The organism is Campylobacter concisus (assembly GCF_002913765.1).
GTDB lineage: Bacteria > Campylobacterota > Campylobacteria > Campylobacterales > Campylobacteraceae > Campylobacter_A > Campylobacter_A concisus_BB.
The window spans coordinates 115,344-197,033 of record NZ_PPCH01000022.1; the positions used below are offsets into that span (position 1 = coordinate 115,344).

An 81,690-nucleotide genomic window follows, 5' to 3' on the forward strand; every position below is an offset into this window, starting at 1 on the left:
AAGCGAGCCAAAAAGAGTTTTATCCAAGCATCACGCTAGGAGCCAGCCTCAAAAGCAGCACCGACAAAAAAGAGGAAGTCTTTAACCTTAAATTTCTAAATGGCAACATTGCTCTGAATTTACCATTTTTAAACTATGCTAAGCTAAAGTCAAATTTAAAGGTTAGCGAGGCAAATTTCGAGCTTGCAAAGCTAAACTACATAAGCACTCTAAATAGTGCGCTAAACGAGATAGACACATTTTACAAAGGCTATTTGTCCGACGAAGCACTACTTGCAAACTACCAAGAGCAGATAAAAAACTACGAAGAAATTTCAAAAATTTACGAGCTAAAATACTCCTACGGCAAGGTCGAGCTAAAAGAGTTTTTGGAGGCTAAAAACAGCGAGCTAGAAGCCAAAATAGGGCTACTAAAAGCAAAATACACGCTTTTACAAGATGAGCTAAATATCTACAAAGCCATGGCGGGCAAATTTAATAGGTAAATTTATGAGCTCAGCTTGGGACTACGAGGCAAATGCATGCAGCAAGGATGGCAAATTTAGTGCCAAATTTGAAGGTTGTGAGGTCGCTATGGGCGCTCCAACCCTTGGCGAGCTAAGGCTTTTTGTAAATAGTGAGCACTATATAAATTTAAAAAATGAATTTTCAAACCACGTAAAAACGTCATCAATGGATAAAAATTTAGTTAAAGATTACATCGCCCACCAAATTTTACTTAGCGAGAGAGCAACAGCTTGCTTTTTGTTTTCAGGCGACTCTAAATTTCTAGCTTTTTCTGAATGGACGGCAGATAAAATGCAGATCATAAAGGTAGTACGCCTAGCCGATATGAGAATAAAAACCGCCGGAAAGCCAAAAAGAGTAGTGGAATTTCTCTCGTTTGATGATGACTTGCTTGAAATTTTAGACTCACCTATATTTATGCCTAAAAACTACACACTAGATATCCGCACACTTTTTGACGATAAAATTTAATTAACGCACTTTAGCTTGAAAAATAGTTTTCATGCGTGTTTTCATAACAAATTTAACTACTAGATCTTAAATTTAGCACACAAGATCACTCAACTTTAAAATTTTACGTAAATTTTGGTTTTGTAGTTGCGCTAATATCAAATTTAACTCTTTGCTCCAAAATTTAACGCACAAGACCAATATTTGGCGCACAAAAAAAGATATCACGCATTTATTCTATTCTATACTACTCTTAATTTAACACGTATAAGATTGTCTTATCAGCTTTTAAAAAACACTCGCTTTGGATTAAATTTACATCCAAAAACACCAGCTTGAGCGAGCGCTTTATTTATATTTATCGCCGCTTTTGCAAGGTCGGTGCTCTGCGTTTAAAAGCAAGAACCACAAACTCCAAAGATAGCTCTTGCTCACATTTTCAAAATAGGGGTAGATCAAATTTTAAGTTATATATATAAGGTAGATGCAAATTTTACAATTTTTGAAAAGTGTAAAATTTAACTAATTTTCTTACAAATATTTTTACGCCAAATTTAATGGATAAATTTAGATCACACAAAAGATAAAATGCAAAACATAGCCAAATCTAGCCATTTAAAACTTGTAAAAGTGCAGAATAAAGATTTTAAAATATCAATTTGAAAATTACAGTTTTCAATACAAAATATATAAAATACCTTGCATTTTACCTTTTGTCATATTTTGGCAATGCAATTATGGTTGATTTTAAATTTGCTTTTATGCTTGATGGTTTGAACTTGAAATGGTTAAATTTTCAAAACTGGAGTGATAAATTTTAAAATTTGAGTAGAAAATGTTTTTTGATTCAAAAGCAAAACTTGCATTTGAAAAATAAAATAAGTAGATATCCTTTGCGCCTGTCAAATTGCAATGAATAAATTTGCGGATTTTTAATAAAACTTATCTTTGATGTTTCTTTGGGTGGTCAAAAAACAGAGCTTTTGCACTGCCCTCTTTTAGCTCTTTAAATTTACACTCAAACTCTATACAAAAAATGCCTGAAGTTGGGATATTATCGATCGATGAGTCACTTAGGTATTCGCAAATTTCAGTTATGCTAGGATTGTGTGTGATGATGAAAATTTCATCTAAATTTTTATCCAAATTTCTTACAAATTCCAACAGATCCTCAAAGCTTATGTCGTAAAGCTCGTCTTTTATCTCTATGGATTTTTCTTTAAATTTTAAAGTTTTAGCGATGATTTTTGCTGTTTGCTCGCTTCTTTTAGCGCTACTTGAAAAGATAGCTCCTGGCATCACATCATACATTTTTAGCCTGCTAGCCATAAATTTAGCGTCTTCTTTTCCTTTTGGGCTAAGCTCCCTTGAAGCGTCTTTTGCGCCGTCTTTGTTCTCATCGACTGCTTTTGCGTGCCTTATGAAGTAAATTTTGCTCATGATCTCTCCTTTGAGAAATTCTTTATCCAACTAAGCTCTTCATTGCTAAATCCAGCCTTTAAGCGGTCCTTTTCGTTGATCTCTCTAATGCTTTTAAATGAATTTGGATATAAATTTAAGATGATGTCAAAGTAGCTTTTCTCATCGACGCCCTCTTTTTTGCAGGCAAATTTAAACCACTTATCGCCCTTATAAACGTGAGAGACTTCCTCTTTTAAGATGACTTTTAGGCACTCTATGAGCTCTTCTTGCCCGCCCTCAGCTTCTAGCCTTTTGATGATGTGAGCGTTTGCATCAAGCCCGTTTGCCTCCATATATCTTGGCAGTAGCGCCATGCGGCTAGTGAGCCTATCTGAAGTCTTTTGAAGTGCGATAAAAAGGCCGTCATGCACGCTTAGCTCGCCGTATCTGCCGCCTTGTTTTGTGAGTAAATTTTCTATCATGCAAAAGTGCCTGATCTCATCCTCAGCCACCTCCAGCCAGTCCTCGTAAAACTCCCTTGGCAGCCCTCTAAATCTATAACAAGCATCAAGCGCGATGTCGATAGCGCTAAATTCGATGTGAGCGACTGAGTGGATGAAATTTAGGTTTTTATCTTTTGGCTTTACCTTTTTGTTTAGCTCTTTCATGCTAACGACGTCGCAAAATTTAGCGTAGCTCGGGATAGTTAGCTCATTTGGCGCAGAAATTTCATCAAAACAAATATCCAAATTTGATCTAAATTTCTCGTAAAACAGCTCAAATTTTAAAAATTTAAGCTCCACGTCGCCCTCGTTTAAAATGTCCCAGATCTCATCAAAAAATCTCATCTGCTCTCTTTAAGTAAAATTTAGCATACAAACAGCCAATGCCCCAGCCTATAAAGTGCGCGTACCATGCGACATTTATGCCCATAAGTAGTGGCAAAAAGCTCATGGCAACAACTATGGCAAAGTAGCCAAACCACGCCTTTTTATCGGAGTAAAGCACCGAGGTCGCCAGCATGCCAAAGAGCATACACAAAGCACCGCTTGCACCGACTAAATTTATAAATTTCTCATTTTCAAATGCAAAATATATATAAATAAAGCTTAAAATTTGCGTCAAAACGCCGCCAACGATATAAAAAATGATAAATTTCTTCGTACCAAGATATAGCTCGCTCATCGTGCCAACTTGATATAAAAAGATCATATTCATGAGCAAGTGACCTGCGCCTGCGTGTATAAAGATAGATGTGAGGGGCTGAAATATATAGAGTTTTTCTAAAAAATAGATATTTAAACCAAGCGCGAGCCATAGCTCACGCGAATGCAGAAAGGTGAGGCTAAAAAATGCAGCTAAATTTAAAAGGATAAGCGCAAATGTAGCTGGGCTACTTAGCTTTGCCATACCCAGCAAATCTGTTTGCCGCTAGGCAGCTAGCGTTTGAGCACCTTACAACGTAGCTATTTATCTCTTTATCGCCTTTTAGATGTGTGTTTTTTTGTTTTAAATTCATATAGCTGTGGATGATCCTGCCGCCAGAGTTGTGGATAAATTTCACCGTCTCGTCCGGGAGTATGGCAGTTACGATGCCAACGTGAGTGACGTTTTTCTTGTCTTTATTTTTTTGTATGCCTTTGCCAAGGGTGTTTGAAAAAAAGATAAGATCGCCTTTTTTGGGATTTTTATGAGTGATCAAATTTTGGCTTTCATAGAAGTTGTAGATGGCTTTTGACTTTCTGCCACCCTTGCTGTAGTAGTTATTGATAGTTTTTTCATCAAAATACATATTTTTATATTTTGCATTTACGATAGAGACAAAGCCTGAGCAGTCACCCCCTGCTCTAGTGTTTAAGTATTTTTTAAAAAATGAACCAAATTCTTTATCAGCTCTGCCGTCATCTTCGTCTAAAAGCTCACTTGAAGTTTGTCTGCTAAAGTCACCATTTGTAGAGGCGGTTTGATTGTAGTCATTTTGTGGGATTTTAGGCTCATTTGAGGTGAAAGAACAACCTGTAAAAAGTACAACACATAGTGCAAAAAATATTCTTTTATTTATTAAACTTAACATATTTTTATCCAAAATAATTAATTTTCGTAATTTTAACTCTTAAATGTAAATAAAGCGAAAATAGCGCCCTGTTTTCTTTACTCTAAGTTTAAAAACAATATAATCGGCAAAAAATATATTTTCTTAAGGCAAAAATAATGATGCACTATCTAAAAATAGAAGGCAATGCCAAATTAAGCGGCGAAGTAAAGATCAGCGGAGCCAAAAATGCCGCCCTACCTATCATCGCCCTAACCCTACTTGCTAAAAATAAGATAAATTTAACAAATATCCCAAATGTCGCTGACATAAAGACGCTTTGCCAGTTGCTAGTTAATCTTGGAGCAAAGTGTGAATTTAAAGATGAAAACTCACTAAGTATCGACACGAGCAGTGTAAATTCGACCACGGCAAACTACGATATCGTTAGAAAGATGCGCGCTTCTATCTTGACGCTTGGTCCGCTTTTAGCGCGCTTTGGACATTGTGAGGTGAGCCTTCCTGGAGGCTGTGCGATCGGACAAAGACCAATAGATCTGCACCTAAGCGCACTTGAGAAAATGGGCGCAAATATCGAGATAAAGCAAGGCTACGTTGTTGCAACCGCACCAAATGGACTAAAAGGTGCAAAGATAGTTTTTGACAAGATCACTGTAACTGGTAGCGAAAACATCATCATGGCAGCAGCTCTTGCGCACGGCACGACAGAGCTTTTTAACGTCGCGCTTGAGCCTGAAGTGGTGCAAATTTGTGAAATTTTGGCTCAAAGCGGCGTCAAGATCGAAGGCATAGGCACAAGCGAGCTAAAGATCACTGGTAGCGGTCAAAAACTACTTGAAATTTGCGATATCGAGGTCATCCCTGATAGGATCGAGGCTGGCACATACCTTTGTGCTGGAGCTATCACAAATAGCAAAATTTCAGTCACAAAGGCAAATGCTGCGCACATGACAGCCATTTTAAATAAATTTGAAGAGATGGGCTTTGGCATCGAAATAGACGGCGATAAGATCACGATATTACCAGCTAAAGCCATTAAGCCAGTCGAGATAAGAACGACTGAGTATCCAGGCTTTCCAACCGATATGCAGGCTCAGTTTATGGCGCTTTGTCTTGCAGCAAATGGCGTTAGCACGATAGATGAGAGGCTTTTTGAAAACCGCTTTATGCACGTTAGCGAGCTAGCTAGAATGGGCGCTGATATCCGCTTAAATGGTCACATCGCAAGCGTTTATGCTCCTGCAACTTTAAATGCAGCTGATGTCATGGCAACTGACCTTAGAGCAAGCTCAGCGCTGATACTAGCCGCTCTTATCGCAAATGGCGAGAGCTTGGTGCATAGAATTTACCACCTTGATAGAGGTTATGAGAGGCTGGAGGAAAAATTTAAAAGCCTTGGGGCAAAAATAGTTAGGCTTGAGGAGTAAAAATGCTAGTAAATGACGCACTTGAGGCTTTAAGGGCTAAATTTAAACCAAAAAACGAGAGTGAAATTTTACCCATCAGCGAGGCTCTTGGCAAAACTTTAACAAATGACGTGATAGCGGTCAAAGACCTGCCCTGCTTTGATAACTCAGCGCTTGATGGCTTTGCTGTTAAATTTGATGAAAAAGATGAACCTTATAAGATCATCGCAAGTGCCTTTGCAGGCGATAAAGAGCAGCTAGCTATCGGCAAAAACGAGTGCGTGAAGATAATGACAGGTGCTAAGATGCCAAAGGGCTCTGACACGGTCATGAGGTTTGAAGATTGCGTCGTTGAGGGCGAGTTTGTAAAAGCGCCAGCTAAGCTTAAAAAAGGCGAAGCTTACCGCTTTAAAGGCGAAGAGACAAAAGTTGGTGAAATTTTACTAAAAAGTGGCGAAATTTTAAACACAAGAAGCGTGATGATGCTAGCAGCTCAGGGTATAAGCTTTATAGATGTGAAAAAGCAGCCTAGTGTTGGAATTTACTCAAGTGGCAACGAAATCATCGAGCCTTGGCAAAGAGCTAGCGAGGATGAAATTTACAATGCAAACGCACTTGGCATCACCGCACTTTTAAGCTCAATCGGTCAAAAAAGCTCATATCTTGGCATCATAAAAGATGAGTTAAATGCCGTAAAACAGGCATTTTTTAACGCTGCAAACTACGACATCGTTATCTGCTCTGGTGGAGCGAGCGCTGGTGAGGCTGACTTTATGAAGATAGCCCTAAGCGAGCTTGGATACAACGAAATTTTCTCGCACCTTGACATAAGACCTGGCAGACCTTGCAAGGCTTACGAAAAAGATGGCAGGCTTGTTTTTATCTTGCCTGGCAACCCTATGGCTGCTTATCTTTGCACGATGATGCTTGTTTTGCCACTTCTAAAAAGCGAGTGCTTTGTGACGCAAAAAGCTATAAATAGTGAAAATTTAAAGGTAAAATCAGGTAGAGCAAATGCGGTTTTTGGCAATGTAACTGATGGCAAATTTATAGCAACTGACAGCGGAAAATATGGCTCAGGCATGATAAATCATATATTAAAGAGCGATTTTGTGTTGATAACTAGCCCTGATCAAGGTGAAATTTTACAAAATAGCGAAATTTCACTCATAAAACTTCCATAATTCTTGACAAATGAAAAACAATCTGATAAAATGCGGACTTCATTTTGATTGCGGGAATAGCTCAGGGGTAGAGCACAACCTTGCCAAGGTTGGGGTCGCGAGTTCGAATCTCGTTTCCCGCTCCATCTTTTTTATACTCATTTTTTTATTTTCCATAAAACTTTTTGCAAATGAAGTCAGCATCTATCCGATGTATTGTGTCGTAAATGATCAAATTTCACTCAGTACTTTTGGCTTTGAGGGCGAAGATAATGAAATTTTAAACTTAGAGGGCAAAAGAGCTGCCAAGATAGATAGTAAAAGACTCTACGAAATTTTAACTTCAAATTTTAAAACATATAATGACAAAAGCGGCGGTAGCGTGGCTTTTGTGAAAAACTGCTCTATCATGGATGAAATTCAGATGCAGTTTTTAAGAGAGATCAGCGACGAGTACCCAGGCATTAGCGTGAGCGATCTTAGTATCAGTCCGCAAAATAAACTTCCTGCAAATTTTAAAGACTTGGTTTTTAAAAATATATTTTTAAACGATCAAAATAGCCAAAAAGGCGTCTTTAGAGCCTCATTTGAGGATGTTGATCTAAGCTTAAAGAGCCTTTACTTTAAATTTAGTTTTAACGCTAAAATGCCAGTTTTTATCGCTATAAATTCTATGAATACAAACCACATTTTAAGCTTGCTTGACTACCAACCAACGATGATCGAGTTTAGCAAATGGCCGCGCGACGCACTCTTTGGACTTAGTGCCTCAACACTTGTTACAAAAGTGCAGATAAGAAGCGGAGAAATTTTAACCAAACGCCAGTTTAACGCCATTAGTTTAGTCAAAAAAGGTCAAATGCTAAACGCCGTCTTAAGCGAGGGTGGCGTCAAGATAATCGCTGAAGTAAAGGCGCTTGAGGATGGAAATTTAGGCGATATGATAAAGATAAGAACAAAAGAAAATAAAATTTTACAGGCCACAGTTTCAGGTAAAGACGAGGCAGTTATAAGATGAAAAAAGTAGTTTTTGCAGCCACCGGAGCAAGCGGAGCTGGGCTTTTTCTAAAGCTAATCAATGTTGCCAAAGATAGCTGTGAGGCGCACGTCATAGTTAGTAAAAATGCCATGAAAGTCTTGGAGGCTGAAGAGAATTTAAAGTTAAATTTAGATGATCTTGGCGTGAAAATTTATGATGATCAAGACATTAGCGCAGGCCCAGCTTCTGGCTCGTTTGGCACGGATGCTATGATCATAGCGCCCTGCTCTACCAACACGCTAGCAAAAGTTGCAAACGGCATAAGCGACACGCTCATCACAAGAGCTGCAAGTGTCGCACTAAAAGAGAGACAAGGGCTAGTTTTGGGCGTTAGAGAGATGCCATTTTCTACTATCGCACTTTCTCAGATGCAGCTACTCTCATCTCTTGGAGCTACCATCGCACCCCCAGTTTTAGGCTACTACGCAGAGATAAAGAGCCTTCTTGATATGGAAAATTTCATCATCGGCAAGTGGCTTGATGCCTTAAAAATCGAAAATAATCTTTACAAAAGGTGGCAAATTTGAAAAAATCTTGCATCTATCCAGGGACCTTTGATCCGATCACAAACGGGCATTTAGACGTTATCATAAGGGCTACAAAAATTTTTGACAAAGTAATCGTCGCAGTTGCAAAAAGTGATAGCAAACAGCCGATGTTCGCACATGAAAAGCGCATCGAGATGGCAAAAGAGGCAGTTTGTGAGCTAAAAAATGTAAGCGTGCTTGGTTTTGATAATTTACTCGTTGATTTTGCTAAATCTCACGGCATAAACACCGTCATCAGGGGCCTTCGCGCGGTTAGTGACTTCGAGTATGAGCTACAAATCGGCTATGCAAACGCTGCACTCTGGGACGAATTTGAGACGGTTTATCTTATGCCAAGCTTAAATAACGCCTTCATCTCAAGCTCGATCGTCCGCTCAGTCTTGCGCCACGACGGCGACGTGAGCAACCTAGTGCCAGCAAAAATTCTAAAAAATTTAAAGGCGTAAAATGTATGTTTTGTTTGAAGGCATTGACGGCGTTGGCAAGAGCACGCAGATAGAAATTTTAGCTTCTAAATTTAGTGATGCCATCGTCACAAAAGAGCCAGGCGGCACAAAGCTTGGTGAAAATTTACGAGAAATTTTACTAAGCTCGAGCATAAAAATAGGCAAAAGAGCTGAAATTTTACTCTTTTTAGCTGATAGAGCCGAGCATTTTGAAAAGCTAGTTGCTCCAAATTTGGGTAAGCTCATTTTAAGCGACAGAGGCTTTATCTCTGGCATCGCCTACGCTTTGGCAAATGATGAAAACTTAGATGAAAACGTGCTTTTAGAACTTAATAAATTTGCACTAAATGATAAATTTGCAGACAAGATAGTCTTTTTTGAAGCAAGTCATGAGCTAATAAGCTCTCGTCTAAAAAATAGAGGCACCAGCGATAAGATCGAGGCTCGTGGGCTAGAGTATCTTTTAAAAGTGCAAAGCCTGATGAAGCAAATTCTCATCAAAAATGGCTTTGAAACGCTTTTTATAGACGCGTCTAAAAGCATAGAGCTAATTTCAAAAGAGATAGAAAATTTTATAAATTTTAAGTAAAATCACAAAAAAATAAAAAGGATAATGCGATGATAACGGCACTTCGTGGCATGAAAGATATGCTTCCAGCTCGCGCAAAACTTTACGCACAGATAATAAAAACCTGCGAGGAAGTCGCAAAAAACTACGGATATGAGCAAATTTTGACCCCGCACCTCGAGGAGACGGCGCTTTTTAAAAGAAGTGTCGGCGAGAGCAGCGACATCGTGGGCAAAGAGATGTATCAGTTTGAAGACAAAGGCGGCAACGACGTTTGCTTGCGTCCTGAGGGCACAGCTGGCGTGGTTAGAGCCTTTATCGAGGCAAAGCTTGACAGGGCAAATGTGACAAAACGCTGCTTTTATCACGGCTCGATGTTTCGCTACGAGCGCCCACAAAAGGGCCGCTTAAGGGAGTTTCACCAGTTTGGTTGTGAGTGCTTTGGCGAGGGCAGCGTCTATGAGGATGCGAGCATTATCTTGATGGTAAGCGAAATTTTTAATAGACTAAATATAAAAACAACCCTAAAAATCAACTCGCTTGGCGACGAGAGCTCGATGAAGTCTTACAAAGAAAAACTTGTTAAATTTCTAGATGAAAATGACGATAAAATTTGCGATGACTGCAAAAGACGCAAGCTTTTAAACCCTATCCGCGTGCTTGACTGTAAGATAGAAAGCTGCCAAGAAATTTATAAAAACGCCCCAGTTATCACTGATAGCTTAAGCGATGAAGCGCAGGCTGATTTTGCAAAACTGCAAGAAATTTTAACGGCAAATGGCGTTAAATTTGAGATAGACACCAAGCTCGTTCGTGGGCTGGACTACTACTGCAAGACGGCGTTTGAGTTTATCAGCAACGAGATCGGCTCACAAAGTGCAGTAGCAGGCGGAGGCAGATACGACAGGCTGGTCGAGTATCTTGGCGGTAGAGCAAGTTATGGCGTTGGTTTTGCGATGGGCGTTGAGAGGATAATGGAAATTTTAGGTGAAGCTAGGGATGAGCGAGACGGAGTTTATCTTTGCGCGCTTGATGCGGCGAATGTTGATTTTATCTATAATCTTGGCTCAAAACTTCGCAAAAAATATCAGGTTGAAATTTCTTATGAAGCCAAAAAACTTCAAAAACATCTGCAAAATGCTGACAATAAAAATGCAAAAATTTTCCTTTGCGTGGGCGAAAACGAGATGAAAGAGAATAAAATTTGGTATAAAAATTTAGAGACCAAAGATGAAAAAACGATAAATTTAGATGAGCTTGAAAAGGAGCTGGGATGAATGATTTTGGACTTAGCATTTGGGGCAATTCAAATTTTGTGATAGAAGATGGCAAAGTCTGCATAAACGAAGCTAGCAAGCCAGCGATCATCGACATCGTAAAAGAGATAAGAGATGATGGCTACAGAGGGCCGCTACTGCTTCGCTTTCCGCACCTTATCCAAAAGCAGATCGAGCAGATCCACGCAAGCTTTGCAAAGGCAAAGAAAGAGTTTGCCTACAAAGGCAGCTTTAACGCCGTTTTCCCGCTTAAAGTAAATCAATATCCAGGCTTTGTAAAAAACCTAGTACGCCTTGGCAAGCCCTATAACTACGGCCTTGAGGCTGGTAGCAAGGCTGAGTTACTTTTAACGATGGCTTATAACAACGACAAAGCGCCTATAACGGTAAATGGCTTCAAAGATAAAGAGATGATAAATATAGGCTTTATCGCCGCTGAAATGGGGCATAACATCACGCTAACGATCGAGGGCTTAAACGAGCTTGAAGCGATAATCGCCATCGCAAAAGAGCGTTTTAAACCAAAACCAAAGATCGGACTTAGAGTAAGACTGCACTCGACAGGATCGGGGCTCTGGGCAAAAAGTGGAGGCATACACTCTAAATTTGGCCTAACATCAACCGAGCTAATAGAAGCTGTAAAGATGCTAAAAAAGGCAAATTTACTTGAAAACTTCACAATGATACACTTTCACATCGGCTCTCAAATAAGCGAGATCCATCCGCTCAAAAAAGCACTCATCGAGGCTGGCAACATCTACGCTGAGCTTAGAAAAATGGGAGCCTCAAATTTAAAAGCTATAAATTTAGGTGGCGGCCTTGCGATCGAGTACTCGCAGTTTAAAGAGGAGAGCAGCAGAAACTACACGCTAAACGAATATGCAAACGACGTTGTTTATATGCTTAAAACCATAAGCGAGCAAAAAAAGGAGATCGAGCCAGATATTTTTATAGAGTCAGGTCGCTACATCGCCGCTTCTCACGCACTTTTGGTCGCTCCTGTGCTTGAGTTATTTTCTCAAGAATACACCGAAGAGAAGCTAAATTTAAAGAAAAACAATCCAAATTTAATAACCGAGCTAGTTGATCTTTACAAGTCAATCAAGCCTTCAAACGCCCTAGAGTACCTGCACGATGCCATCCACCACACCGAGAGCATCCTCACGCTCTTTGATCTAGGCTATGTCGATCTACAAGATAGATCAAACGCCGAGGTGCTTTTAAGGCTCATTAGTAAAAAGGCTGTCGTGATGCTTGGCAACAAGAGCAACTCAAGCGATCTAACCAAAATTCAAAAAGAGGTTCAAGAGAGATACCTGCTAAATTTCTCGATCTTTCAAAGCTTGCCAGACTTTTGGGGACTAAAACAAAATTTCCCTATCATGCCACTTGACAGGCTCGATGAGCGCCCTACTCTGCCAGCTTCGATCTGGGATATCACTTGCGATAGCGACGGCGAGATCAGCTATGATGACGAGAAAAACCCACTGCTTTTGCACGACGTGGATGTGGAGAAGGAGGATTATTTCTTGGGATTTTTCCTAGTTGGCGCATATCAAGAGGTGATCGGTATGAAGCACAACCTCTTTACTCATCCAACAGAAGCTACCGTGGAGATAACAAGCGATGGCTACAAGATCACAAATTTACTAGAGAGCCAGTCGATCCTTGATATCATGGAGGACATGGACTACGATATCTACGAGATCCAAGACACTCTAAATGAACGCTTAGAGAAATCAACTCTGATAAACGAAACACAAAAGAAGCAAATTTTGGGCGAACTTTATCTATTTTTAAATGACAATAGCTACTTAAAGACAATCAACTAAAAAGGACGAAAATGCAACTAGCAAACAGAATGCAAACATTGAGTGAATCAATCACAATCGCGATCAGTACAAAAGCTAAAGAGATGAAGGCTGCTGGCATCGACGTGATCTCGCTTTCAGCTGGTGAGCCTGACTTTATGACTCCAAAAAAGATAAGAGAAACTGTAAAAAACGCACTTGATAACGATAGCAAAAGCGGCAAATACACGCCAGTGCCGGGCCTGCCTGAGGTCATTGACGCCATTAGAGCAAAGCTAAAAAGAGATAACGGACTTGACTACAAAGCAAATCAAATCGTCACAAACATCGGCGCAAAACACTCACTTTTTAATGTATTTCAAGCGCTTATCAACCCAGGCGACGAGGTCATCATCCCATCTCCATACTGGGTGAGCTACCCTGAGATCGTTAAATTTTGTGGCGGCGTGCCTGTCTTTATCGAGGCGGACGAGAGCACAAATTTCAAAGTCACAGCCGAGCAGCTAAAAAAAGCGATCACACCAAAAACAAAAGTCTTTTCGCTAAATCACCCGACAAATCCAACTGGAGCTGTATATACAAAAGATGAGATCGCGGCATTTGGCGAGGTTTTAAAGGGCACTGACATCATCATCACAAGCGATGAAATTTATGAAAAAGTGATCTACGGCAAGAAATTTCACGCCGTAGCCTCAGTGAGTGAGGATCTTTTTAAAAGAACGGTCACGATAAATGGACTAAGCAAATGTGGAGCGATGCCTGGCTGGAGATTTGGCTATATCGCAAGCTCGATGGACTGGCTAATTGCTGGCATCAAAAAGCTTCAGAGCCAAAGCACAAGCAACATTAGCTCGATCGTGCAAATAGGCGCTATCCCGTCACTTCTTGGCGAAACTGACGAAGATATCGAAAACATGAGAAAAGAGTACGAAAGAAGACGCGATGTGGCAGTTGAGATGATAAACGCTATCCCTGGGCTAAGCGTAGTTAAGCCTGATGGCGCGTTTTATCTATTTGTAAAATGCAAAGATGTAGATAGCGACTCACTTAGATTTTGCAAAAAGATGCTTGAAGAGGCGAACGTAGCGACTGTGCCAGGCGTGGGCTTTGGTATGGAGGGATATTTTAGAATTTCTTTTGCGACAGACATCGAGAGCATAAAAAAAGCGATCGATAGGATCGCAAATTTTGTAAAAAGCTACAAAATTTAATGATCAAATTTAGTGTAAATGGCAAAAATTTCGAGCTTGAAAACGATATAAATGTTTATGATTTTTTAGCTCAAAATGGCTATGAGCTTAAATTTATAGCCCTTGAGCGAGACGGAGAAATTTTGCCAAAAAAGCTTTGGCGTGAGCACTTTATGAGCGAGGGCAAAGCTTATGAGATCGTCACTTTAGTTGGCGGTGGATGAGGAGAAAATGATAGAGATAGTACTTAATGGCGCAAAATTTAAGGTGCCAGTAAAAAACCTTAGCGAGCTAAAAGAGCTCGCTCTTGGCGATAAAGAGAGTGAAATTTATAAATTTTTAGAGAAATTTAACGCGACAAAGCCAGATATTTTTATCGTTGATGGCTTTGCTATAAAAGAAGATAGCGAGCTAAAAGATGGCTCAAACGTCGTATTTATAAGGCGTGGCGTGATGCCTGAGCGTGAAGTTTTACGCTCGATGATCGCTTCAAGAAACAGCCCTGAGCTAAATTTAGCCCTAAGTAAAGCCGTGATCGGCGTAGCTGGACTTGGCGGTCTTGGCTCAAATATCGCGCTAAGCCTAGCTAGAGTTGGCGTAAAAAAGCTAGTGCTTGCCGACTTTGACGTCGTTGAGCCAAGCAATCTAAACCGCCAGCAGTATTTCGTCCGCCACATCGGCTTAAAAAAGACGCAGGCGCTTAAAGAGCTGATAAATGACGTCAATCCCTTTGTCGAGGTCGAAACTCACGATATATTTTTAGATGAAAAAAATGTGGCTAGCGTCTTTGGCGAGTGTGAAATTTTATGCGAAGCCTTTGACAACGTCGCTGGCAAGGCGATGATACTAAACGAAGCGGGCGCCAGCCTAAAAGATAAAAAGATCATCGGCGCCTCTGGCATGGCGGGATACTTTAGCTCAAATCTCATAAAAACCATAAAATTTGCCAAAAATGTCTATCTTTGCGGCGACCTCACAAACGAGGCAAAGATCGGTCAAGGGCTCATGGCACCGCGCGTTGCGATCTGCGCAAATCACCAAGCAAATTTGGCCATTAGACTACTTATGGGCTTGGAGGCGTAAGTGCAAAGTGATAGCTTGATCCTTGGCGGCAAGGAGTTTCAAAGCCGCTTTATCCTTGGCTCTGGCAAGTACTCGCACGAGCTCATCGACTCAGCCGTAAACGAGGCTGGCGCGCAAATTTTAACCCTTGCTCTTAGGCGCATAAACGAGAGCAAAGAACGAAATATACTTGACTTTATCCCAAAAGGCGTGACACTTTTGCCAAACACCAGTGGCGCCAGAAATGCCAAAGAGGCCGTTCGTATCGCCCAGCTCGCACGTGAGCTTGGGTGTGGCGAGCTTGTTAAGATAGAGATTATAACTGACTCTAAATTTCTCTTTCCAGACAACGCTGAAACCATAAAAGCGTGCGAAGCCTTGGCAAATGACGGCTTTGTGCCAATGCCATATATGTTTCCAGACCTAAATGCCGCAAGAGCGATGCTAAGCGCAGGAGCTAGCTGCATAATGCCTCTAGCCGCACCCATTGGCTCAAACCAAGGACTAGTTTTTAAAGATATCATTGAAATTTTGATAAACGAGCTTGATACGCAGATCATCGTAGATGCTGGCATCGGCAGGCCTTCACAAGCGTGCGAAGCTATGGAGATGGGAGCGGCTGCGATCATGGCAAACACAGCCATCGCCTCATCTAAAAACATCCCGCTCATGGCAAGAGCCTTCAAAGAGGCGATCATCGCTGGTCGCAACGCCTATCTAGCAGGGCTTGGCGCAAAGAGCAAAAGCGCAAACGCCTCATCTCCGCTCACTGGATTTTTAGACTGATGAAATTTACAAGAACTGATCACATGCAGCTACTACCTCACATGCAGGATGTTGGCAGCGACATTATGGATGAGATTTTAAAAGAGCGTGCTAGCTACAAGCCAGAAATTTACACCGAAGCAGACGTAAAAGCAGCTCTTAATGCAAAGCACTGCTCACTTGAAAATTTAAAAGCCCTACTCTCGCCTGCTGCAGCGCCATTTTTAGAGCAAATAGCCCAGCTCGCTCAGGCAAAGACAAGGGCAAATTTTGGCTCAAACATCACGCTTTTTACCCCACTTTACATAGCAAACTACTGCGATAACCTCTGCGTTTATTGCGGCTTTAACGCCAACAATAAAATAAAAAGGGCAAAGCTAAGCGACGAGGAGATCACAAGGGAGCTAAGAGAAATTTCAAAGAGTGGCTTAGAAGAAATTTTGATCCTAACTGGCGAGAGCGAGACCAACTCAAGTGTTGCTTACATCGCAAACGCCTGCGCTTTGGCAAAGAAATTTTTTAAAGTCGTTGGGGTTGAAATTTACCCACTAAACTCTGAGGACTACGCCCTGCTTCACAAAAGTGGCACAGACTACGTGACCGTCTTTCAAGAGACCTACAATCCCACAAAATACGAGAAAATCCACCTTGGCGGCAACAAAAGAATATTCCCATACCGCTTAAATGCGCAAGAGAGAGCGCTTCTTGGAGGCATGAGAGGAGTTGGCTTTGCCGCACTTCTTGGCATAGATGACTTTAGACTTGATGCCTTTGCGACCGCACTTCACGCAAGCTTAGTACAAAAAAAGTATCCGCACGCTGAGATCGCATTTTCATGCCCAAGGCTTCGCCCTATCATCAACAACGACCGCATCAATCCACGCGACGTGGGCGAGCGCGAGCTTTTACAAGTGATCTGCACTTATAGAATTTTCATGCCAACAGCTAGCATAACGATCTCAACCAGAGAAAAGGCGAAATTTCGCGATAACGCCGTAAAGATCGCCGCAAATAAGATAAGCGCTGGAGTAAAAGTGAGCATCGGCGCTCACGGCGAAGAGAAAAAGGGCGACGAGCAGTTTGAGATAAGTGATAGCAGAAGCGTGGATGAGATAAAAGCAATGATAAAAGCAAACGGCCTAGAGCCCTTGATGAGCGAGTATGTCTATGTTTAAAATTCTCTGCGTGGCTGATTTTGAAAGCTATGAAGGCGATGACTTTTTAAAGAGGATACAGCTACTTTGCAAGGCTGGCGTGGATGAAATTTTACTTCGTGCAAAAGGGCTAGACGAGGCTCGGTTTTATGATCTTGCTAGGGTTGTAGCTCAAATTTGTGAAAACTACCGCAAGAAATTTATCATTAATCAATTTTTTGACGTAGCTTGCAAGCTAAAGAGCGACTTTTGGCTCACTTCGGCGCAGCTTGATTTTTTTAAAAATCACGGCGTTTTTTTAGAAGAATTTAGAAAAACAGCTAAAATTTACGCCCCAGCTCACGACCTAGAGCAGGCTAAAATTTCAGCCTCTATCGCTGACGTCCTCGTTGCTTCTCATATATTTGCCACCTCTTGCAAGGCGGGTTTAGAGCCAAAAGGGCTAAATTTTATAAGTGAGCTAAAAAGCTTAGATAAAGAAATTTACGCACTTGGCGGACTAGACAGCGGTAACTACAAAGAGGCCATAAAAGCTGGTGCAAGTGGCGTTTGCTTTATGGGCCTAGCGATGAGCGGCGATATAGAGCTTATAAAAAAGATAGCAGAGAGCAAAAACGAGCAAATTTAGCTCTTTTTGCATAAAATTTTACATATTAGTTTATATATAAAACTACATAAAATTAAATTTATAGACTATTCTTGCTCCTCTTGCGAGAACTAATATGAGTTTTACAACAGATCAACTTGCACGCCGTCTTGGATCTCGATAAAAACAGTGTGTGTTGATGGTATCAGTCTTCCATTGATAGTTTCTTGGCGATTAAAGGTCGCTTTGTAGACTTGATTTACCGCGTCTCCATCGCTTGTGACATCTACTTTGTTATAAGTGTCGCCAACAACGCTATGTTTATTATTTAGCGTGGTGATATCTGCTTTTGTAGCTTTTACAAAATCATGCGTAAGCTGCACCAGGTCTTTACTATCGCCTATAACCTTTAGCACGGTATTTACGCTCTCGCTGGCTGCGCTATTGCTCGCATCTCTTGTATTTCTACTATCTACGATGTCAAATATACCATTTGGGCTAAATTTTATAGAAACAGCCTGATCTGCACTGCCAAGTTGTACTTTTTCAAAGTTATTTATCTTTTTAACATTGTCTAAATTTGAAAAATCCACATCATCAACCACTATAAGCGTATCTACTCCGCCCTTGCCGTCTATCGCCCTGCCCTTACTATAAACAAAAGCATCATCTAGGTTGCCGCCCTTTACGTCACCTTCTTGCTTTAGATATACAGGGTCGCCAAAATTTGCCTCGCTATATTTGCTAGTGTTTATCTCGTAAGAATTTGTAGTGCCTATCTTTTTTATAAAATCATTTTGAATGAGCGCTTCAACGTAGTTGTTGCTAAAGAGGCGAGTACCGCTATGCTCTGAACCCACTAAAGCATCTAGTGGATAAGGACCATTTGGCGCACTAGCTTTTGGCATTATGTATAAAGATAAATTCATCTCGCCAGTTCCGTCCATATACTCTAAATCAAATTTATAAAAACCTGCCTTATTAAAAGTATAATCAGTGCTATACCATTGACCATTTTTGCCATATGATACTTCTGTGGATGGTTGTATAAATGTTGTTGCACTTCCAAATTTTAGCGTATTGCCATTTATGGTAAGCTCTGCGTAGTTGTGTAGGTCGGCTGCTCTTACTGAGTATGTTCCAGGAGCATTTACATATATCCAACCATCCATTTTCATGACAAGATCAGAGCCAACAGGGTTTGACTCTCCAAGCGTGTAGTTGCCAGGCTTTCCTTTTAATGTGCCGTTTGCAAAGCTTATATTTTCTCCTGTACCAGCAGTCGTATCTACACCGTTTCTAAATTTCTTTGGTGCGTATGGGTTAGATGCGTCATATAAGGCATCACTGCCATATCTACCCACTCTTGCTAGATCTTCTGCATGCATGTTGCCTTGGTCACGTAATGTCTTGTAGTGCGTCCCAGAGGCAAACTGCACAACGTCATATGTAGTAGAGGCGCTTGGAGAGTAAATTTTGATATAGTCCTTATAGATAGACTTTCCACCTCGCTGTGTATAAACACCGGAGTTGCCACCAACTCTAGCCGTCCATGACGGATCTACATAGTTATAAAACCACATATCAGCATCAAGGCCGCTGTTGCCGATAAAAGTTACCGTGCTAACAGAGACATTTCCTGCGGTGTCGGCATTTTTTATCATGAAATTTGCTCCGGTGCTGTTTGTTGGCAGAGCAAAATTTTCAGAGTAGCTGTGCGTATCATCAAGGGCTGAGCTTTTATGGACGGAATTTAGCAGATCGTAAAGATCTACTTTGTTTATGGTGTTTTTATTTAGCGTGTTGTTACCGCTAGCATCGGTGCCAACACTACCTGAGATATCTACGCTAGTTACATGCGAAGTTGCTGTTGGAGTGCCGATCGCATCAGGGGTGGCGTCTAGGTCTATATGAACCATTAGGTCATCATCCTTTGTGCCATCACTCTTTAAAACGGTCGCTCTTATGTTTGAGTATCTCTCATCTAGCTTTATACCAAGGGCCTCAAAGTCCATATTTACACGTTTATCTGCGCCGACTGTTAGATCTATATATGTTTGCCCGCTTGGTAAAATTTTGGTATTACCATGATCATCCTCAAGTGCTAAACGAAGCTTTGTGCCAGGGTCGCGGTCCACGCCAAATACAATATTTGGCTGTTCGTCGTTAGTAAGCGAGATGTTGTACTCTTTTATGGTTTTGGTCTCATCATCAAAGTTATTTTTCTGGATAACCTTCTCATAGTCCTCTACCCTAAGGTATTTAGCGATATTTATAGCTCCGCCATCTATCTGCGTGGCAAGCTTGACGTCATCTATGTAGCTTAAAATTCCAAAGTCAAAGAGTCTACCGCGAACACCATCTGTCGTGGTGACCTCGTTTGGTGTCGTGATAGTGGCTCTAACAGGTGTAGAGTGATCGACCGAGATAGGGACATTTGGTATGCTAAATTTACCATCCACGATAGGAAGTGGTGCTGAGCCGTCACTTGGCAAGGCGGTTAGTCCATCGTCGCTTATTGTGTATTTGACCGTTGTAGTTATAGCTGGTATGGTCGGAGTTGAGATAGTGACGCTTACATTGCTTCCTGGTTTTGCGTTGCTAGGTACGTAGATATCAAGGTCGCTTTGGGTTGATGGTGAGCCAGAAGGGGTTGTGATGCTATCAATTAGCCCGTCTCCGTCATTATCCCTTGCAAACTGCACCTTTATGCTGTTATCTACGGTGATCTCGTCTGTGACTGGGTCTGCTTTGTTGCCTGCTTTGTCGGTAAATGTAGTCGTGAAATTTGTCGTAACGCCATAAAGTTTTGTCGTGGTCTCTATGATGCCATTATTTACATTGATAGCTACGCCATCATCTCTTGTGGCGCTATATGCGCCGGATGCGTTTTGAGAAATTTTAATGGTTATCTTATCTGTTTTGCCGTTGCTTCCTGCGATATCTATCTCAAATTTATCGCCATCTCTTGCGTCGTTTGGAATTTTCATCTTTATAGAGGTTTTCGCACCATCAGGGCTAAAGCCACTCTCTTTACTAGTTAGCACGCCGTCTTTATCACTATCTTTTGCAAACTGCACGTGCGGAGATCTAACAGGTGCGACCGTATCGCTTGAAATTTCACTCACACTTGAAGCTTTTGTAGCTCCAGTCGTGCCGTCAATGATCGTCGTGCTTAGCTTTTTTCTGCTTGGATCGGTTGAACTTGTAGGGTCAGTAACTGTGATCTTGCCGTTTTGGATAGAGATAGTCTCGCTACCTCCATCAAGCGTGGCAGTAAGTCCGTCAGGTGCGATAGTATAGGTCTTTGTGACGCTTGTTGGTGTGCTAGCTGGGTCATCGACCTTTATGCGGATCTTGTCGCCAACTGCGGCGTTGTTTGGCACATAGATATCAATAAGCGACGCCGTGCCACCACTTTTAGCTAGTTCGGCTGCATTTATAATGCCGTCTTTGTTCTCATCAAGGGTAAAAACGGCGATCGGATCGTTATTATTTGCGATAGTTATCGTATCTGTCGCACCTGGGTTGCCTGATTTGCTTATCATTTGGATATTTAAATTTGTTGGCGTTGATGATGAAATTTTAACAGCGCTTGCCACGTTAAAGCCGACATTTCCGCCGCTCTCACTTGTGAGCGGATAGCTCTCGCCACTATCTTTATCTACAAGCGTGCCACTAGATGTTTTAACAAGCGTCTTTTCATGCAAAGTGCCGTCTGGATCGGTGGTAGTAAGCTTTATCTTATCGCCTATTTTCATGTTTGGTGATAAAACGATCTTCGCATCATCGCTTGGTGTACTGCTGGCTGGATTAAAGCCATTTTCGCTAGCGTCTATCACGCCATCGCCGTTTAGGTCTTTTCCTAAAATCACCTTTGTAAAGCTAAGAGCTGGCGTAACAGTATCAACGCTCGCGGCCGCCTTTGCTGGAGCTGAGCTAGCACCATTTGCTAGTGTGATGCTAGAGCTTACATTAAACGGGGCATTTGGCGTTATAGCAACGCTTGGGATGATAAATTCTTTTTGTTCTGGATTTATTGCATTTGGCGTGATAGGTAAAATTTCGCTTGGATTGTTTTCATTTATCACGCTTGTGCCTGCAGGATCTACTTTGTAAGAAAGCGTGGTTTTTACGCCGTTATTTACAACTTCTAGCGTCACTTTGTCGCCTGGCTTGAAGTCGTTGTTAAAAGCAACAGCCATGCTTGTGTGATTAGGATCGCCGCCTGCTTCTGCGATATTGATATAGCCGTCACCATCAAGGTCTTTTAAAAGTGCAATGCTAGGCGCTGGTATAGCTGGAGCACTCTCTTTTTGCTCAGCCGCTACTGGCGCTGCTCCGCTAATAGAACTAACTGGCATTGCTGGCTCGCTTGAGATGATAGCTGGTAGCTCTAGCGTACCGCCGTCAAACCAAACTACGTTTGAGATGTGCCCTTGCGTGTCAAAATTTGATCCATTTATGCTTGCTGCGTCGCTACCATGGCTTGAGCCATAAGAGTGGTGGCTAGAGCCTTGAGCACTTTCGTCGCTACTTTTGCTACTAGACTCTTCGCTCTCGCCAAAAATCCTTCTCTTGTCCTCTTCTACTTGCGCTTCATTGCCTTGGGCGTCAAATTTTGCATTTGATAGCTCTTTTGTGATGATGATAGTTTGTGGTTCAAGTAGCGTGATAGGCGCAGCGTGGTCGAAATTTATAACGATAGTGTCGTTGCTGCTTTGCGTGATGATCTCATCGCCTAAAAATATCTCGTCGCCCTGCTTTAGCAAGATCAACTTTCCGTTTCGTTTTACAAAAACTTTTCCACTTATCTTTGCGACGACACCAACGCTTTGCATCTTTCTTCCTTTAAATTTATAACTAATACATCCATTTAAATTTTAACGCGATTATAGCCAAAAGTATTACAAAATAAATAAAGTGATTTTATATAAAAAATTGTCATTTTGTCGCTCTTTTTTATATCTAAAATTTAGTGTGATTACCTGATAGTACGCTATTTTTGCAATGATATAAAAGAACAAATTTAAATAAATTTTAGCAGTAAGAAAATTTCTATATCACAAAGTAAATTTTAAAACTATTTTGTCATCAAATTTTATTTATTTTGAAAAATTTATGTTTGAAATTTCCCACGCCAAAAGACGTGGGATAAAATTTACGCTATCTTGCTAGCGTCGATGATGTTTAGATCAAGACCTAAGTCTTCCACAGATAGACCAAGTGCAAGACCTACAAGCTGAGAGAGGTGGATGATAGGTTTTCTAACATCTGAGTGGTTCTCATCTTGATATCTCTCTTGATAGATGTCAAGTTGCATTTGGCAAAGTGGGCACGGAGTTACAACTACATCTGCGCCATTTTGATCAGCGTTATTTACGATCTGGCTTGACATTTTTCTTACTGATTTTCCAGCTGGATAGCTTGCGTGGAAGCCGCAGCAGTCAAGTCTTTTCTCAAATGGTACGATAGTAGCGCCAAGTGCGCTTACGACGGTTTCAAAACTCTTTGGATTGACTGAACTTTCTCTATTGTGCAGATCTTTTTCAGGTCTTAGGCTGTGGCAGCCGTAAAATAGCGCTACTTTTAGGCCGCTAAGTGGCTTAACAACCTTTGCTTTTAGCGTATCGACATTTTGATAAAGCTCCCAAAGAAGGCTTGTGATCTCGGTTGAGCCGTTATATTTCATATTACCCTCAGCCAAAAATGTATTTATACGATCTTTTGCGCCCTTATCAAGCGTGCTTTTTGCTCTTGTTAGAGTTAGCATACAGGTTGAACATGTTGTTAGCATTGGCATATTCATCTGCTCTGCAAGCGCTATATTTCTAGCATTTGCCACAAGTGCAGCGATAGGATCGACGTCTTGTGCTTGTTGGGCCCCACAGCAGCTCCAGCCCTTTATCTCGTGAAGCTTCCAGCCAAGTACTGTAGCGATAGCCTCAAGCGACATCTTAGCCTCTTTAGCTGCTTGAGAGAGTACGCATCCTGGGAAAAAAGCGAATTCATTTTGCATAGTTACTCCTTACTAGCAGCTTTGCGAGCCGCGTTTATCATTTTTACTAGATCATCATGTCCTTCAATATCCTCTTCACCAAAAATATGAAGCGGATTCATCTTGCCAGCAAGCATTAAATTTGCCGCGATATCCATTTTGCCCATATTTTTGATAACGCCTTCTGAACGAAGTGCAAGCTTGATCTCATTTAGTCTGCCTGAGCCATCAACTAGATCAGTTAAGAATGCCTCAGCGTGATCTGGCCCCATGCCCTCATTAAAGCCTTTTTGTATAGCCATGATACGAAGATCAGTTATGTCGCTGCATGCGCTTATACCCTTTGGACAGCGGTCAGCACACTCTTGGCACTTTACACACATCCAAAGTCCGTTGTCGATAGCTGGTTTTAGGTGTGGCATAGGATCTTTGCTACGTGAGTCAAAGGCAGCTCTATAAGCATGAACAAATACAAATGGCTGCATATAATCACTCGCGTCTGCTTCAAGTTTATTACACTCGCTAGCGCATGCACCGCAAAGTATACAGTCCCATTCAAGTGCGACTTTGTCGTACTCTTTTTGACTTTGCTTACAGCCTTTTGCAGCGCTAAATTCTGGCTTAGCAGTGATGCTAGGCCTAATCTTGCGTAAATTTTCGATACTTGGCTCCCAATCCACCATAAGGTCTGAGATAACCTTGAAATTTCCAAGTGGTGAAATTCTAATAGTATCTGGGTTGCCATACTCTGCCAAAAGCTCGTTCATCTTTGTATCGCAAGCTAGATATGAGTGACCATTTACTCTAACAGCGCACGCACCGCATATCGCTGAGCGGCAAGATGCTGTGAAATTTAATGTCGCATCCTTTTTTTGTTTGATATCAAAAAGCACTGTTAAGAGCGTTTTACCTGCGATCTCTTCATTTGTTAGCTCATAAGTTGATTCATATTTTTTAGTTCCGTCAAAACGGTCGATAATAATTTTCATCCTAGCTCCTTACTCTGGCTTCTTGCCGTCAAGTGAAAATATGCCTGTCACAACATCTTTGTAGCCAAGCTCCAACTTGCCGTCTTTTAGTGTGACTATGCTGTGTTTTAAGAAATTTACATCATCTCTTTTTGGATAGTCCTCTCTTGTGTGAGCGCCACGGCTCTCAAGACGATTTTGCGCTGCAAGACATGCTGCACGAGAAAGAAGTATAAGGTTGCCAAGCTCGACATAGTCAGTAAATGCTGTGTTCATGACTGGGTTTTGATTTGGCACTTTAAGGGTGTCATATTTTGCTTGGATAGCTTCTAGGTTTTTAGAGAGTTGGTCTAGTTTAGCACCAGTTCTAAAGATACCCATTAGATCCCAGTTGTTTTTACCAAGCTCTTCACGAAGTGCGTACATATCATTTACGCCACCCTCGCCTGTTGCTATGGCTTTAAATTTATCTTGCCACATTTTTGCAAGCTCAGAAGTCTTTTTGCCGCTTGCAAATTTTGCATTTTGAGCGTAAGCACCAGCACCTTTGCCTGCTAGATCACCAGTTACAACTGCGTCAGTTAGGCTGTTTCCACCAAGGCGGTTTGCGCCGTGGATAGATACGCATGAGGCCTCGCCACCTACGTAAATTCCAGGGATTTTTGTGCTCATATCATCAAATTTAGCTACCTCTATACCACCCATTGAGTAGTGAGCTGTTGGGCGGATAGGAACTGGTTGCTCGATAAGGTCGATGTCTTGGAAAAGCATCGCTGTGTGGCGAATTTTAGGAAGCTTTTTCATGATAGTATCTTTGCCAAGGTGACGAACATCGCAAAGCACATAAGCGCTCATGCCCTCGCCAAAGCCTCTACCCTCGCGGATTTCTGTCTCGATCGCACGAGCGACGACGTCACGAGGAGCTAGCTCCATCTTTTCGTGATAGTTTTTCATAAAGCGCTCGCCCTTGTTGTTTAGCAAGTATCCACCCTCGCCACGAGCAGCTTCTGTGATAAGCGTACCGCCATTTTGAACGCCAGTTGGGTGAAACTGAAGCATCTCAGGGTCTTCAAAACCAAGACCTACTTTAAGCGCAGCAGCTATGCCATCGCCTGTTGCTATAAATGGAACTGATGTGCGGTTATAGAAAATTCTAGTGTATCCGCCAGTTGCGATGACTAGAGATTTGCAAAGAACTGGGTAAATTTGACCATCTTGGATGTTGCGAAGAACGACGCCTTCGACCTTGCCATCCTCAAGACCGATCTCAAGTAGCTCATGATCCATTAGAAATTTAACGCCAGCTGTGATAGCGTCGTCAAGACAGGCGTGCATCAAAACATGGCCGGTTTTATCAGCTGCATAGTTACAGCGTTTTTTGCTAGCGCCACCCATGAAACGAAACGCTACGTCGCCATTATCTTTACGAGAAAAGAGCATGCCATTGTAGTCTAGCTCGTGGATGACTGCGCCTGCTGCCTCACAAAATTTCACAACTGCATCTTGATCAGCAAGATATGCTGCACCTTTTACGGTGTCATACGCGTGAAGCTTGAAGCTGTCGCCATTGCTAAAGTCAGTAACGCCGTTTATACCGCCCTCTGCCATACAGGTTGCGTTACGTGATGGCATCATCTTTGTAGCGACAACGACGGTTGAGTTTGGATATTGCTTGCGAACGGCTGTTGCTGCACGAAGTCCAGCACCGCCAGAGCCGATTATTAGCACATCAACAGATGGCAAGCCATTTTCATTGCCCTTTGGCAACTCGCCAGCAAAAACATTGGTCGCACCAGCTGTTGTAGCTAGCGCACCTACGCTGATACAGGCGCTTTGTAGAAATTCTCTTCTGGTAAATTTTTCACTCATTGATAACTTCCTATTTTAATAAGTTTATTAGCGTCAAAAAACGCACCGCCAGTTTATTTCTTAATATTTTTTAAAACAACTACATTAATTAAAAAATTAATGATGAAACTTTACATAAAATTTACTTAAAAGAAACATAAGAATTTATTTTAGGTTATATAGTGAGATTTGATAGCTAAAATCATTTAGAAAAAGACCATTTTATCGTGTTTGTAGCTACTACTTATAAATTTATTATTTTGATAAAAATGAAAAATGATATTACCACGCAATATATACTAATAAAAATAGACAAAATGTTATAAAATAGCCAATTTTACGTATCTTTGAGGATATTTCTTAAAACTAAATAAATAATTAAAACTAATAAATTTAAATGGGATAAAAATCGTATTATTATCAAAAATCATATAAATTTGTAAATTTTTGATATCTAGAGAGTAAAATAATAGATAGCCCCGTAGTGTCTGACTGAAATAATAAAGTTTAAATTTATATCAAATATCTCAATGTCATCAAGCGAGGGATACCAGATATCACTAAAAAATTTAGAGAGATCATTAAAGCGCAAAATATCAATGCTCTCAAATTTATTAAAATTTATGCAAATTTCATTTGGCGTGGCGACGTTAAGTTTGTTAAAAAGAGCATTTAGATCAAGATTTTCTTCGTCCGCACTAAAGCCATCAAGCCTGCTAAATTTATCTATCTTAAAAAACTCATCTACATCATCTAGGCTAAATTTATAAAGTAAATTCTCTCTTATCTTTAAGCACTCACCAGCCGGCAAGCTCCTAATGATAGGCATATCAAAGCCATATTCTTTGCGGAAATTTTCTAGTTTTATCTGATCCATTTTGGGAGGTTTTGGCTAAATTTAAATTTAGCCAAAAATTTATTTTAAAAGCTCTTTTGCGTATTTTAGACCTAGCTCGTAAGCTTTGGCATTTGCCTCTTTGACCTTAGCTGGCACGCTTGCTAACATCTCTTCACGCACTAAATTTTCATCCATGCACCTACTCATCGCCACAGCCACACCAAGGGCGACGACGCTTTGAGTGATGACATTTCCGACCTCGTCTTTTGCAATAGAGATGATAGGTATCTCATAAATTTTCCAGCGCTTTTTGTCCTCATCACTTACTTTTACCAAATTTGGCTCAACAACGATCGCGCCACCCTCTTTCACGCCACTTTTAAAGGCATCGTAGCTTATCTGCGCAGTTGCCAGCATAAATTCTATCTCGCCCTCGTTTGCATAAGGGTATAAAATTTCCTTTTCATCAAGGATGATATCGACCTTCGTTGGGCCGCCGCGCACCTGAGATGTGTAGGTAGATGCCTTGACGCCGTATCCGCCTGCTTTTATCTTAGCAGCTGAGAGGATCTCGCCTGCTAGTATGACGCCCTGTCCGCCAACGCCGACAAATCTTAGCTGTGACTTCATGCTAGCTCCTTAAAATCTATCGCTTCGCCGCTCATAGCAGCCTTTCTTACCTTGTCGTAAGCCTTGGTGTATTCGATCTTTTCTTCATCTTTATGAAGCACGCCAAGTGGGAAAATGCCCTTTTTCTCCTCGTCACTTAGCATGTCAAATTTGACCTTGCTCGTCGTGCGGCCCTTTATCCACTCTAAATTTTTGACCGCCTCGCCCATTTTGTTCTTGCGACCTAAATTTATATGGCAGTTTGAAAATACATCAAAAAAGCTGTATCCATCGTGGCTAAAGCCCTCTACAAAGAGCTTTGTTAGCTTCTCTGGCTCGATGACGCTACCACGTGCGACAAAGCTAGCGCCTGCGGCAGTTGCGAGCTTACAGGCGTCAAAGCTAGGATCGATGTTGCCGTATTGTGCTGTGACCGTCCACATGCCCTTTGGCGTCGTTGGGCTGGTTTGCGAGTTGGTTAGCGCATAGATGAAGTTGTTGATTAAGATGTGATTTAGTCCGATATTTCGGCGGCATCCGTGTATCGTGTGGTTGCCTCCGATCGCTAGTCCGTCGCCGTCGCCAGTTACAACTATGACGTGCTTGTCTGGGTTTGCCATCTTTACGCCAGTCGCGTAAGCTACGGCTCTGCCGTGAGTCGTGTGGATAGTGTTGCAGTCGAGATATCCGCTAAAGCGGCCAGAGCAGCCTATGCCTGAGACCACGCAAACGTCGTTCATGTCCCAGCCCATGGTGTCGATAGCGCGGATGAGAGCCTTTAGTATGACACCGTCGCCGCAGCCCCAGCACCAAAGAGTAGGCATTTTATCTGTTCGTAAATATTTATCATAATTAAAAGCCATAAATTTCTCCTATCTTCGCCTCGATCTCGCTTGGGCTTATCGGTCTGCCGTTTGCTTTTAGCAGTTTTGCAAAGTCATCTCTTAAGATGATCTTTGAAATTTCGCCGCTATATTGACCTAAATTTAGCTCGCAGACCAAAATTTTCTTAAATTTATCTGATATCTCTTTTAGCTTTTTGGCTGGAGCTGGGAAAAGTGTGAGTGGCTTAAATAGCCCTACTTTTAGCCCTTTTTCACGTAAATTTAATATCGCTTGCTTAGCCGAAAGCGCCACGCTACCAAAGGCGATGATGCAAATTTCAGCGTCATCAAGCATAAACTCTTCAAATTTCTCGCACTCATCAGTGTGTAAATTTATCTTATTAAACAGCCTATTCATCGAGTATTCAACGATCTTGCCATCTTCTGTTGGAAAGCCAGTTGAGCCGTGATGAAGCCCAGTTATGTGGTAGTGATAGCCTTTAAAGAAAGGATTTAGCGTGGCTGGTGCGTCTGGTGCGGCGTCGTATGGTTTATACTCTTTTGGCTCGCCATTAGATTCTCTTCTTTTATAAATTTCTAGCTCGCTGATTTCTGGCAAACTAACCCTTGCTTGCATGTGACCTATCGTCTCATCAAGTAGCAGCATAACTGGCGTCATAAACCTAGCTGCAAGATTAAAGGCGCGCACGGTTTGCGTATAGCACTCCTCTAGGCTACTAGGCGCTAGCACTATCATATTTACATCGCCGTGAGTTGGGTTTTTAGCCTGCAAGATATCGCCTTGTGCGACGCGGGTTGGTAGGCCAGTTGAAGGGCCACCGCGCATGACATTTACGATGACAAGCGGTATCTCAGCGATAAAGCCAAGGCCTATTTGCTCAGCCTTTAGTGAAATCCCAGGACCAGAGCTAGCAGTCATCGCCTTAGCGCCACTCGCACTTGCACCAAGAGCTACTGAAATCCCAGCTATCTCATCCTCCATTTGTATAAATGTGCCGCCATGTTTTGGCAAAAGCACGCTTAGCTCGTGGGCGATCTCGCTGCTTGGAGTGATAGGATATCCGCCAAAGAAGTTACAGCCGCACTCGACTGCAGCCCTTGCTACTAGGGCATTACCAGTTGATACTACCTCTCTCATGCGCTCTCTCCAAGTTTTGCAAATTTATTTGCCTTTACGGCTGCAGCTCGCTCTTTACTCTCAGGTGTTAGCTTTGCAAATTTAAAGCCTTTATCAGCCACATAAATGGCAAAATCAGGACAGTGAAGCTCACAGTCACGGCATCCTATGCATGAGTCAGCATAGACCACCTCTATCATCTTGCCAAGCACCGCCTTTGGCTCAAGCCTCATACCTAGCACGCCTGCTGGGCAGTAGCTCACGCAGACATCACAGGCCTTACACCTGCTCTCATCGACCCAAACTGGGACATTTTCTTTTACGATCATATATCTTCCTACTCTAAGTTTTCTTTTAAAAATTTGATATTTTTTCTAATTTCAGCTTCACTTTTGTTTAGTTGCTCTTGCTCGTCTTCGTCTAAATTTAGCTCTAAAATTTCTTTCAAGCCATCACGTCCGAGCCTTACTAGCCTGCCGCAACTTAGCTCATCGTCTATTAGCACGCTAGCGCTTATTATCTCATCGCTCTTGCCGATGATCATCTCGCACATCTTCACAGCTGCAGCCGCTGGTGCGTAGTAAGCTGAAGTGCCAAGAAGCTTAACTATCTTTGCGCCACCGGTGCTTGTCTCTTTTTTGAGCGCTTTTAGCTCATTTTCATTTAAATTTTCACTGATATTGCTAGCTGATACGATCATCTCGTCATTGTGAGCGCCGACAATCTTTGCTCTTAGCTTGCTGGCGTCTTTATCTTTTAAAAGCGCTAGCTCATATCTGCACCTTGCGCTATCTAGCTCGCCAGCCATGCCGATCACTTTGTTTTTGCTAAAACCACTAAATTTATGAGCCGTCCAGACCATCGCATCAAGCGGATTTGTGACTACGATTATCACTGCGTTTTTGGCAAATTCAGCTATCTTTTGCGCTGTTTGCTTTACGACAACGGCGTTTTTAAGAAGCAGATCTTCTCTTGTTTGACCCTCTTTTCTTGGGCTTCCAGCTGTGACTATGACGATGTCACTGCCTTCAATTAGCACAAAATCATCGCCACCACAAACGCTAGTTTTAGCGTTAAAGACACAGCTTGACTGCGCTAGGTCGATCGCTTTTGCGCGCGCCACATCGCCAAATATATCTACAAGCGCGATCTCATCGCAAAGCTCTCTCATACAAAGCGCATAAGCTATACTAGCACCGACGTTTCCAGCTCCAACTACACTTATTTTCATCTCTTATCCTATTATTTGATTTAAAATTTCACTTGGTCTCATGACCTCATTAGCTCTTGCTTCATCTAGCAGGTAGTATCCGCCAAATTCCACGCTTGCACCGTCATTTTCTCTGATCTGCTTTAGAATTTCACTCTCGTTTTTCTCTAGCTCGTCTGCTAAATTTTCAAAAATTTTGCTTAAAATCCCGCAACTTTTTGCCATCTCTCTCGCCCAAAATAGCGCTAGATAAAAGTGCGACTCTCTGGTATCAAGAGTGGCGTTTGGCGTTTTGTTTTCATCTAGATAGCTAGCAACTGCTCTATTTAGCGCGTCACTTAGCTCTTTTGCCTCTTTTTTTTGCCTAAAAAACGCTAGATGTTCAAGCGATGCACTAAGCGCTAAAAACTCGCCTAAGCTATCCCAAAGCAAGCGATTTCTCTCTTTTAGCTCTTTTACAAGCGTCGGAGCCGTCCCGCCAGCACCAGTCTCAAACATCGCTCCACCAGCAAGTAGTGGCACTACTGAGAGCATTTTTGAGCTGCCACCTAGCTCAAATATCGGAAAAAGATCGGTTAGATAGTCTCTTAAAACGTTGCCAGTGACGCCTATAACGTCTTTGCCAGCTCTTATTGCTTCAAGCGATTTTTTAGTTGCTTGCTCGTAGTTTAAAATTTCAAATTTCACGCCAGCATTAGTAAATTTATCTCTAAATTTTTCAAATTTAGCTATCAAATTTCTATCATGAGCACGGCTGCTATCTAGCCAAAATATAAGCTCATCTTTTGAAATTTCGCCTCTTTTTAAAGCAAGCTCAAACCACGCATTTATCGCATCGTCTTTAGCCTGCGTCATCCGAAAAATATCGCCACTTTTAACGCTAAATTTAAAGACGCTCTCGCCAGCTTCGTTACAAACAACAAATTCTCCGTCCTCTTTTGCGATGAAAGTCTTATCGTGGCTACCGTACTCCTCGGCCTTTTTAGCCATTAGTCCCACGTTTGCCACGCTGCCGATCTTACTCACATCAAGCGCGCCATGCTCTTTAAAGTCCGCCACGCAGGCCTCATAAACCCTAGCATAGGTCCTATCTGGGATCATGCAAAGTGAGAAATTTAGCTCACCGTCCTTATCTTTTACCTTGCCAGAGTTTCTAATGAGCGCAGGCACGGAGGCGTCGATGATGACGTCATTTGGCACGTCAAAGTTGCTGGCACTTTCATTTAGTGCCCAAATTTTTGCCTTTTTGCTCAAAATTTCATCAAATTTAGCCAAAATTTCATCTTTATTTTTAAGAGTTGAAATTTTAGAAAACATATCTTTTAAGCCATTTTTTGCCTCGACGCCGTGAGTTTTAAACTCTTCACCAAATAGCTCAAAAACCTCTTTAAAATAGCTCTTTATCGCGTGAGCAAAGATGACTGGGTCGCTAACCTTCATCATCGTGCATTTTAGATGAAGGCTCAAGGTCAAATTCTCTTTTTTTGCCTCGTCAAAACAGCTTTCATAAAATTTATCTAGCTCATCTACGCTTAAATATGTAGCATCAACTATCTCGCCACTTTGAACGGCAAGCTCTTTTAAAAGCTCTTTTTTGCCATCTAAACTTATGAAATTTATATAAAATTTCTCATCTTTGCTAGCGATGATTGAGCGCTCATTTTCGTAAAAATCGCCCTTTTGCATGTAGCAAATTTTAGTTTTATTTGCCTTGTCCCAGTTACCGTTGCTATGTGGGTGCTTTTTGGCAAATTCTTTAACTGGTGGCAAGACTCTTCTGTCTGAGTTTCCTTGTCTTAACACTGGATTTACCGCACTTCCTAGCACTTTTGCATATTTTTTAGCGACCTCTTCATCGTAGTCTGTGATGATTTCATCTGGATAAAATGACACATTTATCCCTTTGCTTCTTAGCTCCTCAATAGCCGCTTTTAGCTGAACGAGCGTGGCTGAGATGTTTGGCAGTTTTATGATATTTGCCTCTTTGTGCGCGGTTAGCTCACCCAAAAGCTCTAGCTCGTCAGCCTTGTTTAGCCCAAGCTCTTTGCTAAAAAGAGATAAAATTCGCCCAGCTAGGCTTATGTCAGCCCTAGTTATGCTAATGCCAGCGCGTGATAAAAAGCTCTTAACGATAGGAAATAGAGAGTAGCTTGCAAAAAGCGGTGCTTCGTCGGTTTTAGTCCAGATAATGTCACTCATTTTAGCCCTTTTGATTTTTTGAAATTTATCACGTTTTTTATTAAAGCTAGTTGTATTTTAGCCCTATTTTGCGATATTTTGATTGTGCTCGCTTAAGGTTTTTGAAAAAATGTGTTTTTTCGCCTTTTTATCAAGCACAAAGTATAGATAATCGCTCTTTGCAGGGTTTATCGCCGCTTTTATTGCACTTATAGAGACGCAGCAGACTGGACTTGGCGGTATGCCGTCGTTTAGATAGGTGTTAAATTCGCTCATATCGCTTCTTATGCGCTCAGCCGTGATCACATCGTGCGAGTAGATGCCGTAGTTTAGCGTGCCATCCATCTGCAGTCTCATGCCCTTATCTAGGCGGTTGTAGATGACTGAGGCGACAAGTGGCATCTCAGCGTCGTTTGCGGCCTCTTTTTGGATGATTGAAGCGATGGTTAAAATTTTAAACCACTTTTTCTCGTTGTATTCGCCAAAAATTTTTCTGCTGATCTCGCTTTGTGCCTTTTTAGATGAATTTACAAGATAATATGCTAGGTGCCTTTCGCTGATACCAACTGGGATCTTATAAGTATTTGGCATCAAAAAGCCATCACTCACTGGCGCAAGGGCGTTATACTCTCTATTTAGTTTAGCTCCGTCAAGTCCAAGCTGAGTGGCTATCTGGTTTAAAAAAACGATCGTAGTTTCGCCAGGGATGAGCGTGATCTCGGTCATCGCAGCCTTTGCCTTGGCTAATTTTTTTAAAAAATCAACCCTTGAAATTTTATCTTTGCCTATCTCGATCCAGCCAGACTGAGGCGAGCCTATAAAGCGCATGGCGTATTTATCTATGGCGCTTAAGTTAAAGTTGCGATTAGCTAAATAAGATATAATTTCGCCCACACTTCCCTTTGGCACAAAGACGACCTTGCTCGTGTTTATGGGGCGTGCCAAATAGACAAATATGCTTAGGACGACGATGAGTACGATATCAAAGAAAATATCTAGGTATGGCTTTTTTATAAAATTTTTTATCATTTTGATTCTTTCGCTTGTTTTGCTTTTAAAATACGGCATAAAAATTAACGATTTCGAGTTTTACGGCGTAAAATTGGAGCAATTATATATAAAGTTAGATAAAAAAATAATTGTAAGAGCAAAGCAGATCAAGCTTCCAAGCTTTAAAAAAGACGTGGCACAAAAAAGTAGCGATGAGAGACTTTTAAACCTTAGTCAGGGCGTAGATTATCTTGATACATTTTTTCAAGAAATTTCGCTTGAGAGCGTGCAAATCGGCGATGACTTTAAGATCAAAATTTTATTTTTAGATGATATATTTTTCGTTGATAGCCCTTATCTAAACATCGATATCAAATTTCAAAATAAGCAGAAAGATGGCATAGATCGCTTCATAGTAAAAAATTTAAGTCTTAAAGATTTTAACGTAAGCATTAGCGGCGAAGGTAGCGCAAATTTTGACAAGGATGACTATAAATTTGATGGAAATTTCACCTCGCACGAGCTAAATGGCAAGCTTAGCTTTGCCTTAAAAGATACGCTTTTAACCTACAAAGCCTATGACGTAAATGCTGGCAGCATCAAGGACTTCATCGCTGAGCTTGATAGTCGCATACACCTAAACAGCGAGGTTAAAAACTGGATATATGGCTACATCGTGGCTGATGACTATCACCTAAATGAGATAAATGGCAAGGCTGACCTTAAAGAAAATGATCTTTTCTTAAACGAGCTAAACGCGACTGCAAATGCCAAAAATTTACTTGTTAAATTTGATAAAGGCTTGCCAGCTGTAAATGTCGCTGAAGCAAACATCACGCTTAATAACTCAAAGCTTAAATTTGACCTTACAGTGCCTGTTTATAAGGGCAAAAAGCTTGATGGCTCAAATGTTGCTATAAATAATATCTTTGATGAAAAAAGTGCAAATTTAGAGCTTTTTATAAAGACAAATTCCATTTACGATGAGGCGATAAATGAGATACTAAGAGCTTATAAGATCAACGTGCCAGTTAGACAGCTAAGCGGCAAAATGGACGCTAGCCTAAAAATTTTGATAAAGCTTGATGAAAAAAGCTTAGAAAATTTTGATGAAAAAAGTGTCATCGCAAATGGCGATTTTAAGATAAGTGACGCGGTTTTAGATATCGCTGGGAGTAAATTTAACGCTAAAAGTGCCCTTGTAAAGCTTGTAAATACTTCTACGCTAAATATCGATGCAAGCGGCTTTGGGCTTGATTTTTTCAGAGCAAATGCAAAAGCAGATATAAATTTACAAAAAAGCACCGGCGAGATAAAAGGCGTCATAGAAAGCTTTGATCTAAAAGAGAAAAATGATGAAATTTTAGCCTTTAAAAATGAGCCATTTAGCGCACTTCTTGACTTTAGTAAGCCAAGCGAGACCACGCTTAGCATTGAGCCTTTTGGGCTAAATTTAAGCTTTGGTGATGAAAGCTTGATAGCCACCAAAAACAGTAACTTCATAATGCAAAACTCCCCAGTTTTAAAGCAAAATGGCGTGCTTGGCTTTGATGATGTGAGCATAAAAAGCAAGGACTTTACTAATCTTGAAATTTTGGCAAAAGGGCTTAAATTTGACATGCCGTTTTTGGATAAAAATGGCTCAAAATATGATAGTGACGACTTTTTGATCACGGTCTCAAAAGCTGGCGTAAAGGTGCAAAGTGCGAGCAAGAAACTCTCTTTAAATATCGCCGAAAAAGGCATAGAAGCTAAGAGCAACGACCTAAATTTGCTTGTCCTTGACGACAACAGCACAAAAGAGCAAAGCACGCCACTTGAGCTCTTTGCAAAAAATGGCGACATCATTTTAAAGGACTTAAACAAAACCTTGCCATTTACTAGCTTTAGCGCCGAGAAAAAAGGTAAAAGCACCTCGCTAAATGGGCTGGCAAAGCAAGGCAGAGTTGGATATTTTAGCGATGAGAAAAGCATAAATTTAGACGCAACTGATATAAGTGGCGAGTTTATCAACGACCTTTTTGGTCTCAAGAGCTTTGAGGGCGGTAAATTTCGCCTAAAAATGCTTGGGGAGAGCTCTAAAAATTTCAAGGCTGAGGTGAGATTTTTTGGCACGTATCTAAAAGACTACATCTTTTACCAAAGGCTTTTAAGCTTTTTAAACTCGGTGCCGTCGCTTCTTAGCTTTAAAACGCCTGACTTTAACGACAAGGGTTTTACTGTTAAAAACGGCAAAATTTTACTTACTAGAAAGGGCGACGTGATCGAGTTTTTAGCGATTGAGATGATAGGCACGAGCGCAGATATCGGCGGACGTGGCACGATCGATCTAAAGAGCAAAAAGATAAACATCGACCTTGAGCTAAAGATACTAAAAGACGCAAGCGGCATCATCGACAAGATCCCACTTATCAACCAAATCATCCTTGGCAAAGACCGCTCGCTCTCAACCGTCATCGCCATACGCGGCACGACTGAAAAGCCAGAGTACTCGACGCAGATACTGCAAGACGCCCTGCTCTCGCCACTAAAGATAATAAGAAACGTCTTGCAAGCTCCGTTTTTGATATTTGAGTAAAAAGCGTTAAGCATAAAATAATTATTGTTTAGTATAACTTTTACAAAATTTACGGCGGAGTTTATTATCCGCCACTCATTCTAAGTATCTTGCCAGATCCTCATCAAAACAAAACAACGCATCTTTAATGAAATATTCTAACACTTGCGGATCAATACCCTGCCAAAGTCTTTTTAGTTCTAGTTTTTTAGATCGACGAGGCTTTGCTTTTGGTAAGGGCTTGTTTTGTAGTTAAATTTAAGGTCAAAACTTTTTTGCTAACTAAATGATTTTTAGTGAATTAAACCTGCCAAAGCTATTTTGGCGCAAATGTAATTTAGCTTAATTAAATTTCTACAATCAAGCTAAATTTATAAATTTAGTCTGGTCTATGTCTTCACAACAGAAAAATATCTGCCAAAGTAAGTTAATTTAGAGCTATAAATTTGTTGAAATTTCGTCCTTAAAAAAAGGGTGGAGTGATAAACGCGATGTTTCTTTTAGAATTGTTGCCATGTTCGCACTTTGCCGTATTTATCGGTTCAAGGACTAATTAGCACGTATTTTTGAGTTGGCGCAAGATCTTTGGCTCAACTTATTAATCCATTATTATAAAGACCAAAAATCATCTAGACTGAAGTGCGCGATAAATGACCTAAAAATTTATCTCGTCATTATTTATCAATGCTCTAAAAAAGCTAAATTTCTAGTGGCAATTTCTAAAATACCAAGCTTTTAAGCCAGCCTGTACTAGCAAAAAGTTCTTTTTATGCTCTTGTTCGTTTTTATAGCTCTTTAGGCGTTTGATTGAGAAAAATTTAACACTATCCATAAAAAATCAATAAATTCATAAAATTTTACGCATTATAATACGCAAAATTTTACTTCATCTCAAGGCGCATAAGATACATATCTTCGCCGTCAGTCACCTTTAAATTTTGGCTTTTACACTTTGGGCAGGTGAAGTCATTTTCGCTAAGCTCCCCACCAAATCCACAATCCAAACACTCTACAACAATGCCTTGTAAATTTATGACAAGCTCGGCGTTTTCGCAGATCGTGCCAGCCTTATAAACATCAAAGGCACTCTCCAGATAGTGTGGCTCCACTCCGCTTAAACGGCCAACTTTTATCTCGATCTTGCTTATCTCTTTGGCGTTTTCTTTGGCGGCATTTTTCTCGCAAAGGCTGACTAAATTTTGAACGATACTAAGCTCGTGCATTAGCAGATCCTTGGTAATAGCTCGCCCTTTGGCGGCTCGAGAAATCTTCTTGATTTATAGGCGTTTTCAATGATGACACGCTCGTTTTTGGCTTCCAAAACTTTGCCAATTATCATCGCGTTTTTATCAAATTCTCTTAAAATTTTAAGTGCCTCTTCAGCCTGGCTCTCATCAACAGCCATAACAAAAGTGCCCTCATTTGCGAGCTCATAAGGCTCAAATCCAAATAGCTCACAAACGCCCATCACTTCGTCTGCAACCTTGATATTTTCTTCAAAAACTAAGATGTCAAATTTAGTAAATTTGGCCCACTCATTTAGCACCGCACTTAGTCCGCCTCTAGTCGCATCGCGCATAGTTTGTGGCTTTATACCAGCGCTAAATAGCTTTAAGACAACATCTTTTAGGCTTTTGCAGTCACTTTTTAGATCAAGCCCAAGCTCAAATTCCTCTCTTGCTGCTAGCACCACACCGCCGTGTCTGCCAACATCTCCAGAGATTAAGATTTTTGCCCCTGCTTTTAAATTTTTAAGCTCCACACCCTCACAAACTATCTCGCCGATACCTGCTGTGTTTATGAAAATTTTATCGCATTTGCCCTTTGGCACGACCTTCGTATCGCCACAAACCACGCTCACGCCACTATCTTTGCATGTTTTTGCAAGTGAGCCAAGCACCTTTTCAAGCTCCTCTACACTAAGTCCCTCTTCGATGATGAGTGAGCAGCTTAGGTATTTTGCGCTTGCGCCAACCATCGCTAGATCGTTTATAGTGCCGCAAGCTGCGATCTTGCCGATGTCACCGCCATTAAAAAAAATGGGAGTTACCACAAAGCTATCGGAGCTAAATGCGATCTTTCCGTTTAAATTTAGTATCGCCGAGTCGTTGCTCTGCCTTAAAATTTCGTTATCAAAAATTTTAAATATCGTCTCGTTTATAAGCGAGTTCATCTCCTCGCCGCCGCCGCCGTGGCTTAGCATTATCTTTTTCATTAAATTCCTTAACCAACTCTTGCGTATTTAAAATATGCCGCACAAGCGCCCTCGCTTGATACCATGCACGATCCTATCGGATTTTGTGGGTTGCAGACCTTGCCAAAGACCTTACAATCAGTCGGCTTTGCCAGCCCTCTTAAAATTTGCCCACAAATGCAAGCCTTGCTCTCGCCAGCGCTCTCTACGCTGCAGTCAAACTGCACTCTAGCGTCAAGATAGGCAAACTCGTCTTTTAGCTTCATGCCGCTTTGCGCTATCTCGCCAAGGCCTCTCCAGACAAAGTCGCACGGCTCAAAGTACTTAGCTATGAGCTCTTTTGCCTTGACGTTGCCCTCTTCTTTGACCGCCCTTGCGTACTCGTTATAGACTTCATAAGTGACTGCGTTTTGCTGACGGACTAAATTTAACACACTTGCCATGATGTCAAGCGGCTCAAAACCGCTAATGGCGATCGGCCTTTTAAATTCGCTCGCTAGCTCTTTATAAATTTTACTTCCAGTGATGACGCTCACGTGACTTGGACCCAAAAATGCGTCTATCCTCACGTTCTCATCGCTCATTATAGCTCTAACTGGAGCTGGGACGGTTACGTGATTTATATGAAAGTATAAATTTTTAATGCCCTCTTGCACCACTTTTTCAACCAAATTTGCGCTCATCGGCGTCGTCGTCTCAAAGCCAATGGCAAAAAATATAACCTTTTTGTCTGGATTTTGCTTAGCAATATTTAGCGCATCAAGTGGCGTGTAAAGTGCCCTTATATCGTGTCCCTCGCCGCGAAGCTTTTGCAAGCTTGTCTTTGAGCCAGGCACTCTTAGCATGTCGGCTAGCGTACAAAAGATCACATTCTCCATGCTGGCAAGCTTACAGGCCTCGTCTATGCGGCTTTTTGGCATCACGCAGACTGGACAGCCTGGGCCGTGAACGAAATTTATATGCTCTCCAACTAAGCTTGGCAGTGCAAATTTCATAATGCTATGCGTATGGCCGCCGCAAATTTCCATGATATTTAGCGGTTTTACACTCTCTTTTTGTATCAGTTTTGAAAGGGCTAGGATTAAATTTTTATCGCGAAAGTCATTGATAAGATCCATCAAATTTTCCCCGCGTCCATATCCTCAGCGATCTTTTGATAGACCTCCAAGCTCTCAAGCGCAAACTGCGTATCGATCTTTTGCATGGCGTATCCAACGTGGATTAACACGTATTCGCCAACTTTTACCTCTTCAGAGATAAGATCTAGGCTTACCTTTCTAGTAACGCCCAAGGTCTCAACGGTAGCAACGTTATTTTCATCTATTTCTATTACTTTTGAAGGGATCGAAAGACACATTATCTTAGCTCTTTTTTAAATTCCAAATAACTTATCCATTTATCGATGCCCTCGCCTGTTTTGCTATCTATCACAAAGATATCAACCTTTGGATTTAGCTTTCTAGCGTCGTTTTTCACTCGCTCGATATCAAAGTCAAAGTGTGGCGCAAGCGAAGCTTTTGTGATCAAAAGCACGTCAGCAGCCCTAAACATCACTGGATATTTGCTCACCTTATCATCGCCCTCTGGCACTGAAAGAAGCACAGCGTTAAAGTGTGAGCCAACGTCGTAGCTTGCAGGGCAGACTAAATTTCCAACATTTTCTATAAAGACTAGATCAAGCTCATTTAGTGGCAGGTGATGAAGCCCCTCATGCACCATAAAAGCGTCTAAGTGGCAGGTCTGACCTGTGCTTATCTGATGAGCTTTTGCGCCAGCTTTTACTATGCGGTCAGCATCTTGATTTGTTTCTAAATCGCCCTCAACAACGCCTATTTTAAATTTACCAGCCTTTATCGTAGCCTCCAAAAGCGTAGTCTTGCCAGCGCCTGGGCTACTCATCAAATTTACACAAAGTATCTTTTTCTCATCAAGATGCGCTCTGTTGTGAGCAGCCTCTTTGTCATTTTCAGAGAGAATTTTCTCTATCACGTCTATGGTTTTGCTCTCGTTTAGCACAGGGTGCGCGTGAGTCTCGTGGCTATGCTCGTGTGCGTCATGAGCGTGGTCTGTATGTCCATCATGAGTGTGTGGGTGTGAGTGAGTAGTGCCATCAGCGTGAGTGTGAGTATGGGCGTGATTTCCCATTGAACAACCGCAATCTTTACACATTTTATTATCCTTTTTTATTAATTTTCAGAGATTTTAACGCTTAAATTTAAAAATAAAATTAAAATTTAAGGGCATTTTATGCAAATTAGATAAATTAACCCGTTTTTTAATTACCCTTTAAATTTACCTTTGATCTTGCAAGCGAACTGGCTCTTCAAAGCTCTCGTTATCATCTGTGTAGCCATTTTCATCAAAATTTTCATCATTGCTTCTTTTTTTGCCATTTGGTGTGATGATGATATCTTTTAGCCTTGCCCTGCCATCATCCATCACCATCAAAACAGCAACAGCATCCACGTCTTGATCCATCATCTCTCGCTCAGTTTGCTTTGCCTTTTTAGTTGGCATGTAAAACTCTTCGATGCCATATTTTACAAATGAATATCCATCAAATTTGCCAGCTAAGAAAAGAGCGTCTTTTGGCTTAGTAAAGCTAAATTTATCAAAAGCGTAAGTGGCATTAGCATCTTGCTTTAAAATGGCGTAAATTTCATCATTTTTTGAGATATTTCTATCATATATATATATCTCAACGCCAGTTTTTTCATCAAATTTAGACTGCTGCAGATTTGAAAAATCATAGCTCAAGCTCACGTAGTTTCCGCGAAAGAGATCCCTTGGATCGTAAAGATTTACCCTCACTTTTATCTCTTTTCCAAGATAAAGTGGCATGAGTGCGTATGCGAGCATCGCAATTATTAGTAAAATTTGAAAAATTATGGCTAGTATTAGTGATCTTATCTTCATTTTGTACGTCCTTTTTTAGCAGCGACTGCGAGCACAACGAAGGCAAAGACGATAAATAGCGCCGTAGCCCCCAAATAATCGCCTATTAGCTCAAAGTATCTAACCACCGCAACTAAGAATATCATACATAGTCCAAGCGTTAGCTCGCCATTTTTGATAAGCACGGCAGCGACGATGATGTTTGCTAGTGAGAAGAAGATATTTGCATATCCAACGCCTAAGCTAAAGACAAATGGCAAAGCAAAGAGTATCAAGCCAAGAAGCAAGCCGCTTTTGTTTTTCTCTTTGAAAAATAGCGCAATGCTAGCGATGCTAAATACGGCAAAAACCTTGCCAAAACTGCTATAAAAAAATGCTTTTGCAAACCAAAATTTATCTTCTTCTAGCTCGTAGATATCGCCATTTGCATAAGCTATCAGGCAAACGATCAAGATAATGATACCAAGATACTTGCCAAAGCCTTTTACAAGGTGTGCCAGTCTATCTCTAAAGCCAGCTAACGCGCCAAAGAGCGCGACAAGTAAAAGTGCGTATGAGAGTGATAAAGTAGCAGCCATCGGCGCCCTAAACATAAGATCATAGCCATAAAATTCATTAAACCCGCTGATCCTAGCGCAAAGCGAAACGATGTAGAAAAATATATCCGCCAAAAGCACAATCGCAAGAAAAATAGAGTCACTTTTATAAAGCGTGTAGGTGCCAAGGGCTATAAAGACGATAAATTCATAAGCAAACTCGCCGCCCGTGCCCTTTAAAACAAACCAGATCGTCGCAAAAACAAGGCTTTGAGCCACCAGCAAGGGCTTTTTGCTAGCAAAAGAGAGCGCCATAGCTCCAACGCTCCAGAGCAAAACTCCGCCACTTGGCTCGTCGCTAATATTATAAATTTGAGCGATAAGCGCTATGGCTGCTCCGTAGCAGAAATTTCCCAAAAAGAGCGTGGCCGTGCCAAGCTTATCTTTGCCCTTTTTGAGATAATAAACTCCGCCAAAATTTAAAAGAGCAAGCACGCCAAAGATGATGACAAGGCGCCCCATCCTTGGTATCTCCTCCCAGTAAGCTCCAACTAGGGTAAAAAATGCCAGCGCGAAAAAGAGATAGGCAACCAACTTTAATATAAAACTAGTCTTTTCGCTATGAGCGTTTATATCTATATCATATAAATTTGCTATTTTTAAAGCGGTGGCCTTATCGACCACATCCTCTTTTTGCCAGCGATCTAGCTCTTTGGCTAGAAAATTTCTATTGTAAAAATTCATCTTTCATTCTCTTTAAATGACATTTTTTTGTGGCTAATGATAGCATACAAGCGCCAAAAATGCTAGAACAAAAATAAAGCAAAAAAGGAGAAATTTAAAAAGCCAAAAAACTTGGGCGTGCTTTTGCAAATTTAGCTTTAGCCAAAGCCCAAGTAAAAAGAAACGGTCATCAAACTATTTTTACCAAAAAGATACATGGCATGCGCAAAAAAATGCAGCAAAACCCTGCTATAAATTTGCAAAAATGGATCACAAAAACTGCTAAAAAACTATCAAAAAGACAAAATAAGACAAGCTCCGCAGCCAAGAGCACTGCTAGCTATTTACAAAAATCCTAAATTTAACAGCCAAAAAAGCTTTTAGCTTAAAATTTAGGCACAGCAGCCTTTGTAAGTTTAGAAAACTTAACACCCTTTAAGCCAGCAATCCTGTCAGCAAAGCGCTCTATCTTCTCCGCTTCGCCCCTTATAGAGATCGTTTCTAAGCAGTTGTGGTGATCGACATGAACGTGATTTGTGCAGATGATCTTCACATCAGAGTCATGCTCGATATCCATTTTTTTATTCACCAAATCGTTGTGATGATGCACATAAATGAGCGTCAAAACCCCAATCAACTCCTCGTTAGCGTCCTTCCAGCTGTCGTTTACGATCTTTTCACGGATCAAATCCCTTGTAAATTCACTCCTAGAAGCGTAGCCTTGTTCGCTAACTTTTCTATCTAGTTCGTCTAGTAATTGACTAGGCAAAGAGACACTAAAACGTATAACACTATCCATTTTTTGCTCCTTTCTCGTTTGATTACCGTTTAAAATAATTATACATCACTTATTAGAAAATGTGGATAAATAATAATAAATTTGCCCTAAATTTACGTTAGAATCGTTACTGCAGAATTTCTTATTGATATAAAATTTCAAATTTGATTTAGTAAATTTTTTGTAAATAAGTTCAAGCAAAGTCTTATTTTGAAAAACTCCACCACTTAGTAAAATCTCTTTTTTCTCATTTTTAGAAATTTCAAAAATAATATCAGCCATGCCATTTATAAATGCCGTTGCAGCCACTCTTGGCTCATCTTTTAAAGCACTTTTAAAGGCCTCTTTAAAGCCGATAACTCCGTCATTTAGGCTAAATTTGTAACACACATCTAAATTTTTATCATAAAGCGCCTCAAGCCTCATACCACTCTCTCCCTCGTAGCTTGAGTGAGAAATGCCACATATTATCGCACCAAATGCGTCAAATATCCTACCAACAGAGCTAGTTTTTACTAAATTTAGCCCCTTTTGCTCCATCATCTTGAAATTTCGAAGCACCTTTTCATCAAAATTTACTAGAAATTTACGCCCCTCGTCTTCAAGCTCATACTTCAAAATAATAGAATAAGCGATGAGGTAGATATTTTTTATGCTATTTTCGCCGCCAAATAAGCTAAATTCATCAAAGTGATAAACTCTCTCGTAACTCTTTTTATCCAGCCTAAAAACCTCGCCACCCCAAATTTTGCCATCCTCTCCGTATCCAGTGCCGTCAAAACAAAATCCAAGATACTCTTTGTCTGGCAAATCATTTTCAAAGATCACACTTAGCAAATGTGCGTAGTGATGCTGCAGATGAACTAGCTCAAAGCCCTGATCTTTCGCCCATTTTGTATTTAAAAAATTTGGATGCAGATCGGCTATGACCTTCTCGATTTTAAGATCATAAGTCGTTTCAAAAAGGGTGAAAATATCCTTAAACCTATCAAAAGTCGCCACATTTTTTAGGTCGCCGATATATGGGCTGATCATCAAAAGTCCGTCTTTGTAGATGCAAAATGAGCTTTTTAGCTCCGCTCCAAGGGCTAAAAACGTCCCTTTTTGCTTGAAATTTGTATGGATAAAATTTGGATTTAGCCCACGGCTTGTTCTTGTAAAAACAACTTCATCTCCAACGCAAAATGCGATACTATCGTCACTTGGCGAGTAAATTTCTCGGTCGTGATCAAGGTAAAAGTCTATAACATCACCTAGTTTTTCTCTTAGCTCGCTCTCATCTTTTATCACAACCTCGCCTGAGATGTTTGCGCTAGTTGCGATGATGTCGTGCTCTAAATAATCAAATAGCAAAAGATGTATGCCGCTAAATGCAAGCATGACGCCAAGCTTGTTTAAATTTGGAGCGACACTTTTTGCGATATTTGAGCCATTTTTTGCTTCAAGCAAGACGATTGGCTTTAAATTTGAGCTAAGAAGCTTCGCCTCAGCCTCTGAAATTTGCGCTATCTCTCTAGCGTTTTGTAAATTTTTACTCATCAGTGCAAAGGGCTTGCTTGGGCGGTGTTTTCTAGCTCTTAGCTCGCAAACTGCGTCTTCATTTGTCGCGTCGCAAACTAGATGAAAGCCACCAAGCCCCTTAATGGCTAAAATTTTGCCCTCGTTTATGAGCGTGGCCGCCTCTTTTGCCGCTTCGTTTTTACTAGCCAAGACTTTGCCAAATTTGTCTTTTAGATAGAGCTTTGGCCCGCAGTTTGGGCAAGAGATCGGCTCTGCGTGGTAGCGGCGGTTAAGCGGGTCTTTGTATTCGCTCTCACAAAACTCGCACATCTTAAACTCGTTCATCGTCGTATTTACCCTGTCGTAGGGCAATGCTTTGATGATGGAAAATCTCGGTCCGCAGTTGGTGCAGTTTATAAATGGGTATTTGTAGCGTGGGTTTGTGGGGTCATAAAACTCGCGCAAGCAGTCATCGCAAAGCGCATAATCAGGCAAGATAGGCGCTTGCTTGGTGGCTGATTTTGAAGCGATGATCTCAAGCTTTTCATAAATTTTATCTATCTTAAATTTATGCAGTTCATCGATCCTAGCAAGGGCTGGCAGCTTCTCATAAAGCTCTTTTTCAAAAGCTAAAAAGCTAGCCTCTTCGCCGCTAAAATTTAGCTTCACGCCCTCGTCATCATTGTAAATTTCGCCAACTAGCTTAAATTTGTCCGCTAAAGTATAGACAAAAGGTCTAAAACCAACGCCTTGAACTAAGCCTTTGATCTCATATCTAAAGCTTGATCTCAACGCCAAATCCGGGGTCAAAATTTGTTTTTATATTTGGGTTTAGGTGCTTTTTTATCAAGTTGCTAACTACCTTATTATAAAATAAATCCCCGCTTAAAGTAACATTTTTGATGTTAAATTTATCTCGTTTTTCATAGCTAAAATCGCTCAAAAAATGCGCCAAAGACTCGGTGCAACCAAAGCTGATGTTCTTCTCTCCAGCGCCAGCAAGGATAAATGAAATGATACTTTTTACAAACTTAACCCCGTCTAAACCAAAGTCATCTTTCATCTTATAATCGATCCTAACGCCCTTTTGACCGCTAAAATCACTTGCCATAAGGAGTAAATTCTCCCCTGCTTTTTTAAACTCCTCACTTAAGCCAAGCAAGCGTCCAGCTATGCAAAATAGCGAGAAAAAGCTAGCGTTTGAGCTAAATTTACCACTTGGCAAGGCGCGCTCTTTACTGAAGTTTTCAAGTAGCCTTTCGCCGCTCTCCTGGGCTCTTATGAGCTCATAAATTTCTTCAAAGCTGCTAAATTTTGGTAAAAATAGAAGCTGTGTTTTGCTTGATTTTGAAAGCAGGCAAATTTCATCATCGCTAAATTTGCTAAATTTTAGTCCCAAAGACACCTCGCCAAAATAGCTAAGCTCAAATTTCTCATCTTTTGTGTAAAAAAACGGGCTTAAAAGTGCGCTGTTTTCAAGCAAAGCAAGCCTTGAAAGAGCGCTTTTTTGCTCCTTTACAGAAACGCTTAAAAAGCTAAAGCCCTCTTTATTTAGCTGTTCGCAAAGGGCGTAAAGAAAAAGGTCATTTGGTGCCATCACGTCAAAAAATAGCGGTGCGCCCTCGTGGTTTTGCCTATAAATAGCTGTCGTTTTTAGTGCCAAAAGTGGCTTTTCAAAGCTAGCAAGTGCGATCTGTGCCCTATCACCAGCTATAAAAATTTTAGGTAGCTCTTTTAAATTTACAGGCATCAAGAAATTTGCATCAAATTTTACCCCAAGAGAAATTTCATATAAATTTTCATCTTGCTCTACGCAAATGCTCTTACCATTTTTTAATAAATTTAGGCAGGTTTTTAGCTTTTCATTAAAATTATCAAGCGTTATCTCACCATCAAATTTACTCAAAGCAAGCGCGCCACTTTCATTTAAAATAGCCTTGCCATTAGCCAAAAATGCCGCCGCTTGAGATGGGCTAAGCGTGCCAAATTTTATCTTTTGAATTTCACCTGCCATGTCAAGCTCATCTGCCGCGCAAACCTCGCTATGCTTTATAAAAAGGCTATAAGGCAAGATGACGCTAGCTCTGTCCGCTAGAGCGCTAAGCTCATTGGCAGAGCCACTTACCTTTAGGCAAATTTGATCATCTTTGCAGCTTATAGAGTGCTTAAGCTCCCCAGCTAATGAGCGTAAAAATGGCGCCAAAAAGGCTGGGTCTTTAAAGCAGTCAAATTTAAAAGCAAGTATCATTTTAAACCTTTTTTGGCGTAGTCATCGAGGGTGTCATTTAGGGTGAAATTTGCCACCTTTTCGCACTTAAAATCAAGCTCTTTTAAGTGATCAAGTAGCGTTTTTTCTAGGATACTAGAAGCTTTTATAACTTCATCTGAGAGGCTAAAATTTGATGATTCTATGCGGCTAGGCACGATGCCTAAGATTTTGGTTGTCGGTCTGTCGCCTGCAAGCTCCATTAGATGAAGGGTTTGAAGCATCTCGATCTCGTGAGCCGAGCCGTCCCAGCTGATAAAATTTGGTACGTTTAGAAAGTCGAAAAAATAAACATCGCCCACGCTTGCGCCATTTGCGCTAATGCAATCAACGACAATAAGATAGTCAAATTCGCTTATAATATGAGTTAGAGCGAGGGCTAAAGTGCCCCCGTCCATTAGAGTGAGCTCGTTTTTAGAGCTTGTAAATTTATAGTTTTTAGCCATCAAATTTACAAAATGAACACCTATGCCCTCATCAGCAAACATAACGTTGCCAATGCCAAGAACAAGCACTCTCATCAGTGTTCTTTTACAAATTTATAGCCACTAACGATGGCGTCCATCGCTCCATTTTTGCCTTTAACGGCGTTAAATATCGCCATATAAACGTGAATAGGCACAAATATCATGATGATCCACATGCAAATTCTATGTATCGTTCTAACATTTGCTAGTCCGCCCATAAGCTCTTCAAAGTATCTCGCTGGCTCGTAGATCGCTCCGCCAAGTCCCTCGTGATAAACGTGAGCGTAAAGCACTAAGCCAGTTAGGCAGATGAGTGCCAAGATGACGTAAAAGAAAAAGTATGAGGCAAACTGCAATGGGTTATAAACGCCCCTTAAATGCGGGTGTGGCCCCATAAAGATGTAGTATTTTATCTGCGCTATCCAAACTTTTGGACTTAAAAAGTCAAGCACGCTCATCCACTCTTTTTTGCTGTGCTTATCAAAGACAAATAGATAGAATTTAAAGATAAATACCGCTATTAGCACAAAGCCAGCGACCTGGTGCGCCAAACGCCACTTTGCTTGCATGAAATTTGTAGGCTCGCTCGTGATCTCTGGACTCATAAAGACATAAGAGATGTAGTAGCCGCTCACAATCAAAAGCGTGATAGCTATAAATCTAATCCAGTGTGTCAGCCTAACGCCGATGGAGAATTCGTATTCGCTGATCCTGTCAGGATTTTTATGTGACATCTTTTCTCCTTACAAATTTGGATTTATCTTATAAGTACTCAAATCATTTCCCTTCGTGTCCATAACATGCACGGCACACGCGATGCAAGGGTCGTAAGAGTGAATTTTTCGTATTATCTCAAGTGGTTTTGAAAGATCAGCGATCTTCATACCAACTAAGCACGCCTCGTAGCTGCCCATTTGACCTTTGGCATCTTTTGGAGAGGCATTCCAAGTGCTTGGCACGACTGCTTGCCAGTTTGAGATGACGCCATCTTTTATGCGGCACCAGTGGCTTAGCGCGCCTCTTGGAGCGTTGCCTTTGAAGTGGCCTTTATACTCTTTGCTATTATCTATGACATATTTTGCGCAGGTCTCTTGATCTGTCTTTAAATTTTCTATCAAGGCATTAAATGCGTCCATTGTGTGCTCTGCGACCACTTTTGCTTCAAGCATACGAGCAGCGGTTCTGCCTAGAGTTGAGAAAACTGCACTTAGTGGCAAGCCACTCTTTGCTAAAAACTCATCGACTACCTTTTTAACTCTCTCGTTGCCTTTAGCGTAGTTTATGACGATGCTTGCGATCGGTCCTACTTGCATAGGCATGCCATCATACCTTGGCGCTTTGATCCAGCTATATTTGCCCTTTGTGTCAAAAAGCTTGCTGTGAGCTAGTTTGCCCTCACCGTCTATGCTCTCGCCATCAACAAGGCCAGTGTAGTTTGCCTCAGTCTCACCATCATATGGATGAAGCGCTTTGTCATTTTTATACCAAGCCCTTGTCGCCTCTTCTGTGATCTTGTCTTCGTCTATGTCATAAACCTTGCTAAGATCGCCATTTAAGATGATACCGCCTTTAAATAGATGGTCATTTTTACCGATCAAAAACTCATCGTAGCAGAATAAATTTGATACGCCAACATCGTTTAGAACGCTTGGCTCGTTTGCATAAGCCTTAGCAGCCATCAAAATATCTGGGTAGTAAGCTCTATCGACAAATTCTTTGATCTCAGCAAATTTACTCATATATTCGCCCATTCTAGCTGGATCCATAAGGTCCATCACGCAGGTCACGCCGCCAACTGTTAGGCTTTGTGGGTGTGGGTTTTTCGCGCCAAAGATAGCCATCATCTGAGCTGCTGTTCTTTGGATTCTAAGGCACTCAAGATAGTGAGAGAGGACGATTAAATTTTGCTCTGGAGTAAATTTATATGTGCTATGTCCCCAGTATGCGTTGGCAAATGGTCCAAGGTTGCCCTTTTTAACAAAGGCTTCAACCCTCTCTTTTACCTCTTTTAGCTTATCAGCTCCTGTTGCAAATGGCGTGCTTGTGTATTTAAACGCCTCTTCGCTAGCTTTATGCACATCAGCACTTAGCGCAGAGACGACGTCCGCCCAGTCCATGCCGTGGAGCTGATAAAAGTGCACGATGTGATCGTGAAGATATAAAGCTGCGTTCATGAGCGTTCTAGTTAGCTCTGCATTTAGCGGAGGCTTGATGCCAAGGGCGTCCTCAACTGCTACTATGCCTGCTCTGTAGTGTGAGTATGTGCAAACGCCGCAAATTCTTTGCATGAAAAAGCCAGCATCTCTTGGGTCTCTGTTTTTTACTATCTGCTCTAAGCCCCTCCAAAGAGTTGAGCCAGAGTAAGCCTCTTTGACAACGTTGTTTTCATCGACTACGACTTCTATTCTTAAGTGCCCTTCGATACGTGTTATAGGGTCTATTACTATTCTTTTTTCACTCATTTTTTCGCCTTATTCTTTATCTTTACTCATACAAGCTAGTGCAGCGTGAGCCGCTATGCCAACACCAGCTAGAGCTAAAATTCCAATGCCTATTTTATCGCTTACATTATCAGCGCCAAGCCCCAAAACAGTGTCAAATAGCCTATCAGCCATCGGCTCTTCAAACGGCCCCATCGTATCCCAGAAGTCTGGCTCTGAGCAGCCTATACAGCCGTGTCCTGCTTGAACTGGCCATGATGTGTGCTGGTTAAATCTCTCGCGTGAGCAGTTATTAAATGTATATGGACCTTTACAGCCTACTTTATATAAGCAGTAGCCATTTTTTGCGCCCTCGTCGCCAAAGCTTTGGACAAATTCGCCTGCGTCAAAGTGACCGCGTCTCTCGCAAAGATCGTGAATTCTTAAGCCATAAGCCCATTTTGGTCTGTTATAAACATCAAGTGCAGGCAAAGTACCAAATAGCAAGTAGTGAAGCACGTTGCCAACGATGTTTTTCTCGCTTGGAGGACAGCCTGGCACGTTTATGACTGGCTTGTCAGTCACCTTTGAAAGACCAACTGAATTTGTTGGATTTGGCTTAGCTGCTTGGATACCGCCAAAGCTAGAACAGGTGCCAATAGCAAAGATAGCAGCTGCGTTAGCAGAGGCATTTACGGCGTGAGTTTTGCCGCTTGTACCGTGAGGTCCGACTGTTAAAAAGTGCTCAGTAGCTCCAGTTGGGACGCCACCCTCAACTAGCAAGATGTATCTGCCTTTATATTTTTCTATCGCATGCTCTAAATTTTCTTCAGCCTGCCAGCCAGCAGCTGCCATGATAGTTTCGTGGTATTCAAGGCTTATGTAGTCAAATATAAGGCTATCTATGCTTGGAGCGTCGGTTCTTAGCAAGCCCTCGCTACAGCCAGTGCATTCTGCCATGTGAAGCCATATCACAGGGAGCCTATCGCTTAGCTCAGCAGCACGAGCAACCATCGGTGTCATCGCACTTGGCAATGCCATAAAAGCTGTCATCGCACCAGCCCACTTCATAAAATCACGCCTAGTAAAGCCCTTATCTTTTAAAAGCTGCGCAATACTAGTGTCATTTTTCATCTTAGGCAATGCACTAAGTTCGCTTAAGCGTCTATTTATCTTTTGACGCAAGTCATTATTCATATAAGCTCCTTCATTAGAAATTTATTTATTTTGTATATTATCTTTTTTTGAAAAGAGAAATATTATTTTATTTCATTAATAATTATATTTAAATAAATTTTAAAGTATAAATTTTTAAATGCCTTGTTATCAATAGTCCTAAAATATGCTAAAAAATAATATTTAGTGGGAATTTATCCTATTTTTACAAACTGCTAAAGAAAAAAGATATTTTTCTGAAAGCAAATATCAATTAAATTTTTAATAATTTTTAAAAAATATAATTTAGTATATTTAAGAAGAAAGGGCTTTGAAATATAAATTTTTAAAAGCCTAAACGGGTTAAATTTAGGCTTTTAAATTTGCATTAAAATGGCCAGATAGCCTCCATAAGCCTTGTGCCCCAAGGTTTTTTGGTTGATTTGTCTAGCTCGCCCTCGGTTTTATATAAAATTTTGGCATCAGCTATGTATTTTGAGTCGATTTCGTTGTTTTGCGAGATATCGTAAGGTCTGATGACGCCACTTACTTGCATGATCTGCTTTTCGCCATTTATAAGTAGCTCGCGGCTGCCCTCGATGAAGTAGTTGCCATTATTTAAGATCTTGATGATCCTAGCTGAGATGGTTGCGGTAAATTTCTCGCTTCTGTTGCTAGTGCCGCTACCTGTAAATTTATTGCCACCACCTGCTTTAAAGCCGATGTCGCCGTATTTGTTTAGATTATCAGCCACGGTTGAAAGTGGTGCGGCTCCAGCTGTGAAAACGCCACCGCCAAGCGAAATAGTGCTATCTTTGTTGGTGCTTTTGCTGCCACTTGAAATTTGACTTGCATTTTCTGAGATGACGATGGTTACGATGTCATTTACATTCATCGCCTTTCTATCTGAAAATAGCGGATTTTCGCCCTTGCCAAAGAGGCTGCCAGCGTTGCTTTGACCGCTGCCACTATCTTTTGAAGGGAGTTGCTCGACATAAACTGGAGGTTTCATATTGATATGAGGGTCTGCACTTGGGGTGCAACCTGTGTAAAAAATGCCCGCAAATGTGACGAGCCATATCTTTTTATAGTTCATAAAATGCCTTAAAATAAGTATCTTTGTGCTAAGATTAAGCAATTTAAGTTCCCAAAAAGGTCACAAATGAAAAGTTGTTACATTTTTTCAGACAAAAATCTAGCATATTTGCAGGAAATTATAGCTACAAAATTCAAAAAAGTTGAGATCTTTAAGATAACTCCAGACGAAAATGACAAAAAAAATCTAATAAATTTAAATGAAAAGGAATTTTTTTTAAAATTTATAGATAAATTTGAAGAGCTAAAGGAGAGAAGCGACTTCGTCATAGTCGTTGGCTGTGAGGGCTTTAGCGTCTTTGGTAAGAGCGAGCTAAATTTAAAGCTAGCTAGAAATTTAAACGCTCCTGTTTTTGACGAAAATGCAAGCGAGCTAATGGCACTAAATTTAAACTCAAAGCTTCTAATAACCGATAATTTTGATGAAATTTTAAGCTACCAAGCCGAGATCATCACGCCATTTAAATTTCAAAGCCTGCTTCTAAAAAGAGCCAAAGTGGCAAACAAAACAGTCGTTTTGCCTGAAAGTGATGATGAGAGAATTTTAAAAGCAGCTCACATCGTGCTAGAAAAAGGTGCGGCAAATATCATCTTGCTAGGGCTTGAGAGCGAAATTTCAAAAAAGGTAGCCACTTTGGGGCTAAATTTAAGCAAAGCAAAGGTGCTAAACCCAGCACAAAACGAGCTAACAGACGAATTTGCAAAGAAAATTTATGAGCTAAGAAAGCATAAAGGCGTGGATGAAGCCAAGGCAAACGCGCTTGCAAAAGATAAAATTTACTTTGCCACGATGCTTATCCATGAAGGCATAGCTGATGCCTTGGTAAGTGGCGCTAAGATGAGCACGGCTGATACGATCCGCCCAGCCCTACAGATCATAAAAACAAAGCCAAATGTAAGCGTGGTAAGCGGGGCATTTTTCATGGCGCTTGAAGAAGAAATTTTACTCTTTGCAGACTGTGCCGTCACGCCAAATCCAAGCGCAGATGAGCTAGCCAGCATCACGCTAAGTAGCGCTCAAACAGCAAGTGCCTTTGGTCTTAGCCCAAAGATCGCCATGCTAAGCTACTCAACTGCTGATAGTGGCAGCGGGGCTGATGTGGAATTTGTAAAAGAGGCTGCCAAAAAGGCGAGCGCGCTTGATGCAAATTTAAAAATAGCTGCGCCAATTCAGTTTGACGCGGCGGTTGATCTAAGCGTGGCTAGCAAAAAGATGCCAAATTCCGATGTGGCTGGGCAGGCAAATGTATTTATATTTCCAAATTTAAACTGCGGAAACATCTGTTACAAAGCAGTTCAGCGAAGCGCAAATGCCCTAGCAGTGGGCCCAATACTTCAAGGGCTAAAAAAACCAGTAAATGACCTAAGCCGCGGCTGCCTCGTAGAAGACGTCGTAAATACCATCTTAATAAGCGCGATACAAGCAGGAGAGTGATATGAGAATTTTAGTTTTAAACTCAGGTAGCAGCTCGATAAAATTTCAGCTTTTTGAAATGCAGACAAAAACGAGCCTAGCAAGCGGTCTAGTCGAGCAAATCGGCAGCTCTAGCTCAAGGGCGGTGCTAAAGGCAAATGGCGAAGTTTATGAGATAAAACGCTTCATAAAAGACCACCACGACGGACTTGAGGCGATGAACGAACTCTTTACCACCTCGCATACGCTGCACGATCTAAGCGAGCTTGACGGCATCGGACACAGGATAGTGCATGGCGGCGAGAGCTTTTTTAGCTCGATGATCGTTGATGAAAGTGTCATCAAAAAGATCGAGGATATAAGCCCACTAGCCCCACTTCACAACCCAGGGCACCTTGCTGGCATCAAAAACGCGATGAAAGAGAGCAAAAACGTGCCTCACGTTGTTGTTTTTGACACTGTGTTTCATCAAAGCATGCCAGAGTACGCCTACCGCTACGCCCTACCCTACGACGTTTGCAAGACCCATCACATCAGAAAATACGGCTTTCACGGCACTTCACACAGATATGTCTGCAAGCAAGCGGCAAAAATGCTTGGCATAGAGTTTGATAAATTTAACGCTATCTCACTTCATCTAGGCAACGGCGCCTCAGCTTGTGCGGTGCAAAATGGCAAAAGTATCGACACCTCGATGGGACTTAGCCCACTTGAAGGGCTCATAATGGGCACAAGAAGCGGCGACATGGACCCAGCTGTTGTCATCTATCTGCTAAATATCGGCGTTTTAAAGTGGAACGAGATCGATAACTTCTTAAACAAAAAGAGCGGACTTTTTGGGATTTGTGGCTCAAGCGACATGAGAGAGGTCGTAGTCAAGATGCAAAACGACGAGCGCGCCAAGCTTGCGTTTGAGATGTTTTGCTACCGAGTGAAAAAGTATATCGGCTCATACTACGCCATTTTAGGGCGTGTTGATGCGCTCATATTTACCGGCGGCATCGGCGAAAATGCACCAAATACAAGGCAAAAAATTTGTGATGACCTAAAACATCTTGGCATCCACATCAACCACGAGCTAAATTTCTCTGACGCGAGAGGCGAGAGGTGCATAGATGAAGAAGGGGCAAAGATAAAAACGCTCATCATCCCAACCAACGAAGAGCTTGAGATCGCCATAGAGACAGCCAGAGTGATAAAAGAGAGAACGCTTTAAGCATGAAATTCCCACTTGACTGCAAAGATAGTTTTGAAAACTCATTTATATTTTGGCTAACTCGCTATGTCAAATTTAAACTTAGCTCGCTTTCAAACAAGGAGCTAAGAGACCCAAAGGCGCTCGCAAGTGTAAATTTCGCCCTAAGCCGCGAGATAAAAAACATAGAGCAACTTGATGGGCTGGTAAAAAGCGCAAGAAACGCAGGGCTAACTGGCATAAATACCTACTTTAACCCGCTTAAAAAGATATATGAGACGATGAAATTTTATGAGCTTAGCAGCCTAAAGCAGATCGATGAAGAGCTGCTAAGTGAAATACTAGCCAGTACCACTGGCGGACTAAGTGATGCGAGCAAGAAAAACTACAGAATTTCAGTGATAAATTTCTTTGCCTTTTTAGACAAACAAAACGAAGAGGACGGCAAAGCTCACGTTTTTGATATAAATTTAAAAAACTGGGGCGGCGTTAGTGGCAATAAAGGGCAAAAGCTGCCTGAGTTTATGGGTGAAGAGGAGGTCAAGAAATTTCTTGAGGCGATCGAGGAGAGCGACTTTAAGCAAAACTCAAACCGCAACAAGCTCATCATCAAAGTCATTATCTTTACCGGAATTCGTGTGAGTGAGGCGCTAAATTTAAAGAGAAAAGATATCACCGAAGATGGCGATCTTTTTATCATTAGAATTCGTGGTAAAGGCAACAAATACCGCATCGTAATGATAAAGCGCCATCTAATCGAAGCTCATCTAAACGCAATCGCCATAAACTACATCAACAAAGAGGGCTATCTTTTTATAAATAAAAAAGGCACAAGGCTCACGCAGGCTTATGTTAGCCGTATCGTGGAGCAAATTTTGTTTAAAGCTGGCATCAGAAAAGAGAAAAATGGCGCTCACATGCTGCGCCACACATTTGCAACGATGCTTTATAAAAAGCAAAAAGACCTCGTGCTAGTGCAAGAAGCTCTTGGACATGCAAGCCTAAATACCTCGCGAATTTACACGCACTTTGATAGTGACAAGCTAAAACTAGCCGCTAAAGTGGCTGAAGACTTGGCAAACTAGCCTAAATTTAGATCAAATTTTATATAATCTGCCTTTTAAAAAGGAGAGAAAATGAATGCAAATTCTATCATTTCGTTATTACAAGACAAGCTGCCAAAGGACTTTACCCTGCTAAAAATGCTAGAAAATAAACTCGGCACACTTGATGAGAAAAGGCTTGATGAGCTAGCACAAAAGATACCGATCTTAAATTTAAAGTCGCCTATCTTTGTCTTTTGGGTGGGGAGCTTCATCTTTGGTGCGCTTGGCGTAAACCGCTTTATGACGGGGCAAATTTGGCTTGGGGTGCTAAAACTAGCCCTTTTTCTAGCCCATATGATCCTTTTTATAGTCATAACCAGTGCGACACTTGACGCAGTTGCAAACGCCGCCACAAATGAAGATCTGCAAAATGCCTTTAAACTAATCGGAGTAAATACCTTTATAGCTGGTATCTTGGGCATTGTCATAACCATTTGGTGGTTTGTCGATCTTTTTATAACCAGCAGTGCCGTAAGAAAGCAAAATTTAGAAAAAATTTTAAAAGCTGTAGACGAGCAAGCCTAAACACCACTTTGCCCTGCGGCATAAATTTAACCCTGCTTATATAAAAAGTGCGTAGTTTTAACGCAAAATGTGGCTTGTCTTTACAACTCTTTTAAATAAGTCACCTTCATAAAGGCGGCAAAATACTAGGCATTTTGAGGCTATTTTTGCATAGACTGTAAATTAAAATTTAAAATAACTTGTGAGCTTGATGATTTGCTCTTTGAAGGTAGCGAAATTTATAGTGAGGCGATTAGATTTTTCAAAGAAATTTTAGGCGTAAAAGCTACGCAAAAGCATGAAAATGAATTTAAAAAGATAGAAAAACTTAGCAAATTTAAAGAGTTTAAGATAGCCATAAAAGATAAGCTGCCAGCAAATTTAAGCACATACAAGGCAAATTTTATAGAGCTAAACGCCAAAATGCCTTGTGGATATGATCTTTTAAAGGCTGATGAAGAGCTAGCTTACAAACTTGCTAGCAAGATAGTTTTTGCTGCATTTTATAGTGGGGCTGATTTTTTACTAGCTAGCAATGAAGCGGAGTTTTATATCTTTGACACGCTAGCAAAAAAGCTTGAAAAAAGTGCTAACAGAAACTTGCAAGACTTTTATGTCCTAAGAGCGAGCGAGCTAATGGCGCTTGAAAATGGCGAGATACCAAGCGGGCTAAAAGAGCATGTTTTGAAAGTTTCTATTATTTAGACTTGCCTAAATTTAACATTGCAAAGCCAAATTTAAAAGCTTTAAATTTTACTTTTTAGCCCCCTCTTTTGGCTCTTCTACCGTCTTATTTGCCTCTTGCTCTTTAAACTCTTCAAAAAGCTCGTCATATCTAGCTTTGGCGTTTTCATAGACACCAGATGGCAAAGTGATATTTAGATCGTCCTTTAGGCTTATGACGTCATCGCAGGCGTTTTGATAGCCAAGGTCACAGCTTTTCATAAAATAGCTCACGCCAAGCTCGATATTTGAGTGCTTTTTTAGATCACTATCCATCTGCTCGTTTATCTCTTCATTTACAAACATATCGCCCAAAGCCTCGCACGAAAGCACATCTTTTTGCTCGCAACCATCGTAAAAAATTTCATACGCAGTTGCGTAATCTCCGGCGTTTAGTGCCTCATTGCCCCTGTCATAGTCATCGATGTCAAAACCTGAGGCTAAGCTTAAGATTAGAGCTAAAAAAACTATCTTTTTCATATAAAACTCGGTGCGTCGTTTGAAAATAGTATAAGATCGCCAGCATGCGTGTTTTGGGCTAAAATTTCTTGCATTTTATTCTTGTCCTTTAGGATGATGATCTTTGGCTTTACGATGTGTTTTAGCAAAGTTTGGGCGTTTAACGAGCTTGTGATGATGACAAGGTCGAAAATTTCATTTATCACCTTGGCTAAATTTGCATTTTGCTCTGCATCGCTCTCGACGATACCAGGTGTTAGCAGCACTTTTCTACCAGCGTAGGTGCTCACTAGCTCGTAGCTTGCGCTCATGCCTGAGAAATTTCCATTAAAGCTATCATCGATTATCAGCTTGCCACCAGCCTCGATCTTGCTTAAGCGGTGCTCGACGTTTTTCATCTTAGATAGCGCACCATTTATCGCCTCATCACTCATTTTTAGGTATCTTGCCACCTTGATGCAAACGGCTAAATTTGTAGCGTTAAATTTGCCAAGCAGTGGCGAGGCGTAGTTTTTGCCATCAAGCGTAAATGAAATTCCATCTAAATTTGCGTTTATATCTTTTAGGTTCTCATCGTAAATTTCTATATTTTGGCTTGGCTCTTTTTTTGTCGAGCTATGTAAAAATGCCCTTTGCAAGCGAGCGCTTTGAAGTGCTTCAAGCTTTGTCGCGCGGATGTTATCAAGCGTTTTAAAGTACTCAATGTGTTGCGCGCCGATCTCGCCAACGATTACTATTTGTGGATTTAGAAATTTAGTGATCTCTAGGATGTCGCCCTTTAGTCTAGCGCCTGCTTCTGCGATGTAAATTTGCGTTTGCTCGCTTAAGTTTTCGTTGATATCTTTGATGATGCCAGCCATTGTATTTACACTGCGAGGCGTTTTATAGCAGACAAAGCTATCTTTTAAAATTTCAAATAAGAAATTTTTGATACTCGTTTTGCCGTAGCTTGCGGTGATTAGGATGATTTTTAACTCTTTGCTTGCGCCAAGTTTTTTAAGCGCCTTGTTTTTAAAGCCTTGAAATTTGATCTTTTCTAAAATTTCACTAAAAAATAGGCTCACGACCAAGACAAAAAGTGGCATAGGAGCCAAAAACGCCTTGTGGATGATGAAATTTAAAGCGTAGTTTAAGATAATAGCGCAAGCAAGGATCGCAAAAAAGTGCTTGATCCTGCCCGTAAAGACTAGCTTTTTATCAAGTTTTTTATGCCAAAGATAAAGAGCTGGCAAAAGCGCAAAGTAAAAATAGATAAAAAACCACTTGCCAGTCGTATAAAATAACACCAAAGGCACGATGAAGAAAAAGACGTGCCAAGCGGGCTTTGTGAAGTGAAAGAGCACGCGCTCAGGCCTATAAGAAAACCACTGAAAGCAAGTGATCACATAAAAAGCAAGCGCAAAGATAAATAAAACTGTGCTTATACTTAAAAATATACTCATCTTATCTCCTCGATCCCGCTCTCATCGTCATCTAGCACGACATTTTTTGCTTCATTTGGCTCAAAATTTATCCCTTTTTCTATCTCGTCACTTATAAATTTAGCGTGGAGCAAAAAGAAAAAGTGATCGCCGCTAAGCGGGAAAAATGAGCTATTTTTGATAAGTCTATCTATGCTCTCGCCACTTGTTACAGGCGTTGCCTTGTCATTTTCACCCCAAAATATAAATGCCCTGCCCCCAAAGTCAGCAAAATGCTTTGTAAAGTCCTCATCAACGACGTTTTTTAGGGTTTCATACATCACTCTGCTCATGCCGCTCACATCTTTTGTGGCAAAGAGTTTGTAAAATTTGCCAAAGCCAAATATCTTTAAAATTTTAAAAATTGCTATCTTTGCTCGCACGATAAATGGCTTTTTGACGACTATGCCAGCAGAGCTTAAAAGCACTAGATATGGTGGTTTTAGAAGTGTTGCGACCTTACCGCCAAAGCTATGTCCTGCGATGATGTATGGTTTTATGCCAAGCTCAGCACAAAAATTTGCAACGATCTTTGCGTAGTCACTTGTTCTTAAAGGCTTAAAAATAGAGCTTTTGCCAAAGCCTGGCATGTCGATATAGACGTGACAAAAGTCATTTAGATAGTGCCCAAAAGCCTTTTTCATTATCTCTTTGTTTGCGCCCCAGCCGTGCAAGAAGAGCACTATTTTTTTGCATTTTGGATTTACTACTTCGTAGCTGATCTCGTACTCGTCTGAGCTGTATTTGACTGCCCTACTCGCCATCGTTTTCTCTCTTTTTAGCAGCGTAAATGCTCTCAAGCACGCTTACAGCCTCGCAAAGGCGCTCATACTCCTCCATATTTAAAAGGACTGCTTCAAATTTATTGTTTTTAACGATGACAGCGCGCTTTAGCTCGCTAGCTCCCACACGAGAAAGCACTGAGCTAAAATTTCTAACCACCTCGGTTGCCGTATAAATTTCATCTTTTGTAAAAGTTACCATTGTTGCTCTTTATGTAAAATTTTACGTAAAATATCACAAACTACTTTATATATCGCTAAATACTAGAGCTTGCCGCTGCCTTTTACCGAAGTGATCGAGTTTATAAATTTATAATCAATCTTTATCTCACGCTCTTTTGGGAGTGAGTTTGCAAGGGCGTTTAGCGTGTTCTCAAAGTCCTCAAATAGATAGTTTGCAAGGCTGCCTGGGTTTGGATTGATCTCGTTTAGATAGACCTCGTCATCTATCACGAAAAAGTCGCATCTAATGATCGCTCCGTCAAATCCACAATCATAAATTTTAGAAAAGTTAAATTTAAGCTTTTGTTTTAGCTCTTCAGAAATTTCTGCCTCTTTTACCTTATTTTCATTTGAAAAACTTAGATATTTTTGCTCGTAGTCAAGAAATTCTTTCTTTTTTGGCTCTTCGACGATAGAAAATTTGATCTTTCCATCGATCCTGCAGCCTGCAAGGTTATACTCTTTGACACCTTTTATAAAGGGCTCTACTAAAACATCTTTGTCAAATTCAAACGCCACGTCTTTTGCGTAGGCAAGCTCGCTATCATCATGCACGACGCTCACGCCAATGCTGCTGCCTAGCCTTGCTGGCTTTAATATAATAGGATAGTGAAATTTTGGCTCACTTTGACGAGTTAGCATCTCGTAATCAAGCGCCTTTACACCAGCCTTTTGTGCTAGAAATTTAGTAAGCTCTTTGTTGTAGCTAAGTGCGCTTGCTTCAAGCCTTGGGCCTATGTATTTTATGCCGTAAAAGTCAAAAAGTGCCGCTATCTTGCCATCTTCGCCGTCCATGCCGTGGATCAAATTTATAATGACGTCGCATTCAACTTTGTTTGCGCCAAAAAGCGAGTGTGTATAAAAGCCGCCTTTAGATAAAAATAGCTTTTTTGAGTTTTTGTATTTGCCAGAGCTAAAGAAATTTGCCCTCATATCTTTTTGCTCGATCAAGTAAAAGTCCCTATTTGCATCGCAAAATATAAATTTTAGCTCCTGTTTTAGGACGTTTTTTAAAACTATCGCACTTACTATGCTTATCTCATGCTCAAAACTCTTTGCTCCAAATATCACGCCTAAATTCATCTTTTTTATCCTTATCCTAGTTTTTTAAGTGCCTCTTTTATAAGATCGCTCGTGTTTTCACTCTTGCAATCAGGCAAAATTTTCACTATCTTCTCACGCTTAAAGCCAAGCGCCTCAAGTGCCAAAAGTGCCTCATTTTGGTAGCTTGGCACGCTTTCGTCGCTTATTAGTTTTGCATCACTTAGCTCGGCTATTATGCGCCTAGCTGTCTTTGGTCCGATGCCTGGCACGCTTTTAAAGGTGTCTGCGTCGCCGCTTATTATGGCATTTGTAAATGCCTGCGAGCTAAGGCTTGAGCAAACCGCCATCGCTGTGCTAGCTCCGATGCCATTTAGCTTGATAAGCATCTCAAACATCTTTTGCTCGTTTGCGTCTAAAAAGCCGTAGAGCAAATTTGCGTCCTCTCTTATGATCTGCGTTATGGCAAGCTCGGCCTTTTCGCCTTTGCTAAGTTTTGCTGAGCAAAAAAGCGAGATGAAAATCCCATAACTTACGCCACTATTTGTCTTAAGTATGGCAAATGCAGGCTCTTTTTTTGTAACGATGCCTTCGATTGCTTTTATCATCATTTAACCTTTTGTTCCATGAAATTTATATCCGCATAGTCTTCAAGTTTGTTTGACTTTTTGATCTTGTATTCGACCTCGCCGCCGTTATCAAATTTATCTAGCGTGATGACGTGAGCGGTCTCGTTTTGCTTTGAGACGTAGGTGACATTTTGCGGAGGATCGACGATGACAAATCTTATCTCATTTAGCTCTATCCAGTTGCCTCTGTTTATCACTTTGGCTGAGAATATGCCATTTTGCATGATCTCAAGCTCATCTTTTAGATCAGCCAAAAGCTCTTTTTTCTCTTTAAATATCCTAAGCAAGGTGTTATACTCATTAACTAGCCCTTGGTACTCTTTTAGCTTTTTCATAAATGTAACTGGCGGTATCACCTTGGCCTTTGAGAGCTCTTCGATCTTAGCTTTTATCGTATAGATCGAGTCTTTGTTCTCGTTGATAACGTTTTTCTTGCTCTCTATGTTTTTTAGAAGCGTAGCTAGCTCAGACTTGGTGCTTTCTATCTTGCTTAGCTGATCTTGCGTAGCCTCCGCACTCTCAGGCATCTTGCTGGCGTCAATGATAAATTTATTATCAGTGCCTCTTAGGTATCTAACGTCTATTAGGTGCGAGGCTGTGATGGTGCAGTTTGAGCCAAGAGTGTCTATCTGGATGTTTTGAGCCGTTATAGAGCCGCCAACTACGCTATTTATCTTCACTCTTTTTGCTATGACAGTGCCACCTTCAAGCCTATCTATCTCGACGCTTTCAGCCTCTACCTTGCCGATGTGGATAGAAATTTTGGCGTGTTTGGCGTAAATTTTAGCCTTTTGGTGAGTTTGACCGCCGATATTTACATCATTTGCCTTGACCATCGCGTTTGCACCGACGTTTCCTTTTACCTCGATCTCATCAGCCTCCACGATGATGCCAGTGCCGATAGCGTCTTTTATCGTGTCAGTCTCGCGAACTACTAATGTGACGTTTGTGTCGGTGCCTGCTTGGATAGAGCCGGTTGTTTTAAAATTTGCTTCATTTATCTCTATGCGCTCTTCTATATCAAAAGAGCCGTTTTTCTCGACCACGTAGCCTGCTTTTTTAGCGATATATTTTATACTCTCATCATTTTCTACGCGCTCGATATTTTCGCTTATGCTTATCTCTTTTTCGCTCTCTTCTTTTGGCTTTGGCACCTCTATAAGTTTGCCTCTTACGTCGCGTCCATTTGCCCCTTCGTGAGACTTTTTCTCCTCCATTATCACTTCATCTTTTGCCACGCCAAAGACAAAGCCCCTATCGGCGTAATCAACCTTATCTTCGTCTTTTAACCCATCAAGCTTATCTTTGTAGTAGTAGATGATCTTAGCATCGATCGCCTTTTTAGGGTTGATGCCTTGGGTTAAATTTAGCGTGTAGTCCTTGTCAAGCTCGCCTTTTACGTGGATTATCGAGGCGATTTGCTTTAGTTCTTCTTTTAGCTTGCCGATCCTTATGCCTATTAAAATTTGAGCTTTCATAAGCTGCTTTGCGATGTATTCATAAAGCTTATCTTCGTAGTGCTGCTCGTATTCGCACTCTTTGCTCGCTCTAACCTTTGCGATGACCTTTGTTATGGTTGAATTTACGCCGATGTCGATCTTTGGCAGCTTTGGCGTGGCATTTAGCCTAACGTCAAAAAACTCAACGTCATAGACCTGCTCGATCTCTAGCGTCTCGTCAAGATAAAATGTATTGTCATCAAAAAAGCTTAAATTTTCTTCAGGGACAAAAACTGGCTCGACGTTATCTTTATTTTTGTAGTAAGTTAAGATATTTGAGAGTTTAAAGTCTATAAATTCCACTGGCACGCTATATTGTTTGCTTAACTCTTTAAGCGATATATAAGGCGTTGAAGTTTGAATTTGCGTTGGCGGTAAAAATCTCTCGTTTTCTTGCACGTTTTCGCTCAAATTTGATCCATTTTACATAAAATTTTGGCTCTTATTATCTCTAAAACTTTATTAAATTTGGGTTATGTAAGCTTTAAAGCATCTTTTGTTAATATTGCGTTTTTAAATTTACTAGGTGGGCGATGTTTATAAAAGGCTTTTTTTCAAACTCAGTTGGTATCATGACTTCAAGGATTTTAGGGCTTATAAGAGATCTTTTAACGGCTTCTATCCTTGGCGCTGGCATATTTAGCGACCTTTTTTTCATAGCATTTAAGATACCAAATTTATTTCGCCGTATCTTTGGCGAGGGCGCTTTTACGCAGGCATTTTTGCCAAATTTTGCAAATAGCAAGAAAAAAGCGATCTTTCAGGCTGAAATTTTCATCAAATTTCTACTTTTTATAGGTATTTTGACGCTTCTTGTAAATTTATTTACGCCCTACTTTATAAAAATCATTGCAAGCGGCTTGATCGAGCAAAATATCACTGACGCAGTGCCGCTTGTGCGTATAAATTTCTACTATCTAGCCCTTGTTTATATCGTCACTTTCATGGGTGCGCTTCTTCAGTATAAAGGGCATTTTGCCACGACTGCGTTTTCTACTGCACTGCTAAATTTAGCCATGATCGCTTCACTACTTTTGGCTCGTGGCAAGAGCGAGAGCGTAGTTGCACTTTATCTTAGCTTTGGCGTTGTTTCAGGCGGCATTTTGCAGGTTTTAGTGCATCTAGTTGCTATGAAATTTAACGCCTTAAATAAAATTTTTTGGGGTGGTCTAAGCGGATATTTTAAAGGCAAAAGAGCCCAGAGCAAAGGCTTTTTTATAAATTTCTACCATGGCTTACTTGGCTCAAGTGCGATGCAGATAAGCGCATTTATGGACACTTGGCTAGCTAGCTTTTTAGTAAGTGGCTCGATAAGCTACCTTTTTTATGCTAATAGAATTTTTCAGCTCCCACTTGCCATCTTCGCGATCGCACTCTCTCAGGCACTCTTTCCAAAGATCACTAGACTTTTAAAGCAAAAAGATGAAGCCAACGCCCTAGTTTGGACGAAAAAGAGCTTTTATCTGCTACTTTGCGCCCTACTAGCTGCCACGATCACAGGTGTTGTGCTAAGTGAGTTTATCATCTGGCTATTGTTTGAGAGAGGGAATTTCGTAAGGGCAAACACCATTGAATGCGCTAAGGTGCTAAGTGCCTATTTGGTGGGGCTTACGCCATTTGGTCTAGCTAAAATTTTCTCACTTTGGCTCTATGCAAATATGAAGCAAAAAGAGGCAGCCAAAATTTCTATCATCTGCCTTGTGATAAATTTGATCCTAGCTGTCATTTTGATGCAGAAATTTGGAGCTGCTGGCCTTGCATTTGCAAGCTCGCTTGGGGGATTTTTACAGCTTATTTTATATATAAGAGCCTTTGGAGCTAAGCGATTTTTAGCTATAATCGAGCCTAAATTTATAGCCGCCATCGCTGTTTTGACGGTTTTACTCTATTTTGGTTTAACATTTTTAAAGGATATATTTAATGCGAATTTTTGATACTTCTAAAAGAGAAAAGGTTGAGTTTAGCCCTATTAAAGATGGCGAGGTAAGCGTCTATCTGTGTGGTCCAACGGTCTATGACGACGCACATTTGGGGCACGCAAAGTCAGCCGTTAGCTTTGATCTTTTAAGAAGGGTCTTAAAAGCACTTGGCTACAAGGTCAAATTTGCAAGAAACTACACCGACATCGACGATAAAATTTTAAACAAAATGGCGCAAACTGGTCAAAGCCTAGAAGAGATCACAAACAAATATATAGCGCACTACGAGAGCGACATGGGCGCTTTAAACGTGCTTGATCCAGACTTTAAACCAAAGGCTACGCAGTGCTTGGAGGCGATCATTAACTACATCAAGGTGCTTATGGATAGAGGTGTGGCGTATAAGACGAGTGATGGAATTTACTTTGATACGAGCAAGGATAGTGGCTATTTTAGCATTAGCGGCAAGGATAATAACACCGATCTTATCGCGCGCGTGGCAAGTTTTGGCGAGAAAAGAGATGAAAAAGACTTCGTGCTTTGGAAATTTGACGAGAAATGGTATGAAAGCCCATTTGGCAAGGGTCGTCCTGGCTGGCACACCGAGTGCGTAGCGATGATAAGGGAGTTTTTAAGCGACAAAGAAAATGATAAATTTGAGATCGACATCCACGCTGGTGGCATCGACCTACTCTTTCCACACCACGAAAACGAGGCAAGCCAGTGCAGATGTGCTTATCATAAAAATTTAAGCAAATACTGGATGCACAACGGCTTTATAAAAGTAAATAATGAAAAGATGAGCAAGAGCCTAAATAACAGCTTTTTCGTAAAGGACGCCCTAAAAAACGTTCATGGCGAAGTGCTTAGATATTACTTGCTTACGAGCCATTACAGAGCGCATTTTAACTATTCAGATGAAGATCTAGTGGCTTCAAAAAAGAGGCTTGATAAAATTTACCGCCTCAAAAAAAGAGTTGATGGCGTGCAAGCTGACATGGCAAATGAGAGCTTTAAAAGTGAGCTACTTGAGGCGCTAAGCGATGATCTAAACGCTTCAAAAGCGCTTGCAAGCGTCGATGAGTTTGTAAAAACAGCAAATGAAAGACTTGATAACAATACAAAAGATAAAGCATATAAGGCCGAAGTGGTGGCAAATTTGGGTCTTATAGGCGAAATTTTAGGCATTGCTATCACAAACTATGTGGAGTATTTTCAGTTTGGCGTAAGTGACGAGCAAAAAGAGCAGATAAAAAGGCTTCTTGATGAGCGCGCGGTAGCTAAAAAAGAGAGAAATTTCGCAAGGGCTGATGAGATAAGAGATGAGCTAGCAAAGATGAATATCTCTATCATGGATACGCCAAATGGCGCAGTTTGGGAGAGAAATAATGAATAATTTTGGCTTAAAAGATGTGCTAAAGCGCTTTGGTCCATATTTTAAAGACTATATCCCACACTTCATCTTTGCCATCATCGGCATGGGGCTTGCCAGTGGCGGAACGGCGGTAAGTGCCTATCTAGTGGAGCCTGTGCTAAATAAAATTTTTGTTGAGAAAAACGAAAAGCTACTTTACATCTTGCCTTGCGCCATCATCGCGATCTACGTTATAAAAAACATCGGAACCTTCATGCAGGCTTATTTTACGGCATATATCGGGCAAGATACGATTAGAAGGTTTCGCGAAAAGATGGTTGCAAACCTTTTAAATTTAGATATGGATTTTTTCAATGAATTTAGAACTGGCGAGCTAATCAGCAGAACAACAAACGACATCGATCGCATAAGATCGATAGTATCAAGCATGATCCCTGAACTTACGAGAGAATTTATAACTATTATAGGGCTTCTTTGTGTCGTCATCTATCAAAGTCCAAAGCTAGCATTTTTTGCCCTTGTCGTCATGCCAGTGGCGATCTATCCGATCTCGCGCCTTGCTAAAAGGATGAAGAAAATTTCAAAGCAGTCGCAAGAAAAAACATCTGACATCACCTCTGCGCTTAGTGAAATTTTTACAAATATCGAGATCATCAAAGCAAATAACGCACAAGAATACGAGCATTCACGCTTTGTTGATGAAAATAATAAATTTTTTAGGCTAAATTTAAAAAGCGTCAAGATAGAGCAACTAGTAAGCCCGCTAATGGAGACCATAGGCTCGATAGGCGTGGCAGCGGTCATAATAATAGGCGGCAAAGACGTCATCGACGGACAGATAAACATGGGCGCATTTTTCTCGTTTTTAACAGCGCTTTTCATGCTCTACACCCCGCTAAAACGCATAGTAAATATCTATAATAAGATGCAAGACGCCATCGCAGCAAGCGAGAGGACGTTTTTCTTGATGGATAAAGTAAGCCAGATAAAAGATGGCGAAAAAGAGCTAAACGAAGAGATAAATTTGATCAAATTTAACGATGTCCGCCTAAGCTACGGCGACAAAGAGGTCTTAAAAGGGATAAATTTAGAGGCAAATAAGTCAGAATTTATAGCCCTTGTTGGCTCAAGTGGTGGCGGAAAAAGCTCACTTATGAATTTGCTTATGAGATTTTATGACGTAAATGGCGGAGAAATTTTGATAAATGGCATAAATTTAAAAGATATCAAAATTCGCTCACTTCGCCAAAATATCGGGCTTGTAACCCAGCGTGTCTATATCTTTAACGACACAGTTGCTAAAAACGTAGCTTACGGCAGAGAATTTAACGAAGATGCCGTGATAAACGCACTAAAACTAGCAAATGCCTATGAGTTTGTAAGCAAGCTAGATAACGGCATAAACACTATCTTAAATGAATTTGGCACCAACCTCTCAGGCGGTCAAAGACAGCGCATCGCCATAGCTAGAGCGCTTTATCAAAATCCACAAATTCTAATCTTTGACGAGGCTACTTCAGCGCTTGATAACGAGAGCGAAAAAGAGATCACAAAGGCGATAAATAATCTAAGAAGCAAAAAGATCATCTTTGTCATCGCTCACCGCTTAAGCACGGTTGAAAATGCCGATAAGATCGCAGTTTTAAGTGATGGCAAGATCATTGATAGTGGAAGCGACGAGGAGCTTAGCAAGAGAAATGAAATTTATGCAAGGCTTAAGGGCAAAGCCTTAGTTTAAGGCGATTTTTGCTAAGATTTGCAGAAATTTTAGGCATTTTAAAGAGGTTAAAATGAGCTTAAACTACAATACTTTAAAATCTATATTTTTCAAATTTGATCCTGAAACTGCCCATAAGATCGCTGAAGTAGCGATGGTTGGGGCAAATAAAATCTTCCCTGGCTCGCTAAGCTTTTTAGCGCACAAATGCGTAGTCGATGACAATGCGCTAAAACAAAATTTATTCTCAAGCACCTACCACAACCCAGTTGGCATAGCTGGTGGCTTTGATAAAAACGCCACGATGTTTGAGGCGCTAACGGCTCTTGGATTTGGACATTTAGAATTTGGCACATTTACACCAAAACCACAACCTGGCAACGCAAAACCAAGGCTTTTTAGGCTCATAGACGAAGAGAGCATCCAAAATGCGATGGGCTTTAACAACGAAGGCTGTGAGGCTATCAAAAATAGAGTAAAAAAGATCTATCCTTTTACCATACCGATCTGGGCAAACATCGGTAAAAACAAGGTTACACCAAACGAAGATGCGATAAAAGACTATGAAATTTTAGTAAGAGAATTTAGTGAAATTTGCGATACATTTGTCATAAACGTCTCATCTCCAAACACGCCAAATTTAAGAGCGCTTCAAGATGAGAGCTTTATAAAAGAGCTTTTTAGCGTCATTTTGCCATTAACTAAAAAGCCGATCATCTTTAAAATAGCTCCTGATATGAGCCACGAAGATGCGATCAAACTTTGTAGCTGCGCGGTAGAAAACGGCGCTAGTGGCGTGCTTGTTTCAAATACAAGCGTTGATTATTCGCTCTCTCACTCGTCAAATTTAAAGGATTTTGGCGGACTAAGCGGCAAGGTGATCGCCAAAAAGTCAAAAGATATCTTTAAAGCCGTGGCTGACGAGCTTTATGGCAAGACGACGCTTATCTCGTGTGGCGGCATAGATAGCGGTGCTGAGGCTTATGAGCGCATAAAAATGGGAGCAAATTTAGTCCAAATTTTTACAAGCTTTATCTTTAAAGGGCCGATGATCGCAAGAGATATAAATTTAGAAATTTTAGAGCTTTTAAAAAGAGATGGCTTTGCCTCTATCAGCGAAGCAGTCGGCGCAAATGTTAAAAAATAGAGGGCAAGAGATTGATAAAATTTAATAAATTTAAACTAGAAAATGGACTTGAAATTTATCACGTGCCAGTAAATCCTGGCTCAAAAGTGATAAGTGTTGATGTCTTTTATAAAGTTGGCTCCAGAAACGAAGTGATGGGCAAAAGTGGCATCGCTCACATGCTAGAGCATCTAAATTTCAAATCAACCAAAAATTTACGAGCTGGGGAGTTTGACGAGATCGTAAAGGGCTTTGGCGGCGTAAATAACGCAAGTACGGGCTTTGACTACACTCACTACTTTATAAAAGCCTCAAATGAAAATTTAGACAAAACGCTTGGTCTTTTTGCCGAGCTTATGAAAAATTTAAGCCTAAAAGATAAAGAATTTCAACCAGAGCGTGAGGTGGTGCACGAAGAGCGCAGGTGGCGAACGGATAACAACCCTATGGGATACCTCTACTTTAGGCTCTACAACCACGCATTTATCTACCACCCATACCACTGGACTCCGATAGGCTTTATAAAAGATATCGAAAACTGGAAGATCGCTGACATAAAAGAATTTCACGCCACATACTATCAGCCCAAAAACGCCATTTTGATGATAAGTGGCGACATCGGCAAAGACGAGGCATTTAAGTTAGCTAAGAAAAACTTTAGCAGCGTAAAAAACAAAAGAGCTATACCAAAACTACACTGCAAAGAGCCTGAGCAAGACGGCGCAAGAAGGGCTATCATCTACAAAGATAGCCAAACGCAAATGCTAGCGATCGCTTATAAAATTCCAGACTTTAGACATGCTGATCAAGTGGGGCTAAATGCGATAAGCGAGTATCTAGCCACAGGCAAAAGTTCTATCTTACAGCAGCGCCTTGTCGATGAGCTAATGCTTGTAAATCAAATTTACGCTTACAATATGAGCTGCGTTGATGAAAATTTATTTATATTTTTAGCAGTTTGCAACCCAGATGTCGAGGCTAGCGCGGTTGAGGCTGAAATTTTAAAGATCATAGATGATCTAAAGAGAAAGCCAATCGACAAAGATGACGTTTTAAGAGTTAAAAATTTGATAAAAACTGATTTTATCTACTCATTTGAGAGCGCAAGCAAGGTGGCAAATTTATACGGCTCATACCTTGCTAGAGGCGATATAAAGCCACTTTACGAGCTTGAAAAAAATATAGATAAGATAGATGCCAAGCTTTTAAAAGAGATAGCAAATAGATATTTCAATGAAAAAACTAGCACGACAATAATCTTAAAAAAGGAATAGACGTGAAAAATTCGCTTCAAGGTGCGATGACAGCACTAGTTACGCCATTTAAAAACCAAAAAATAGACGAAGCCAGTTTTGAAAAACTGATAAAAAGACAGATAAAAAACGGCATAGACGTCGTTGTGCCAGTGGGAACAACAGGCGAGAGTGCGACTTTAACACATGATGAGCATAGAATTTGCATCGAGATCGCAGTAGATGCATGTAAAGGCACAAATGTCAAGGTGCTAGCTGGTGCTGGCAGCAACGCCACTCACGAGGCCATTGATATCGCTAAATTTGCCCAAGCTCACGGCGCTCACGGCATCTTATCAGTCGCTCCTTACTACAACAAACCAACACAAGAAGGGCTTTACGAGCACTACAAGGCTATCGCAAACAGCATAGAAATTCCAGTGCTTCTTTACAACGTCCCAGGCAGAGTTGGCGTAGATATCTTGCCAGCGACCGTTTTTCGACTTTTTAAAGATTGTAAAAATATTTTTGGCATCAAAGAGGCAACAGGTAGCATCGATAGATGTGTCGATCTACTAGCTCACGAGCCTGATTTAGTAGTCATTAGCGGCGAAGATGCGATAAACTACCCTATCCTATCATACGGTGGCAAAGGCGTCATCTCAGTCACTGCAAACCTCTTACCAGATCAAATTTCACAGCTTACTCACCTTGCGATGAATGAAGAGTATAAAAAAGCAAAACTGATAAATGACAACCTCTATACGATAAACAAAACGCTCTTTTGCGAAAGCAACCCGATACCGATCAAAGCGGCGATGTATCTAGCTGGGCTCATCGACACTTTGGAGTACCGCTTGCCACTTTGCAAACCGAGCAAAGAAAATTTCAAAAAGATCGAAGAAGTTATTAAAAATTACGAAATAAAGGGATTTTAATGAAGGACACACTAAACGAATTTAAAGGTAAAACGCTAGTCATCAGTGGCGGCACTAGAGGCATCGGCAGAGCCATAGTGGAAGAATTTGCAAAAGCTGGCGTAAATATCGCTTTTACCTACAACTCAAACGAGGAGCTTGCCAAAGAGCAGGCAAAAGAGCTTGAGGCTACATACAAGATAAAAGCTAGAGCCTACGCGCTAAATATCCTTGAGCCAGAGACTTATAAGGAGCTATTTTTAAAGATAGATGAGGACTTTGACAGGGTTGATTTTTTCATATCAAACGCTATTATCTCAGGCCGTGCGGTGGCTGGTGGATACACTAAATTTATGAAGCTAAAACCAAGAGGTATAAATAATATCTTTACAGCAACTGTAAATGCCTTTGTCGTGGGCGCGCAAGAGGCTGCAAAACGAATGGAAAAAGTGGGTGGCGGCAGTATTATTAGCCTAAGCTCAACTGGAAATTTAGTCTATATCGAAAACTACGCAGGCCATGGCACAGCAAAAGCAGCCGTCGAAGCGATGGCAAGATACGCTGCGACCGAGCTTGGCGAGAAAAACATCCGCGTAAATGTCGTAAGCGGCGGTCCTATCGAGACAGACGCTCTAAGAGCCTTTACCAACTACGAAGAGGTGCGCGATATGACGGCAAAGCTTAGCCCGCTAAACCGCATGGGACAGCCTGCTGATCTAGCTGGAGCATGTCTATTTTTATGCTCGTCTAAGGCTAGCTGGGTGACTGGACATACATTTATAATAGATGGTGGCACGACTTTTAAATGAGAGTGAAATTTCTAGGCATAAAGGCATATTTGTGAGCTTAAATTTACCAAATTCACTGGCATTTTTTAGGATATTGCTAGCTCCGCTTATGTTTTTTATGCTCGTAAATGCGCCAGGAATTTTTACGCAAATTCATATAAGCTGGATAAACTACTTCGCAGCTCTCATCTTTGTGATCGCCTCGGTGACTGACTTTTTTGACGGCTACATCGCAAGGTGCTGGGATCAAAAGACCAAACTTGGCGCTATCCTTGACCCACTAGCTGATAAGATGCTGATCTTAGCTGCATTTTTAGGCCTTATGATGCTTGGCAGAGCGAGCGCTTGGGCTGTTTATCTTATCTTGATAAGAGAGTTTTTTATAACTGGCTTTCGTGTCGTGATGGCAAGTGATGGCGTCGAGGTCGCTGCTTCGATGGCTGGCAAGGTTAAAACCGTTTCGCAGATGTTTGCGGTTGGATTTTTGCTGATGAGCTGGCCTGGTGGCGAGCTTTTGCTCTGGATAGCTGTTGTGCTCACGCTTTATTCTGGATTTGAATACATTTTTGCCTATGTAAAAGCTATGAAAAAGAGTTAAATTTGAGAACCGAAAACGCTATAATCTATCTAGCTAGCTTCGTCGTGGTCGCGGCGGGACTAAAGACTGCTAGCGTCGTCGTGCTACCGTTTTTGATGGCGGTTTTTATCGCTATCGTGGCGACGCCTGCGATAAATGCGCTCGAAAAGCTCAAATTTCCGCGCGTTTTAGCCTTCGCGCTAGTTACGGCGGTGGTGTTTTTGTCGCTGGGATTTATCGCAAACACCGTGATAAAGACGATAAACGGGCTAGTTAGCTACATGCCCGAGCTTCAGAGCAAATTTAAAGCCCTCGCCGATCATTACCACCAGATGCTAGCGAGCCGCGGCCTAATCGATCCCGAGAGCATCGCCGCGCCCGCAGACTTTGATATAAATAAAATTTTTGCCGTGCTGGGCGGATTTTTAAGGAGCGGCACCGAGCTCGTTTCAAAGAGCTTTTTCGTCTTTTTGCTCGTTACTTTTATGCTTTTTGAAGTGCAGGTATTTTCTCAAAAAGTCGAGTATTTTGCGAGCAAAAATCCGCAAACGAACCAGATCGTAGATACGTTTATATTAAATCTCAAGCGCTATCTCGCGATCAAGTCCGCAGCGTCGTTTGCGACGGGCGTTTTTATATTTATCGGGCTAAATTTCATCGGCGTGCCCTACGCGCCGCTTTGGGGTATTTTAGCTTTCGTGCTAAATTTTATCCCGACGATCGGCTCTATTATCGCGGCCGTCCCGGCGCTTTTGGTGGCGCTTTTGCTAAACGACGCAGCCTCTTGTGCTTGGACTGCGGCGCTATATCTAGCCGTAAATATCGTCATCGGCAACTTTATCGAGCCGAAATTTCTAGGCAAAGGCCTTGGTATAAGCACGCTTGTGGTGCTTTTGAGCCTACTTTTTTGGGGATTTTTGTTCGGCATCGGCGGTATGTTTTTAGCAGTACCGCTTACCATGAGCCTAAAGATCGCGCTTGACGCAAACCCGAGCACGAAATTTATTGCCGTTTTGCTCAGCGATAAACTCGAGCGGTAAAATCAAATTTAAAGGTAAGTTTTGAAAGGCATTCTCTTCACGCTAGTCCTGCTTTGCCTTGGGCTTTATGCGTATTCGTTTTATTTTTTAGTGACCGTTTTAGCCATTAGTTTTCTCATATTTTTTCACGAGCTTGGCCACTTTTTAGTAGCAAGAATGCTCGGTGTCAAAGTAAATACCTTTAGTATCGGCTTTGGCGAGAAAATTTACACCAAAAACGTTGGCGGCACCGACTACTGCCTAAGCGCTATCCCACTTGGCGGATACGTGCAGCTAAAAGGGCAAGACGACACCGACCCAAAGGCCAAAAACTACGACGCTGATAGCTACAACGTGCTAAGTCCCATAAAGCGCATTTATATCCTATTTGCGGGACCATTTTTTAACTTTATCTTGGCATTTTTCATATACATTTTACTTGGATTTATCGGCGTTGAAAGACTTGCTCCAAGCGTCGGTCACATAGCTGAAAACTCAGCAGCTGCAAGTGCTGGCGTAGTAAAAAATGATAAAATTTTAGCGATAAATGGTGTCAAGATAAACGAGTGGGACGATATCAGTAAAAATGTAAAGCTTGAGCCAAGCACCATTTTGATAGACCGCAACGGCTCGCAAATGACTATAAATTTAACACCAAAGATAGGTGAAACGATAAATTTATTTAATGAAAAGGTGCAGCGCCCACTGATCGGCATCCAGCCTAATGGCGAAGTGGTGAAAATTTATCACACAGGTTTAGAGAGCCTAAAATTTGCCTTTGGCGAGACGATCGAGGCTTCAAAGCTCATCTTTAAAAGCTTTGAAAAGCTAGTAGTTGGAGCCGTGCCACTAAAAGAGGTCGGCGGTATCGTGCAGATCGCCGATGTCACTTCAAAGGCCGCTAAGATCAGCCTTAGCGTGCTTCTAACTATCGTAGCGCTCATCTCTGTAAATTTAGGCGTGCTAAACCTCTTTCCTATCCCTGCGCTTGATGGCGGGCACATTTTATTTAACATTTATGAACTAATTTTTAGGCGCGAGATAAATGAGCGAGTGCTTGTTACGCTCACCTACTGCGGCTGGGCGCTACTGCTTGGCATCATGGTGCTCGCTACCTTTAATGACATTATGAGATTAAGCGGAGGTTTATGATGATAGTTTTAAAAGATCTACTTGAAATGATAGAAAATTTAAGCAAAGATGTGACGCTGATAGCCGTTAGCAAAAACGTGACATGCACTGAAGTGATGGAGCTTTACGCACAAGGGCAAAGAAATTTTGGCGAAAATAGAGTCCAGGAGCTAGCCAAAAAAGAGCTTGAGCTGCAAAATTTCACTGACATCAAATGGCACATGATCGGCCGTTTGCAAAACAATAAAATCAATCAAATGATAAGCCTAAAACCAGTGCTTTGGCAAAGCTGTGATAGCTTTGAAAGAGCCCTAGAGGTCGATAAAAGGCTTAGCTATAAGCTAGATACGCTACTTCAGATAAACTCGGCCGACGAAGATACAAAGCAAGGTGTGAGCGTGGCAAATGCGGCTGAAATTTATGAGCGCATCCAAAGCGAGTGCAAAAATATAAATTTAAAAGGTGTGATGAGCATCGGAGCGCATGTGGATGAGCCAAAAGAGGTGCAAAAGAGCTTTGAGCTAACATATAAAATTTACGAGAGCCTAAAGCCAAGAGGCGCAACTATCTGCTCGATGGGCATGAGTAGCGACTTCGAACTAGCGATAAAATGTGGCTCAAACATGATCCGCCTTGGGACGATGCTATATCTATAAATTTGTCCATCTTGGGCAAATTTACCTTTCTACTCCTTTTTAAATTTTAATCTAAGTTATATGATTTTATAATGCGATTAAATAAATTTTTAACGATAAAGGAGTAAATGTGTTTAAAAATTTTATTCTAACCGCTGTTGCGATCTTGTTTATCTCGGGTTGCGGTAGAGCTGAAAAGATAGCTAGGATCGAGCAAAAATGCGCAAATAATGAAGTTGCATATTGTTTGAAATTAGGCAAAATTTACAGCAGACGAGATGTAAATAAGGGTACAATGTACTATCAAAAAGCTTGTGACCTAGGCGATAAAAGGGGTTGCTATAGACTTGCAGTTTTACTAAACTCAAAATCAATCAACTCAAAAAAAGACAATGAAACGATCGTAAAATCACTAACTAAATCATGCGATCTTGGCACGCCAAAAGCTTGCTTTGAGCTTGGCGAATACTACGAAGATGACCCAAAAATGCAAAGCAAAGCAAATGAGCTGTTTGCAAAATCATGCGAGCAAAGATTTGGTCTTGCTTGCTATAAGTTAGCTGACTTTTACGGCGAGAAAAACGATGCAGCCACTCAAAAAAGCTACCTAGAGCTAGCGTGCAAATACCGCTATAAAGTAGCTTGTGAAGAAGTAGCCGAAGATAAAAAATAAATAACATTTTTTGTGGGGACATATCTCCCCCGCACTCTTTTAATATCAAATTTACTGGAACACCTTTTGCTTTAAACTATACAAAAAGCTAGGAGGCAAACCATGAATGATATTAGCATCTTAGACACAAATGTAAATTCATACACTAGGCAACAACACAAACAAGATAGATCTGCAAATTTTAATGATATTTTTAACCAAAAGACCAAAGAAAAGATTAGCGAGCCAAGCCAAGAGCCAGCTAAATTTACTTATACCACTTCTTCACAAAATAGTCTCACCTCTTTAAATTTTAACGACCTTCAAGCTTATGGCTACACAGTGGATAAAGCAGGCTTTATGGGAGCTGATTTTAACAAAGCTGCAGGCTTGCCAAAAGATTTTAAAATCCATAAAAGCACGCTTGATGAGATAGTTAGATACAACAATAAAACATATCTCTTCACGCAAGATATAAGCAAGGCTGCCTTTGAAAAGATAGATGTAGCTGATACCACAAAGCACTACTATAAACTTTTTAAAAGCATTGTAGGGGATGAAAAAGATAGATATAGCGAGGCTGATCTAGCGAATTTACCAAAAGGCTTTAGCATGGATACCAACCAAAAAACCTTTGGTAAAAATGCAAATTTCTTAAAAGATGTGAGCCTAATATCTGTTACAAATGTATATAAAACATTTGATCAAGTTAGTGAAGCAAAGAGCGTTAGAGATGAGCTTAGAGGCTTTGGAGTAAGCCACGAGGCCTATGAGCTAAATTTTAGTAAAGAGCATCTTGACACAAGAGCCAGCGACGAATACACATTCAACCCTGATATGTCAGTATATCAAGCAGATGATACTTATAGCAACGCTGGCGTGTTTGTGGGATTTTTAAAGAGTTTTAGCCCTATCGCTAGTGATAGTGGCGAGACGAAACTTAGTGTGGAGGCGAGCTCTTACTCAAAGCTAATGAACGAGCAAAGCCTAGCTGATGATATAGTGCCTCTCTCAAGGCTTTTAAAAAATGAGAAGATGATCAAATTTATCTTAGAAGAGCTACTAAAAAGAAATTTACTCACTTCAAAAGACGGCAAAAGTGCTGGCGAGATAGTAGATAGTGTGCTAGCTCATGCCACAAAGCTTCAAAACGAGACAAGAGTTTAAATAGATAAATTTAAAAGGTGGCTATCTTTATCCATCAAGCCATCTTATTTAAAATTTGCTTCTTATCTATCTTTTGCATAAGCTCTAAGACATCTATGCCTCTTTTTTCTTTGAAATTTAAAAGCTCTCTTGCATAGAGAAATTTTTGATCCTTATTTATATCATATGTCTCATACTTCTTCTTAACCTGCATAGGTTTAAATTTCTTCTCATTTTAAACTTTTAGATTACTCTCAAACGGAGCATTTTTAAAACATTATCTTCAAACAACAAAAAGGTATAAATACGGTAAACTCATAATTTGCATATACATTTAACTGCATGATTTTTAGATATAGAATTTTTTGGCAGAAGCTTATACTTTTATAATATTCAAGTTTGTAGCTATATCAATTTCTTTAGTATAAATAAAAGTACCAAACATAGTATTTTATTTTACTGCTTTAGCAGTCTCACGCTCTAGCTCTTTACCGCCGTAAGTAGCCACCGCTTGCATACTTCTTGAAACACTAACATTAGAAGTAAAAATTTGCACTGCATTTGAAGTCTTTTGCACGCTTGATTTGATCTGATCATCAAAGTCAGAAATTTCTAGCTGTGCGTTTTTCTTTGGGGTAGCTAAGCTGTCAGTTAGCCAAGAGTGCTCTATACCTTTAACACTTGAAGTGCCAATTAGTTTAAGTATAGGCGTCTCGTCAGCACCTATTAAGATTATGTTTTCATAGACTGAGGGCTTTAAGCCTTCACGTTTTGTAGCTGGGGCTTGAAACCCAGTTGTAGTTATTGCCATTTCTTTGCTCCTTTTATGCAATTTAATGGCAATTTATCATTAACGGCTGTGCCAAATCTACCCAATTTTGGCAAAAAAGAATAAAATTTATTTAATTATAAAAAAGAGAGTAAGCCCTAAAGATAGGGCTTCTAATTGTTATCTGAGTTTTTAGTAGATATATAGCTAGTTTTTGCACCTTGACTAATTTTATTTTTAGTTAGTCTATTAACTGCTTTAGCTTTTACGCCGTCGCTTATATCTTTATTTAGTAGCACTTTCTTAACTAAGCCCACTTTGTCTCCACTCGTATCTATCGCATCAAGTAGCTTAAGCTTTGGGTTCTCAAACTTCATAGGCTCTTTTAAGTTTCTATCAGAATAAAAGGTTATAATGTTGTCAAGGCTGCCACTTGGGCTTAATCCCTTTTTCGTGGCTGGGCGAAGGTCATTAGTAATTGAGGACACGTCTTGGCTTTTGCCAAGCGGTAACCCTCCCCCTTCGCCATTTTTATTACTAACTACTAGCTTAAACCTGACACCTTTATCATCTTCCCACTCATAAATACGAGCATTTTTCTTATTTACAAATGGCTCTTTGTGTTCTTTAATAAAATTACGCACATTTTCACCCAAATTTAGCAATTCCTCTTTCGTAACAAAGCCAGCCTTATTTTCATCGTCTAAGTGCCTGATACTTATATGCTTAGCTCCTTTACCAATATTGCCTCGTTCGTATTTGATAGCATCATTTATGTTGTCTAAGTCTTGCTTTATTTGTGTAGAGTTCTTGCCATTATATGTAACATTATAAATGCCTCTTTTTTCTTGTTTGGTAAGTTTATCTACTCCTGCATTATCTACTATCTTTCTTACCTCTTCGCTTGGCTTTTTAGATATGCTTAGTATCTTATTATAAAGCTCAGGACTTACTCTTTTTACTCCCTCAGCTGTTATCTTTGATCCAAACAATGCATATATAAAGCCCTTTGCAAACTCTTCAGGGCTTACGTTGCCATTTTTATCAGCACCATTTGCTGTGCCTCCAAGTAAGCCACTTACTATGTGCGGATTAGCATAAAGGGTTTTTATTTTTTTGCTTTCACTAGCACTTAGTGGTTTCACAAAAGTCTCGTATGCTTGTTGTAACTTATTGTCTATTTCTCTTAAATTATTAGTGTATTCAGGGGAGCGTTTGCTTTTACCATAAGTTGGTACAATATCTCCTAAGTCTAAAAAGAAGTTAGGCTTTCTCCCCTTTGATGTGTTGATAGTTTGGTCTAAAAAAATCTCTTTTAGTTTTGCTTCGTCTAAGGCATGCTCTTTTGCAATAGTCTTTAGTTGTGGTTCCCATGTTGGGTTTAAATAACCCTCTTTTACAAGAGCATCCTCTTTATTCTTATAAGGCTTAACATTTATATTTTCTAAAGTTTTATCTAATTCTTGTGTTTGTTTTGGTATAATGCTTTCATCAGAGCTAGAGAATGTGCTTTTTGCACCAGCCGTCGGTCCAACCTGATTAACATCAGCACGTTGGAGTGTAGGGTATGGCGTCCCTACCTTTAGTTCTTTCTCATTAACTTTTCTTAGCCTATCCATCTCATTTTTACTTGTGCTTTTTGATAAGTGTCCTACAAGCCCACTTTCTTTTACTATGCCAAGCTTCCCTACGCTTCCGTCTTCTAAGACCTTAGCTATTAAAGCTATATCTGGACGGTTGTTCTTAAAAAAGTGAGTTGGGTTATTTTTTATCTCTTTTAGCAGCCTATACACATCGCTTGGCTTTTTAAAAAGTTCAGGGTGCTTATTTTGTAAAATAAATAAATTTGCACTAAGCTCGTTATTATTTATTTCTGATAGTTCTCTTACCAAATCATCCACGCTAATTTTTACATTTAAATCACTCTTTGGCGCTGGACTTTCTTTTGTGATAAAATTATCCCCTTTTATTTCTCCAGTTTGAGCCTCTTCTCTTAACGCCCTTACCTCGTTTTTAAAAGCTTCTAGTAGTTTAGTTGAGTTCTCTGGTGCATCTTTTATCTCTATCTTTTCAAGATTATTAATAACACTTTTTAGATCGCCTGCATTGTTAATTGCATTTCTTATATGATTTTTTAAAGATGCGTCATTGCCTAATACTGGGAGTAGTGATTTTAACCTTTCAATGGCTAAATTTCTCTTCATTGTCATAAGTGCTCCAGTTACTGAATGCCCTATGCCTTGTTCTAGCTCTTTAGCCTTTGGATTAATCGCTGTTAGTTTTTCAAGCAATGAAGAAGTGTTATTTAGTATAGGAGCTTTTTTGTTTAGCTCACCCATTATCTCCACTGCTCTTTTGCTCTCAAACGGAGCATTTTTTAAAGTATTGCTTACTTTAGAAAAGTCAGTTATTCCATCTTTGGTAAATTTTTCTATTACACCACGGATTAAGTTAGTTTCTAATGCTTCTTGTTCGCTACTGCTTAATCTAGCTGTAAGAGCTTTTAAATCTAAGCCATTTTCTGCATTAAGAGCTTTTAAAAGTGAGTTTGTTATATCGCCACTACTCTTTAGCTCACCCATTACATCATGGTAAATTTTAGAGTTTTGAAGTTCTTTAAAAAGAGCGTATTCACTTCTTGCTTGTTTTAAAACATCTTTTGCTTTTTGGCTAAGAGCTGGGTTACTAAAGGCTTGCTCGGCGACATTGTCTATTAAGCTCTGTCTTTATTTTTCAACAAAGGTTCATATTATCATATAGTGTTTCTATTGTTATAATCTAGCTAACTAAAACCACAAATTCTAACTATAAACTGCAGCTCGTCAAGTAAAAAACTAGTCCTAATATATTTTAAAACAAGAAAAACATAAAAAACAAATATAAAAAATTTACCACATTTAATCAATAAAAACTAATTAAAAAGTAAAACTAATATTTTATACTTAAATAGAAATAAACACTAATAAAAACTAGAATCAAATAATATAAGAATTAAAGCAGATAAACAACAAAGCCCGCAACGACCTACTTTTCCAACATC

The 81,690-nt window shown here is 40.7% G+C and carries 75 protein-coding genes, 1 tRNA gene and 1 pseudogene (1 of these 77 cut by a window edge); 36 read left to right on the plus strand and 41 right to left on the minus strand.

All coding sequences use genetic code 11. The features are described from left to right. A protein-coding gene (locus tag CYO89_RS06340; RefSeq protein ID WP_103597618.1) for a TolC family protein crosses the window boundary here: on the plus strand, nt 1–485 show its 3' end. Its footprint begins 862 nt before the window's first position; the window shows 485 of its 1,347 coding nt (coding positions 863–1,347); the start codon falls outside the window, past its left edge; the stop codon is at nt 483–485. Between the two features lie 4 nt (nt 486–489). Continuing rightward, nucleotides 490–978: a flagellar protein gene (locus CYO89_RS06345; RefSeq protein WP_103597620.1), complete on the plus strand. Its 489-nt coding sequence runs from the start codon at nt 490–492 to the stop codon at nt 976–978. Nucleotides 979–1,899: 921 nt separating this feature from the next. Here CYO89_RS06345 and CYO89_RS06350 read toward each other — a convergent pair. The 4 genes from CYO89_RS06350 to CYO89_RS06365 are packed head-to-tail and all read right to left on the minus strand — an operon-like array spanning nt 1,900 to nt 4,432. Next, nucleotides 1,900–2,397 (minus strand): SixA phosphatase family protein, encoded by a 498-nt coding sequence (locus tag CYO89_RS06350; protein WP_103597622.1) that lies wholly within the window; start codon nt 2,395–2,397, stop codon nt 1,900–1,902. Beyond that, entirely contained in the window at nt 2,394–3,206 is an 813-nt protein-coding gene (locus CYO89_RS06355; protein ID WP_103597624.1) for a ferritin-like domain-containing protein, read from the minus strand. The genes CYO89_RS06350 and CYO89_RS06355 overlap by 4 nt, the downstream gene beginning before the upstream one ends. Continuing rightward, nucleotides 3,193–3,768: a rhomboid family intramembrane serine protease gene (locus CYO89_RS06360; protein ID WP_103597626.1), complete on the minus strand. Its 576-nt coding sequence runs from the start codon at nt 3,766–3,768 to the stop codon at nt 3,193–3,195. The genes CYO89_RS06355 and CYO89_RS06360 overlap by 14 nt, the downstream gene beginning before the upstream one ends. Then, nucleotides 3,752–4,432, minus strand: coding sequence for an NlpC/P60 family protein (locus CYO89_RS06365; protein WP_103597628.1), 681 nt, complete (start codon nt 4,430–4,432; stop codon nt 3,752–3,754). Before CYO89_RS06365 ends, CYO89_RS06360 begins: the two co-directional genes overlap by 17 nt. Nucleotides 4,433–4,569: 137 nt before the next feature. Between CYO89_RS06365 and murA the strand changes: the two genes are divergently transcribed. The 15 genes from murA (at nt 4,570) to CYO89_RS06440 (ending at nt 17,468) form a co-directional block, all read left to right on the plus strand. Next, entirely contained in the window at nt 4,570–5,838 is a 1,269-nt protein-coding gene (gene murA / locus CYO89_RS06370) for a UDP-N-acetylglucosamine 1-carboxyvinyltransferase (protein ID WP_103575507.1), read from the plus strand. Nucleotides 5,839–5,840: 2 nt separating this feature from the next. Beyond that, nucleotides 5,841–7,001, plus strand: a complete 1,161-nt coding sequence (locus CYO89_RS06375; protein WP_103597630.1) for a molybdopterin molybdotransferase MoeA — start codon at nt 5,841–5,843, stop codon at nt 6,999–7,001. Between the two features lie 50 nt (nt 7,002–7,051). Further along, a tRNA-Gly gene (locus CYO89_RS06380) sits at nt 7,052–7,126 on the plus strand. A gap of 65 nt (nt 7,127–7,191) precedes the next feature. After that, complete coding sequence (gene flgA, locus CYO89_RS06385) at nt 7,192–7,998, plus strand: flagellar basal body P-ring formation chaperone FlgA (protein ID WP_103597631.1); 807 nt, start codon at nt 7,192–7,194, stop codon at nt 7,996–7,998. After that, the gene (locus CYO89_RS06390) at nt 7,995–8,546 is read left to right on the plus strand and encodes a UbiX family flavin prenyltransferase (protein WP_103597632.1); all 552 of its coding nucleotides are present in this window, start codon (nt 7,995–7,997) and stop codon (nt 8,544–8,546) included. The genes flgA and CYO89_RS06390 overlap by 4 nt, the downstream gene beginning before the upstream one ends. After that, nucleotides 8,543–9,013, plus strand: a complete 471-nt coding sequence (coaD, locus tag CYO89_RS06395) for a pantetheine-phosphate adenylyltransferase (RefSeq protein WP_012001782.1) — start codon at nt 8,543–8,545, stop codon at nt 9,011–9,013. The genes CYO89_RS06390 and coaD overlap by 4 nt, the downstream gene beginning before the upstream one ends. A 1-nt stretch (nt 9,014) precedes the next feature. Beyond that, nucleotides 9,015–9,602, plus strand: coding sequence for a dTMP kinase (gene tmk / locus CYO89_RS06400; RefSeq protein ID WP_103575503.1), 588 nt, complete (start codon nt 9,015–9,017; stop codon nt 9,600–9,602). Nucleotides 9,603–9,631: 29 nt separating this feature from the next. After that, nucleotides 9,632–10,858 (plus strand): histidine--tRNA ligase, encoded by a 1,227-nt coding sequence (gene hisS, locus CYO89_RS06405; RefSeq protein ID WP_103597635.1) that lies wholly within the window; start codon nt 9,632–9,634, stop codon nt 10,856–10,858. Beyond that, on the plus strand, nt 10,855–12,690 hold the full coding sequence (speA, locus tag CYO89_RS06410; protein ID WP_009293792.1) for a biosynthetic arginine decarboxylase: 1,836 nt from the start codon (nt 10,855–10,857) through the stop codon (nt 12,688–12,690). Before hisS ends, speA begins: the two co-directional genes overlap by 4 nt. Nucleotides 12,691–12,701: 11 nt before the next feature. After that, a complete protein-coding gene (locus CYO89_RS06415; RefSeq protein ID WP_103597637.1) occupies nt 12,702–13,880 on the plus strand; it encodes a pyridoxal phosphate-dependent aminotransferase in 1,179 nt (392 codons plus the stop codon). Next, nucleotides 13,880–14,083: a sulfur carrier protein ThiS gene (gene thiS / locus CYO89_RS06420; RefSeq protein ID WP_103597639.1), complete on the plus strand. Its 204-nt coding sequence runs from the start codon at nt 13,880–13,882 to the stop codon at nt 14,081–14,083. Before CYO89_RS06415 ends, thiS begins: the two co-directional genes overlap by 1 nt. Before the next feature lie 7 nt (nt 14,084–14,090). Next, a complete protein-coding gene (gene thiF / locus CYO89_RS06425) occupies nt 14,091–14,942 on the plus strand; it encodes a sulfur carrier protein ThiS adenylyltransferase ThiF (protein WP_103597641.1) in 852 nt (283 codons plus the stop codon). Continuing rightward, nucleotides 14,943–15,707 (plus strand): thiazole synthase, encoded by a 765-nt coding sequence (locus CYO89_RS06430; RefSeq protein ID WP_009293788.1) that lies wholly within the window; start codon nt 14,943–14,945, stop codon nt 15,705–15,707. It abuts the gene before it with no gap. Further along, nucleotides 15,707–16,861 carry a 2-iminoacetate synthase ThiH gene (gene thiH, locus CYO89_RS06435; protein ID WP_103597642.1) on the plus strand — a complete coding sequence of 385 codons (1,155 nt, stop codon included), beginning with the start codon at nt 15,707–15,709 and terminating at the stop codon, nt 16,859–16,861. Before CYO89_RS06430 ends, thiH begins: the two co-directional genes overlap by 1 nt. Continuing rightward, nucleotides 16,848–17,468 carry a thiamine phosphate synthase gene (locus CYO89_RS06440; RefSeq protein WP_258032543.1) on the plus strand — a complete coding sequence of 207 codons (621 nt, stop codon included), beginning with the start codon at nt 16,848–16,850 and terminating at the stop codon, nt 17,466–17,468. Before thiH ends, CYO89_RS06440 begins: the two co-directional genes overlap by 14 nt. Nucleotides 17,469–17,569: 101 nt before the next feature. Here the strand turns inward: CYO89_RS06440 and CYO89_RS06445 are convergent, their stop codons facing one another. From CYO89_RS06445 to mltG, 12 genes are all read right to left on the minus strand, one after another. Beyond that, nucleotides 17,570–22,267 (minus strand): hypothetical protein, encoded by a 4,698-nt coding sequence (locus CYO89_RS06445; protein ID WP_103597646.1) that lies wholly within the window; start codon nt 22,265–22,267, stop codon nt 17,570–17,572. Nucleotides 22,268–22,587: 320 nt separating this feature from the next. Beyond that, on the minus strand, nt 22,588–23,445 hold the full coding sequence (gene sdhE / locus CYO89_RS06450; protein ID WP_103597648.1) for an 8-methylmenaquinol:fumarate reductase membrane anchor subunit: 858 nt from the start codon (nt 23,443–23,445) through the stop codon (nt 22,588–22,590). Nucleotides 23,446–23,447: 2 nt separating this feature from the next. Continuing rightward, nucleotides 23,448–24,413, minus strand: coding sequence for an 8-methylmenaquinol:fumarate reductase iron-sulfur subunit (gene sdhB, locus CYO89_RS06455; RefSeq protein WP_103597650.1), 966 nt, complete (start codon nt 24,411–24,413; stop codon nt 23,448–23,450). A gap of 9 nt (nt 24,414–24,422) precedes the next feature. Next, nucleotides 24,423–26,261, minus strand: coding sequence for an 8-methylmenaquinol:fumarate reductase flavoprotein subunit (sdhA, locus tag CYO89_RS06460; RefSeq protein WP_021089067.1), 1,839 nt, complete (start codon nt 26,259–26,261; stop codon nt 24,423–24,425). A gap of 433 nt (nt 26,262–26,694) precedes the next feature. Then, nucleotides 26,695–27,117, minus strand: a complete 423-nt coding sequence (locus CYO89_RS06465; RefSeq protein ID WP_103597652.1) for a heat-shock protein — start codon at nt 27,115–27,117, stop codon at nt 26,695–26,697. 39 nt (nt 27,118–27,156) lie between these two features. Beyond that, nucleotides 27,157–27,708: a 2-oxoacid:acceptor oxidoreductase family protein gene (locus CYO89_RS06470; protein ID WP_103597654.1), complete on the minus strand. Its 552-nt coding sequence runs from the start codon at nt 27,706–27,708 to the stop codon at nt 27,157–27,159. Continuing rightward, entirely contained in the window at nt 27,705–28,550 is an 846-nt protein-coding gene (locus CYO89_RS06475; protein ID WP_087584527.1) for a 2-oxoglutarate ferredoxin oxidoreductase subunit beta, read from the minus strand. The genes CYO89_RS06470 and CYO89_RS06475 overlap by 4 nt, the downstream gene beginning before the upstream one ends. After that, the gene (locus CYO89_RS06480; RefSeq protein WP_103597656.1) at nt 28,540–29,670 is read right to left on the minus strand and encodes a 2-oxoglutarate synthase subunit alpha; all 1,131 of its coding nucleotides are present in this window, start codon (nt 29,668–29,670) and stop codon (nt 28,540–28,542) included. The genes CYO89_RS06475 and CYO89_RS06480 overlap by 11 nt, the downstream gene beginning before the upstream one ends. Then, nucleotides 29,667–29,978, minus strand: coding sequence for a 4Fe-4S dicluster domain-containing protein (locus tag CYO89_RS06485; RefSeq protein ID WP_009293870.1), 312 nt, complete (start codon nt 29,976–29,978; stop codon nt 29,667–29,669). The genes CYO89_RS06480 and CYO89_RS06485 overlap by 4 nt, the downstream gene beginning before the upstream one ends. 8 nt (nt 29,979–29,986) lie before the next feature. Continuing rightward, a complete protein-coding gene (locus CYO89_RS06490; RefSeq protein ID WP_103597658.1) occupies nt 29,987–30,880 on the minus strand; it encodes a lactate/malate family dehydrogenase in 894 nt (297 codons plus the stop codon). 3 nt (nt 30,881–30,883) lie between these two features. Beyond that, nucleotides 30,884–33,058 (minus strand): NADP-dependent isocitrate dehydrogenase, encoded by a 2,175-nt coding sequence (locus tag CYO89_RS06495; protein ID WP_103597660.1) that lies wholly within the window; start codon nt 33,056–33,058, stop codon nt 30,884–30,886. A 63-nt stretch (nt 33,059–33,121) separates the two neighbouring features. Continuing rightward, nucleotides 33,122–34,066 carry an endolytic transglycosylase MltG gene (mltG, locus tag CYO89_RS06500; RefSeq protein WP_103597661.1) on the minus strand — a complete coding sequence of 315 codons (945 nt, stop codon included), beginning with the start codon at nt 34,064–34,066 and terminating at the stop codon, nt 33,122–33,124. 73 nt (nt 34,067–34,139) lie between these two features. On the opposite strand from mltG, the gene CYO89_RS06505 reads away from it, so the two are divergent. Then, nucleotides 34,140–36,605, plus strand: coding sequence for an AsmA-like C-terminal domain-containing protein (locus CYO89_RS06505; protein ID WP_103597715.1), 2,466 nt, complete (start codon nt 34,140–34,142; stop codon nt 36,603–36,605). An 860-nt stretch (nt 36,606–37,465) separates the two neighbouring features. Here the strand turns inward: CYO89_RS06505 and hypA are convergent. From hypA to flgH, 15 genes are all read right to left on the minus strand, one after another. Continuing rightward, entirely contained in the window at nt 37,466–37,807 is a 342-nt protein-coding gene (gene hypA, locus CYO89_RS06510; protein ID WP_021085088.1) for a hydrogenase maturation nickel metallochaperone HypA, read from the minus strand. Further along, nucleotides 37,807–38,799 (minus strand): hydrogenase expression/formation protein HypE, encoded by a 993-nt coding sequence (gene hypE, locus CYO89_RS06515; RefSeq protein WP_103597663.1) that lies wholly within the window; start codon nt 38,797–38,799, stop codon nt 37,807–37,809. The genes hypA and hypE overlap by 1 nt, the downstream gene beginning before the upstream one ends. An 8-nt stretch (nt 38,800–38,807) precedes the next feature. Continuing rightward, the gene (gene hypD / locus CYO89_RS06520; RefSeq protein ID WP_103597665.1) at nt 38,808–39,896 is read right to left on the minus strand and encodes a hydrogenase formation protein HypD; all 1,089 of its coding nucleotides are present in this window, start codon (nt 39,894–39,896) and stop codon (nt 38,808–38,810) included. Further along, on the minus strand, nt 39,896–40,135 hold the full coding sequence (locus tag CYO89_RS06525; protein WP_009293878.1) for a HypC/HybG/HupF family hydrogenase formation chaperone: 240 nt from the start codon (nt 40,133–40,135) through the stop codon (nt 39,896–39,898). Before CYO89_RS06525 ends, hypD begins: the two co-directional genes overlap by 1 nt. Continuing rightward, the gene (gene hypB, locus CYO89_RS06530; RefSeq protein ID WP_103597667.1) at nt 40,135–40,947 is read right to left on the minus strand and encodes a hydrogenase nickel incorporation protein HypB; all 813 of its coding nucleotides are present in this window, start codon (nt 40,945–40,947) and stop codon (nt 40,135–40,137) included. Before hypB ends, CYO89_RS06525 begins: the two co-directional genes overlap by 1 nt. Before the next feature lie 123 nt (nt 40,948–41,070). After that, nucleotides 41,071–41,694 (minus strand): GDYXXLXY domain-containing protein, encoded by a 624-nt coding sequence (locus tag CYO89_RS06535; protein ID WP_103597669.1) that lies wholly within the window; start codon nt 41,692–41,694, stop codon nt 41,071–41,073. Then, nucleotides 41,691–42,953 carry a DUF2157 domain-containing protein gene (locus tag CYO89_RS06540; RefSeq protein WP_103597671.1) on the minus strand — a complete coding sequence of 421 codons (1,263 nt, stop codon included), beginning with the start codon at nt 42,951–42,953 and terminating at the stop codon, nt 41,691–41,693. The genes CYO89_RS06535 and CYO89_RS06540 overlap by 4 nt, the downstream gene beginning before the upstream one ends. Nucleotides 42,954–43,317: 364 nt before the next feature. Next, nucleotides 43,318–43,731 carry a nickel-responsive transcriptional regulator NikR gene (gene nikR, locus CYO89_RS06545; protein ID WP_087583272.1) on the minus strand — a complete coding sequence of 138 codons (414 nt, stop codon included), beginning with the start codon at nt 43,729–43,731 and terminating at the stop codon, nt 43,318–43,320. 45 nt (nt 43,732–43,776) lie between these two features. Continuing rightward, on the minus strand, nt 43,777–46,002 hold the full coding sequence (gene hypF / locus CYO89_RS06550) for a carbamoyltransferase HypF (RefSeq protein ID WP_103597673.1): 2,226 nt from the start codon (nt 46,000–46,002) through the stop codon (nt 43,777–43,779). Further along, on the minus strand, nt 45,986–47,458 hold the full coding sequence (locus CYO89_RS06555) for a hypothetical protein (protein WP_103597675.1): 1,473 nt from the start codon (nt 47,456–47,458) through the stop codon (nt 45,986–45,988). Before CYO89_RS06555 ends, hypF begins: the two co-directional genes overlap by 17 nt. Further along, the gene (locus CYO89_RS06560) at nt 47,455–47,997 is read right to left on the minus strand and encodes a HyaD/HybD family hydrogenase maturation endopeptidase (RefSeq protein ID WP_103597677.1); all 543 of its coding nucleotides are present in this window, start codon (nt 47,995–47,997) and stop codon (nt 47,455–47,457) included. The genes CYO89_RS06555 and CYO89_RS06560 overlap by 4 nt, the downstream gene beginning before the upstream one ends. Beyond that, nucleotides 47,997–48,677, minus strand: coding sequence for a Ni/Fe-hydrogenase, b-type cytochrome subunit (gene cybH, locus CYO89_RS06565; protein WP_103597678.1), 681 nt, complete (start codon nt 48,675–48,677; stop codon nt 47,997–47,999). The genes CYO89_RS06560 and cybH overlap by 1 nt, the downstream gene beginning before the upstream one ends. 9 nt (nt 48,678–48,686) lie before the next feature. Beyond that, nucleotides 48,687–50,405 (minus strand): nickel-dependent hydrogenase large subunit, encoded by a 1,719-nt coding sequence (locus CYO89_RS06570; protein ID WP_103597680.1) that lies wholly within the window; start codon nt 50,403–50,405, stop codon nt 48,687–48,689. A 9-nt stretch (nt 50,406–50,414) separates the two neighbouring features. Next, nucleotides 50,415–51,560 (minus strand): hydrogenase small subunit, encoded by a 1,146-nt coding sequence (locus CYO89_RS06575; RefSeq protein WP_021085837.1) that lies wholly within the window; start codon nt 51,558–51,560, stop codon nt 50,415–50,417. 346 nt (nt 51,561–51,906) lie between these two features. Beyond that, nucleotides 51,907–52,614, minus strand: coding sequence for a flagellar basal body L-ring protein FlgH (flgH, locus tag CYO89_RS06580; protein ID WP_002940928.1), 708 nt, complete (start codon nt 52,612–52,614; stop codon nt 51,907–51,909). A 66-nt stretch (nt 52,615–52,680) separates the two neighbouring features. On the opposite strand from flgH, the gene pta reads away from it, so the two are divergent. The 5 genes from pta (at nt 52,681) to CYO89_RS06605 (ending at nt 57,537) form a co-directional block, all read left to right on the plus strand. Beyond that, nucleotides 52,681–54,048, plus strand: coding sequence for a phosphate acetyltransferase (gene pta, locus CYO89_RS06585; RefSeq protein WP_103597682.1), 1,368 nt, complete (start codon nt 52,681–52,683; stop codon nt 54,046–54,048). Nucleotide 54,049: 1 nt separating this feature from the next. Further along, a complete protein-coding gene (locus tag CYO89_RS06590; RefSeq protein ID WP_103597684.1) occupies nt 54,050–55,243 on the plus strand; it encodes an acetate kinase in 1,194 nt (397 codons plus the stop codon). Between the two features lie 2 nt (nt 55,244–55,245). After that, nucleotides 55,246–56,307, plus strand: coding sequence for a tyrosine-type recombinase/integrase (locus tag CYO89_RS06595; RefSeq protein ID WP_021085106.1), 1,062 nt, complete (start codon nt 55,246–55,248; stop codon nt 56,305–56,307). Nucleotides 56,308–56,358: 51 nt separating this feature from the next. Continuing rightward, nucleotides 56,359–56,853: an NINE protein gene (locus tag CYO89_RS10395; protein ID WP_181001895.1), complete on the plus strand. Its 495-nt coding sequence runs from the start codon at nt 56,359–56,361 to the stop codon at nt 56,851–56,853. 195 nt (nt 56,854–57,048) lie between these two features. Continuing rightward, nucleotides 57,049–57,537: a hypothetical protein gene (locus CYO89_RS06605; protein ID WP_181001896.1), complete on the plus strand. Its 489-nt coding sequence runs from the start codon at nt 57,049–57,051 to the stop codon at nt 57,535–57,537. A gap of 48 nt (nt 57,538–57,585) precedes the next feature. Here the strand turns inward: CYO89_RS06605 and CYO89_RS06610 are convergent, their stop codons facing one another. The 7 genes from CYO89_RS06610 to CYO89_RS06640 all read right to left on the minus strand — a co-directional run bounded on the left by CYO89_RS06610 (nt 57,586) and on the right by CYO89_RS06640 (nt 64,058). Then, nucleotides 57,586–58,035 carry a hypothetical protein gene (locus CYO89_RS06610; RefSeq protein ID WP_103597686.1) on the minus strand — a complete coding sequence of 150 codons (450 nt, stop codon included), beginning with the start codon at nt 58,033–58,035 and terminating at the stop codon, nt 57,586–57,588. Then, on the minus strand, nt 58,032–59,456 hold the full coding sequence (locus CYO89_RS06615; RefSeq protein ID WP_103570415.1) for a UDP-N-acetylmuramoyl-tripeptide--D-alanyl-D-alanine ligase: 1,425 nt from the start codon (nt 59,454–59,456) through the stop codon (nt 58,032–58,034). Before CYO89_RS06615 ends, CYO89_RS06610 begins: the two co-directional genes overlap by 4 nt. Then, complete coding sequence (locus tag CYO89_RS06620) at nt 59,453–60,238, minus strand: alpha/beta fold hydrolase (RefSeq protein WP_103597688.1); 786 nt, start codon at nt 60,236–60,238, stop codon at nt 59,453–59,455. The genes CYO89_RS06615 and CYO89_RS06620 overlap by 4 nt, the downstream gene beginning before the upstream one ends. After that, nucleotides 60,228–60,458 (minus strand): type II toxin-antitoxin system Phd/YefM family antitoxin, encoded by a 231-nt coding sequence (locus tag CYO89_RS06625; RefSeq protein WP_002942153.1) that lies wholly within the window; start codon nt 60,456–60,458, stop codon nt 60,228–60,230. The genes CYO89_RS06620 and CYO89_RS06625 overlap by 11 nt, the downstream gene beginning before the upstream one ends. Before the next feature lie 62 nt (nt 60,459–60,520). Then, complete coding sequence (locus tag CYO89_RS06630; RefSeq protein WP_103597689.1) at nt 60,521–61,561, minus strand: D-alanine--D-alanine ligase; 1,041 nt, start codon at nt 61,559–61,561, stop codon at nt 60,521–60,523. 11 nt (nt 61,562–61,572) lie between these two features. After that, nucleotides 61,573–62,127: a Holliday junction branch migration protein RuvA gene (gene ruvA / locus CYO89_RS06635; protein ID WP_103597691.1), complete on the minus strand. Its 555-nt coding sequence runs from the start codon at nt 62,125–62,127 to the stop codon at nt 61,573–61,575. Beyond that, nucleotides 62,127–64,058, minus strand: coding sequence for a flagellar assembly protein A (locus CYO89_RS06640; RefSeq protein ID WP_103597694.1), 1,932 nt, complete (start codon nt 64,056–64,058; stop codon nt 62,127–62,129). The genes ruvA and CYO89_RS06640 overlap by 1 nt, the downstream gene beginning before the upstream one ends. A gap of 122 nt (nt 64,059–64,180) precedes the next feature. Between CYO89_RS06640 and murJ the strand changes: the two genes are divergently transcribed. The 13 genes from murJ (at nt 64,181) to CYO89_RS06705 (ending at nt 77,902) form a co-directional block, all read left to right on the plus strand. Beyond that, nucleotides 64,181–65,581, plus strand: coding sequence for a murein biosynthesis integral membrane protein MurJ (gene murJ / locus CYO89_RS06645; protein WP_103597696.1), 1,401 nt, complete (start codon nt 64,181–64,183; stop codon nt 65,579–65,581). Then, on the plus strand, nt 65,568–66,962 hold the full coding sequence (cysS, locus tag CYO89_RS06650) for a cysteine--tRNA ligase (RefSeq protein WP_103597697.1): 1,395 nt from the start codon (nt 65,568–65,570) through the stop codon (nt 66,960–66,962). The genes murJ and cysS overlap by 14 nt, the downstream gene beginning before the upstream one ends. Then, complete coding sequence (locus CYO89_RS06655) at nt 66,955–68,679, plus strand: ABC transporter ATP-binding protein (RefSeq protein ID WP_103597699.1); 1,725 nt, start codon at nt 66,955–66,957, stop codon at nt 68,677–68,679. The genes cysS and CYO89_RS06655 overlap by 8 nt, the downstream gene beginning before the upstream one ends. Before the next feature lie 52 nt (nt 68,680–68,731). Further along, nucleotides 68,732–69,805 carry a quinone-dependent dihydroorotate dehydrogenase gene (locus CYO89_RS06660; protein ID WP_103597700.1) on the plus strand — a complete coding sequence of 358 codons (1,074 nt, stop codon included), beginning with the start codon at nt 68,732–68,734 and terminating at the stop codon, nt 69,803–69,805. A gap of 11 nt (nt 69,806–69,816) precedes the next feature. Then, the gene (locus CYO89_RS06665; RefSeq protein ID WP_103597708.1) at nt 69,817–71,058 is read left to right on the plus strand and encodes a M16 family metallopeptidase; all 1,242 of its coding nucleotides are present in this window, start codon (nt 69,817–69,819) and stop codon (nt 71,056–71,058) included. 26 nt (nt 71,059–71,084) lie between these two features. Further along, nucleotides 71,085–71,954 (plus strand): 4-hydroxy-tetrahydrodipicolinate synthase, encoded by an 870-nt coding sequence (gene dapA, locus CYO89_RS06670; protein WP_411160740.1) that lies wholly within the window; start codon nt 71,085–71,087, stop codon nt 71,952–71,954. After that, the gene (locus CYO89_RS06675) at nt 71,954–72,742 is read left to right on the plus strand and encodes an enoyl-ACP reductase (protein WP_002942175.1); all 789 of its coding nucleotides are present in this window, start codon (nt 71,954–71,956) and stop codon (nt 72,740–72,742) included. Before dapA ends, CYO89_RS06675 begins: the two co-directional genes overlap by 1 nt. Next, nucleotides 72,720–73,319, plus strand: a complete 600-nt coding sequence (gene pgsA / locus CYO89_RS06680) for a CDP-diacylglycerol--glycerol-3-phosphate 3-phosphatidyltransferase (protein WP_223227300.1) — start codon at nt 72,720–72,722, stop codon at nt 73,317–73,319. Before CYO89_RS06675 ends, pgsA begins: the two co-directional genes overlap by 23 nt. 2 nt (nt 73,320–73,321) lie before the next feature. Continuing rightward, nucleotides 73,322–74,338, plus strand: coding sequence for an AI-2E family transporter (locus CYO89_RS06685; protein ID WP_103597710.1), 1,017 nt, complete (start codon nt 73,322–73,324; stop codon nt 74,336–74,338). A gap of 21 nt (nt 74,339–74,359) precedes the next feature. Next, the gene (gene rseP, locus CYO89_RS06690) at nt 74,360–75,469 is read left to right on the plus strand and encodes an RIP metalloprotease RseP (protein ID WP_103597711.1); all 1,110 of its coding nucleotides are present in this window, start codon (nt 74,360–74,362) and stop codon (nt 75,467–75,469) included. After that, complete coding sequence (locus tag CYO89_RS06695) at nt 75,466–76,104, plus strand: YggS family pyridoxal phosphate-dependent enzyme (protein WP_181001897.1); 639 nt, start codon at nt 75,466–75,468, stop codon at nt 76,102–76,104. Before rseP ends, CYO89_RS06695 begins: the two co-directional genes overlap by 4 nt. Before the next feature lie 109 nt (nt 76,105–76,213). Then, a complete protein-coding gene (locus CYO89_RS06700) occupies nt 76,214–76,756 on the plus strand; it encodes a tetratricopeptide repeat protein (protein WP_103597712.1) in 543 nt (180 codons plus the stop codon). 102 nt (nt 76,757–76,858) lie between these two features. After that, entirely contained in the window at nt 76,859–77,902 is a 1,044-nt protein-coding gene (locus tag CYO89_RS06705; RefSeq protein ID WP_103597713.1) for a Cj0814 family flagellar-dependent secreted protein, read from the plus strand. Between the two features lie 34 nt (nt 77,903–77,936). Here CYO89_RS06705 and CYO89_RS06710 read toward each other — a convergent pair. The 3 genes and pseudogenes from CYO89_RS06710 to CYO89_RS10400 all read right to left on the minus strand — a co-directional run. After that, a pseudogene (locus CYO89_RS06710) lies at nt 77,937–78,116 on the minus strand (cell surface protein); the annotation flags it as partial. 216 nt (nt 78,117–78,332) lie between these two features. Continuing rightward, on the minus strand, nt 78,333–78,692 hold the full coding sequence (locus CYO89_RS06715; RefSeq protein WP_181001898.1) for an SU10 major capsid protein: 360 nt from the start codon (nt 78,690–78,692) through the stop codon (nt 78,333–78,335). 131 nt (nt 78,693–78,823) lie between these two features. Then, nucleotides 78,824–81,232 (minus strand): hypothetical protein, encoded by a 2,409-nt coding sequence (locus tag CYO89_RS10400; protein ID WP_181001899.1) that lies wholly within the window; start codon nt 81,230–81,232, stop codon nt 78,824–78,826. Between the last annotated feature and the right edge of the window lie 458 nt (nt 81,233–81,690).

Excerpts from the sequence above, each read along its gene's own strand:
- CYO89_RS06345 (WP_103597620.1), top strand. The coding sequence starts at position 490 with ATGAGCTCAGCTTGGGACTACGAGGCAAATGCATGCAGCAAGGATGGC.
- CYO89_RS06350 (WP_103597622.1), bottom strand. The coding sequence starts at position 2,397 with ATGAGCAAAATTTACTTCATAAGGCACGCAAAAGCAGTCGATGAGAAC.
- CYO89_RS06355 (WP_103597624.1), bottom strand. The coding sequence starts at position 3,206 with ATGAGATTTTTTGATGAGATCTGGGACATTTTAAACGAGGGCGACGTG.
- CYO89_RS06360 (WP_103597626.1), bottom strand. The coding sequence starts at position 3,768 with ATGGCAAAGCTAAGTAGCCCAGCTACATTTGCGCTTATCCTTTTAAAT.
- CYO89_RS06365 (WP_103597628.1), bottom strand. The coding sequence starts at position 4,432 with ATGTTAAGTTTAATAAATAAAAGAATATTTTTTGCACTATGTGTTGTA.
- murA (WP_103575507.1), top strand. The coding sequence starts at position 4,570 with ATGATGCACTATCTAAAAATAGAAGGCAATGCCAAATTAAGCGGCGAA.
- CYO89_RS06375 (WP_103597630.1), top strand. The coding sequence starts at position 5,841 with ATGCTAGTAAATGACGCACTTGAGGCTTTAAGGGCTAAATTTAAACCA.
- flgA (WP_103597631.1), top strand. The coding sequence starts at position 7,192 with ATGTATTGTGTCGTAAATGATCAAATTTCACTCAGTACTTTTGGCTTT.
- CYO89_RS06390 (WP_103597632.1), top strand. The coding sequence starts at position 7,995 with ATGAAAAAAGTAGTTTTTGCAGCCACCGGAGCAAGCGGAGCTGGGCTT.
- tmk (WP_103575503.1), top strand. The coding sequence starts at position 9,015 with ATGTATGTTTTGTTTGAAGGCATTGACGGCGTTGGCAAGAGCACGCAG.
- hisS (WP_103597635.1), top strand. The coding sequence starts at position 9,632 with ATGATAACGGCACTTCGTGGCATGAAAGATATGCTTCCAGCTCGCGCA.
- speA (WP_009293792.1), top strand. The coding sequence starts at position 10,855 with ATGAATGATTTTGGACTTAGCATTTGGGGCAATTCAAATTTTGTGATA.
- CYO89_RS06415 (WP_103597637.1), top strand. The coding sequence starts at position 12,702 with ATGCAACTAGCAAACAGAATGCAAACATTGAGTGAATCAATCACAATC.
- thiS (WP_103597639.1), top strand. The coding sequence starts at position 13,880 with ATGATCAAATTTAGTGTAAATGGCAAAAATTTCGAGCTTGAAAACGAT.
- thiF (WP_103597641.1), top strand. The coding sequence starts at position 14,091 with ATGATAGAGATAGTACTTAATGGCGCAAAATTTAAGGTGCCAGTAAAA.
- thiH (WP_103597642.1), top strand. The coding sequence starts at position 15,707 with ATGAAATTTACAAGAACTGATCACATGCAGCTACTACCTCACATGCAG.
- CYO89_RS06440 (WP_258032543.1), top strand. The coding sequence starts at position 16,848 with ATGTCTATGTTTAAAATTCTCTGCGTGGCTGATTTTGAAAGCTATGAA.
- CYO89_RS06445 (WP_103597646.1), bottom strand. The coding sequence starts at position 22,267 with ATGCAAAGCGTTGGTGTCGTCGCAAAGATAAGTGGAAAAGTTTTTGTA.
- sdhE (WP_103597648.1), bottom strand. The coding sequence starts at position 23,445 with ATGCAAAATGAATTCGCTTTTTTCCCAGGATGCGTACTCTCTCAAGCA.
- sdhB (WP_103597650.1), bottom strand. The coding sequence starts at position 24,413 with ATGAAAATTATTATCGACCGTTTTGACGGAACTAAAAAATATGAATCA.
- sdhA (WP_021089067.1), bottom strand. The coding sequence starts at position 26,261 with ATGAGTGAAAAATTTACCAGAAGAGAATTTCTACAAAGCGCCTGTATC.
- CYO89_RS06465 (WP_103597652.1), bottom strand. The coding sequence starts at position 27,117 with ATGGATCAGATAAAACTAGAAAATTTCCGCAAAGAATATGGCTTTGAT.
- CYO89_RS06470 (WP_103597654.1), bottom strand. The coding sequence starts at position 27,708 with ATGAAGTCACAGCTAAGATTTGTCGGCGTTGGCGGACAGGGCGTCATA.
- CYO89_RS06475 (WP_087584527.1), bottom strand. The coding sequence starts at position 28,550 with ATGGCTTTTAATTATGATAAATATTTACGAACAGATAAAATGCCTACT.
- CYO89_RS06480 (WP_103597656.1), bottom strand. The coding sequence starts at position 29,670 with ATGAGAGAGGTAGTATCAACTGGTAATGCCCTAGTAGCAAGGGCTGCA.
- CYO89_RS06485 (WP_009293870.1), bottom strand. The coding sequence starts at position 29,978 with ATGATCGTAAAAGAAAATGTCCCAGTTTGGGTCGATGAGAGCAGGTGT.
- CYO89_RS06490 (WP_103597658.1), bottom strand. The coding sequence starts at position 30,880 with ATGAAAATAAGTGTAGTTGGAGCTGGAAACGTCGGTGCTAGTATAGCT.
- CYO89_RS06495 (WP_103597660.1), bottom strand. The coding sequence starts at position 33,058 with ATGAGTGACATTATCTGGACTAAAACCGACGAAGCACCGCTTTTTGCA.
- mltG (WP_103597661.1), bottom strand. The coding sequence starts at position 34,066 with ATGATAAAAAATTTTATAAAAAAGCCATACCTAGATATTTTCTTTGAT.
- hypA (WP_021085088.1), bottom strand. The coding sequence starts at position 37,807 with ATGCACGAGCTTAGTATCGTTCAAAATTTAGTCAGCCTTTGCGAGAAA.
- hypE (WP_103597663.1), bottom strand. The coding sequence starts at position 38,799 with ATGAAAAAGATAATGCTAAGCCACGGCGGCGGCGGCGAGGAGATGAAC.
- hypD (WP_103597665.1), bottom strand. The coding sequence starts at position 39,896 with ATGGATCTTATCAATGACTTTCGCGATAAAAATTTAATCCTAGCCCTT.
- CYO89_RS06525 (WP_009293878.1), bottom strand. The coding sequence starts at position 40,135 with ATGTGTCTTTCGATCCCTTCAAAAGTAATAGAAATAGATGAAAATAAC.
- hypB (WP_103597667.1), bottom strand. The coding sequence starts at position 40,947 with ATGTGTAAAGATTGCGGTTGTTCAATGGGAAATCACGCCCATACTCAC.
- CYO89_RS06535 (WP_103597669.1), bottom strand. The coding sequence starts at position 41,694 with ATGAAGATAAGATCACTAATACTAGCCATAATTTTTCAAATTTTACTA.
- CYO89_RS06540 (WP_103597671.1), bottom strand. The coding sequence starts at position 42,953 with ATGAATTTTTACAATAGAAATTTTCTAGCCAAAGAGCTAGATCGCTGG.
- nikR (WP_087583272.1), bottom strand. The coding sequence starts at position 43,731 with ATGGATAGTGTTATACGTTTTAGTGTCTCTTTGCCTAGTCAATTACTA.
- CYO89_RS06555 (WP_103597675.1), bottom strand. The coding sequence starts at position 47,458 with ATGATACTTGCTTTTAAATTTGACTGCTTTAAAGACCCAGCCTTTTTG.
- CYO89_RS06560 (WP_103597677.1), bottom strand. The coding sequence starts at position 47,997 with ATGAGAGTGCTTGTTCTTGGCATTGGCAACGTTATGTTTGCTGATGAG.
- cybH (WP_103597678.1), bottom strand. The coding sequence starts at position 48,677 with ATGTCACATAAAAATCCTGACAGGATCAGCGAATACGAATTCTCCATC.
- CYO89_RS06570 (WP_103597680.1), bottom strand. The coding sequence starts at position 50,405 with ATGAGTGAAAAAAGAATAGTAATAGACCCTATAACACGTATCGAAGGG.
- CYO89_RS06575 (WP_021085837.1), bottom strand. The coding sequence starts at position 51,560 with ATGAATAATGACTTGCGTCAAAAGATAAATAGACGCTTAAGCGAACTT.
- flgH (WP_002940928.1), bottom strand. The coding sequence starts at position 52,614 with ATGAACTATAAAAAGATATGGCTCGTCACATTTGCGGGCATTTTTTAC.
- pta (WP_103597682.1), top strand. The coding sequence starts at position 52,681 with ATGAAAAGTTGTTACATTTTTTCAGACAAAAATCTAGCATATTTGCAG.
- CYO89_RS06590 (WP_103597684.1), top strand. The coding sequence starts at position 54,050 with ATGAGAATTTTAGTTTTAAACTCAGGTAGCAGCTCGATAAAATTTCAG.
- CYO89_RS06595 (WP_021085106.1), top strand. The coding sequence starts at position 55,246 with ATGAAATTCCCACTTGACTGCAAAGATAGTTTTGAAAACTCATTTATA.
- CYO89_RS10395 (WP_181001895.1), top strand. The coding sequence starts at position 56,359 with ATGAATGCAAATTCTATCATTTCGTTATTACAAGACAAGCTGCCAAAG.
- CYO89_RS06610 (WP_103597686.1), bottom strand. The coding sequence starts at position 58,035 with ATGAAAAAGATAGTTTTTTTAGCTCTAATCTTAAGCTTAGCCTCAGGT.
- CYO89_RS06615 (WP_103570415.1), bottom strand. The coding sequence starts at position 59,456 with ATGAGTATATTTTTAAGTATAAGCACAGTTTTATTTATCTTTGCGCTT.
- CYO89_RS06620 (WP_103597688.1), bottom strand. The coding sequence starts at position 60,238 with ATGGCGAGTAGGGCAGTCAAATACAGCTCAGACGAGTACGAGATCAGC.
- CYO89_RS06625 (WP_002942153.1), bottom strand. The coding sequence starts at position 60,458 with ATGGTAACTTTTACAAAAGATGAAATTTATACGGCAACCGAGGTGGTT.
- CYO89_RS06630 (WP_103597689.1), bottom strand. The coding sequence starts at position 61,561 with ATGAATTTAGGCGTGATATTTGGAGCAAAGAGTTTTGAGCATGAGATA.
- ruvA (WP_103597691.1), bottom strand. The coding sequence starts at position 62,127 with ATGATAAAAGCAATCGAAGGCATCGTTACAAAAAAAGAGCCTGCATTT.
- murJ (WP_103597696.1), top strand. The coding sequence starts at position 64,181 with ATGTTTATAAAAGGCTTTTTTTCAAACTCAGTTGGTATCATGACTTCA.
- cysS (WP_103597697.1), top strand. The coding sequence starts at position 65,568 with ATGCGAATTTTTGATACTTCTAAAAGAGAAAAGGTTGAGTTTAGCCCT.
- CYO89_RS06655 (WP_103597699.1), top strand. The coding sequence starts at position 66,955 with ATGAATAATTTTGGCTTAAAAGATGTGCTAAAGCGCTTTGGTCCATAT.
- CYO89_RS06660 (WP_103597700.1), top strand. The coding sequence starts at position 68,732 with ATGAGCTTAAACTACAATACTTTAAAATCTATATTTTTCAAATTTGAT.
- dapA (WP_411160740.1), top strand. The coding sequence starts at position 71,085 with ATGACAGCACTAGTTACGCCATTTAAAAACCAAAAAATAGACGAAGCC.
- CYO89_RS06675 (WP_002942175.1), top strand. The coding sequence starts at position 71,954 with ATGAAGGACACACTAAACGAATTTAAAGGTAAAACGCTAGTCATCAGT.
- pgsA (WP_223227300.1), top strand. The coding sequence starts at position 72,720 with ATGGTGGCACGACTTTTAAATGAGAGTGAAATTTCTAGGCATAAAGGC.
- CYO89_RS06695 (WP_181001897.1), top strand. The coding sequence starts at position 75,466 with ATGATGATAGTTTTAAAAGATCTACTTGAAATGATAGAAAATTTAAGC.
- CYO89_RS06705 (WP_103597713.1), top strand. The coding sequence starts at position 76,859 with ATGAATGATATTAGCATCTTAGACACAAATGTAAATTCATACACTAGG.
- CYO89_RS06715 (WP_181001898.1), bottom strand. The coding sequence starts at position 78,692 with ATGGCAATAACTACAACTGGGTTTCAAGCCCCAGCTACAAAACGTGAA.
- CYO89_RS10400 (WP_181001899.1), bottom strand. The coding sequence starts at position 81,232 with ATGGGTGAGCTAAAGAGTAGTGGCGATATAACAAACTCACTTTTAAAA.